This window comes from Nocardia huaxiensis, from assembly GCF_013744875.1.
Lineage (GTDB): Bacteria > Actinomycetota > Actinomycetes > Mycobacteriales > Mycobacteriaceae > Nocardia > Nocardia huaxiensis.
Genome location: NZ_CP059399.1, coordinates 172,339 through 287,681 on the forward strand (window position 1 = coordinate 172,339; position 115,343 = coordinate 287,681).

The 115,343-nt window shown below is 67.5% G+C and carries 101 protein-coding genes and 1 riboswitch; of the genes, 56 read left to right on the forward strand and 45 right to left on the reverse strand.

Annotated features, from left to right (window positions below; genetic code table 11):
* Positions 1–26: 26 nt before the first annotated feature.
* Positions 27–2,723, forward strand: a complete 2,697-nt coding sequence (locus tag H0264_RS00795) for a lysylphosphatidylglycerol synthase transmembrane domain-containing protein (protein ID WP_244976078.1) — start codon at positions 27–29, stop codon at positions 2,721–2,723.
* Here H0264_RS00795 and H0264_RS00800 read toward each other — a convergent pair.
* Together H0264_RS00800 and fadD5 are read right to left on the reverse strand one after the other, a co-directional pair.
* Complete coding sequence (locus H0264_RS00800) at positions 2,720–3,322, reverse strand: cysteine hydrolase family protein (protein ID WP_181582177.1); 603 nt, start codon at positions 3,320–3,322, stop codon at positions 2,720–2,722. The genes H0264_RS00795 and H0264_RS00800 overlap by 4 nt on opposite strands.
* A gap of 128 nt (positions 3,323–3,450) precedes the next feature.
* On the reverse strand, positions 3,451–5,016 hold the full coding sequence (gene fadD5 / locus H0264_RS00805; RefSeq protein WP_181582178.1) for a fatty-acid--CoA ligase FadD5: 1,566 nt from the start codon (positions 5,014–5,016) through the stop codon (positions 3,451–3,453).
* Between the two features lie 281 nt (positions 5,017–5,297).
* On the opposite strand from fadD5, the gene H0264_RS00810 reads away from it, so the two are divergent.
* From H0264_RS00810 to H0264_RS00830, 5 genes are all read left to right on the forward strand, one after another.
* Positions 5,298–6,272 (forward strand): NAD(P)H-dependent flavin oxidoreductase, encoded by a 975-nt coding sequence (locus tag H0264_RS00810; RefSeq protein WP_181582179.1) that lies wholly within the window; start codon positions 5,298–5,300, stop codon positions 6,270–6,272.
* A 166-nt stretch (positions 6,273–6,438) separates the two neighbouring features.
* Positions 6,439–6,609: a type II toxin-antitoxin system VapB family antitoxin gene (locus H0264_RS00815; protein WP_181582180.1), complete on the forward strand. Its 171-nt coding sequence runs from the start codon at positions 6,439–6,441 to the stop codon at positions 6,607–6,609.
* 151 nt (positions 6,610–6,760) lie between these two features.
* Positions 6,761–9,697, forward strand: a complete 2,937-nt coding sequence (locus tag H0264_RS00820; RefSeq protein ID WP_181582181.1) for an acyltransferase domain-containing protein — start codon at positions 6,761–6,763, stop codon at positions 9,695–9,697.
* A 27-nt stretch (positions 9,698–9,724) separates the two neighbouring features.
* Positions 9,725–10,114: a hypothetical protein gene (locus tag H0264_RS00825; protein ID WP_181582182.1), complete on the forward strand. Its 390-nt coding sequence runs from the start codon at positions 9,725–9,727 to the stop codon at positions 10,112–10,114.
* Positions 10,111–11,256 (forward strand): cation:proton antiporter, encoded by a 1,146-nt coding sequence (locus H0264_RS00830; RefSeq protein WP_181582183.1) that lies wholly within the window; start codon positions 10,111–10,113, stop codon positions 11,254–11,256. Before H0264_RS00825 ends, H0264_RS00830 begins: the two co-directional genes overlap by 4 nt.
* 21 nt (positions 11,257–11,277) lie before the next feature.
* Here H0264_RS00830 and H0264_RS00835 read toward each other — a convergent pair whose 3' ends face one another.
* The 3 genes from H0264_RS00835 to H0264_RS00845 form a co-directional block, all read right to left on the reverse strand.
* Positions 11,278–11,688, reverse strand: coding sequence for an RNA-binding S4 domain-containing protein (locus H0264_RS00835; RefSeq protein ID WP_181582184.1), 411 nt, complete (start codon positions 11,686–11,688; stop codon positions 11,278–11,280).
* A 6-nt stretch (positions 11,689–11,694) separates the two neighbouring features.
* The gene (locus H0264_RS00840; protein WP_181585194.1) at positions 11,695–12,285 is read right to left on the reverse strand and encodes a C40 family peptidase; all 591 of its coding nucleotides are present in this window, start codon (positions 12,283–12,285) and stop codon (positions 11,695–11,697) included.
* A gap of 78 nt (positions 12,286–12,363) precedes the next feature.
* A riboswitch (cyclic di-AMP (ydaO/yuaA leader) is annotated at positions 12,364–12,524 on the reverse strand.
* 334 nt (positions 12,525–12,858) lie between these two features.
* On the reverse strand, positions 12,859–13,110 hold the full coding sequence (locus tag H0264_RS00845) for a hypothetical protein (protein ID WP_181582185.1): 252 nt from the start codon (positions 13,108–13,110) through the stop codon (positions 12,859–12,861).
* Between the two features lie 156 nt (positions 13,111–13,266).
* On the opposite strand from H0264_RS00845, the gene H0264_RS00850 reads away from it, so the two are divergent.
* Entirely contained in the window at positions 13,267–14,451 is a 1,185-nt protein-coding gene (locus tag H0264_RS00850; RefSeq protein ID WP_181582186.1) for an AAA family ATPase, read from the forward strand.
* Here the strand turns inward: H0264_RS00850 and H0264_RS00855 are convergent.
* Positions 14,448–15,329, reverse strand: a complete 882-nt coding sequence (locus H0264_RS00855; protein WP_181582187.1) for a serine/threonine-protein kinase — start codon at positions 15,327–15,329, stop codon at positions 14,448–14,450. The genes H0264_RS00850 and H0264_RS00855 overlap by 4 nt on opposite strands.
* A gap of 135 nt (positions 15,330–15,464) precedes the next feature.
* Between H0264_RS00855 and H0264_RS00860 the strand changes: the two genes are divergently transcribed.
* From H0264_RS00860 to H0264_RS00870, 3 genes are all read left to right on the forward strand, one after another.
* Complete coding sequence (locus H0264_RS00860) at positions 15,465–17,420, forward strand: acyl-CoA dehydrogenase family protein (protein ID WP_181582188.1); 1,956 nt, start codon at positions 15,465–15,467, stop codon at positions 17,418–17,420.
* 331 nt (positions 17,421–17,751) lie between these two features.
* Complete coding sequence (locus H0264_RS00865; RefSeq protein WP_181582189.1) at positions 17,752–18,726, forward strand: alpha/beta fold hydrolase; 975 nt, start codon at positions 17,752–17,754, stop codon at positions 18,724–18,726.
* Between the two features lie 156 nt (positions 18,727–18,882).
* The gene (locus H0264_RS00870) at positions 18,883–19,170 is read left to right on the forward strand and encodes a hypothetical protein (RefSeq protein WP_181582190.1); all 288 of its coding nucleotides are present in this window, start codon (positions 18,883–18,885) and stop codon (positions 19,168–19,170) included.
* 123 nt (positions 19,171–19,293) lie between these two features.
* Here the strand turns inward: H0264_RS00870 and H0264_RS00875 are convergent, their stop codons facing one another.
* On the reverse strand, positions 19,294–20,475 hold the full coding sequence (locus H0264_RS00875) for a thiolase family protein (protein ID WP_181582191.1): 1,182 nt from the start codon (positions 20,473–20,475) through the stop codon (positions 19,294–19,296).
* Positions 20,476–20,833: 358 nt separating this feature from the next.
* Between H0264_RS00875 and H0264_RS00880 the strand changes: the two genes are divergently transcribed.
* Genes H0264_RS00880 through H0264_RS00890 form a run of 3 tightly spaced genes read left to right on the forward strand, consistent with a single transcriptional unit; the run spans position 20,834 to position 24,433 of the window.
* Complete coding sequence (locus tag H0264_RS00880) at positions 20,834–21,667, forward strand: hypothetical protein (protein WP_181582192.1); 834 nt, start codon at positions 20,834–20,836, stop codon at positions 21,665–21,667.
* A 49-nt stretch (positions 21,668–21,716) separates the two neighbouring features.
* Positions 21,717–23,684, forward strand: a complete 1,968-nt coding sequence (locus H0264_RS00885; RefSeq protein WP_181582193.1) for a fumarate reductase/succinate dehydrogenase flavoprotein subunit — start codon at positions 21,717–21,719, stop codon at positions 23,682–23,684.
* Positions 23,685–23,686: 2 nt separating this feature from the next.
* Entirely contained in the window at positions 23,687–24,433 is a 747-nt protein-coding gene (locus H0264_RS00890; RefSeq protein WP_181582194.1) for a succinate dehydrogenase/fumarate reductase iron-sulfur subunit, read from the forward strand.
* A 415-nt stretch (positions 24,434–24,848) separates the two neighbouring features.
* Here the strand turns inward: H0264_RS00890 and H0264_RS00900 are convergent, their stop codons facing one another.
* Positions 24,849–25,052, reverse strand: coding sequence for a DUF397 domain-containing protein (locus H0264_RS00900; protein ID WP_181582195.1), 204 nt, complete (start codon positions 25,050–25,052; stop codon positions 24,849–24,851).
* Complete coding sequence (locus tag H0264_RS00905; RefSeq protein WP_476703693.1) at positions 25,049–25,960, reverse strand: helix-turn-helix domain-containing protein; 912 nt, start codon at positions 25,958–25,960, stop codon at positions 25,049–25,051. Before H0264_RS00905 ends, H0264_RS00900 begins: the two co-directional genes overlap by 4 nt.
* A 758-nt stretch (positions 25,961–26,718) precedes the next feature.
* Here H0264_RS00905 and H0264_RS00910 point away from each other — a divergent pair.
* The 3 genes from H0264_RS00910 to H0264_RS00920 are packed head-to-tail and all read left to right on the forward strand — an operon-like array spanning position 26,719 to position 29,685.
* Positions 26,719–27,585: a carbohydrate ABC transporter permease gene (locus H0264_RS00910; protein ID WP_181582197.1), complete on the forward strand. Its 867-nt coding sequence runs from the start codon at positions 26,719–26,721 to the stop codon at positions 27,583–27,585.
* 1 nt (position 27,586) lies between these two features.
* A complete protein-coding gene (locus H0264_RS00915; protein ID WP_244976080.1) occupies positions 27,587–28,408 on the forward strand; it encodes a carbohydrate ABC transporter permease in 822 nt (273 codons plus the stop codon).
* 2 nt (positions 28,409–28,410) lie between these two features.
* On the forward strand, positions 28,411–29,685 hold the full coding sequence (locus H0264_RS00920) for an ABC transporter substrate-binding protein (RefSeq protein WP_181585196.1): 1,275 nt from the start codon (positions 28,411–28,413) through the stop codon (positions 29,683–29,685).
* On the opposite strand, the gene H0264_RS00925 is transcribed toward H0264_RS00920, so the two are convergent.
* From H0264_RS00925 to H0264_RS00935, 3 genes are all read right to left on the reverse strand, one after another.
* Entirely contained in the window at positions 29,686–30,609 is a 924-nt protein-coding gene (locus tag H0264_RS00925; RefSeq protein ID WP_181585197.1) for a DNA-3-methyladenine glycosylase family protein, read from the reverse strand.
* Positions 30,610–30,690: 81 nt separating this feature from the next.
* Positions 30,691–33,471, reverse strand: a complete 2,781-nt coding sequence (locus H0264_RS00930) for an FAD-binding and (Fe-S)-binding domain-containing protein (protein WP_181582199.1) — start codon at positions 33,469–33,471, stop codon at positions 30,691–30,693.
* 211 nt (positions 33,472–33,682) lie between these two features.
* Positions 33,683–34,324 (reverse strand): peptidase inhibitor family I36 protein, encoded by a 642-nt coding sequence (locus tag H0264_RS00935; protein ID WP_181582200.1) that lies wholly within the window; start codon positions 34,322–34,324, stop codon positions 33,683–33,685.
* Positions 34,325–34,496: 172 nt separating this feature from the next.
* Here H0264_RS00935 and H0264_RS00940 point away from each other — a divergent pair, with 172 nt between their 5' ends.
* The 8 genes from H0264_RS00940 to H0264_RS00975 all read left to right on the forward strand — a co-directional run bounded on the left by H0264_RS00940 (position 34,497) and on the right by H0264_RS00975 (position 42,339).
* On the forward strand, positions 34,497–36,377 hold the full coding sequence (locus H0264_RS00940; protein WP_181582201.1) for an ABC transporter ATP-binding protein: 1,881 nt from the start codon (positions 34,497–34,499) through the stop codon (positions 36,375–36,377).
* Positions 36,378–36,479: 102 nt separating this feature from the next.
* The gene (locus H0264_RS00945) at positions 36,480–37,037 is read left to right on the forward strand and encodes a TetR/AcrR family transcriptional regulator (protein WP_181582202.1); all 558 of its coding nucleotides are present in this window, start codon (positions 36,480–36,482) and stop codon (positions 37,035–37,037) included.
* Entirely contained in the window at positions 37,034–37,552 is a 519-nt protein-coding gene (locus H0264_RS00950; RefSeq protein ID WP_181582203.1) for a hypothetical protein, read from the forward strand. Before H0264_RS00945 ends, H0264_RS00950 begins: the two co-directional genes overlap by 4 nt.
* Positions 37,553–37,621: 69 nt before the next feature.
* Positions 37,622–38,572, forward strand: coding sequence for a class I SAM-dependent methyltransferase (locus H0264_RS00955; RefSeq protein WP_181582204.1), 951 nt, complete (start codon positions 37,622–37,624; stop codon positions 38,570–38,572).
* A gap of 128 nt (positions 38,573–38,700) precedes the next feature.
* Entirely contained in the window at positions 38,701–39,285 is a 585-nt protein-coding gene (locus tag H0264_RS00960) for a DUF1707 SHOCT-like domain-containing protein (RefSeq protein WP_181582205.1), read from the forward strand.
* 64 nt (positions 39,286–39,349) lie between these two features.
* Positions 39,350–40,438 (forward strand): DNA polymerase IV, encoded by a 1,089-nt coding sequence (locus tag H0264_RS00965; RefSeq protein WP_181582206.1) that lies wholly within the window; start codon positions 39,350–39,352, stop codon positions 40,436–40,438.
* Complete coding sequence (locus H0264_RS00970; RefSeq protein ID WP_181582207.1) at positions 40,435–41,217, forward strand: enoyl-CoA hydratase/isomerase family protein; 783 nt, start codon at positions 40,435–40,437, stop codon at positions 41,215–41,217. Before H0264_RS00965 ends, H0264_RS00970 begins: the two co-directional genes overlap by 4 nt.
* 129 nt (positions 41,218–41,346) lie before the next feature.
* Positions 41,347–42,339: an oxidoreductase gene (locus tag H0264_RS00975; RefSeq protein WP_181582208.1), complete on the forward strand. Its 993-nt coding sequence runs from the start codon at positions 41,347–41,349 to the stop codon at positions 42,337–42,339.
* Here H0264_RS00975 and H0264_RS00980 read toward each other — a convergent pair.
* Positions 42,336–43,037 carry an endonuclease/exonuclease/phosphatase family protein gene (locus tag H0264_RS00980; RefSeq protein WP_181582209.1) on the reverse strand — a complete coding sequence of 234 codons (702 nt, stop codon included), beginning with the start codon at positions 43,035–43,037 and terminating at the stop codon, positions 42,336–42,338. The two genes, H0264_RS00975 and H0264_RS00980, sit on opposite strands and share 4 nt — an antisense overlap.
* Before the next feature lie 258 nt (positions 43,038–43,295).
* Positions 43,296–45,680 carry an endopeptidase La gene (gene lon / locus H0264_RS00985; RefSeq protein ID WP_244976226.1) on the reverse strand — a complete coding sequence of 795 codons (2,385 nt, stop codon included), beginning with the start codon at positions 45,678–45,680 and terminating at the stop codon, positions 43,296–43,298.
* A 213-nt stretch (positions 45,681–45,893) separates the two neighbouring features.
* Here lon and H0264_RS00990 point away from each other — a divergent pair, with 213 nt between their 5' ends.
* Entirely contained in the window at positions 45,894–46,901 is a 1,008-nt protein-coding gene (locus H0264_RS00990) for a zinc-binding dehydrogenase (protein ID WP_181582211.1), read from the forward strand.
* Between the two features lie 18 nt (positions 46,902–46,919).
* Here the strand turns inward: H0264_RS00990 and H0264_RS00995 are convergent, their stop codons facing one another.
* The gene (locus tag H0264_RS00995; RefSeq protein ID WP_181582212.1) at positions 46,920–47,981 is read right to left on the reverse strand and encodes a metallophosphoesterase; all 1,062 of its coding nucleotides are present in this window, start codon (positions 47,979–47,981) and stop codon (positions 46,920–46,922) included.
* A gap of 127 nt (positions 47,982–48,108) precedes the next feature.
* Here H0264_RS00995 and H0264_RS01000 point away from each other — a divergent pair, with 127 nt between their 5' ends.
* The 6 genes from H0264_RS01000 (at position 48,109) to H0264_RS01025 (ending at position 53,958) form a co-directional block, all read left to right on the forward strand.
* Positions 48,109–49,464: a DUF445 domain-containing protein gene (locus tag H0264_RS01000; protein WP_181582213.1), complete on the forward strand. Its 1,356-nt coding sequence runs from the start codon at positions 48,109–48,111 to the stop codon at positions 49,462–49,464.
* A gap of 103 nt (positions 49,465–49,567) precedes the next feature.
* A complete protein-coding gene (locus tag H0264_RS01005) occupies positions 49,568–50,359 on the forward strand; it encodes a TIGR03084 family metal-binding protein (protein ID WP_181582214.1) in 792 nt (263 codons plus the stop codon).
* A 349-nt stretch (positions 50,360–50,708) separates the two neighbouring features.
* The gene (locus H0264_RS01010; RefSeq protein WP_181582215.1) at positions 50,709–51,458 is read left to right on the forward strand and encodes a hypothetical protein; all 750 of its coding nucleotides are present in this window, start codon (positions 50,709–50,711) and stop codon (positions 51,456–51,458) included.
* Positions 51,455–52,654, forward strand: coding sequence for an L-2-hydroxyglutarate oxidase (lhgO, locus tag H0264_RS01015; protein WP_231083772.1), 1,200 nt, complete (start codon positions 51,455–51,457; stop codon positions 52,652–52,654). The genes H0264_RS01010 and lhgO overlap by 4 nt, the downstream gene beginning before the upstream one ends.
* Before the next feature lie 139 nt (positions 52,655–52,793).
* The gene (locus tag H0264_RS01020) at positions 52,794–53,294 is read left to right on the forward strand and encodes an SRPBCC family protein (protein WP_181582216.1); all 501 of its coding nucleotides are present in this window, start codon (positions 52,794–52,796) and stop codon (positions 53,292–53,294) included.
* A gap of 10 nt (positions 53,295–53,304) precedes the next feature.
* Positions 53,305–53,958 carry a ribonuclease H family protein gene (locus H0264_RS01025; protein ID WP_181582217.1) on the forward strand — a complete coding sequence of 218 codons (654 nt, stop codon included), beginning with the start codon at positions 53,305–53,307 and terminating at the stop codon, positions 53,956–53,958.
* Positions 53,959–54,036: 78 nt separating this feature from the next.
* On the opposite strand, the gene H0264_RS01030 is transcribed toward H0264_RS01025, so the two are convergent.
* From H0264_RS01030 to H0264_RS01070, 9 genes are all read right to left on the reverse strand, one after another.
* Positions 54,037–54,957, reverse strand: coding sequence for a hypothetical protein (locus H0264_RS01030; protein ID WP_181582218.1), 921 nt, complete (start codon positions 54,955–54,957; stop codon positions 54,037–54,039).
* A gap of 136 nt (positions 54,958–55,093) precedes the next feature.
* Complete coding sequence (locus H0264_RS01035; protein ID WP_181582219.1) at positions 55,094–56,266, reverse strand: MlaD family protein; 1,173 nt, start codon at positions 56,264–56,266, stop codon at positions 55,094–55,096.
* The gene (locus tag H0264_RS01040; protein WP_231083774.1) at positions 56,263–57,375 is read right to left on the reverse strand and encodes an MCE family protein; all 1,113 of its coding nucleotides are present in this window, start codon (positions 57,373–57,375) and stop codon (positions 56,263–56,265) included. The genes H0264_RS01035 and H0264_RS01040 overlap by 4 nt, the downstream gene beginning before the upstream one ends.
* A complete protein-coding gene (locus H0264_RS01045; protein ID WP_231083775.1) occupies positions 57,372–58,469 on the reverse strand; it encodes an MCE family protein in 1,098 nt (365 codons plus the stop codon). Before H0264_RS01045 ends, H0264_RS01040 begins: the two co-directional genes overlap by 4 nt.
* A complete protein-coding gene (locus H0264_RS01050) occupies positions 58,469–59,464 on the reverse strand; it encodes an MCE family protein (RefSeq protein ID WP_181582220.1) in 996 nt (331 codons plus the stop codon). The genes H0264_RS01045 and H0264_RS01050 overlap by 1 nt, the downstream gene beginning before the upstream one ends.
* Entirely contained in the window at positions 59,461–60,495 is a 1,035-nt protein-coding gene (locus tag H0264_RS01055; protein ID WP_181582221.1) for an MCE family protein, read from the reverse strand. Before H0264_RS01055 ends, H0264_RS01050 begins: the two co-directional genes overlap by 4 nt.
* A complete protein-coding gene (locus tag H0264_RS01060) occupies positions 60,492–61,931 on the reverse strand; it encodes an MlaD family protein (RefSeq protein ID WP_181582222.1) in 1,440 nt (479 codons plus the stop codon). Before H0264_RS01060 ends, H0264_RS01055 begins: the two co-directional genes overlap by 4 nt.
* A gap of 12 nt (positions 61,932–61,943) precedes the next feature.
* Positions 61,944–62,807 (reverse strand): ABC transporter permease, encoded by an 864-nt coding sequence (locus tag H0264_RS01065; protein ID WP_181582223.1) that lies wholly within the window; start codon positions 62,805–62,807, stop codon positions 61,944–61,946.
* 4 nt (positions 62,808–62,811) lie between these two features.
* Positions 62,812–63,630: an MlaE family ABC transporter permease gene (locus H0264_RS01070; RefSeq protein WP_181582224.1), complete on the reverse strand. Its 819-nt coding sequence runs from the start codon at positions 63,628–63,630 to the stop codon at positions 62,812–62,814.
* A 493-nt stretch (positions 63,631–64,123) separates the two neighbouring features.
* On the opposite strand from H0264_RS01070, the gene H0264_RS01075 reads away from it, so the two are divergent.
* The gene (locus H0264_RS01075) at positions 64,124–64,789 is read left to right on the forward strand and encodes a S1 family peptidase (protein WP_181582225.1); all 666 of its coding nucleotides are present in this window, start codon (positions 64,124–64,126) and stop codon (positions 64,787–64,789) included.
* Between the two features lie 66 nt (positions 64,790–64,855).
* Here the strand turns inward: H0264_RS01075 and lppU are convergent, their stop codons facing one another.
* Complete coding sequence (lppU, locus tag H0264_RS01080) at positions 64,856–65,467, reverse strand: LppU family putative lipoprotein (protein ID WP_231083778.1); 612 nt, start codon at positions 65,465–65,467, stop codon at positions 64,856–64,858.
* 103 nt (positions 65,468–65,570) lie between these two features.
* Here lppU and H0264_RS01085 point away from each other — a divergent pair, with 103 nt between their 5' ends.
* The 6 genes from H0264_RS01085 to H0264_RS01110 all read left to right on the forward strand — a co-directional run bounded on the left by H0264_RS01085 (position 65,571) and on the right by H0264_RS01110 (position 72,623).
* Entirely contained in the window at positions 65,571–66,923 is a 1,353-nt protein-coding gene (locus H0264_RS01085) for a cytochrome P450 (protein WP_181582226.1), read from the forward strand.
* A gap of 292 nt (positions 66,924–67,215) precedes the next feature.
* On the forward strand, positions 67,216–68,121 hold the full coding sequence (locus H0264_RS01090; protein ID WP_420832024.1) for a L,D-transpeptidase: 906 nt from the start codon (positions 67,216–67,218) through the stop codon (positions 68,119–68,121).
* A 260-nt stretch (positions 68,122–68,381) separates the two neighbouring features.
* Positions 68,382–69,335, forward strand: a complete 954-nt coding sequence (locus tag H0264_RS01095; protein WP_420832025.1) for a carbohydrate ABC transporter permease — start codon at positions 68,382–68,384, stop codon at positions 69,333–69,335.
* Entirely contained in the window at positions 69,335–70,171 is an 837-nt protein-coding gene (locus H0264_RS01100) for a carbohydrate ABC transporter permease (protein ID WP_181582229.1), read from the forward strand. Before H0264_RS01095 ends, H0264_RS01100 begins: the two co-directional genes overlap by 1 nt.
* Before the next feature lie 19 nt (positions 70,172–70,190).
* Positions 70,191–71,519: an ABC transporter substrate-binding protein gene (locus tag H0264_RS01105; protein WP_181582230.1), complete on the forward strand. Its 1,329-nt coding sequence runs from the start codon at positions 70,191–70,193 to the stop codon at positions 71,517–71,519.
* Between the two features lie 24 nt (positions 71,520–71,543).
* On the forward strand, positions 71,544–72,623 hold the full coding sequence (locus tag H0264_RS01110) for an ABC transporter ATP-binding protein (protein WP_181582231.1): 1,080 nt from the start codon (positions 71,544–71,546) through the stop codon (positions 72,621–72,623).
* 79 nt (positions 72,624–72,702) lie between these two features.
* Here H0264_RS01110 and H0264_RS38220 read toward each other — a convergent pair whose 3' ends face one another.
* Genes H0264_RS38220 through H0264_RS01125 form a run of 4 tightly spaced genes read right to left on the reverse strand, consistent with a single transcriptional unit; the run spans position 72,703 to position 76,521 of the window.
* Positions 72,703–73,227 carry an AAA family ATPase gene (locus H0264_RS38220; protein ID WP_231083779.1) on the reverse strand — a complete coding sequence of 175 codons (525 nt, stop codon included), beginning with the start codon at positions 73,225–73,227 and terminating at the stop codon, positions 72,703–72,705.
* Complete coding sequence (locus tag H0264_RS38225) at positions 73,224–75,206, reverse strand: M13 family metallopeptidase (protein WP_220139932.1); 1,983 nt, start codon at positions 75,204–75,206, stop codon at positions 73,224–73,226. Before H0264_RS38225 ends, H0264_RS38220 begins: the two co-directional genes overlap by 4 nt.
* A 51-nt stretch (positions 75,207–75,257) precedes the next feature.
* A complete protein-coding gene (locus tag H0264_RS01120; protein WP_181582232.1) occupies positions 75,258–75,638 on the reverse strand; it encodes a DUF397 domain-containing protein in 381 nt (126 codons plus the stop codon).
* A 31-nt stretch (positions 75,639–75,669) separates the two neighbouring features.
* The gene (locus H0264_RS01125; protein WP_181582233.1) at positions 75,670–76,521 is read right to left on the reverse strand and encodes a Scr1 family TA system antitoxin-like transcriptional regulator; all 852 of its coding nucleotides are present in this window, start codon (positions 76,519–76,521) and stop codon (positions 75,670–75,672) included.
* Between the two features lie 90 nt (positions 76,522–76,611).
* Here H0264_RS01125 and H0264_RS01130 point away from each other — a divergent pair, with 90 nt between their 5' ends.
* Positions 76,612–77,079 (forward strand): hypothetical protein, encoded by a 468-nt coding sequence (locus tag H0264_RS01130; protein ID WP_181582234.1) that lies wholly within the window; start codon positions 76,612–76,614, stop codon positions 77,077–77,079.
* 30 nt (positions 77,080–77,109) lie between these two features.
* Here the strand turns inward: H0264_RS01130 and H0264_RS01135 are convergent, their stop codons facing one another.
* On the reverse strand, positions 77,110–77,628 hold the full coding sequence (locus H0264_RS01135; RefSeq protein WP_181582235.1) for a DUF4190 domain-containing protein: 519 nt from the start codon (positions 77,626–77,628) through the stop codon (positions 77,110–77,112).
* A 93-nt stretch (positions 77,629–77,721) separates the two neighbouring features.
* Complete coding sequence (locus H0264_RS01140) at positions 77,722–78,495, reverse strand: pirin family protein (RefSeq protein ID WP_181582236.1); 774 nt, start codon at positions 78,493–78,495, stop codon at positions 77,722–77,724.
* Between the two features lie 256 nt (positions 78,496–78,751).
* Here H0264_RS01140 and H0264_RS01145 point away from each other — a divergent pair, with 256 nt between their 5' ends.
* The 3 genes from H0264_RS01145 (at position 78,752) to H0264_RS01155 (ending at position 82,555) form a co-directional block, all read left to right on the forward strand.
* Positions 78,752–79,222, forward strand: coding sequence for an NUDIX hydrolase (locus H0264_RS01145; protein WP_181582237.1), 471 nt, complete (start codon positions 78,752–78,754; stop codon positions 79,220–79,222).
* A gap of 80 nt (positions 79,223–79,302) precedes the next feature.
* Positions 79,303–80,616 carry an MFS transporter gene (locus H0264_RS01150; RefSeq protein WP_420832026.1) on the forward strand — a complete coding sequence of 438 codons (1,314 nt, stop codon included), beginning with the start codon at positions 79,303–79,305 and terminating at the stop codon, positions 80,614–80,616.
* Positions 80,617–80,890: 274 nt separating this feature from the next.
* Complete coding sequence (locus H0264_RS01155; RefSeq protein WP_181582239.1) at positions 80,891–82,555, forward strand: DUF4185 domain-containing protein; 1,665 nt, start codon at positions 80,891–80,893, stop codon at positions 82,553–82,555.
* A gap of 21 nt (positions 82,556–82,576) precedes the next feature.
* Here the strand turns inward: H0264_RS01155 and H0264_RS01160 are convergent, their stop codons facing one another.
* The 3 genes from H0264_RS01160 to H0264_RS01170 all read right to left on the reverse strand — a co-directional run bounded on the left by H0264_RS01160 (position 82,577) and on the right by H0264_RS01170 (position 85,188).
* On the reverse strand, positions 82,577–83,443 hold the full coding sequence (locus H0264_RS01160; RefSeq protein ID WP_181582240.1) for a 5-oxoprolinase subunit C family protein: 867 nt from the start codon (positions 83,441–83,443) through the stop codon (positions 82,577–82,579).
* Between the two features lie 208 nt (positions 83,444–83,651).
* Entirely contained in the window at positions 83,652–84,383 is a 732-nt protein-coding gene (locus H0264_RS01165) for a 5-oxoprolinase subunit B family protein (RefSeq protein ID WP_181582241.1), read from the reverse strand.
* A gap of 49 nt (positions 84,384–84,432) precedes the next feature.
* A complete protein-coding gene (locus H0264_RS01170; RefSeq protein ID WP_181582242.1) occupies positions 84,433–85,188 on the reverse strand; it encodes a LamB/YcsF family protein in 756 nt (251 codons plus the stop codon).
* Between the two features lie 79 nt (positions 85,189–85,267).
* On the opposite strand from H0264_RS01170, the gene H0264_RS01175 reads away from it, so the two are divergent.
* Both H0264_RS01175 and H0264_RS01180 read left to right on the forward strand, forming a co-directional pair.
* A complete protein-coding gene (locus tag H0264_RS01175; protein ID WP_181582243.1) occupies positions 85,268–86,176 on the forward strand; it encodes an NAD-dependent epimerase/dehydratase family protein in 909 nt (302 codons plus the stop codon).
* Between the two features lie 95 nt (positions 86,177–86,271).
* Positions 86,272–87,099 (forward strand): hypothetical protein, encoded by an 828-nt coding sequence (locus H0264_RS01180; RefSeq protein WP_181582244.1) that lies wholly within the window; start codon positions 86,272–86,274, stop codon positions 87,097–87,099.
* Between the two features lie 140 nt (positions 87,100–87,239).
* Here the strand turns inward: H0264_RS01180 and H0264_RS01185 are convergent, their stop codons facing one another.
* On the reverse strand, positions 87,240–88,703 hold the full coding sequence (locus H0264_RS01185) for a CCA tRNA nucleotidyltransferase (RefSeq protein ID WP_231083786.1): 1,464 nt from the start codon (positions 88,701–88,703) through the stop codon (positions 87,240–87,242).
* A gap of 208 nt (positions 88,704–88,911) precedes the next feature.
* Between H0264_RS01185 and H0264_RS01190 the strand changes: the two genes are divergently transcribed.
* The 8 genes from H0264_RS01190 to H0264_RS01225 all read left to right on the forward strand — a co-directional run bounded on the left by H0264_RS01190 (position 88,912) and on the right by H0264_RS01225 (position 101,441).
* Complete coding sequence (locus H0264_RS01190; protein ID WP_181582245.1) at positions 88,912–89,496, forward strand: NUDIX hydrolase; 585 nt, start codon at positions 88,912–88,914, stop codon at positions 89,494–89,496.
* A gap of 26 nt (positions 89,497–89,522) precedes the next feature.
* Complete coding sequence (locus tag H0264_RS01195; protein WP_231083787.1) at positions 89,523–92,036, forward strand: DUF6049 family protein; 2,514 nt, start codon at positions 89,523–89,525, stop codon at positions 92,034–92,036.
* Positions 92,037–92,586: 550 nt separating this feature from the next.
* On the forward strand, positions 92,587–96,639 hold the full coding sequence (gene murJ / locus H0264_RS01200) for a murein biosynthesis integral membrane protein MurJ (protein ID WP_420832073.1): 4,053 nt from the start codon (positions 92,587–92,589) through the stop codon (positions 96,637–96,639).
* Positions 96,640–96,861: 222 nt separating this feature from the next.
* Complete coding sequence (gene sigM, locus H0264_RS01205; RefSeq protein ID WP_231083788.1) at positions 96,862–97,407, forward strand: RNA polymerase sigma factor SigM; 546 nt, start codon at positions 96,862–96,864, stop codon at positions 97,405–97,407.
* Between the two features lie 124 nt (positions 97,408–97,531).
* The gene (locus tag H0264_RS01210) at positions 97,532–98,635 is read left to right on the forward strand and encodes a hypothetical protein (protein ID WP_181582248.1); all 1,104 of its coding nucleotides are present in this window, start codon (positions 97,532–97,534) and stop codon (positions 98,633–98,635) included.
* Positions 98,636–98,770: 135 nt separating this feature from the next.
* Positions 98,771–99,748, forward strand: coding sequence for a thioredoxin-disulfide reductase (gene trxB, locus H0264_RS01215; protein ID WP_181582249.1), 978 nt, complete (start codon positions 98,771–98,773; stop codon positions 99,746–99,748).
* An 11-nt stretch (positions 99,749–99,759) separates the two neighbouring features.
* Complete coding sequence (trxA, locus tag H0264_RS01220; RefSeq protein WP_181582250.1) at positions 99,760–100,104, forward strand: thioredoxin; 345 nt, start codon at positions 99,760–99,762, stop codon at positions 100,102–100,104.
* 143 nt (positions 100,105–100,247) lie between these two features.
* A complete protein-coding gene (locus H0264_RS01225) occupies positions 100,248–101,441 on the forward strand; it encodes an N-acetylmuramoyl-L-alanine amidase (RefSeq protein WP_181582251.1) in 1,194 nt (397 codons plus the stop codon).
* A gap of 98 nt (positions 101,442–101,539) precedes the next feature.
* On the opposite strand, the gene H0264_RS01230 is transcribed toward H0264_RS01225, so the two are convergent.
* The 10 genes from H0264_RS01230 to rpmH form a co-directional block, all read right to left on the reverse strand.
* On the reverse strand, positions 101,540–102,274 hold the full coding sequence (locus tag H0264_RS01230) for a GNAT family N-acetyltransferase (RefSeq protein ID WP_181582252.1): 735 nt from the start codon (positions 102,272–102,274) through the stop codon (positions 101,540–101,542).
* 204 nt (positions 102,275–102,478) lie between these two features.
* Positions 102,479–103,486 carry a ParB/RepB/Spo0J family partition protein gene (locus H0264_RS01235; protein ID WP_181582253.1) on the reverse strand — a complete coding sequence of 336 codons (1,008 nt, stop codon included), beginning with the start codon at positions 103,484–103,486 and terminating at the stop codon, positions 102,479–102,481.
* 80 nt (positions 103,487–103,566) lie between these two features.
* Positions 103,567–104,535 carry a ParA family protein gene (locus tag H0264_RS01240; RefSeq protein ID WP_420832074.1) on the reverse strand — a complete coding sequence of 323 codons (969 nt, stop codon included), beginning with the start codon at positions 104,533–104,535 and terminating at the stop codon, positions 103,567–103,569.
* 447 nt (positions 104,536–104,982) lie between these two features.
* On the reverse strand, positions 104,983–105,405 hold the full coding sequence (locus H0264_RS01245) for a hypothetical protein (RefSeq protein ID WP_181582254.1): 423 nt from the start codon (positions 105,403–105,405) through the stop codon (positions 104,983–104,985).
* A gap of 105 nt (positions 105,406–105,510) precedes the next feature.
* The gene (gene rsmG / locus H0264_RS01250) at positions 105,511–106,218 is read right to left on the reverse strand and encodes a 16S rRNA (guanine(527)-N(7))-methyltransferase RsmG (RefSeq protein WP_181582255.1); all 708 of its coding nucleotides are present in this window, start codon (positions 106,216–106,218) and stop codon (positions 105,511–105,513) included.
* Positions 106,219–106,300: 82 nt separating this feature from the next.
* The gene (locus H0264_RS01255; protein WP_181582256.1) at positions 106,301–106,852 is read right to left on the reverse strand and encodes a Jag family protein; all 552 of its coding nucleotides are present in this window, start codon (positions 106,850–106,852) and stop codon (positions 106,301–106,303) included.
* 38 nt (positions 106,853–106,890) lie between these two features.
* On the reverse strand, positions 106,891–107,958 hold the full coding sequence (yidC, locus tag H0264_RS01260; RefSeq protein WP_181582257.1) for a membrane protein insertase YidC: 1,068 nt from the start codon (positions 107,956–107,958) through the stop codon (positions 106,891–106,893).
* 4 nt (positions 107,959–107,962) lie between these two features.
* Positions 107,963–108,301 carry a membrane protein insertion efficiency factor YidD gene (gene yidD, locus H0264_RS01265; RefSeq protein ID WP_181582258.1) on the reverse strand — a complete coding sequence of 113 codons (339 nt, stop codon included), beginning with the start codon at positions 108,299–108,301 and terminating at the stop codon, positions 107,963–107,965.
* The gene (rnpA, locus tag H0264_RS01270) at positions 108,298–108,672 is read right to left on the reverse strand and encodes a ribonuclease P protein component (RefSeq protein WP_181582259.1); all 375 of its coding nucleotides are present in this window, start codon (positions 108,670–108,672) and stop codon (positions 108,298–108,300) included. The genes yidD and rnpA overlap by 4 nt, the downstream gene beginning before the upstream one ends.
* An 87-nt stretch (positions 108,673–108,759) precedes the next feature.
* Positions 108,760–108,903, reverse strand: coding sequence for a 50S ribosomal protein L34 (gene rpmH / locus H0264_RS01275; RefSeq protein WP_033085250.1), 144 nt, complete (start codon positions 108,901–108,903; stop codon positions 108,760–108,762).
* A gap of 491 nt (positions 108,904–109,394) precedes the next feature.
* Here rpmH and dnaA point away from each other — a divergent pair, with 491 nt between their 5' ends.
* The 4 genes from dnaA to H0264_RS01295 all read left to right on the forward strand — a co-directional run bounded on the left by dnaA (position 109,395) and on the right by H0264_RS01295 (position 115,104).
* Entirely contained in the window at positions 109,395–111,230 is a 1,836-nt protein-coding gene (gene dnaA, locus H0264_RS01280) for a chromosomal replication initiator protein DnaA (protein ID WP_181582260.1), read from the forward strand.
* Between the two features lie 755 nt (positions 111,231–111,985).
* Complete coding sequence (dnaN, locus tag H0264_RS01285) at positions 111,986–113,155, forward strand: DNA polymerase III subunit beta (RefSeq protein WP_181582261.1); 1,170 nt, start codon at positions 111,986–111,988, stop codon at positions 113,153–113,155.
* Between the two features lie 151 nt (positions 113,156–113,306).
* Entirely contained in the window at positions 113,307–114,536 is a 1,230-nt protein-coding gene (gene recF / locus H0264_RS01290) for a DNA replication/repair protein RecF (protein ID WP_181582262.1), read from the forward strand.
* Positions 114,529–115,104 (forward strand): DUF721 family protein, encoded by a 576-nt coding sequence (locus H0264_RS01295; protein WP_181582263.1) that lies wholly within the window; start codon positions 114,529–114,531, stop codon positions 115,102–115,104. The genes recF and H0264_RS01295 overlap by 8 nt, the downstream gene beginning before the upstream one ends.
* Positions 115,105–115,343: the final 239 nt, after the last annotated feature.

The following is a 115,343-nucleotide window of genomic DNA, read 5'->3' on the forward strand; positions in this document are numbered from 1 at the left end:
CCACGATCCGAAAGCGCCCATAGGACATGCGAGTCGACGGACGGGAGATCCCCGTCTCCGGCAGTCTGCTGCAGCCGCGGATCAGGCGGACCAGCGACATTCTGCGCGTCGTGCTGTCCGCACTCGCGGTGGCGATCGTGATCGCGGGTTCGCTGATCACCCGTCCGCAGTGGGAGAACCTGGAGAAGTCGGTGTCCGGCATCGTCGGATTCCTGACGCCGGAGCAGTCGGATCTGGTCTACATCCTCTACGGCATCGGCATTCTCGCGCTGCCGTTCGCGATTCTGGTGCGCACGGTGTGGGAGCGGCAGTGGAAGCTGCTGGGTGGCTTCCTCGCGGCCGGGTTGATCGCGGTGCTGCTCTTCTCCATCACCCCGACCGGTCTGAACGCGCCGCGCTGGCATCTCGCGGAACCGGATCAGGTCAATACCTTCCTGTCCCAGTTCCTCGACGATCCGCGCTGGATCGCCATGCTCGCGGCCATGCTGACGGTGGCCAGCCCGTGGCTGCCCGCACGCTGGCGGCGCTGGTGGTGGACGCTGCTGCTGGCCTTCGTGCCGATTCATCTGGTGGTGAGTCTGGTGGTCCCGGCCCGCGCGCTGCTCGGCCTGGTGGCGGGCTGGTGTGTGGGCGCGGTCATCGTGCTGGTGGTGGGCACGCCCGCGCTCGAGGTGCCCCTGGACGCCGCGGTGCGCGTGCTCGCCAAGCGCGGGTACCGGGTGAACGCCTTCCGTGTGGTTCGCCCCGGTGGGCGGGGACCGCTGACCCTGTCGGCGAGCACCACCCCGACCGCGCCCGCCGACCCCGAATCGGGTCTGGCCACCGCCGCTGCGGCCGATACGCCGAACGGGGTCGGCGCCAAGCGCGGCAAAGCGCAGCGGCTGGCCGCGGCAGCGCGCGAAACTGTCTCCGCGGCAGCCGGATCCGCGTCCCGTGCGGCACCTCCGCGCGCAACGCTGGTCGCGCCCGCCACGGCGGCCGATCCAGCGCCCGAGGCAGACACGCTGCAGCAGACCCCCACGCGGGCGACGTCCTCCGGTGCGCCCGCTGGTCCGCCGGTGGGGGTCGAGAACAGCGCCGCCGCAGGCGATCTCACGCCCATCACGCCGCCGGAGAACGAGCTGATCGTCGAGCTGTACGGAGCGAATCAGCGCAGTCGCGGTGCGCTGCAAGCCTTCCGGCGCTGGCTGACGATTCGCAGCGGTGAATATCCGGCGCTGTTCGCATCGATGCGCCGGGCGGTGGAGCATCGGGCGCTCATGGGCATCGCCATCAGCGATCTGGGGTTGGGCAGCAACAAGCCGCTCACCGTCGCCGCGCTGAATCGTGGCTGGATGCTGTACGCACACACGGTGCCGCAGGGCGAACCGCTCACGGCGGCGGCCGGCACGAAGGGACTGGAGCAGGTGTGGCGGGCGCTGCACACCATGCATCAGGCGCAGATCTCGCATGGTGAGCTGCGGGCCGAGGAGGTCCGGCTGGTGGACGGCGAGGCGCGCTTCGGCGGCTTCATCCAGTCCGAGTTCGGCGCCTACGACACGCGTTTCGAGTCCGACAACGCACAGTTGCTACTGTCCACCGCCGCCCTGTACGGCACGGAGACGGCGGTGCGGACGGCCATCGACGTGCTGGGCGAGCAGTCGGTGCTGGCCGCGTCGCGGCGCTTGACGAAGACGGCCATCCCCGCTGCCGTGCGCAATTCGGTGCCGGACGCCGGTGAGCTGATGAAGTCCACGCGGGCGGAAGTGGCCTCACAGACCGGGCAGGACAAGATCGAGGCCGCGCAGATCACCCGGTTCTCCCGGAATCAGATCATCCAGCTGGCGCTGCTGATCGGCCTGGTGTACGTGGCCTATCCCTACATCAGCGCGGTCCCGACCTTCTTCTCCGAATTGCGCAGCGCCAATTGGGCTTTCGCAGCGCTCGGGCTGGCGGTGTCGGCGCTGACCTACGTGGGCGCGGCGATGGCGCTGTGGGCGTGCGCCTCCGAGTCGGTGAACTTCCGCAATCTGCTGCTCATGCAGGTCGCCAATACCTTCGCGGCGACCACCACCCCGGCGGGTGTGGGTGGTCTGGCGCTGAGTGTGCGGTTCCTGCAGAAGTCCGGGCTGGGCGCGGTGCGGGCCACGGCGGCGGTGGCGCTGCAGCAGACGGTGCAGGTGATCACGCATCTGGTGCTGCTGCTGTTCTTCAGTGTGGCGGCGGGTGTTTCGACCGACCTGTCGCATTTCGTACCGAATGCCACCGTGCTGTATCTGGTCGCGGGTGTGCTCGTGGGCCTGCTGGGCGTCACCACATTCGTGCCCAAGGTGCGCAAGTGGCTGCTCAACGAGGTGCGCCCGCAACTGGCGGATGTGCTGGGCCAATTGAAGGATCTGGGCCGCAGTCCGGGCCGGCTGGCCATGATCGTCGGCGGCTGTGCCACCACCACGCTGGGTATGGCGCTGGCGCTGTGGGCCAGTATCGAAGCCTTCGGCGGCAGCACGACTTTCGTGACCGTCACCATTGTCACCATGATCGGCGGCACGCTGGCCTCGGCCGCGCCGACGCCGGGCGGTGTGGGTGCGGTGGAGGCCGCGCTGATCGGTGGCCTGGCGGCCTTCGGTGTGGCCGCGAGCATCGCGGTGCCCGCGGTGCTGCTCTATCGGGTGCTCACCTGCTGGCTGCCGGTGTTCTGCGGCTGGCCGATCATGCGCTGGCTGACCCGCAAGGACATGATCTAGACGGTCAGCCGTTCGAAGACCTGCTCGGCGGCCAGGCTTCCGCCCGTGGCCAATTCGAGGTTGGCCAGCGACGCCTCGTGCACCGGGGGCGCGAAGGTGGCCACGCAGTCGGAGATCACGTGCACGTGGAAGCCGAGATCGGTGCCGTGTCGCGCGGTCTGCTCGACGGTGAGATTGGTGGCGACCCCGGTGATCAGCAGGGTGTCGATGCCGTGCCCGGTCAGCCACTCCGGCAGTGCGCTACCCGCCAGCCCGGACAGCTTCTGATTGTCGAAGACGACACCGGCGCGCGCCTGCTCGGCCAGCTCCGGAATGATCTGCGCGCCGGGCGATTCGGGCCGGAACGCGGCCTGCGCCTCGCCGACCGAGTGCATGAATCCGGTATTGCGGACCAGTTCGCCCTCCCCCTCCGGGATGGTGAACCGGGTGAACACCAGCGGCACCCCGGCCGCCAGCGCCTGTTCGTGAAATGTGAAAGCCCGCCCCACCACGCCGCTCGCGGCGACGGGTGCGGCGAGCAGCCCCCCGAAGAATCCTTCGGGCTTGATGACATTGACCTGCCAATGCAGGGCGAGCACCGCGGTGCGCTCCAGGCTCATTGGCCCATCCTGCGCCCGAATCCACTGTGTACGGTCACTTTTCGTGAATCCGCCCGGCCGGTCGGCGCGTCTGCGCCATGACACGGCACACCGGGGACTCGCCTGCGAATCCCCGGCTACCGCCCGGCTCAGGAGGCCGCGAATTCCTTGCGCAGGTCGACCTTCAGCACCTTGCCGCTGGCATTGCGCGGCAGTTCGGTGACGATGATCAGGTCCTTGGGGTGCTTGTAGCGGGCCAGGCTGTCGTTGAGGTACGGCTCGAGTTCGGCGAGAGTCAGTTCCTCACCGGGCAGCAGCGCCACCACGGCGACCGGGACCTCACCCCACTTCTCGTGGGCGCGGCCGATCACCGCGGCCTCGTGAATCTTGGGGTGGGAGAACAGGACGTTCTCCACCTCGGCGCAGTAGATGTTCTCACCGCCGGAGATGATCATGTCCTTCTTGCGGTCCACCACCCAGACGAAGCCGTCCGCGTCCTGCTTGACCAGGTCGCCGGAGTGGAACCAGCCGCCCGCGAAGGCTTCCGCGGTGGCCTCGGGCTTGTTCCAGTAGCCGGACATGAGCGTCGGCCCGCGGTAGACGATCTCGCCGATCTCGCCGGGCGCGACGTCGTTCATCTCGTCGTCGACGACCCGCGCCTGGATGGTCGGGACGGGCTTGCCCACCGACCCGAGCTTGGACAGCGCGTCCTTGCCTTCGAGCACGCAGGTGATGGGCGACATCTCGGTCTGCCCGAAGACGGCCACATTGAACGCCTCCGGGAAACATTCGGCCATCGCGCGCAGCACGCTGTCCGAGGCCGGCGCCGCGCCCCAGCACAGCGACCGCAGCGCCAGCTTGCGGGACTTGATGGACGGGTCCTCGCAGATCATCTGCCACTGCGCGGGGACGCAGAACGCGGTGGTGGCCTGCTCGGCCTCGACGGCGTCGAGCCATTCGGTGGCGTTGAACGCGCCCAGCGGATGCAGGATGGTGGTGCCGCCGAGCAGGAAATACGGTGTGAGGCTGCCCAATCCGGCGATGTGGAACAGCGGCGAGGTGCAGAAGCCGATGGAGTCGGGGGTGATCTCCATGGCGCGGATGCAGGTGAGGCCCTGGGCGTTCATGTTCGCGTGCGAGAGCACCGCGCCCTTGGGGCTGCCGGTGGTGCCCGAGGTGTACATGATCAGGCAGGGCGTGTCCTCCGGAATGTCCAGCGGCGCATGCGGTTCGCCCGCTTCGGCGAGGAGGTCGTCGTAGCCGATGACGCCCTCGCCGGTCTGCCCGTTGATCACGACCACGGTCTCGACCGTCGGGACCTGCGCGGCCACGCCGACGGCCAGCGGCTGTAGCAGCGAGTCGGTGACGATGGCCTTCGCGCCGGAGTCTCCCAGGATGTAGCCGACCTCGGGCGGGGTGAGCCGGAAGTTCACCGGGACCGCGATGGCGCCCAGGGCATTGGTGCCCATGACGGCCTCGATGTACTCGGTGTAGTTCAGCGCGAGGATGGCGACGCGGTCACCGAACCCGACCCCTCGACGGGCGAGCGCGTCGGCGAATTTCTCCGACCGCTCGTGCAGCTGCTTCCACGTGGTGTCCACGCCCTTGAACCGGAAGGCCACCTGGGCGGGGCGCATGGCCGCGTGGGTCGCGATCTGGTTGACCCAGTGATTGCGTCGCGACCGGATCGGTTCGTCGAGCGGCTGGAAGCTCATGCGGTGTCCTCTCTCGCTGTCGAGCGTGAGAATAGCAACTAACTTTTTGGCGTGACAAGGGTTACAGAGAAGGTTCTGTCGAAATTTTCTCACTCGTTCATTCAGCAGCTCAGAGCCATCATATTGACCTTGACCAAGGCGCAGCCGCCGTCCGGTTATCCACAGATCACCGACCTCGGGGCCTTAGAGTGTGCAAACTGCGGCTTACATGAGGGTTGAACCCCCATATGCAACTATGCGAGTATCGAGCCGTTCGCGAGAGGCAAGAAAGGGGCAGCCGGATGGCGCTGCGTACCAGGTTCACCGAGACCTTCGGGGTCGAGCATCCGATCGTTCAGGGCGGCATGATGTGGGTCGGTCGCGCGGAGCTCGCCGCGGCCGTGTCCGAGGCCGGCGGTCTGGGCATCATCACCGCCCTCACCCAGCCCACCCCCGACGATCTGCGTCGCGAGATCGACCGCGCGCGGGAAATCACCGACAAGCCGATCGGCGTGAACGTGACGATCCTGCCGTCGATCAACCCGCCGCCGTACCAGGACTACGTGAAGGCGATCATCGAGTCCGGCGTGAAGATCGTCGAGACCGCGGGCAGCAACCCCGAGCCGTTCCTCCCGTACTACAAGGAGGCCGGAATCAAGGTGCTGCACAAGTGCACCAGCGTCCGGCACGCGCTCAAGGCGCAGAAGATCGGCGTGGACGGCGTGTCCATCGACGGCTTCGAATGCGCCGGCCACCCCGGTGAGGACGACGTGCCGGGCCTGATCCTGATCCCCGCGGCCGCCAAGGCCCTCGACATTCCGGTCATCGCCTCCGGCGGCATCGCCGATGCGCGCGGTCTGGTCGCGGCGCTGGCGCTGGGCGCGGACGGTGTGAACATGGGCACCCGCTTCATGATCACCCAGGAATCCGCGGTGCACGAGAACGTGAAGAACGCGGTGGTCGAGCGCACCGAGCGGGACACCCAGCTCATCTTCCGCACGCTGCACAACACCGCGCGCGTGGCCGCCAACGAGATCAGCGCCAAGGTGGTCGAGATCGAGAAGGCCGGCGGCACTTTCGAGGACGTGAAGGATCTGGTCGCGGGCGCTCGCGGGCGCCGGGTCTTCGAAGAGGGCGATCTGAACGCGGGCATCTGGACCGCGGGCCAGGTGCAGGGCCTCATCGACGACGTCCCGACCTGTGCCGAGCTCATCGACCGCATGGTGTCCGAGGCCGAGGAACTGATCAAGTCGCGTCTGGCCGGAATGCTGGCCTGAGCCGTCGAATTCCGGTAGTCCGGATGGGAAGCGCCCCAATGCCCTTGGCATCGGGGCGCTTTCGTCGTATTGGTCCGGAAACGTAAGGCCACTTGCCATTTCCACCCGGAAGCACCGCCGAATCCGTCATGCTTTCACTACCGACGACGTGGCGGAGGTGGCCGAAATGGCAATCACTCGAATCTATCTCGACGACGCGGCGCTGCGGCGGACCATGGCGATCTCCGGAGTTCACGATGAACAGGACGCGGTGAATCTCGCATTACGATTCTTCACCGCGCACGCGACTCGCTCCGACTACGAGGTGCCGCTGACTTCGCTGCCCTCGCAGCGCTAGCGAACCGGCTGCACGAAAGCTCTTCTGGCCACGGCGAATTCTTGGCAGAATCGCCGGAGGTACCTCGACGACCCGGCAACGCTGGACACGGGAGGGCATTCCTGTGCGGCACGCTTCGACAGCAGCAAACGATCCCACCCCCGTCCCCCGGGTGTCGATCGTCGGTGCCGCCTGCCGCGAAACCGCCTCGACCAGCTTCGACAGCACCTGGTTCGGCCTGACCGACCGCCGGCTCGCAGCCCTGGATTCGCGCCAGCGCACCACCCTGGAGCTGGCGGTCGAGGCCCTCGACGATTCCGGCCTCGGCCATCTGGCCCGCGGCACGAACGCGGCCGTGGTGTTCGGCGCGGCGGGCAGTGGATCGGCGAATACCGCCCGGTACGTCTCGCATGCTCTCGACCTGCACGGCCCCAGCCTGGCGGTGGACAGCGGCCACACCTCACCGCTGACGGCCGTGGACACGGCGGTCCGGCTGCTGGCCGACGAATCGATCCCCTTCGTCCTCACCGGCGGCGCGGATCTCGCACTGCTACCCGACATTTCAGGCATCGAGTGGTCCGGAGCCGATCACACCTGCACGGTCATGGTCCTCCAGCGCACCGCCGACCTGCCCCGCACCGGCACCCGCGCCCACGCCGAGATCACCGGCTACAGCACCGGACTCGGCGGAGCCGATCCCGCCGCCACCCGAATACCGCTGCGCGCAACGGATACCCGCGACATCGAGATCGGCAGCGACGAAACACCGAGCGACACCAACATGACGTCCCCCGCCCCAGCGCAGCACAACCGTGTCGCCTGCAGTATCACCATGCCTCGCCAGGCCGATTCCCTGCTCGGCCGGGATCGTCACGGCACCGAGCGGTCCGCCCTCGGCGCCACGGCATTCCGCGACCGCACCCGATACGACACCGGCGACGATCCACCGATCCTCATCCCGCTGAGCGGCCAGGACGCACGCTCCGTACAGGAACTCGCGACCCGATGGGCAGCGCGGCTCGGCGACTACCGCACGGTACGAGAGTTCGCGACAGCCGTCGCCCGGCTGGTCCCCGGACCGGCGCGCGCCGCCCTGCTGGTGCGCGATCGAGCCGATGCCGCAACGCAATTGCGCACACTGACCATGCGGGAAGTGAAACTGCCAATGCAGGCGGCACCACCACCCCTGCGGGAAGCAACACCACCCACCCGGCAAGCGGCACCTCCCGCGCCGGAAGCGACACAACCGGCGCAGGAAACGACTATGCCCGCGCGAGGAACGACACCGCCCGCGCGGGAAGCGATTGTGCCTGCCCAGGCCGGGGCGCTGACCCCATGGGAACCGACACTGCCGACAGGGGCGGCGATACGGCCCGGCGGGGGAGTCGCGACGGCGGACGGCCCGGGCGGGGTGCTGTTCCTGTTCTCCGGTGGGGGTGGGCATTCGCGCATGGGGCGGTCGCTCGCCGCGCGGTATCCGGTCTTCGCGGAGGCGGTGACCGCCGCGGCCGATGCGATCGCGGAGGCGGGCGGGCCGCGGGTGTGGACGCCCCGGCACGGCTTCGGAACTCTCGACGGCGGAGCGTATTTCGGTCAGCCCGCGCACTTCGCCTTCCAGGTCGCGCTGGCGGAACTGCTGGCGTCGTGGGGTGTACACCCGGATGCGGTGAGCGGGCACGGCGCCGGTGAGGTCGCGGCCGCCGTGGTGAGCGGTGCGCTGACGCTGGCCGACGGCGCACGCGTGATCGTGGCACGTGGCCGCCTGCTGGCCAAGATCGGGGAGCCCTGTGCGGCAGCGGTTCTGGAAGCGACCCCCGCCGAGGCCGTGCGCCTGGTCGAACCCATGCGCGCGGAGGTGGGAATCGCGGCGATCGACGGCCCCCGCTCGATCACGGTGGCGGGCGACCCCCGCTACATCGACGCCCTGGTGCGACGAGCCCACCGCCGAGCCATCTTCGCCCAGCGCGCCGACAGCGATACCGCCACGGGAAGTGCGGCCACAGCACCGCACATTCCCCGGGCACGTGACCTCGCATCCGAACTGACCGCTGAGCTACAGGACATTTCGCCGAGAGTTCCCGACTGCACCGTGTACTCCACCACCGTACGGGGGTACGCGGTCGCACCCCATGCGGCCGGGGCTGATGCCGGCGTGCCGGGAGGGAACAGGCTGTCGCCGGACGCCCGCAACGGCACGCCCGGCGGCGCGTCCTCGTCCGTAACCGACACTGTGCCAGGCGCTTCCGGCTACAGCGGGCAGCAGCGCGTCCCTGCCCCCGCGTTCACGACTACCGACCTCTCCGGGGCCACGTCCCGCGGCCTGCCGGGGACCACGTCCTTCGAGCCTGCGGCCGCAGTTGTCGCCGGGTCCACCGCCGCACAGGGGGCCGCGGCGACCGTGGACGCGGCCTTCGCTGCCGCGTACTGGGGTCGGAATGCGGCCGGGCCGGTGGAGTTGGGGGCCGCGCTGGAACTGGCTGCGGGGGACGGGGTCTCGACGGTGCTCGAGATCTCGCCGCAGCCCGTGCTCACGCGAATCACACGGCAGCACAGCAGGTTTCACGAGTCGACGTATCCGGTGAGCTCGCGCGGCGATGAGGCCGCGACCTTCCTGCGCGCCGTGGCGCGATTGTTCCTGGAGGGCCGGTGGATCGACTGGGCGGCGCTGGGGCCGTTCACCGCCGCACCGCCGCAACGGCATTGGCGGCGAGAACTTCCGGCGCCGCGGTTTCCGAAGGTGCCCATTCGCGCCGACGGGACCTATGTGGTGGCCGGGGGGCTGGGAGCGCGTGGGGCGGTCGCCGTGCGCTGGCTCATCGATGCCGGGGCACAGGATGTGGTGGTGCTGACCCGCGCGCCGCGACCGCTGCCGCCGCCGCTGGACGGGATGGAAGATCGGATCGTGCTGGTGCGGTGCGATGCCTCGGACCGCACCGATCTGGCCGGGGTGCTGCAGGACATTCGCGAGTGCGGGTCCGAGATCAGCGGAGTCGTGTATGCCGGGCGGGGGCCGGAGTCGGTGACGGCCGCCAATCTGGTGGAGTTGACGGTGGGGGATCCGATCGAGTTCGTGGTGTTCCATACCGAATCCGGCGTGTCGCAACCATAGGGTCGCGTTGATCATGATGATTGCGGGATGGCCGATCCCAAGGTGGCAGTGAAGTGGAAGGACCAGCCGGACGAGCACGACTATCCGGCGGCGGCGGACTACCTGGAATTGCTGGCGAATGCCGATGTGGTCGACACCGTGGTCGAGGAGCTGCGCAAAGCGCCCGTCACCAAGAAGAAGGCGAAGGACCTGCTGCGGGCCTCCCAGCTCGATCTGGCCACACCGGACAATCCCTATGTGCGACGGGATCTGGAGAAGATTCTGGCGGGCAAGGCGCTGTCGCCGATCCTGGTGGTGCGCGGTGACTTCCGCAAGGGCGTGCCATTGACCATCGCGGATGGTTATCACCGGGTGTGCGCGATTCACTTCGCGGACGAGAATATTCAGATTCCGGTGAAAATCGCCGCGCTGCCGTGAGTTTCGATACCCTCGCGCTGATCGTCGCGCTCGGGCTGGCGGGCCCGCTGCTGGCGTGGCGGCCGTCCTGGCACGTGCCGGTGATCCTGGGTGAGCTGCTGGCCGGAATTCTGTTCGGCAGCACCGGATTCGGGATGATGGATCCGGAGGATCCGACCTTCACCTTCCTGGCGGACATCGGGTTCGCGGTGGTCATGTTCGTGGCGGGAACCCATGTGCCGGTGCGTGATGCGTCCATTCGCGCGGCGCTCGGGATGGGCGTGCTGCGGGCGGCGCTGGTGGGCGTGCTGGCCACCGTCGCGGGGGTGGCGATCGCGGCGGCCTTCGACATCGGGCATGCCGCGCTGTACGCGGTACTCATCGCCTCCTCCTCGGCGGCGCTGGTGCTGCCGATCATCGACGCGCAGAGTCTGAGCGGAAAACCGGTGCTGCAGTTGACCGCTCAGGTCGCCGTCGCCGATACCGCGTGTGTGGTGGCGCTGCCGCTGGTGATCGATCCGGGCCATGGCGCGCGGGCGGCGGTGGGCGCGGTGGCGGTCATCGCCGCGGCGGTGGGGCTGTTCTTCGTGCTGCGGTATCTGGAGGAGTCCGGGTTGCGCCGCCGCCTGCACAAGGTGTCGGAGGAACGCAATTTCGCGCTGGAGCTGCGCGTGAGTCTGGCCCTGCTGTTCGCGCTGGTCGCGCTGGCCACCACCACGCATGTGTCGATCATGCTGGCGGGCTTCGCCTTCGGACTGGCCGTGGCGGCGGTGGGGGAGCCGCGCCGGGTGGCCAAGCAGCTGTTCGCCATCAGCGACGGGTTCCTCGCGCCGCTGTACTTCGTCTGGCTGGGCGCACGCCTGAACCTGCGCGAGTTCGGCGACCATCCCCGCCTGATCCTGCTCGGCCTCGCGCTGGGCGCGGCGGCGGTGCTGGCGCACGCACTCATGCGCGGCACCGGTCAGCCGATTCCCTACGGCGTCCTGGCTGCCGCGCAGATCGGCGTGCCGGTCGCGGCGGTCACGGTGGGCACGCAGCTGCACGTGCTGGAGCCGGGCGAGCCCGCGGCGCTCATGCTGGGCGCGCTGGTCACGATCGCGGCGACGGCCTGGGCCACGATGCGCGCCGCACGCCGGGCGGCGCATTCCGCTGGAACCTCGTAAACCGCTGCCCCGGCGCCGATTTCAGGCGTCGTCGCGCCCGAGCAGCCGATCCGTTTCGCGCCGTTCGCGTTTGGTGGGCCGCCCCGAGCCGCGATCACGCCGCGGCATGGCGGCAACCAGTTGCGGGTCGGGCGGCGGCGGGCTCTTGTCGATCATGCACTGGGCGGCAACGGGTGCGCCGACCCGTTTGGTGATCAGCAGCTCCACGATGACGATGCGCTCCAAACCATTGACGCGCATACGGATCTCGTCACCCGGCTTGAGATTGTGCGCGGGTTTCACCGGCACCCCATTGACCCGGACGTGCCCGGCCCGGCAGGCCGCGGCGGCCGCCGATCGGGTCTTGAAAAGCCGAACGGCCCACACCCACGAGTCGACGCGGGCCTGGGCCGGTTGGCTGGAAACAGGAAAGTTGGTGGAGGCGGAAGCCACGCGTCACTATACGACGCGGCGAGCGGTGACCACCATGTCGGGGCGCAGCGGGGTGTAGGAGACGGGGGTGCCGGACTGCACGGCGTTCAGCAGCTGGTTGTCGCCGGCGTAGATGCCGACGTGGCCGCCGCCGTTGGTGATGACGATGTCGCCGGGCTGCAGATCCTGGTACGCGACCGGGGCGCCGACGTGCGACTGCTCGAAGCTGGTGCGCGGCAGATCGACTCCGGCCTGCTTGTAGGCCCACTGGACGAGGCCGGAGCAGTCGAAGGAGTAGGGGCCGGAGGCGCCCCACGAGTACTGCGCGCCGAGCTTGGTCTCGGCGGCGTTCAGCGCGATGTTCGCCGGGGAGGAAGGCTTCTGGTCGAAGGGGTTCGCCAGGCTCGGGAGCTGCCACTGGCCGCCCTCGGGGGCCGGGTTGGCGCCGACCTGGAAACCGTTCTGGGTGACGCCCTTGACGGCCTCGTTGAACTGGTCGACCTGCGGAGCGAATTGGTCGGGCACGTCGAACTTTCCGATGCCCGGGATGTCGACGGTCGCGGCCGTGGCCGTGACTGCCGGGAACGCGCCTGTCGTCGTGGCGGCCATCGCGCCCATGACGATGGCACCCTTCACGGAATTCGGGAGCCGAGATTCCTTTTGCAAGCTGTGCTTACCCACCGCGCCTGATCTCCATCTTCCTGTGTCCTGCCGCCGACCGGGTTAGCTGACGGGTTCGGGCCAGGAAGTAGGCCCTACCCCAACGGCCTGGTGGCCGAAGGAGATTCACCCCGAAGAAACTGGGTCCCCGGTACGGGACGAGTTGCTTGCTCGTTCCGATTAGGCGGTAACGTCGCGGGCCGCCTCTCCGATGAAGCGACAGACTCCGCTAAGTCACGAGAAGATTACGGCTACGCGGCTATGTTGTCCACCCCACACGCCCGGTGTGTTGCGGTGTGGCACAAACTCCCCGGCAGAATGCCGAATTCCGGTCCGGCACGCCGGATCACGAGACGGTATACCTGATCGACTCCGGCGTTATGAAACGACACCTTCCCAGGGGCTCTGCCCCCGGACCCCCGGAATCGGGGGCGCTGTGTTTTTCCCAGGGGCTCCGCCCCCGGACCCCCGGTATCGGGGGCGCTGCCCCCGGCCCCCGTTACGGGGTTTGACGTACCCCCTGTGCTCGGATTACCTCCCGGCGACAGTCCGTTCCAGTTCCTCGATGCGCCGGCGTGCGTCGGCGAGCTCGACCTCGAGTTTCCCCAGCGCCATCACCAGCGGACCGACCGCGAGGTCGGCCACCAACTGCGGATCGTCGTAGCCGCGCTCGATGGCGACGAGAATATTGCTCCGGATCCGGCCGGCCACGATGGCCTCCTCCGGCACGTTCCAGGATTCGACCACCTCCGCGACGGTGGGCACCACTGCTTCCTCCGACATGACCCTCCTCCGCTCGTTCGCGAATCCCGACATAAGGGTAGAGAACCCAAGGGACACAACAGACATGTATGCCCGTTGATTGCTGTCGATAACCCTGTCTAGGACCTTCGATAGATGCCCTGATAATCCCGGATTCTCCGGCTACGGTTGGCGGGCATGGACCCCGTGAGGAATCCGTACGCCCCCGGTGCGGGCCAGCGCCCGCCCGAACTCGCGGGCCGCGACAAACAGCTCGACGCCTTCGACATCGTGCTGGAGCGCATCGCGCGCGGCCGACCGGAGCGCAGTGTCATGCTCACCGGCCTGCGCGGCGTCGGAAAAACCGTGCTGCTCAACCAGCTTCGCTCGGCGGCCCGGTCGGCCGGGTGGGGCACCGGCAAGTTGGAGGCGCGCCCGGATCAGGAGCTGCGCCGCCCACTCGCCTCGGCGCTGCACATGGCGGTCCGCTCATTGGCTGTGGCACACCGCAATCCGGAGCAGGTGGACGATTTCCTCGGAATTCTCAAGGCTTTCGCGCTGCGCGCCACCGCGGACAAGGGCATGCGGGAACGCTGGAATCCGGGCATCGACGTGCCTGCGGTGACCGGCCGCGCCGATTCCGGCGATATCGAGATCGATCTCGTGGAGCTGCTCATGGAGGCCGCGCAGGTGGCCCGCGGCGGCGGGGTCGGCATCGCGATATTCATCGATGAGATGCAGGATTTGGGCGCGGCGGATATTTCGGCCATCTGCGGGGCCTGCCACGAACTGAGCCAGGACGCCGCCCCGCTCATCGTGGTGGGCGCGGGCCTGCCGCACCTGCCCGCGGTGCTGTCGGCCTCCAAGAGCTACTCCGAGCGCCTGTTCTCCTACCACCGCATCGACCGGCTCGATCGCGGTTCGGCGGATCAGGCCCTCATCGCGCCCGCGGACCGGGAGAACGTGAAGTACAGCGAGGAGGCCCTGCAGGCGCTGTACGTGAAGGCCGACGGCTACCCGTATTTCGTGCAGGCGTACGGCAAGGCGACCTGGGACATGGCGGCGCAGAGCCCCATCACCGCCGAGGATGTCGAGCTGGCCGCGCCGGTCGCGGAGGAGGAGCTGGCGGTCGGCTTCTTCGGTTCCCGCTACGAGCGCGCCACCCCGGCCGAGCGAGAGTACATGCGCGCCATGGCCGATCTGTCCGGTGACGACGGTCCGGTGGCGACCTCGGCGGTGGCCAGCGAGCTGGGCCGCAAACCGGCGTCGCTGTCCCCGGCGCGCGACGGGTTGATCAAGAAGGGCCTGATCTACTCCGCCGAACGCGGGACGATCGGTTTCACCGTCCCGCATTTCGGGCGCTACCTGCGCAGCGTCAGCTAGGAGCGCTTGAACCAGCCGCGAATTCCCTTGCCGCCCGGCTTCTTTCCGCCCGTGGGCGCGCCCTGGCCGGGCAGGCTGAGCCGGATGGCCTCGGAGAAGTCGCGCGGGGTGGCGTACCGCTGTGCCGGGTCCTCGGCCTGCGCCTTGGCGATGACCGGGGCGTAGCCGCTGAGCGGATCACCCGAGGGCGCACCGGGCGGCGGAGGCGGTGGCGCGACATCGGGCCGGGGTGCGGGCGGCGGCGGGGTGCGGCCGGAGAGCAGAGCGTGGAAGATCGCGCCGAGCGAGTACACGTCCGAGCGCGCGCTGAGCGGCGCACCGGCCAGCACCTCCGGTGCGGTGTAGCCGGAATTCTCGGTGGCCCAGTGGGTTTCGATTCCGTCGACGGCTCCGCCGAGCAGTCCGATATCGGTGACCCGCACCTGCTCGGTCGGCCCGGACCCGGTGACGAGGATGTGCGCCGGCGTCAGATTCCCGTGCAGCACCCCGATTTCGTGCAGATGGTGCAGTGCGGTGGCGGCCTCGCTGACGATGCGCGCCGCGCGTTCGACGCGCATGCCGTGCCCGGACCCCGCGAGCACGCTCGCCACATCGGCCCCGTCGACGAGCCGCGTTTCCAGCCACAGCGATCCGGCGTCGTATCCGGCGTCGATCACGGTGACGATATTCGGGTGCGACAGTTCGCGAATCCGGTCGGCGGCCTGTTCGAAATACTTCCGATACTCGGGGTCGGCGCTGTATTTCTCGTCGAGCACCGCGAGGGCGACGGGCTCGGACGTGCGGGGGTGCGCAGCCTTGTACACGGTGCTCAGCCCGCCCGCAGCCAGCCGATCCAAGATCGCATACCCCGCGAATGTGTCTCCGGGCAACAGTGTCATGAGCCCATTCTGTCGCACGCTCCGGCACCAAGATCATTGGCTATCAATGTTTTTCGATCTTGACCAGCATCTACCGATGGGTAACAAACACTCCTACACTCGGATGTGATTCTCATCACCTCCGAGGAGGAGACCATGGCGACCACAGCGAAAGTCGACGCCACCGAAGAGCAGGCCCGGGCGCTCGTCGAAGAATCCCGCGAAACCACCTGGGCCAAACCATCCTTCGCGAAGGAGATGTTCCTCGGCCGCTTCCGGCTGGATCTCATCCATCCGTTCCCCCGGCCCGGCGCCGAGGACGCGGCCAGGACCGAGGCGTACCTGACCAAGCTGCGGGCGTTCTGCGAGACCATCGACGGCCAGCGCATCGAGGCCGAGGGCCGGATCCCCGACGAATACGTCAAGGGGCTGGCCGATCTCGGCTGCTTCGGCCTGAAGATCCCGCCCGAATACGGTGGCGTCGGCCTGTCCCAGGTCGGGTACAACCGGGCCCTCATGCTGGTCGGCTCCGCGCACGCCAGCCTCGGCGTGCTGCTCTCGGCGCACCAGTCCATCGGCGTGCCCGAACCGCTCAAACTGGCCGGCACCGCCGAGCAGAAGCGAGAGTTCCTGCCGCGCTGCGCGAAAGGCGCGGTGAGCGCGTTCCTGCTCACCGAACCCGACGTCGGATCGGACCCGGCGCGCATGGCCTCCACCGCCACGCCGACACCCGACGGCGAAGCCTACGAACTCAATGGCGTGAAGCTGTGGACAACGAATGGCGTTGTGGCGGAACTGCTTGTCGTCATGGCGCGCATTCCCAAGAGCGAGGGCCATCGCGGCGGCATCTCCGCGTTCATCGTCGAGGCCGACAGCCCGGGCATCACCGTGGAACGCCGCAATTCGTTCATGGGCCTGCGCGGCATCGAGAACGGTGTCACCCGCATGCACAATGTGCGCGTGCCCAAGCGCAATCTGGTGGGCCGCGAAGGGGACGGCCTGAAGATCGCGCTCACCACGTTGAACGCCGGCCGCCTGGCGATTCCGGCGATGTGCACGGCCGCCGCGAAGTGGTCGCTGAAGATCGGCCGCGAGTGGAGCGCCACCCGCGTGCAGTGGGGCCGTCCGGTCGGCGAGCACGCCGCCGTCGGCGCGAAGCTGTCGTTCATCGCCTCCACGACCTTCGCGCTCGAGTCGGTGCTGGATCTGTCCGCCACCATGTGCGACGAGAACCGCAACGACATCCGCATCGAGGCCGCACTGGCCAAACTGTGGGCATCCGAGATGGCCTGCGCGATCGCCGACGAACTGGTGCAGGTGCGCGGCGGCCGCGGCTACGAGACCGCGGCCTCCCTGGCCGCCCGCGGCGAAAGAGCCGTCGGGGCCGAGCAAATGGTGCGGGATCTGCGCATCAACCGCATCTTCGAGGGTTCCAGCGAGATCATGCGGCTGCTCATCGCCCGCGAGATGGCCGACGCGCACATGTCGGCGGCCGGCGCGCTGGTGGATCGCAATGCCGAACTCAAGGACAAGGCCAAGGCGGCGGTCGGCGCCAGCGGTTTCTACGCCAAGTGGTTCCCGCAGTTGACGGTCGGCGCGGGCACGGCCCCCGTCACCTACGGCGAATTCGGGCCGCTGGCACGGCATATGCGTTACGTGGAGCGCATGTCGCGCAAGCAGGCGCGCGCGCTCATGTACGGCATGGCGCGCTGGCAGGCGAAGCTGGAGTACAAGCAGGGCTTCCTGGGCCGCATCGTGGATATCGGCGCGGAACTGTTCGCCATGGCCGCGACATGCGTTCGCGCGCAGGCGCTGCGCGTGGAGGGCGGGCCGAACGGCATTGCCGCCGAGGAACTGGCCGAGGTGTTCTGCCGGCAGTCGCGCCTGCGGGTGGAGCAGTTGTTCGACGGCCTGTGGGCCAACACCGACGAGTACGACACGCAGCTGACCCGCGGCCTGCTCGACGGCCGCTACAAGTTCCTGGAGGAGGGCGCCCTCGATCCGAGCGAGGGCACCGGGCCGTGGATCTCGGATTGGCAGTTCGGACCGTCGACCGAGGAGAACCTGCTGCGTCCGTTCCTGCCGTCGACGCGCTCGGATGTGACGACCTAGCGCGGCGGCCGGACCGATAACCGACTCTGCCCCTGTCTAGCCCACGCGCTAGACAGGGGCAGATTTACGTCGCGGACCTCGTTGTCAGCGCTATCTATCTATTTCTAGGGTAATTGCTAGATTTATCTAGAAATACCAACCCGGCAGCATTGTCATAAATATCCAGCGGCATCTAGTCGGCTCGCGGGACTTCCCGAGATCCAGCTGACGATCCGCACATGCCTGACCGGCGGCAGTTACGCAACTTGTGCATAACGCCAGGTGTGAGCAGTTAACGCGCGGGCTAATTCCATCGACAACCGGGCAAGAGCGGACTCTCCAGGAGGACGTCATGTCCACGCCTCTGCGCCGACCGAACGACCACGACGAGCCACACCGCACCGTCCTCGCGGACGACGGCGTCCCCATCGCGGTGCGCGAATTCGGTTCTGCCGACGCCCCTCTCACCGTCGTATTCGCGCACGGCCACTGCCTGCGCACCGAATCCTGGGAACTGCTGCGCGGACACCTCGTCGGCTACTGGGGCGACGACCTCCACCTGGTCTTCTACGACCATCGCGGACACGGGGATTCGGGCGCGGGCGACCCGGCCACCTACACCATCGACCACCTGGCCCAGGATCTGGACGCGGTGCTGCGGGCCGTCGCACCCACCGGACCCGTTGTGCTGATCGGGCATTCGATGGGCGCCATGACGATCCTGGCCTACGCCCGGCTGTTCCCGGAGACCATCGGCTGCCGCATCATCGGCGTGGGCCTGCTTGCCGGCGCCGCCAGCAGCGTCACCCGAGTCGGACTGGGCCGCTTCCTCAGCGCGCCCGCGGTGACCTCGCTGCAACTGGCGGTACGCCGCGCACCCCGCGCCATGGCGGCCTCGAAGCGGCTGAGCCACCGCATCTTCGAGCCGCTCATGCGGGAGGTCGAACAGGGCACCCGCAAGGTGAGCCCGCGCCTGGCGGCGGTGGCAACCACCCTGCTCAACGACACCTCGCTACTGACCATGGCCATGTTCCTGGACTCGCTCATCCGCTTCGACGAGATGGCGACGCTGCACCGGCTGGGCGCGATCCCGGCCCTGGTGCTGCACGGTTCCGGCGACATCGTGATCCCGTTCGCGCATTCGGTGGTGCTGGCCTCCCAGCTCGACGACGCCGAACTGGTCCGGCTCGACGGGGCCGGGCACAGCGTCATCGCCGAGCGCGCCGAAGAGGTGGCCGCGGCCGTCGTCACCCTCGTCGACCGGGCGCTCGCGCGGCTGCACGGGCGGGATCCCGACTGCGGTCCGGAGTACGCCATCGCCGGCTAGAAGTGCGTCGGAAGCGGGTCACAAGACTCGCGAGTAACCTGAAGACAGATCCATCTACCTGCGAATTTCCCTTCCGGACGAGACGTATCCAGCTTGATCACGTACTGTGTTGTAGATCACGATGTGTGGTCTGTCACACGGCTCGAGGAGGTTTCGATGACACGCAGCGATATTGCGGAACTCCGCTACGCGGTCGGCCAGCTCCGGCAGTGCGTCAGCGCTCTGCGTTCGCACTACGGCGAGGCGAATATGGTCCGCCGGTTGGAGAACGACCTCGAAAGGCTCGTCATCGACGCCGACGAGTTCGAGCAGACGCCGCCGCCGGAAGCACCAGGCAAGCAGCAGCAGACCATCTACGTCCCGGACTCCAAGTCCGACGAGGCCGCCTGGATGGGCGCCCAGGACGAGGGCTTGGGCTTCCACAGCAAGCCCCGCACCAAGTAAGAAAGCTTCCTCCGGAAAGACATTCGTCATCCCGGCATGTTTTTGGCCGGGATCCACACCTGCGGCTGATCGGTCGCCTGTGTGGATCCCGGCCAAAAACGCGCCGGGATGACGGCGGTGCGGCTAGGCCCGGTGGCGGCCGAAGCGGCGCGGGCGAGCGCCGTGGAAGCGGGCGCCGCGCGGGGTGGCGGCGATCGGGACCGAGTGCGGCGTCTCGAATAGGACCGCCAGGGCCTGGTTCGCACCCGCGGGCATGGTGGCCAGCCCGTATCCGCCTGCACGGCGGGACAATTCGTGCAGCAGCGTGGTGATCACGCGCAGTCCGGCGGCCCCGCCCGGGTCGCCGAGAGCAATGGCCCCGCCATTGACGTTCAATCGTTCGTCGGCATCGAATTTCGTGCCTTCCGACTCCCAGAAGCGGGTCAGGGCAAGCACTTCCACGGCGGTGGTCTCGTCGATCTCGACCAGATCCATATCGCCGACCCGGAAATCACCGGGGGACAGCACTTTGTCCACGGCCAGGGCGGTCGCGGGCACGGCCACCCCGGGATTGCCGGTGGCGGTGGTCCAGCCGAGCAGATAGCCCATCGGCTCCAGGCCGAGATCGGCGAGGCGTTCCTCGGCGACGACCAGGCAGGCGGATGCGGCCAGGGTCGGGGCGCTGCTGTTGCCGGCGGTGCCGATGCCCTCGGGCGCGAGCGGTTCGAGCACGGCGAAACCACGGGTGGAGACGTCGTCGCGCAGGGTCTCGTCGTGGTCCACCAGTTGCCGCACAGCCGAATTCGGGTCACCGGGATCGAGATTGACCACCACCGGGGCGGTTTCGGCGCCGAAGATGCCCTGCCGGTAGGCGCGGGCGGTCCGGCGGTGACTGGAAGCGGCCAAGGCGTCGGCGTCGGCGCGGGTGATGTCGTAACGCCGCGCGAGCGCTTCCTGGCCCGCGAATTCCGGCTGCTCCGAAGCGATTTCGGTGCCGGCCCCGACCACCGCGACCACGTCGGCCGCGCCGGTCTGCACCATCATGGCGGCGGTGACGAGGGCGCGCAGACCGCTGCCCGGTCCGGGACCGATCGCGAATTCACTGACGGCGGGCGAGAGTCCGGCCAGGGGCAGCGCGGCGGACACGGCGGCGGAGCCGTCCACGGCGGACACGACGTGGTCGACGCGCGCGGGGTCCAGGCCGCTGCGGCCGATGGCGGCGGACAGTGCGGTGGCGATCAGCCGGTGCGGAGCGACCGCCGCCAGGGCACCACCTGGCAAACCGACCGGTGTGCGCATCGGCATCACAATCGCGGCTCTTCTCATCACCGGCACCCTCTCTCAGCTCCGGTTCCCGTGCGGGATGTACAGCTCCGATGACAGGGCACCACAGGGTTGTTGCTGCCGTATGACGTGGATGAAGCCAAGAATTGCCGCATTCGCCCGCTTCGGAGCTGCGGTTCGCGAATCGCCCTGCGGGGCCGCCGGGTTCGTGAAGTTGCCGTTCGTTCACCAAGCAAACGACTCACCGAGGCGGCCGGGAAATGTGGCGCAAATCACGGGTTCGCGAAATGGCCGTACGCGGCTCGAGCGATAGCAGCCCTGTCGTAAGGTGCTCACCATCACATTCGATGCCGGAGGTAACGATGACGTACCACGGAGTAGAGCAGCGAGGCAGGCAGCAGTGAGCGCCGCACCGTCCAAGGCTCCCGAATCGGGTGCCGCAGGGGTTTTCAGCAGGAGCCGCGCCGCTATCGCGGCCAAGACGCTGCGCACCGATCGGTGGTGGGTGCCACCGCTCATCACGGTGCTCGGCCTGAGCGTGTTCGTGATCTATGCGACCGTGAGATCCTTTCAGAACAACTGGTATTGGGTGGAGGAATACCACTACCTGACGCCGTTCTACTCGCCGTGTCTCAGCGACGCGTGCGTCCCCGGCTCCAGCCACTTCGGCACGCCGATTCCCAAGCTGCCCAGCTGGATTCCGCTCGGCTTCCTGGTGCTGCCGTTCCTGCTGCTGTTCCGGCTCACCTGCTACTACTACCGCAAGGCCTACTACCGGTCGGTGTGGATGTCGCCGCCGGCCTGCGCGGTGGCCGAGCCGCACGCGAAATACACCGGAGAGACGCGACTTCCGCTGATCATTCAGAACGCGCACCGGTACTTCTTCTATGCCGCCGCCCTCATCGCGGTGATCAACACCTATGACGCGGCCATCTCCTTCCACGGGGCGGACGGGGGCTTCGGCATCGGCCTGGGCTCGCTGATCATCACCGTCAACGCGACGCTGCTGTGGGCGTACACGCTGTCGTGCCACTCCTGCCGGCACATCGCGGGCGGGCGGCTCAAGCACTTCTCGCAGCACCCGGTGCGCTACCGGTTCTGGACCGTGGTGTCGAAGCTGAACACCCGCCACATGCAGCTGGCGTGGACCACGCTCGGCACCCTCATCCTCACCGATCTGTACATCGCACTGGTCGCGGCCGACAAGATCAGCGACCTGCGCATCATCGGCTGACCCATCCCCGTGGCTCCAAAACCACTGTCTGTCAGGAGTATTCGGTTCCATGCCTGAAGTCGAGCGGCACAAGTACGACGTGGTCGTGATCGGTGCCGGTGGCGCCGGCCTGCGTGCGGTCATCGAGGCCCGCGAACACGGGCTGTCGGTGGCGGTGGTGTGCAAGTCCCTGTTCGGCAAGGCGCACACCGTCATGGCGGAGGGCGGCTGCGCGGCCGCCATGGGTAATGCCAATGAGAAGGACAATTGGGAGACCCATTTCAAGGACACCATGCGCGGAGGCAAGTTCCTCAACAACTGGCGCATGGCCGAACTGCACGCGCAGGAGGCTCCCGACCGGGTGTGGGAGCTGGAAACCTATGGGGCGCTGTTCGATCGGACCAAGGACGGCCGGATCAGCCAGCGCAACTTCGGCGGCCACACCTACCCGCGGCTCGCGCATGTCGGCGACCGCACCGGGCTCGAGATCATCCGCACCATGCAGCAGAAGATCGTCTCGCTGCAGCAGGAGGACTTCGCCGCCACCGGTGACTACGAGGCGCGCATCAAGGTGTTCGCCGAATGCACCATCACCGAACTGCTCAAGGACGGGGACAAGATCTCCGGCGCGTTCGGGTACTGGCGGGAGTCGGGGCGGTTCATCCTCTTCGAGACCCCGGCGGTGGTGCTGGCCACGGGCGGAATCGGCAAGTCCTACAAGGTCACGTCCAACTCCTGGGAGTACACCGGGGACGGGCACGCGCTGGCGCTGCGCGCCGGAGCCACGCTGATCAATATGGAATTCCTGCAGTTCCATCCGACCGGCATGGTCTGGCCGCCCAGTGTGAAGGGCATCCTCGTCACCGAGGGCGTGCGCGGCGACGGCGGCGTGCTCAAGAACACCGACGGCGAGCGGTTCATGTTCAACTACATCCCCGCCGTGTTCAAGGGGCAGTACGCCGAGAGCATCGAAGAGGCGGACCAGTGGCTGAAGGACAACGACTCCGCAAGGCGCACACCGGATCTGCTGCCGCGTGACGAGGTCGCACGCGCCATCAACGAGGAGGTGAAGGCGGGTCGCGGCACCCCGCACGGCGGCGTCTACCTGGATATCGCCTCGCGCCTGCCGGCCGCGGAGATCGTGAAGCGGCTGCCGTCCATGCATCACCAGTTCAAGGAGCTGGCGGATGTGGACATCACCAAGGAGCCCATGGAGGTCGGGCCCACCTGCCACTACGTCATGGGCGGCATCGAGGTGGATCCGGATACCGGGGCGGCCACGGTGCCCGGATTGTTCGCCGCCGGTGAGTGTTCCGGCGGTATGCACGGCTCCAACCGGCTCGGCGGTAACTCGCTGTCGGACCTGCTGGTGTTCGGCCGTCGCGCCGGACTGGGCGCGGCCACCTATGTGGAGCAGCTGCCGGGCCGGCCCAAGATCTCCGACACCGATCTGGCGGCGGCCGCGAAAAGTGCTGTGGCGGCATTCGATCCGCCGTCGGACGGACCCGCGGAGAATCCGTACACGCTGCACATGGATCTGCAGCAGACCATGAACGATCTGGTCGGCATCATCCGCAAGGAACACGAGCTGAAGCAGGCCATCGAGAAGCTGGCCGAACTGCGCGAGCGCTACGACCACGTCCAGGTGGAGGGACACCGGCAGTTCAATCCGGGCTGGCATCTCGCACTGGATCTGCGGAACATGCTGCTCATCAGCGAATGCGTGGCGCAGGCGGCCATGCAGCGCACCGAGAGCCGGGGCGGCCACACCCGCGATGATCACCCCAAGATGGACTCCGCGTGGCGCAACAAGCTGCTGGTGTGCCGGATCGATCAGGACGAGATCGGCTTCTCGGTGCCGTCGGTGACGGTGACCCCGGAGCAGCAGCCGCCCATGCGGGCCGACCTGCTCCGGTTGTTCGACCTCGCGGAACTCGAAAAGTATTACGGCCCTGCCGAACTCGAACCACTGCGGGGTGAGGGCGAGCGCACCGTCGTCCCGCCGAGCGGCTCCGCCGACATCGAAGGGGAGTCCTAGCCATGGGCTACGAAGCCAAATTCAAGGTGTGGCGCGGTGATCTCGACGGCGGCGGCCTGCACGACTTCACCGTGGAGGTGAACGAGGGCGAGGTGGTGCTCGACATCATCCACCGGCTGCAGGCCACCCAGGCGCCGGATCTGGCGGTGCGCTGGAACTGCAAGGCGGGCAAGTGCGGTTCCTGCTCGGCGGAGGTGAACGGGCGGCCGCGGCTGCTGTGCATGACGCGCATGTCCACCTTCACCGAGGACGAGGTCGTGACGGTGACGCCGCTGCGCACCTTCCCGGTAATCCGGGACCTGGTCACGGATGTGTCTTTCAACTACGAAAAGGCGCGCGAGATCCCGTCCTTCACCCCGCCGATGGACCTGAAGCCGGGCGACTACCGGATGCAGCAGGCGGATGTGGAACGGTCGCAGGAATTCCGCAAGTGCATCGAATGCTTCCTGTGTCAGAACACCTGCCACGTGGTGCGCGATCACGAGGAGAACAAGGAGTCCTTTGCGGGTCCGCGATACCTGATGCGTATTGCCGAGCTGGAAATGCATCCGCTGGATGTGGCGGACCGGCGCGAACTCGCCCAGGGCGAAGCGGGTTTGGGGATGTGCAATATCACCAAATGCTGCACCGAGGTCTGCCCCGAGCACATCAAGATCACCGACAATGCGCTGATCCCATTGAAGGAGCGGGTCGTGGACCGCAAGTACGACCCGCTGGTTTGGTTGGGTAACAAGCTTTTCCGCCGCTAGGGCGCGACCGACCCTCCAACCATCAGGGGGTTTACGGGGGATGCCCCCGTAAACCCCCGAACCGTTCGGAGGCGGAAGCCTCAGGTCATAGGATGGCGACCACGCCGAGCGCCACGGCACCGACCAGCACACCCACGGCCAGTGCCGGAAGAAATGCTCCGGTGAGTACGTACACGCCCATCGCCGATACCGCGAAGAGCATCCCTACGATCAGCCGTTCCACCCAGTCGTCGGGACCCAATTTCCGGTACCGGGGACGATAATTCCTGAGTCCTCGGTCCACATATTCTTGGTTACCCATGCTTAGCCGGGGCAAACATGTTTTCGTTGCGAAACAGCTACCGAGTCGTGATCTCTCACGATGGACCTCCAGCAGGAGGGTGGCGCGGCGCAAGGTTCGCCGCGCCATTCGCGCTCAGCGTTCGAATACGCCGCTCTCGATACCTGTTGTGAATGAATCCCATTCGCGGGCATCGAATACGAGTGCGGGCCCGGTGGGATTCTTGCTGTCCCGTACGCCCACGTGCCCCGCGGGCAGGAACGCCACCTCCACGCACTCCTTGCCGGCGCCGCTGCGGCTGCTCTTGAACCACGCGGCTCCGGCCAGATCCATGCTCATGCTGAGTACCCTTTCGCTACCTGCCGCAGCAGGATTCTGCTGTCCTGGACGTCCAGCGCGCAGCGTTCCAGACTCTCCTGCGCCTGGCGATAGCGCTGAACATCGCCCTGTCTTTCGAGATACAGATCTCCCGTGAAGCCCTCCACATACACCACGGGAGGTTCCACCGGCTGCCCTTTGCCGTCGGTGCCGAACTCGAGGATCACGAACGGGCCGGTCGAAAGTCCCAGCGGGACACCGGCTTCGAAGGGCAAGATGCGCAGCGCGACATTGGGTCGGGTGCTGAGCTCCGCCAGGTGCCGCACCTGCGCCGCCATCACCCTTGCACCTCCCACCGAGCGGCGCAATACCGATTCGTCGAGCACCATGGCCACGGATGCCGGGCGAGTGCGGCGGGTGATCAGCGCCTGCCGCTGCAGCCGCAGCTGAACGCGCCGATTCAGTTCCGCCGGACCGTCTTCCGGATATCCGAGGCGGTTCAGGGCCCTGGCGTAGTCGGGCGTCTGCAGCAGTCCGGGCACGAGTTCGTTCTGGTAGCAGGACAACTGCTGCGCGGATGCCTCGAGCCCGACGTAGACGTCGAAGTTCTCCGGAATGAGGTCGCCGTAGGAATGCCACCAGCTCTTGACGGCGGCCTGCTGCGCCAAACCCTTGAGCCCGTCGGCGATTTCGCCCGGTATGCCGTAAATGCGGCACAGTTCCTGGATGTCGATGGTGCGGATGCGGTCGGCATTGCCCTTCTCGAGCCGCTGTAGGGTGCTGGCTCCCCATTCCATGAGTTTGGCGGCCTCCGCAATGGTCAACCCTGCCTGTATGCGCCAGTCGCGCAAATAGCGCCCCAGCTGGCGGCGAGGCAGGGTAGACCCGGGGACTTCGGACACAGCGCGCTCCGTTCTCGGTCGCGGCACGGACGATCGCCGGCAACGGTGCGCTACGCTGCGATCCACCGGCTCCCGCCCGGACACACACTTCGGTACACACTTCATCAGCAGGGGTGTTCGTCCACTCTGGATAATCCTGCTCCCCCAGGCGGATTCGCTGCTGGGGATTCGCGCAATTTTGCGTTCTCATCGTCGATTTTCGCCCGCCGGGCGTCTGCCCGTGGTGTGCTGGATGTGTGCCCGGAGAGGTGTTGCTAGGCCCCTTTCCTTTCCTGAAATCCTCCGGGCACTTCAGGAATCTCGTGGGAGGCGTTGAGATGCAACTGACTTCACTGAACATGCACGTGGCCGGTTTGCTGCAGTGTCGCAACGATCCAGGCATGCTGTCAGCCGAACAAGCCCATGCCGCAATGCAATTGCACCTCGATTGCACGGTGGAGACATGTTCGGTGCGACGCCGCGCGCGGACCACACTGGTGGAATCGGGCCGGTGCGTACTCGACGAGCGCGCCCTGCCCTGACGAGAAACGGCCGGGGGCGAGCCGGGGAAGGCCCCTCGCCGGTATACCGCTGCCGCACAGCGTGTTCGACATCGCACCACCTCCCTCCGGGTGGTGCGATCAGGGCGGTCCGCCGCCCGCGAACTCGTCCCGACGCGTGCCGCAGCGCGGTTCGGCCCGTCCGCTCCACAGACGGCGGCCGGGTCGAACCGCACCCGGGAATCATCCGCACGCCGCGATGTCGATGCGCCGAGTTGCATCAGAGTGCCGGTAGCGTCGCATTTCATGAACCGGAGGGTTCGCCGCGCCGCGGCCAGTTATGCCCTGCTGCTGCCCAGCCTCGTCGGTGTCGGCGGCTTCCTGCTCCTGCCCATCGCGATCGTGCTGTGGCTGAGCGTGCACAGTTGGAATCTGCTGGGGCCCGTGGAATTCACCGGATCGAGCAATTGGCGGTCGGTGCTGTCGGATGGGGAGTTCGGGCATTCACTGGTGGTGACGCTGGGGCTGACGGCGCTGGTGGTGCCGATTCAGACAGCGCTGGGGTTCGCGGTCGCGGCGCTGCTGGCGCGGCGCGGGCGGGGTGGGACGGTGCTGCGGGTGGTGTACGCGCTGCCGTGGATGTGTGCGCCGGTGGCGGTGGGGGTGGTGTGGCAGTGGATCTTCGCGCCCAGTGATGGGGCGTTGAATGCGGTGCTGGGGCGGCGGGTCGAGTGGCTCAGTTCGCCGGGGCTGGCGCTGCCTGCGGTGGTGGCGGTGCTGGTGTGGATGAACGTCGGGTATGTGGCGCTGTTCTTTGTCGCGGGGATTCGGGCGATTCCGGGCGAAATACTTGATGCGGGGGCGTTGGACGGGGCCACGGGGTGGCGGCGAACGCGGTGGCTGGTCCTTCCGCTGCTGCGGCCGACCATGTTCTTCGTGCTGGTCACGGGCGTGCTGACGGTCTTTCAGACATTCGACACCGTGTACGCGCTGACGCGGGGCGGGCCGGAGCATCGGACGGATGTCGTTGCCATGCGGATGTATTCGGAGGCGTTCGAGGCGGCGCAGCCGGGGCGGGCGGCGGTCATGGCGGTGGTGGTGTTCGCGATCATGTTCGTGATCACGGTGGCGCAGTATCGGTATTTCCGGGATCGGACCAGCTATGAATACTGAAATGCGCGGGGGGATGGGGCGGTCCGTCGTCGCGTATCTGATTCTGGTGGCGGGGGCGCTGCTGACGGTCGCGCCGCTGGTGTTGAGTGCGGTCACGGCATTGAAGACGCCGGGGCAGTTCGCGGGTGAATCCGCTTTGGCGCCACCGCATCCGGTGACAGGCGACAATTTCGCGACCGTGCTCGGGCAGGGGCTGGGGCGGGCCGTGGTGGTCACCGCGCTCATGACGGTGTTCATCACCTGCGGGCAGCTGCTCACCTCGATTCTCGCGGCATATGCGTTCGCGCGCACCGAATTTCCCGGGCGAGAGGCGCTGTTCTGGGTGTATCTCGGCACCATGATGGTGCCGCCCGCGGTCACGCTGATTCCGCTGTATCTGATGTTCGCGAAGGCGGGCTGGCTCAATACCTTCTGGGCGCTGGTGCTGCCGTTCGTGTTCGGGTCGCCGTACGCCATATTCCTGCTGCGGCAATACTTTCGCTCCATCCCGGGGGAGATCGTCGACTCCGCGCGGATGGACGGAGCCAACACCCTCGACATTCTGGTGCACGTGGTGGTGCCCATGAGCCGGCCGATCCTGGCCACGCTGACGGTGATCACCGTTGTCACGCAATGGAACAGCTTCATGTGGCCGCTGGTCGCGGCCAGCGGGCCGAAATGGCAGGTGCTGACCGTGGCGACCGCCACTATGCAGACCCGGTACAACGCACAGTGGACGCTCGTCATGGCCGCGACCACCCTCGCCATCGTGCCCCTGGTGGTGGTGTTCGTGGTCTTCCAGCGGCAGGTGCTGCGCTCCATCGCGTGGACGGGGCTCAAATGAGGATCAAGGATTCGACGCGGGCCGTGCTCGGGGTGCTGGTGGCGCTCGCACTGCTCGTCGGAGCGGCCCTGTGGCTGGGGCGCGACACCGGGGACGGTGGGCGGACCGTGGTGCGGCTGCGCATCTGGGATCAGAGCTTCGTACCCGCCTACCGGGACTCGCTGGATGAGTTCCAGCGCGCCAATCCCGACGTCGAAGTGCGAATCACGCTGGTGCCGTGGGCTTCCTACGCGCAGAAACTGCGCCTGGATGTGGCGGGCGGGATCGCCGACGACCTGTTCTGGACCAGCCTGTACGAGGACTACGCCGACAGCGGGCATCTGATGGATATCGGTGCGGCACTCGGTGGCGACGCGGCGCGGGCGTGGGATCCGGCGGCGGTCACCCAGTTCACCCGTAATGGAACCCTCTGGGCGGTACCGCAATTCGTGGACGGCGGGACCGCGCTCTACTACAACCGGGATCTGCTGGAGCGGGCCGGAGTCGATCCGGGCACGTTGGCCGGGCTGCGCTGGAGCAGCGAGGAAGGCATCGACACCTTCCGGCCGCTGCTGCGCCAGCTGAGCGGCGTCGCGCCGTGGCCGTACAACGCCGCCAACGACTTTCAGTCCATTCTGCTGCCCTACCTCGGCTCGGCGGGTGGACGGTTCCAGCAGGACGGACGGTTCGCCTTCGCGAGCGAGCAGGGCCGCGACGCCTTCGGCTACCTCACCCGTCTGATCGCCGACGGGCTCTCACCGTCGGCCGCCGACACCAACAATTCCAGCGACTTCGCGAAAAACGCCTTCCTGCAAGGCCGTATGCCGCTGTTCCAATCCGGCACCTTCAACCTCGCGACGGTGCAGCAGAGCGCCGGCTTCCGCTGGGGCGTGGCCCTGATTCCGGCCGGCCCCGCCGGGCGGGTGAGCGCCAACAATGCCATCGGCCTGTCCGGCAATACCGCCACCGCGCATCCCGAGGCGGTGCGGCGGGTCCTGGCTTGGCTCGGCAGCGCCCAGGGCAACCGCTATCTCGCGATGGACGGCAACACCATTCCGGCGGTCGTCTCCGAACAGCAGCTCTACCGCGACTACTGGGCGCAGCGCGGCATCGACGTGTCACCCTTCTTCGATGTGCTGCGCGGCGAACAGATCTCGGCGGGCGGCGGCGCCGGATTCCAGGCCGCGATCCAGGCCATCTTCCCCGTCTTCGACGAAATGTTCCTCGGCCGCATTCCCGTCACCGATGCCCTGGATCGGGCACAAGCCGTGGGCGACAAGGCAATCGACCAGCAGTGATCAGATCCGGCTGTGATCGGTGTACGGCGTGCGCGGCCCGAACTTCGGCTTGTGCGCGAACCCCGCCAGGCCGAGCAGTCGCACGGCCCGATACCGGTGCGGCCGCAGCGGTTCCAGGTATTCCACCATCGCGTCATCATCGATGGGCCGCCCCAGCAGCGTCCACCCGACGATCGACGCGAGATGAAAATCCCCCACCGACAACGCATCCGAATCCCCGAACGCCCGCTGCGCGATCTCGGCCGCCGTCCACACCCCGATCCCCGGCACCGTCCGCACCCGCCGCTCGGCCTCCTCCCGGCTGAACCCCGCCGCCTGCTCCAGCTTCGGCGCCACCCGCGCCGCCAGCACGATCGTCCGGGACCGCTGCGGCTCCACATTCGCCCGATGCCACACCCACGACGGAATATGCCGCCACGTCTCCGCGTCCGGCATCACCCGCAACCCGTCGGGCGCGGGCCCCGGCGCGGGAGTCCCGTACTTCCACACCAGCTTCCGCCACGAGGCATGCGCCGTCTTCGTATGCACCTTCTGCTCCAGCACAGCGGGCACCAGCGCCTCGAACACCAGCCCGGTCCGCAGCATCCGCAATCCCGGATTCAGCCGATGCGCCTCCACCACCTTCGGATGCTCCGGCAGGAAATCGCCGAGATCCTCGTCGAGGCACAGCATGGATTCGAGCCCTTCGAGAAACTCCTCCGCCCCCGGCCCCCACGCCTTCGCCTCCACCGCACACCGATCGACCTGCTTCAGCCGATAGGTCACCACCCCGCTCGGCATCCGCGACGCATGCCAGTGCCCGCCGTCCGGCGTCTCCCTATGACACGGATCCCCATACCCGCGTCGCAGCGGCTCGACGGTCGCGGCGAGATCGATCGGCCGCTCCGACCGCACGATCCGCACACGAGCGGAAGCGGTCGGCACGGAAGTCACCGCGCCATTCTCCTCGACGGGCTCCCCGGCGCGGCCGGAACCCACACGGGAGGTGACTCGGCGCACAGGAGCCTACGGATCGAGGAGGAACTGGGCCAGGTGGCGGAAGGTGCGACCGGCCAGCTGGTCGGCCTGGGTGCGGCAGGAGAATCCGTCGGCCAGCAGAACCGCGTCCGGGGGAGCCGCGCGCAAGGCCGGGAGCAGGGACGTTTCCGCCACCGCCACCGAGGTTTCGTAATGGCCGCGCTGCATGCCGAAGTTCCCGGCCAAGCCGCAGCAGCCGGAGAGTTCGGTGATCGTCGCACCGGTGCGCTCCAGAATGCGCCGGTCCGCGGCGAATCCGAGGACCGCGTGCTGATGACAGTGCGGCTGCACCAGCACCGTGGTTCCGGTGCGGTCGGGCGGCTGCCAGCCGGGCTGGGTTGCCAGGAACTCGGCGAGGGTGCGGACCGCTCGGGCCACCTCGGCGGCACGCGGATCGTCCGAGAGCAGGCGGGGCAGGTCTTCGCGGAGCGCGGCCGTGCAGGACGGCTCCATGCCGACCACCAGCCCGCCCGCGCCGACATGCTCGGCGAGAGCATCGACGGTGGCGCGCAGGCGTTTTCGCGCGCCGTCGAGCTGGCCGGTCGTGATCCAGGTGAGCGCGCAACACACGCGCCGGTCGGGCAGCTCGACCGGGCAGCCGGTGCTTTCGATCAATTGCACTGCGGCAGAGGCAATTTCCGGATCGAACGCATCGGTGAAGGTGTCGAGCCACAGCAGCACCGGAGGATTCCGCGTCTGGCTGAAGCCCGCACCGGAATCGTGGTCCCGCCAGATCCGGCGGAAGCTTCGGGAGGCCAGCGGCGGGACGGGACGGCGCGGGTCCATGCCGCCTGCGCGCAATCCGATTCGCCGCAGCGGTCCGAACGCGGCGAGGCGGTTCGACATGCGAGGGGCGCGGGTGGCGGCGCTCAGCCACTGCGGGAGGCGGCCGAGGGAGTAGTGGTCCAGCGGGCGGATTCGGCCTCGGAAGCGGCGGTGCAGAGTTTCGGATTTGTAGGTGGCCATGTCCACGCCCGCAGGGCAGTCCGAACCGCACGCCTTGCAGGACAGGCACAGGTCGAGGGATTCGGCGACCGCGTCCGAGCGCCAATCCAATTCGCCGCGGACCACCTCCTGGAGGACTCGGACGCGGCCGCGGGTGGAGTCCTTCTCGTCGGCGGTGGCCAGGTAGGAGGGGCACATGAAGCCGCCGGAGGCGCGGGTGTCGGCGCGGCATTTGCCGACGCCCACGCAGCGGTGGACGGCGGTGGCGAGGTCGCCGTCGGCGGGGAAGGCGAAGCCGTCAGCCGTCGGCAGCGGTCGCAGGCCGGCCAGGCGCAGGTCGGTGTCGATGGGGTTCGGGTGAACTGCCACACCGGGATTCAGGACATCGTCGGGGTCGAAGAGGGATTTGAAGCCGGCGAAGGCCCGTAGCGCCTGCTCGGAGTACATGAAGCGGAGGAGTTCGGAGCGGGCCCGGCCGTCGCCGTGCTCGCCGGAGAGGGAGCCGCCGAAGCGCACCACCTGGCGGGCCGCGTCCTCCAGGAAAGCTCGGAAGCGTTGCGGCGCATCCACTATCGGGAGATCCAGGCGGACGTGGATGCAGCCGTCGCCGAAGTGACCGTAGAGCAGGCCGTCGACACCGTGCTCACGGGTGAGATCGGCGAATTCGCGCAGATACGCGCCGAGGCGATCCGGCGGCACGGCGGCATCCTCCCAGCCGGGCCAGGCGGGATGGCCGTCGGGGGTGCGACCGGCGAGTCCGGCTCCATCGGCGCGTATGCCCCAGAGTGCTTGGGCCTCAGCCTTGTTCGTCACCACGCGGGAATCCAGCGCGGTGGCCGACGACGCGAGGAACTCGGCGACCTCCCGCGCCTGCTCGGCCGTCTCGCCCGCGATCTCCACCAGCAGCCAGCCGCCGCCGCGCGGCAGCTCCGGGACGGCGCCGCGATGCGATCGCACGACATCGACCAGCCGGGCATCCATGCCCTCGACGGCGATCGGGTGGGCGGCCGTCACCGCCTTGATATCGTCTGCGGCCGTGGGCATGTCGGCGTAACCGAGCACCACGAGCACGGTGGCGGCGGGCACCGGCACCAGATCGACCGTCGCCTCCAGCAGCAGCCCGCAGGTGCCCTCGGTGCCGACGAACGCCTTCGCGAGCGACGAACCCCGTTCCGGCAGTAGATGTTCCAGCGCGTACCCGGACGCCTGGCGTTCGAAGCGCCCCAGCTCGGTGCGGATCACCGCCAGATTCGCGCGGGTGAACTCGGCCAGCCCCGGAATTTCCGCCAGGTCCTCACGTAGCCGACGCTCGACCCCGCTGCCGTCGAGAATCAGCAGTTCACGCACCGTATCCGAGGTTCGTCCCCAGGCGACGGCGCGCGGCCCGCAGGCATTGTTGCCGATCATCCCGCCCAGCGTGCACCGGTTCTGCGTCGAAGGATCGGGCCCGAAGCGCAGTCCGTGCCGCGCGGCCTCCCGCTGGAGCGCACCGAGCACGACACCGGGCTGCACGCGCGCGATCCGCCGTTCCGGATCCAATTCCGGAATCCCGTTCAGGTGCCGGCTGAAGTCCAGCACCAGGCCGGGCCCAATGGCATTGCCCGCCACCGAGGTTCCCGCCCCGCGCGCGGTCACCGCGAGCCCCTCGCCCCGCGCGATCCCGAGCGCCGCCGCCACATCGCCCGCGGTGCGCGGAAACACCACGGCCGCCGGCAGCACCCGATAGTTCGAGGCGTCCGAGGCGTACTCGGCCCGCCGGCGCGCATCGGTATCGACCTCCCCGTCGACCGCAGCGCGCAAGGCCCGCTCCCATGATCCGCGCATCCCCCAACCCTAGATGCCGCGTCCAAGGCCCCGGAGTGACCCGGGCCCACCAGATCCAACACGAACCCAGCCAGCCGCCCAAGCGGCTCGACGGGTCGATACTGCAATGGCACTCGGTTCACCGGCCCGACGAGGTCGGCTGGAGTCCGAAGCCCTGCCCACCCCAGGGGGTTCGGGGGCGAAGCCCCTGAGAACCCCCGAAGAGTTCGGGCTATCCGACCTTGATCGAGCTCGTACCGCTCGGCAGCTGGTAGCCGTTGTACACGGCGTCGTGGCCGGCGTAGGTGTACGCCCAGCTCGCGTAGTTGTAGTCCTCGTAGAGGTTGACTTCCTTGCCGGAGCGGTTGCGCATGGAGACGGCCTTGTTGTCGGCGTTCCATTGACGCAGGTCCAGGCTGCCGATCTTGAACTTGTACATGTTGCCGGTGGCGTTGGGGCCGTCGAACAGGCAGACCCAGGTGTCGGGGCACTGGTTGTAGCCGACGGCGTGGTCGTTGTGCACGGTCAGTGAGCTGATGTCGAAGTCCGGGGTGTCGTCGAGCTGATCATTGGGCTGGATGGCGTAGCTGATGCCCTTGTAGTTGCGGTCGGTGAACAAGCTGACTTCCGCGCCGGTGCGGTTGTAGAGGGAGCGAGTGAAATCCTCGGCGCCCCATTCCGCAAGGTTGGCGGAGCCGATGGCGAACTTCTTCATCGTGCCCTCGCCGTCCGGCCGATCGAAGAGGCAGATCCAGCCGGTGGGGCAGCGCTCGTACCCGGTGGCGGCCTGTGCGGGAGTGCTCCCGGCCAGGGTGGATGCGAAGGCGAGCAGGCCGATTCCGGCCAGACCGGCCAGGCGAGAACGGAGGGACATGATGAGTTCCTTTGTGCCGAACGTTGTTTCAGCACACGGTCCGATATCCGGCCAATTGTTCACCAACAGCGAACCAACGGTCCGGTCGGAAGCACTTGCCCTCAACCTTTGTTGAGGTCTTACTGTCGGTGGTCCGGGGTTCGATGAGACTCCGAGCGGTGAGGAGTGCGGGATGAGTATGGAATCCGTGGCGTGGAATCAGCTGTACCGGCAGATGAACGCGCCCACCGAGCAGCGTCCACTGCGGCTGGCCACGGCCAAGCGGATTCTGGCGTTCGCGCGGCGGCACCATCGGCGGCTGGCGTGGTTCCTGGTGCTGAGCATCGGGTCGGCGCTGCTGGCGGTCGCCACACCGGTGCTGGCCGGGCGGGTCGTGGACACCATCGTCGGCGGCGGGCCGGCGCGTACGGTGGTCGTGCTCGCGGCGATCATCGCCGTGGTCGCGGTGCTGGATGCGGGTCTCGGGCTGGTCATTCGCTGGCTGTCGGCCCGCATCGGCGAGGGCCTGATCTTCGATCTGCGCACCGCCGTCTTCGATCACGTGCAGCGCATGCCGGTGGCGTTCTTCACCCGCACCCGGACCGGCGCACTCGTCAGCCGGCTCAACAATGACGTGATCGGCGCGCAGCGGGCCTTCAGCTCCACCCTGTCCGGTGTGGTCACCAACGTGGTCACGCTGGCGCTCACCCTCGTGGTGATGCTGCGCCTGTCCTGGCAGATCACGCTGCTGGCCCTGGTCCTGCTGCCGGTGTTCGTGCTGCCCGCCCGGCGGATGGGGGAGCGGCTGGCCGGAATTCAGCGCGAGGCGTCCGGTCTGAACGCGGCCATGAGCACGCAGATGACCGAGCGTTTCTCCGCGCCCGGCGCCACCCTGGTGAAGCTGTTCGGCCGCCCGCAGCAGGAATCCGCCGAATTCGCCACGCGCGCAGGGCGAGTACGCGATATCGGCGTTCGCACGGCCATGCTGCAGACCGTGTTCGTCACCGCGCTCACGCTGGTGTCGGCGCTGGCCCTGGCGCTCGTCTATGGGCTCGGCGGCTACATGGCACTGCGCGGGCAGCTGGATCCCGGTGCGGTGGTGGCGCTTTCACTGCTGCTGACCCGGCTGTACTCACCGCTCACGGCGCTGGCCAGTGCGCGCGTGGATGTCATGTCGGCCATGGTGAGCTTCGAGCGGGTCTTCGAGATCCTGGATCTGAAGCCGCTCATCGAGGACGCGCCGGAGGCGAAGCCGGTGCCGGAGGGTCCGGTCGCGGTGGAGCTCGACCACGTGCGCTTCGGCTACCCGTCCGCCGACAAGGTGTCGCTCGCCTCGCTGGAGGATGTGGCCACGCTGGACACCCGCGGCGGCGAAGAGGTGCTGCACGGTGTGTCGCTGCGCGCCGAACCCGGGCAGCTGGTGGCCCTGGTCGGCTCCTCCGGCGCGGGGAAATCCACCATCGCCCAACTGGTTTCGCGCCTCTACGACGTGGATTCCGGGTCCGTGCGGCTCGGCGGCACCGATGTGCGCGAGTTGACCGGGCGTTCCATTCAGGACACCGTCGGCCTGGTCACCCAGGACGGGCATCTGTTCCACGACACCATTCGCGCCAACCTGCTGCTGGCCCGGCCCGAGGCCACCGAGGACGAGCTGTGGGACGCGCTGCGCCGCGCCCGCCTGTTCGAGCTGATCTCCGCGCTGCCCGACGGTTTGGACACCGTGGTCGGCGAACGCGGCTACCGGCTCTCCGGCGGCGAGCGGCAGCGGCTCACCATTGCCCGGCTGCTGCTCAAGCAACCGCGCGTGGTGATCCTGGACGAGGCCACCGCCTCCCTGGACTCGACCTCCGAGGCAGCGGTGCAGGAGGCGCTGGCCGAGGCGCTCGACGGCCGGACCGCGCTGGTCATCGCGCACCGCCTGTCGACGATTCGGAACGCGGATCAGATCGTGGTGCTCGAGCACGGCACCGTGGTGGAACGCGGCACGCACACCCAGCTGCTGGCGGCGGGTGGCCGGTACGCGGAGCTGTACCGGACCCAGTTCGCCGACGACAGCACGCCGGCAGCGGCCTGAGATCACCGGAAGCCGCACGGGAGCAAGGTTTTTCGCTCTTGTGCGGCTTTCTTTTCGCGGCTTATTATGACTGAACAGTCAGTCATAATAAGCGAGGTGCGCATGTCACCGAAGAGGGTCGACAAGACCGCACGGCGACAGGAGATCCTGGCTGCGGCCGTGCGGGTCTTCGCCCGAAAAGGCTTCGCCGCCTCCCGAATAGACGATGTCGCCACCGAAGCCGGCATCGCCAAGGGCAGCGTCTACCTGTACTTCGACAGCCGAGATGCCTTGCTGGCCGCGGCATTCGAGCAGTACAGCGGAGATTCGCAGGCCATCGTGCGCCGGATCCTGGAGAGCGACGCACCGCCGCTGGACCGCTTCGCCACGCTGGTGCGCGAAGTGCTCGGCGCACTGGCCACGACTCCGGACCACGCCCGGATCCTGCTGGACCTGTGGGCCACCGACTACATGCGCGAGGTCTATCAGGAGCATCGCGTACTCATCACCGGGTTGCTGCGCGAGATCCGGCCCGATCTGGGCGAAGCACACGCCACCGTGATCGTCGGCGTCATCGAGGGCGTGCTGCTGCAATGGCTGGTCGATCCCGAGGTCCCGGTAGGCGAACTGGCACAACCGATTCTGGACATCTGCATCGACGGACTGCGGGAGCGAACATGACCACCCTGACCCTCAACGAACGGCTCATCGCGCCCGGCGCGACCACGGGGGAGAGTCTCGCCTGCTACCTCACCGCCGCGGCGGGAGCCATCGGTGCCGTGCTGCTCGCCCTCGACGCGGAGCTGCCCGGACTCGCCGTCGCGGTGATCGCGCTTGTGGCCTTCGATCTGTGTGGTGGGGCCGTGGTGAATTCGACGTCGGCGGCGAAACGGCATTTCCATCGGCCGGGGCGCACGCGGTGGCATCACCTGGGGTTCGTCGCGATTCATGTGCAGCCGTTCCTGCTCGCCCTCGTGGTGCCGGGATTCGGCTGGGCCGCAGCGGGATTCGTGTACGCCCTGGCGCTCGGCGGAGCGGTCGCGGTGCTGGCCGCGCCGGTGCGGCTGCGCAAACCGGTGGCCTTCGCGTGGGTGACGCTCGCCATGCTGGCTCCGATCGGACTGCCCGCGGCCCTGGTCTGGGTGACACCGGTGCTGCTCATCAAGCTGCTGCTCGCCCATCTCCAGCCCGAGTGAGCCGACACGTTTGCCGAATCGGCAAAAGAACTTGCCGACGTCTCGGTGGGCCGAGCTAGCGTCGTTCCCATGGGAACGCACTCGCACGGACATTCGCACGGTCACCAGCACGGCAACGGTCACAGCCACGGGCATGGGCATGGGCACACCCACGACAACATCGACTGGTCCACCATGCTCGAGCGGCTGCGCCAGGACGACTCCATCGAGGCCGCCACCCAGGCGCAGATCGCGGAGCGACTGGTCGGACTGCTCACCCCTGAGAACGATCAGCCCACCGTCCTCGATATCGGCGCGGGCGCGGGCGGCCAGAGCGTCGCCTTCGCCCTCGAACTCGCGCGGCGCGGCGGCGGCCGGCTCGTCATCGCCGACGCGGTCCCGGAACTCCTCGAAGCCGCGCGCGAGGCGGTGCTGACAGCCCTGAACGGCGACGATCGAGTGAAGGTCGACACCGTCCGCGTCGACGCCGCCTCCGACGAGATCTTCGACGTGGTGCCGCTGACCGATCTGGTCTGGGCCTCCCGCATGGTGCATCACCTGCCCGACCAGCAGGCCGGCACCTCGCGCCTGGCCCGCCTGGTGCGGCCCGGCGGCTGGCTGGCCCTCGCCGAGGGCGGGCTGCAGACCCGTTGCCTGCCTTGGGATCTCGGTGTCGGCGCACCCGGCCTGCAGGATCGCCTGCTGGCCGCCCGCGATGCGGGCTTCGCGCAGATGCGCGCCGAGATCGACGGTTCGGTGCGCATGCCCTACGGCTGGAATGTGGCGCTGACCAAGGCCGGGCTCTCCGAGGTGACCTCCTTCAGCGTGGTCACCGACCATCCCGCCCCGGTGTCGCCGGAGGTGCGCGCCTCGGTGACCGCATGGCTCGTCTGGCTTCTGGAGCGGACCGCCGAGCGGTTGGATGCGGACGATCGTACGGCCGTCGGTACGCTGCTCGATCCGTCCTCCGACGCGTATATCGGTGCGCGCGAAGATGTTTACCTGCTGGGCGCGACCACCGTCTACCTGGGACGTCACTGAACGAATGTCCAACCGTGACCGTACCGTTAGAGTCCGGACGTCCGAAATATCCTGCAGTCAGACATAATTCAACTCCCCGTGGCAATCCTGAGGTTGATTGCCTGGTTGTTTTCAGGGGAGGAGCTCTGGTGTCCCAGTCCAACGAGAAGCGGTCGACGGCTGCGGTGCGCATCGACGACCTCGAACGGACGCTCACGGCGCGGCGACTACAGCACGCGGTCGGCGAGGGACGACTGGACCTCATGGAACTGGACCGGCGCCTCGGTGCGGTCTACGCGGCCCGCACCAACGCCGAATTGTCCGCTGTCACAGCGGATCTGCCGGATCACAATGCCGAGACGCTGGACCTGCGCGTGGGCAGCGGCACCAAGCGGGTGGACGGACAGTGGGAGGTGCCGGATCGGCTCACCGCCGAGTGCGGTTCCGGCACCATCCACATCGACTTCAACAATGCCTACTGCGCACGCCGGCAAATCACCGTGAAGGTCGAGATCGGTTCCGGAGCGGTCGTGCTGATCGTGCCGCGCGGATGGCGCGTCGACCTCGATCGGGTGCAGTGCGGCAGTGGCAGCGTGGTGAATCGCGTGAAACTGCCGCACTTTCCGGGCGCGCCGATACTGCGGGTCGAGGGCAAGGTGAACTCCGGCGCGGTCAAGGCCCGGTACCGCTACCGGTCGCCGTGGGCGTGGCTGAAGCGATCGCACACCCGCTGAGTCGTTCCGGTTCGACCACCCCGAATTCCGGCATTTCATCCAGACCATGCGGTATGACGGAGGGGTGAGGCGTTGGCTCCTGCACGTCGACCTCGACCAATTCCAGGCCGCGGTGGAATTCCGGCGGCATCCGGAGCTGCGCGGGCAACCGGTCATCGTGGGCGGGAACGGCGATCCCGCCGAACCCCGCAAGGTGGTGTCCTGCGCGTCGTATCCGGCGCGGGCCTACGGCGTACGCGCCGGAATGCCGCTGCGCACGGCGGCGCGGGTCTGCCCGGACGGGGTGTTCCTGCCGCAGGACCTGACCACCTACGCCGAGGCGTCCGAGGAGATCATGGAGCTGCTGCGGACCTTCCCCGGGCGTGTGGAGGTGCTCGGATTCGACGAAGCCTTCCTGGCGGTCGACACCGATGATCCCGAACGCCTGGCTCAGGAAATCCGAAGTGCCATAGCGGAATTGGATCTCACCTGCGCGGTCGGCATCGGGGACAACAAGACTCGCGCCAAACTCGCCACCGGGTTCGCGAAGGCGGTCGGCAAGACCGGCGATCAGGCGAACCCCGGAACCGGAACCTTCCGGCTGACCTCGGACAACTGGGCCGAGCTCATGAACCATCGGCCCACCACCGCGCTCTGGGGCGTGGGTGCGCGTATCGCGAAACGGTTGAGCGCCTTGGGAATCGAAACCGTCGGCGAACTCGCCGCCGCCGACCGGGACATGCTCGCAGCCGAATTCGGGCCCAATACCGGGCCGTACTTCTGGGTGCTCGGGCACGGCGGGGGTGACACCGATATCTCGGCGCCGCGAGAACCGGTGGGGCGCAGTCGATCCGAGACGTTTCCCGCCGACCTGACCGAGATCGCCGACATCGACGACGCGGTCACGCGATTGGCCACCCAGGCGGCGGAGGAGACCTTCGCCGAAGGACGCGCCATCGGACGCGTCGGAGTCACCGTGCGCACCAAGACCTTCTTCACCCGCACCAAACAGAAGAAACTGCCCAGGGCCTGCACCGATGTCGACGAGATCGTGCAGACCGCGCTCACTGTGCTGCACGCCTTCGAGCTGGATCGGCCCATCCGGCTGCTCGGGGTGCGAGTCGAATTTGTCATGCTGGGGCCAGACATTGCGACGGAAGGCAGCCGCGGATGAGCGACTACGAGAACATCCTGTTCGAGCACAACGGGCCCATTGCCCGCATCACCCTCAACCGGCCCAAGGCCGCCAATGGCATCGACCAGGCGCTCGCCGACGAGCTGGCACGGGCCGCCGCGTACTGCTCGGAAGATCCGGCGATCAAGGTGGTCGTGCTGACCGGCGCCGGACGGTTCTTCTCCGCCGGCGGCGATGTGCGCGCCATGGCCGACAGCCCCGACACCGGCGAGTTCATCGAGAAGCTGGCCGCCACGCTGCACCACGCCGTCTCCTCGTTCGCGCGAATGGACGCGCTGCTCATCGTCGGCGTGAACGGCACCGCGGCCGGTGCGGGACTCAGCCTCGCGGTCGCCGGTGACCTGGTGGTCGCCGCCGAATCCGCCTCGTTCACCATGGCCTACACCAAGGTCGGGCTGAACCCCGACGGCGGCGCGTCCTACTACCTGCCGCGGCTCATCGGGCTGCGCAAGACACAGGACCTCATGCTCACCAACCGCGTGCTGACCGCCGCCGACGCCCTCGACTGGGGCCTGCTGCACCAGGTGGTCGCCGACGACGAGCTCACCACCACCGTCGAGACCCTGGCCCAGCAGTTCGCCGCCGGGCCGAAGCTGTCCAACGCGCACGTGAAGAAGCTGCTGCTGGTGTCTTCACAGCACACCCTCGAAGAGCAGCTGAACACCGAAGCCCAGTTCATCACCAGCTGCGCGCGGTCCGCCGACGGCCAGGAGGGCATCGCCGCCTTCGTTGCCAAGCGGGCCCCGAAGTTCGCCTGAGGCAAGGGTTTTCAGCCCGTCAGGGATTCGGGAATACCGACGTCCACCGGGGCCGCGGGCAGGCGGTGCTGCCGGGGATTCGTGGCCGAAGAACATCGTGACCAGCGCATCGGCACCTATGCTCGGTCCATGGAGTTCCAGGCGATGGTGGCACACGAAACAGACAGCGGGATCACGCTCGTGCGCGAGACGGTCGGCGACGACTTCCTCGGCCCCGGCAATGTGACGATCAGGGTGCAGTATTCGAGCGCCAACTACAAGGACGGGCTCGCCATCACCCCGCGCGGCGGCGTGGTGCGCGCGTACCCGATCATCCCCGGCATCGATCTCACCGGCGAAGTCGTCGAATCCGAGGACCCCGATTTCGCGCCCGGCGATCTGGTGGTCGCGCACGGCTACGACATCGGCGTCGCCCACCACGGCGGATTCACCGAATACGCCAAGGTTCCGGGCGAATGGGTGGTGAAACTCGACGGCCTCACCCCGCGTGAAGCGGCCGCCCTCGGCACCGCCGGCTTCACCGCCGCCATGAGCGTGCAGGCGCTGCTCGACCACGGCCTCACCACCTCCGACGGCCCGGTCCTGGTCACCGGCGCCACCGGCGGCGTGGGCACGGTGGCGGTCGACATCCTGGCGGGCCTCGGCTTCGAGGTGATCGCCTCCACCGGCAAGATCGGCGCCACCGAACTCCTCGAAACCCTCGGCGCGAAAACGGTCATCGGCCGCCTCCCCGCCGAGGGCGAGAAACTCCGCCCCCTCGGCAAATCCCAGTGGGCCGCCGCCGTCGACAGCGTGGGCGGCGAATCCCTCGCCCACATCCTCTCCACCACCAACTACGGTGGCGCGGTGGCGGTCTCGGGCCTCACCGGCGGCCCGTCCGTCCCCACCACGGTCATGCCCTTCATCCTGCGCGGCGTCTCCCTGCTCGGCATCGACTCCGCCCACTTCCCCATCGCCAAACGCCGCGACCTGTGGGCCCGCCTCGCCAAGGACCTGAAACCCCAGCACCTCTCCCTCCTGGAGAACTACGCCCCCATCACCGAAGCCGAATCGGTACTGCGCTCCATCCTCGAAGGCACCCACTCCGGCCGCACCGTCCTCGGCGTGGCAGGCGAGTTCTAGCCCACCACCGCCCGCACGAGATTGTGGTCGGACACCCCGGCCACATCCTCGACCACCAAGTCCCGCACCGTAACTCCGCGCCCCGCCACATGGTCGATGAACTGCGACTTCGTCCCGGAGGTGCGCGGCCTGGTCGGAATCGAATCGGCAGGAAACTCGGCAACCTCGAAGTCCCCGCCGAGCGCCGCCGCCACGGTGCCCCGATCGACATTGAAGTCCCCGAGCAGCACTGCCCGCCGATCCGCTACCACCTCGGCGAGCCGCACGAACTGGCTCTCCCGCCGCTCATCACCGCTCACATGCGTCGCAACAACCAGTAGATCCTCGAATTCCACAGCGAGAAGCCCATTCCCGCGATCATTGGCGAAATTCTCGGCCGCCACCACCTTGCTCGACCCATCGCTGACGATCACGAGATTCTCCGAACGGTCCCGGAGCGGATCAGGCAGGCGTCGTGGCGTCGGAACACGCGGATAGCGCAGCACATGAACCGTCCGGTCCGGCAGCGCCTCACGAAGACTCTCCACCTGATCGCCGCTGACCTCCTGCAGCGCAATCACCCGCTCCGGAAGCTGAGCAATTGCTGCAGCGACGGACGCGATCCGATCCGCCTCGCGTGGCCACCGCTCGACAGTGTCACCGGCGTAGTTGTCGGCATGGACGCGGTGGAGGACATTCCAGGTGGCAACTGCAATCACAGGCCGACTCTACGAGATGCCCTCAGCCTCTGCAGGTTTCGTTTCATGTGAAACATGTTCGCCCGACGGTAGCGAACGTTCTGACTGTGCGATCGACTCGAGCAGGTGGCGAGTGTTTGCAGGAGTGCTGAGCAGGTAGGCGGTTTCCCGCCGCGACTTGTACTCGCGCCACCAGTTCACGGAATACATTCTGCTGCAGCACCCTCCTATGCGGAAGCCGTGCATGCTCGGGGAGCGTGCACGGCTTCTCGGGTTGGGTTATGCGGTGGCGCTGAGGGCCGGGCCGGAGTAGGCCGGTTCGGCGACCGGTTCGATGGCGTAGGCCAGGATTTCTGCCACGTCGGCGACGGGGCGGACGTCCAGGGCGGCCAGGACTTCGGTGGGGACCTCGTCCAGGTCGGGCTCGTTGCGGGCCGGGATGAAGACGGTCTTCAGGCCGGCTCGCTGGGCTGCCAGGAGCTTTTGCTTGACCCCGCCGATGGGGAGGACACGGCCGTTGAGGGTGACCTCGCCGGTCATGCCGACATCGGAGCGGACCTGGCGGCCCAGGGCCAGGGACACCAGGGCCGTGACCATGGTGACGCCGGCCGACGGGCCGTCCTTCGGGACCGCGCCTGCCGGGAAGTGGATGTGGATATTGCGATCCAGCACCTTCGGCTCGATGCCGATCTCCTCCAGGTGGGAGCGGACGTAGGTCAGGGCGATCTGCGCGGACTCCTTCATGACGTCGCCCAGCTGACCGGTGAGGGTCAGGGAGCGGTCGCCCTCGGCGGCATTGGCCTCGATGTAGAGGACGTCGCCGCCCGCGCCGGTCACCGCCAAACCCGTTGCGACACCGGGGACCGCGGTGCGTTCCACCGAATCCGGGGTGAAGCGGGGGCGGCCCAGGTACTCCTTCAGGTCCGGCAGGTCGATGACCAGGGAACCGGTGCGCGCGACCTCGTCGTAGCCGAGATCCTCGTCGTAGCCCAGGGATTCGGGCTGCGGCACGAATTCACCTGCTATGACGCGGCTTTCGGCGTCGGCCAGGTCGGCCTGCTCGGACAGTTTGGTGGCTGCCTTGCGCAGGGCCTTGGCGACCAGGCGCTCCATCTGCCGCACGCCGGCTTCCCGGGTGTAGTTGGCGGCGATCTCGCGCAGGGCGGCGTCGGTGACCGAAACCTCCTCCGCCGTCAGGGCATTGCGCTCCAGCTGGCGCGGGACCAGGAAGTCGCGGGCGATGGCCACCTTGTCGGCCTCGGTGTAGCCGTCGACCGTGATCAGCTCCATGCGGTCCAGCAGCGGGCCGGGAATCGTCTCCATGACGTTCGCGGTCGCGATGAACAGCACGTCCGACAGATCCAGGTCCAGGTCCAGGTAGTGGTCGCGGAAGGTGTGGTTCTGCGCGGGGTCCAGCACCTCGAGCAGCGCCGCCGCCGGATCACCCCGGAAGTCGGAGCCGACCTTGTCGATCTCGTCCAGCAGGACAACGGGATTCATCGAACCCGCCTCCTTCATGGCGCGCACGATCCGACCCGGCAGGGCGCCGACGTAGGTGCGCCGGTGCCCGCGGATCTCCGCCTCGTCGCGCACGCCACCCAGGGCGACCCGCACGAACTTGCGGCCCAGCGCACGAGCCACGGACTCACCCAGCGAGGTCTTGCCCACACCGGGCGGACCCACCAGCACCAGCACCGCGCCGGAGCCGCGACCGCCCACGACCTCCAGGTTGCGCGCGGCCCGCCGGGCCCGCACCGCCAGGTACTCGACCATGCGGTCCTTCACCTCGTCCAGCCCGTGGTGGTCGGCGTCCAGCACGGCGCGCGCGGCCGAAACATCGGTGCTGTCCTCGGTTTTCACCGTCCACGGCAGTTCCAGGACGGTATCCAGCCAGGTGCGGATCCAGCCCGACTCCGGGCTCTGATCGCTGGACCGCTCCAGCCGCCCGACCTCGCGCAGCGCCGCCTCCCGGATATCGTCCGGCAGCTCGGCGTTCTCGACCCGGGCGCGGTAGTCCTCGGCCCCGTCGGGCTCGTCCTCACCCAGCTCCTTGCGGATCGCGTTCAACTGCTGCCGCAGCAGGAACTCCCGCTGCGTCTTCTCGACGCCCTCGCGCACATCCTCACTGATCTTCTCCGAGATCTCCGTCTCGGCGATGTGTTGCTTGGTCCACTCGATCAGCTTGCTCAAACGCGTTGCGGTATCGACGGTTTCGAGCAGCTCCCGCTTCTCGGCATTGCTCAGGTAGGAAGCCCACCCGGCCGCATCGGCCAGCGCGGAAGGATCCTGCAGCTGGTTCACCGCGTCGATGACCTGCCACGCCTCCCGCCGCTGCAACACGGCCACGACCAGCTTCTTGTATTCCGCCGCAAGCTCTTTGGTCTTGCCGTCGGCGGCGGGGACCTCGACGGCCTCCGCCTCCACCCACAGCGCGGCGCCCGGCCCGGTCACCCCGTGCCCGATCTTCGCGCGCTCCTCGGCCTTCAACACGGCCGCCGGCGCACCCCCGCGCATCCGACCCACCTGTTCGATGGTGGCGACGACGCCGTAGGTGGCGTACCCCTCGTCGAGCCGAGGCGCGACCAACACCTGGTTGACCTTCCCGGCACGCGCGGCATCGATTGCGGCCTGCGCGGACTCGTCCAGCTCGACCGGCACCACCATGCCCGGGAGCACGATCGGATCGGTCAGGAACAGGACCGGCAGGTTCTGAGATGTAGTCACTCTTCGACCCCTTCCAAGGTTGAGCTATGTCCACTCAACCCACCCCTTGCCGCTCTTGTTCCGCCCGTTCGCCGCCAGCGAAACTCCCCAGGTCACAGCCCGATGTCATACGATGGCGCGGGATTGGGCTGTGCCGTACACCACTAGGAGTCGATGATCATGCTCGCTGCGCGACTGCACCTCGGAAAAGAACGACGACTGGAATTGGACGAGGTGCCGGTGCCCGAGCCGGGGGCGGATCAGGTACTGATCAAGGTGGAGGCCGCGGGGGTCTGCCTGTCGGATGTGCACCTCATCGACGGGATGCTTTCGCCGCTGTTCCTGAAGGGCGACGTGGTCACGCTGGGGCATGAGGTGGCGGGCACGGTGCACGCCCTCGGGCCGGGGGTGACCGCGGCCAAGGTGGGCGATCGGGTGCTGTTGCAGGCGGGGGAGGTTCGCGGGGCGGCGGTCTACACGCGGGGTGTGGATTACGACGGCGGGTGGGCGGAGTACACGCTCGCCCGCGTCGACACGCTGGTGCCGATTCCGGATGATCTGCCGTTCGAGCAGGCCTGCTTCATTCCGGATGCCGTTTCCACGCCGTGGGCCGCGATCACCGCCACCGCCGAGGTGAAACCCGGTGAACCGGTGGGGGTTTGGGGTGTCGGCGGGCTGGGGGCGCATGGGGTGCAGTTGTTGCGGATGGTGGGGGCCGCGCCGATCATCGCGGTGGATCCACTGCCCGCGGCTCGGGAGCGGGCGCTGGAGTTCGGGGCGGACTTCGCGTTCGATCCCGCTGATCCGGATCTGCGGCGGAAGGTGTTCGCGGCCACGGGGACCGGGCTGGCGGCCGCGTTCGACTTCGCGGGTGTGGCGGCCGTGCGGGAGCAGGCGGTGGTTTGTCTTGCGCCGCAGGGGCGGCTGGTGCTGGTCGGGCTCACGGACAAACCGATCACCATTACCGGCGGGACGGCATTCAGCTTCTTCCAGCAGCAGTTGCGCGGGCATTACGGGTCGCAGCCGGAGCATGTGACGCAGCTGGTGAAGTTGCAGGGGCTGCACCGGGTGGACTTCTCGCGGTCGGTGAGCGCGGTCATGCCGCTCGCCGATGCCGCGAAGGCCGTGCATGCGCTGGATGCCAAGGAGGGCAATCCGATTCGGATCGTGCTCAAGCCTTGAGCAACCAGCGCAACGGAATCAGGCCAGGCGACGCTGGAAGACGTTGACGGGCTGGGGGTTCGACGGGTCCACCGTGTAGACCCCCAGGTCGGCCGATGACGGGTTCAGGTCCAGGACCATGAAGCCGAGGTCGGTGAAGGTCTGGAACAGCGCCGGGTTGCGGTCGGGGTGGCCGCTGCTGGTTTTCGCAGCGGCACCGGAGATGATCTGGCGGGTGCCCTTGCAGTCCGTGGTGGGCTCGAGCACCTGCAGATTGTGGTCATGGCCGGAGAGCAGGAACTGGCAGCGGCCCAGGACGTGCGCCTCGAAGAACTTCTTGACCTCGCTGCCGTTGACGAGATCGATCGGCACCCCGTCGTATTCACCGGCATTGCCGTGCGAGCCGTTGCTCAGGTAGGGGTGGTGGGTGAGGGCGATCTTCCACTTGGCGGGGGACTCGGCCAGGGCGCGATCCAGCCAGGCGGCCTGCTCGGTCATGAAAGTGCCACCGGCGGACCAGTATTCGTTGAACAGCGGGGGCAGGTAGGCGGCGATCGGGTTCAGGTCGAGGATGAAGAACTCGACGATGGGCTGCTCGTGCGGGATGCGGACCGAGTAGTAGCGCGACGGCATCCACCAGCGGGCCGAGCGGGCGTGATAGGCGACCTCGTGGTCGCCGCGCAGCAGCCAGCCGCCGTCGCCGGGCAGGATCGAGCTGTTGTCGTGATTGCCCTGCACCATGATCCAGGGGATGTCGAGGCCGTTGTTGGGGTCCTCGAACTTGGCCTTGAACTGGGCGTCGTCATCGGCCCAGGGGCCGGATTCGTAGACATTGTCGCCGAGGCCCAGCGCCAGCGAGAAGGGTTGGCGCGCATGGAGGGCGCGGGCCGCGTCGGCCACCGCCCACTGTGGGCGGGCTCCGGTGCCGGCGTCGCCGGTGACCAGGATGCGCAGGTCCGTGCCGGTCGGGAAGGGGAACTTGGGGACGCCGTCGGCCACCGCGGGGACGGGTGCGGCCCAGGCGGGGCCGGCGGCGGCCAGGGTGGTGACACCTGCGGCGGCTGCCGCACCTGCGAGAAAACCACGGCGGTCGACGGTCATCGAGATCTCCCTAGCCCTTCCATGTTGGTCGGTTGACCAGTATTGCCGGTCGAGTGAAACCCTGCACGATATGAGACATTAGGGAGCATTATTTCTCACCATCGGCTCGGCCATAGGGGGACCAGCTATGACGACAGTGGCGTCGGGAATGTTCCTGGACTGGGAACAACTCACCGGACAGCCCAAACTCGTCGTCGATCTCATCAGCTTCCCCGTCTTCAGCGCCATCGCCGGCCTGCTCACCAACTGGACCGGCGTGCTGATGTTGTTCTGGCCGGTCTACTTTCGCGGCATCCGGATCCCGGGACTCGAGATCCTCTACCCGTACCTGCCGCGCCGCGTGCAGGTGCTGCCCATCTTCTCCGAGGACGGCAGGCAGTTCGGCTTCCAGGGCTTCATCCCCGCGCGCGCCGAGAAGATGGCCAGCATCTGCGTGGACAAGGCGCTCATGCGGATCGGCAGCCCCAAGGACTTCATCCACGAACTCGACCTGGACGGCATCGCCGACTACATCGCCGCCATCGGGCGCAAACAGGTCGAGCCCATCGTCGACGGAATCATGAAGCGGGAGAACCCCGAACTGTGGGCCGTCGCTCCGAAGGCCGTGAAGAACGTGCTCTACCAGCGCGTGGAACGCGAACTGCCGAACCTCGCGCGCCGCTCCTTCGAACAGCTCGGTGACAATGTCGACCAGCTCATCGACATCAAGAGCTTCGTCATCCGCTACCTGCGCGAGAACCCCGAGATCCTCAAGGATCTGACCACCACCATCGCCGCGCCGGAACTGCGGTTCATGATCCGCGTCGGCCTGCTGGGCGCACCGTTCGGCGTGCTGCTGGCGCTGTACATGGAAGTGCACCACAGCATTCCGATCATCGGCTGGATTCCGGGCTGGCTGGTCATCCTGGCCGCGGCGGCCGCCATCGGCGTCATCGTGAACATGATCGCCGTGAAGGTGGTCTTCGAGCCCGGCGATCCGCAGCCGCGCTACAAGTACCTGTGGAAGCAGGCGCTGCTGGCCAAGCGGCAGCCGCAGGCCGCCGCCGACCTCGCGACCATCCTGGCCTATCAGGTGCTGACGCTGCCCAATCTGGCGCGCGAACTGCTCGAGGGGCCGAACGGCGACAAGACCCGGCTCATGCTGGAGAAGCTCATCGCCGACGAGATCCACCGGCAGCTCGGACCCACCCACACCATGGCGCGGGCCGCGTTCGGCAAGCGGCAGTTCGACAATCTGAAGGTCGGCGCGGCGGGCGCGGCGGTGAACCTGGTGCCCAGCCTCGTGGAGGACGAGGTCTTCGCGGCCGAACAGGCCAAGAAGATCGAGGAGTTCGCGGCGCGCAAGCTGCAGCAGCTGACTCCGGGCGAGTTCATGGAGATGTTCTACGCGTCGGTGGAACAGGACGCCTGGCTGCTCTACCTGCACGGAGCCCTGCTCGGCCTGGTCGTCGGCGGAGTACACCTGGTTCTCTTCGGCTGGTAGCCGAAAAGAAGGGGAGCGGGGGTAAACCCCCGAGCCCCCTGCCCGTCAGAAAATACAAGCACGCGTGCTTGCATTTTTCTGGGGCGGCTGAAATGCTGGCCCAATGGCCGATCTCGAGGCACTGTTCGCCGACCTGACCGCCGAAGGCGACGAGCTGGATCGGCTGGTCGCCGACCTGGAACCGGCTGCCTGGCAGACCGATACCCCGGCGGCCGGATGGACCATCGCCCATCAGATCGGGCACCTCTACTGGACCGACAAGGTCGCCGCCATCGCCGCGACCGAGGCCGGAGAATTCCAGAAACTCGTGGAAGCGGCCCTGCCGAAGGCGCTCACCTTCGTGGACGAGGCCGCCGAGGAAGCCGCCACCATTCCCGCGCCGGAACTGCTCGCCGCCTGGCGCACGGAACGCACCGCACTGGTCGAGGCGCTGCGCGGCGTTCCCGCCGGCACCAAGCTGCCGTGGTTCGGCCCGCCCATGAGCGTGGCGTCCATGGCCACCGCGCGCCTCATGGAGACCTGGGCGCACGGGCAGGACGTCGCCGATGCGCTCGGCGTCACCCGCACGCCCACACCGCGGCTGCGGCATGTGGCCCATCTGGGCGTGCGCACAAGGAATTTCGCGTATATGACGCACGGCCGCAGCGCGCCCGCGGAGGAATTCCGGATCGAACTGACCGCCCCGGATGGCAGCCTGTGGACCTGGGGCCCGGAGGCCGCCGCGCAGCGAATCACCGGACCCGCCTTGGACTTCTGCCTGCTGGTGACCCAGCGCCGGCACATCGACGATCTCACGCTGGCGGTACACGGGGCGGATGCGCTCGAATGGCTGGGTCTGGCACAGGCTTTCGCCGGCCCCCCGGGAAGCGGCCGAACGGCAGGCCAGTTCCTCTGACCTGCCGTCGATCCCGGCCTCCGACCCTGGAAAGTACTTTCCGACCCTGAAGAACGGAGCGGACGAGCGCCTACCGTGGGTGCGCCGTGCCTGGTGCCCACCCGGACGACATTGGCCGGAGGTCTTCGATGGCAGTCGAGTCGGCGCTCGCCGCTATTCCGTATTTACCCCGCCTTTCGCAGCCGGAAACCTCTCGATTTCATTCATGGCGTAGGTGTGATCCTGGTCTCATCCACGACATGTGTTACCGCGCGCCACCGTAACCTGGACGCGCGTACGACTTTCAATGGTGCGGGTCGTGGCGTCCGAAAGGCGCAGGGGGACAGGGGAGAGGAAGGAACGCACCACCATGTCGCATCAATCGGCGACGAGTGCTGCCCGGACATTCCGGCGCACGTCACAGGTGCTCCGTTACAGCGCTGTCGTCACCGCATCCATGGCGAGCATCGGGCTCACCGTTGCCGCCGGGTCCTATATCAGCAACGAGATCGCCGGAACCCAGAAGTCCGGCAACATTTTCGCAGTCCCGGCCGCCCCGGGCGGACCGGCCTACGAACGCGAGCTCGAGGGCGGGGAGCTGTCCGTCGATATCGCGGCCGTGGCCGAAACCACCTCGGTGAACACCCTTTTCCACACCTGGGGAGTGGAACGCGGTGCACCGGCGACAATTTCACCCGTCCGGCCGGCGGAGCCGGGCACGAGCACGCCCATCGCGGGGCAGCTGCGGCTCGGCGACACCTTCGTGGGCGCGCAAGTGTTTCCGGTGCAACGTAATTCGCTGACGGTCACGGTGGACACCAATGTCTTCGCGGCCGTCGGCTCCTGGCTGCTGTCCGGCCCGATCGGGGAACGGCTCGGCCTCACCGCGGATCCGAGCGCCACCACCCAGGTGCGCACCGAGCTCGACACCCGCCGCGGCGACGTCAAGCTCACCATCACCGATCCGGCCATCGGCGACCTCGGCCTGCAACTGGCCCGGCATCCCGCTCCGGCGGCGACTGCGGCCAACGAGGAGGGGTCCAAGGACGGGCAGGCGGTGACCGGCGACGCCACGACGGCGCCGGTGCATCCGGAGGACTCCGCCACCACCGCTGTGTGAGACTCGCTGGTGTGTACGACTACTGCGTGATCGGCGGCGGCATTGTCGGGGTGGCCACGGCCCACCGCATTCTCGACCGGCATCCGGGCGCGAGCCTGCTGCTGGTCGAGAAGGCGGGCGAGCTGGCCGTCCATCAGACCGGGCACAACAGCGGGGTCATCCACTCCGGGATCTACTACGAACCCGGCAGCCTGAAGGCGCGGCTGTGCGTGCGCGGTGCCGAACTGACCAAGGAGTTCGCTGCCGCGCACGATATTCCGTTCCAGGTGTGCGGAAAACTGCTGGTGGCCACCGATTCCGCGGAGCAGGCGCGAATGCTGGCGCTCTACGAGCGCTCGGTGACCAACGGCGTCGAGGTGGAGTTGCTGGACGCGGCCGAGCTGGTGCGGCGCGAGCCCCGGGTGACCGGCGTCGGCGCGCTGTTCGTGCCGGGCACCGGCATCGTCGACTACACCCGCGTCACCGCGGAGCTGGCGCGGCAGGTGCGCGCGGGCGGCGGCGAAATCGTGCTGGGTGCGGAGATCACGTCGATCAGCGAAACAGCCGATGCCGTAACGGTTTCCGGCCCGTCCGGGAGCTGGCGGGCGGCGCGGCTGGTGGTGTGCGCGGGCCTGCAGGCGGATCGGATGGCGCGGCTGGCGGGCCTGGACATCGATCTGCGCATCGTGCCGTTCCGCGGCGAGTACTACCAATTGCCGCCGCACCGCAAGGATTTGGTGCGCACCCTCATCTATCCGATTCCGGATCCCGAATTGCCGTTCCTGGGTGTGCATTTGAGCCCCACCATCGACGGCGATCTGACGGTCGGCCCGAACGCCGTGCTGGGCCTGGCCCGCGAGGGCTATGCCAAGGGCAGCGTGAACTGGCGGGATGCCCGGGAGATCCTGGGCTACCGCGGTTTTCACCGGGTGGCCGCGAACAACGTGCGCACCGGCTTGCGGGAGATGCGCAATTCGGTGTTCAAACGGGGTTATCTGGCCGAGTGCCGACGCTACTGCCCGGAGTTGACGGCCGCGGATCTGCTGCCTCGGGAGGCGGGCATCCGGGCGCAGGCGGTGCTGCGGGACGGGACGCTGGTGCACGATTTCCTGATCGAGCGCACGCCGCGATCGGTGCACGTCCTCAATGCGCCGTCGCCGGCCGCGACTTCGGCGCTGCCCATCGCGGAACACATCGCCGCGCAATTGGACAGTTGACCGAATTGCTCACAACTCGCAATTTCGCTGCGAGTTCGCCCATTGCTACAACTACTGGGACAAGTTGGGACGGGGTATTCGTTCAATAAATAGGATGTCTGTAGTACTTTTGTTGGCAGCCGTGGGACAGGGAGCACCTATGGGCCACATGAAATACGCGAGCGACGTCGGGGCACCGGTGGAGGTCGCGTTCAGCTACACGGACAACCATCAGTTCGTGCCGGACTGGGCCTTCGCCGTCGCCGGTTTCGAACCGCTCGGAGATATCGACCACGGCCTGGGCGCCGTCTTCGACACCACCCTGCGGATCGGATTCTGGCATCCCACGGTCGAGTGTGAGATCACCGACCACCGCCGCAACGCGGTCATCGAATACACACTGCGCCGGCGCCGGAAGGGGAAGCCGGCGCCGGCGAGCACCCCCCTCGCGGTCATCACGCTGCGGTTCGACCCACTCGGGTACGGTCGCTCCGTGCTGACCTCCGAAGCCGAGTACTGGGCCCCCCGCGGCCTCAGCCGCCACCTGCTCTCCCGGATGCTCACCGCGGCCGTAGAATCGGCCGTGCGACGCACCGAGTCGCAATTGCGAAGGGAGATAGAGGAATTCCACGGAACGGATCTTGTCGGCCGGATTGCGTAGGGTAGGCAGCATGATCATCGTGAGCACCGACGGATCGTGCCTGCGTAACCCGGGTGGTGCCATCGGCTGGGCCTGGGTGAACCACGCCGGCTCGTCGTCGGACAGCGGCGGTGCGCCCTCGGGCACCAACCAGATCGCGGAGCTACGCGCGCTGCTCGAAGCCGTCCGCGCCCATCCCGGTCCCGAACCTCTGCTCATCGAGAGCGATTCGCTCTACGCCATCAAGTGCGCCTCCGAATGGATCAACGGCTGGCGTGTGAACGGCTGGCGCACCTCCACCGGCGGCCCGGTCAAGAACGTGGAACTCATCCAGCAGATCGACCGCGCCATCAACACCCGCTCCGGACCCGTCCGCTTCCGCTGGGTGCGCGGGCACGTCGGCAACTACTTCAACGAGCAGGCCGACGCACTGGCCGGTCAGGCCGCCCGCAAGGTCGCCGCCTCCGGAGCCACCGAGCCCGCGAGCGACCCGGCCCCGTACGACCCGATCACCGAGCCGCTGCCGGTCGAACCGGCCACCGAGCCCATCCCGGTGACCCCGGCCGTGGATCGCGCCGCGGAGAAGATCGTGGCGGCCACCGCGCCCGCGCCCGTCGCGCAGCCCGCACGGCGGCGCGCCACCACCGCGAAAGCGCCTGCTGCCGACGCACTCACGCTCTTCTGAGGACCACATCGGATTCGCTCACGAATAGTGAAGGCCCCCAGCAGTGTTCACACTGCTGGGGGCCTCTCCGAATCGTGCTCAGTTACCGGGCGCGGGCGCTCCGGTGGTCGGGGCCGGGGCGCCGGTGCTCGGCTGGCCCGCCTGCGGGGCGGTGGTGGTGCCGCCGCCGGTGGCGCCGCCGGTGCTCAGGCCCTTCAGGGCCGGGGAGTCGAAGTTGGCCATCAGCCACTTGCCGTCCTTCTTCTCCAGCTCGGCCACGACCGGCAGGGTCAGCCGGTCCGGGGACTGCATGAGCGAGTTCTGCCGCACCTGCGAGATGAGCATGATGACGGTGGCCTTGTTCTCGTCACCGGACTGCCAGGCGCAGTGGATCTCCGCGAGCGAGGATTTGCCCTGCACGCTCACCATGACGTCCTTGAGGGCGTCGGCGGTGCTCTGGAAGTTGTCCAGGAACTGACCGGTGGAGCGTTCCTTCACCTGGCTGATGAAGTTGTCCATGGACTTGTCGTCGTAGATCGAGACGACGCGGCCGAAATCGCAGGCGGCCTCGGTGGCGCTGTCGCGTTCGCTGAGCTGGTTGCCGCGGCTGTGCGACTGCCAGCCCAGGGCCGCGGCGGTCGCGATGGCGGCCACCAGCAGGACACCCGCCACGACGGCGGCCAGCATGGGGACGGTGATCTTGCCGCCGGGCAGGCCGGAACCGGCTGCCGCCCCGGTCTTTCCGTCGCCGGACTCGGCCGGCTTCGCCGCCTTGGCGGGCTTGTCGGCCTTGGCGGCGTCGACCTTGGCGGTGTCGACGGCGACCGGCTCGACCTTGTCGATCTTCTCGGTCTGGTCGTCGCCGGACTTCTTGGTCAGTTCCGGCTTCGCGGCAGCGGCCGCCTTCTCGGTCTGGTCCGCGTCGGCGGTACCGCCCGGCTGGTCGGCGTCGGCCGCGGCGGGCGTGCCGGTCGTGGCCTCGTCGTCGTTCTTCTTGTCCTGGGCGGCGTCATCCGACATTGGATCGATCCCCACACTTTCCCGGCGCTGCGGGCGCCGTATCGGTTCAGTCAGCGAGTATGCCGGGGCCGGCGGCAGCGCGGCGCCGCCGGTCCCGGATTTGTCTCACCGCACGGCGGTGGAGTTTGTGATCGCGTCAGCGAGCGGGCGGAAGGGTCCGCTCGTTCGGATCGGCGCCGGCGGGCGGAAGCGCGCCGTTGTTCGGAACATCGGGCCGGGGTGCGTTGCCGGAACCGCGAATCTGCTGATCCGCGGGCGGGTTCGCGCAGTAACCGGCCCACTTCGGGAACTCGTTGTCGGTGACGACCTCGTTCGCGACCTTCTTGGTGACGTAGTCGCAGAAGGGCCGCGGCCAGATGTCGACGACGGTGAAGAACTCGTTGTCGTGCGCCGGCACGCCGATGGCGGAGCTGCCGACCACCAGCGACGGGAACAGGGCCCGCAGTGCCGGGGTGCGCAGCTGCGCGGCCTTGGTGATGGCCACGAAGTTGCTTGCCAGACTGGTCATCGGGTCGGCGGTGCGGTCCAGCACCGCGCCGAGGGTGGCCATCTGTTCGGGCGCCTGCTCCAGGATCCGCTGCAGCTCGGCATTGGCATCGTTGAACTGCTGGAACAATACGCTCGAATTGCGGGTCAGCGTGGCGAGATCCGGCTGTGCCAGCGAGGTCGTCGAGTTGATGGTGCGCAGGTTGGCCAGCAGGTTGGTGGTCTGCGGCAGCAGATTGTCCAGACCCGTTGTGGCCAGGCTGATTCCGTCGATGAGCGAGCGCAGCTGGTCCTGTCCGCCGGACAGCGCCACATCCAGTTCGCTGAGGATGACGCTGAACTTGTCCGGGTCGATCTGCGCGATGAGCGCGCTGGAGTTGTCCAGCACCGACCACACCGGGGTGGGCGTCTTGACCTTGTCCTTGTCGAACTTGATCACCGAGCCGTCGCCCAGGTAGGGCGCCTGCTCGGTCTGCGGCCGGAAGTCGATGTACTGCTCGCCCGCGCCGGAGAGCGCGCCCACCGACACCAGGGTGTCGACGGGAATGCGGTACTTGGAATCGATTTCGACGGTGGCGGCCAGCGCGGCGCCGTTGTCGACGAGCTCGATGCCGGTGACCTTGCCGACGCGGTAGCCGCGCAGCGTGACGTCATTGCCGGACTGCAGACCGCCGGAACGATCCAGATTGACCGTGACCGTATAGGTTTCGCGCAGCGGGTTGACCCGCATGACGCTCACCGCCAGATAGGTCGCACCGACGACGAGCAGCATCGCCAGCGCCAGGTTCGACATCAGGTTCTTGTGGTTCTTCAGCCAGCTCATCGGTGGCCCCCCTGCACCCGGCCCTGGATGATCTGCAGCACCTGGATGAGGCTGCCCGCGAAGTCGCCGAGATCCTTGAGATCCGGGAACTTGCTGTTGGCCGGGTCGGTCAGCAAGCCGATGTCGAGCATGGAGAGCGTGGCGGCGACCGCGAGCGTATTGCCCTTGAAGGAGGCTTCCACGCCGGGCCGCACCTCGTGCAGCGCGTCCAGCGCGGGGCCAAGGTCCTGTTCGGTCTGCGCCAGCGCGCCCATCAGCTGCTTGACATTGTCGAGCAGGCTGGCCAGGTCGGCGGAGGTGGTGTCGGCGTAATCGCCCAGGGCCGCACTGGTTGTCGAGATCTTGGTGAGCAGTTCCCCGATGGCCTGGTTGTTCTCGGCGATGGCGCCGATCATGCCGGGCAGGGTGTCGGCCACCTGGCCGAGCTCACTGTGGTTGGCCTCCAGCGTGTTCGCCAGCGAGCTGAACCCGCCCAGCACGCTGTCGATGCGCTGACTGTTGTTGTTCAGCGCGGTCATGACGCTGGTGAGCTGGGTGAGCACGCTGCCCAGCTGGTCGCCGCGCCCGCCGACGATGGATTCCATCTCGGCGGTGAGCTTGGACAGGCTGGCGATGCCGCCGCCGTTGAACAGCAGCGAGATCGACAGCAGCAGTTCCTCGACGGTGGCGCCCGCCGAGGTGTGCTGCAGCGTGTCGCCGTTCTTCAGCATCTGCTGGCCCGGTTCGGCTTTCGGCTTGGACACCGCCACGAACACGTCGCCGAGCGGGGTGGCCTGGCGCAGTTCGGCGGTGCTGTTGGCCGGGAGCTCGATGTCCTTGCGGATGTCGAGGTCCACGATGGCCTGATAGTTCCTGGTCTCGATCTTGGTGACGACGCCGACGTCGGAGCCGCCGATCTTGACCTTGGCCTGGTCCGGCAGGTTCAGCGCGTTCTCGAAGACCGCGTGCACGGTGTAGGTGTCGCCGCCCGCGCCGGGTTTGGGCAGCGGCAGGCTTTCCACGGTGAGGCCACAGCCGGAGGCGCCGAGCGCGGCGGTGACGGCCAGGGCCAGCACCGCGCGCCGGGCCTTCTTGGCCTTGCGCAGATCCTTCATCAGTCGGTTGCTCATTTGCTCGTCAGCCCCAACATCGCTGCGGTCAGACCGAAATCGGGTCCGAAGTCCTCGATCTTGCCGGTGCGGCAGCCGTCCGCCCGCATCTGGATGCGGCTGCAGAACAGGCTGATCAGCTCGCCCGAGAGCGCGGTGCCGATGAGGCCGTGCAGGCGCACGAACCCGCCCTGGCGGTTGACCGACCGGTCCAGGTTCTGCATGAGCAGCGGCGCCACGTCGACGATCTCGGTCACGCCCGCGGCATTGTCGCGCAGCTGCTGGGTGACATTGGTGAGGCCGGTGAGGGTGCCGTTGAGCTGATCCTGGTACTGCGCGAACGCCCCGGAAGTATTGGCCAGGAAGGCGTTCAGCTGATCCAGGGTGGCCTGCAGACCGGGCGCCTGCTCGGCGAGCAGACCGCTCATCTGGGTGAGCTTGTCGCTGAAGCCGCGCACCGAGCTGTCGTTCTCGGCCAGCATGGTGGTGAGCTCGTTCAGCTTGATGATGATGGTCGAGACGGCGTCCTTGTTGTCGACGCCGACCTTCAGCGCGCCGGACAGCGAGTTCAGCACCTCGCGCATCTTCTCGCCGTTGCCGTTCATCATCGGGTAGAGCACGCGACCCGACAGCGGGCCGATGCCCTCCTGCCCGTCCTTGGGGCTCAGCGCGGCCGCGAAGGTGTCGATGGTCTTGATCATCGTGTCCAGCTCGACCGGGGTCTTGGTCTGCTGGGTGGTCAGGTGTGCGCCGTCCTTCAGGACGTCGCCGCCGGTGTACACGGGCGAGAGCTCGATGTGCCGGTCGGTCACGATGGACGGCGAGATGAGCGCCGCGACAACGTTTCTCGGGATCTTGATGTCGTTGTCCACGGTCATGTGAACCTCGACGTACTGCCCCTTGGGAATGATCTTGTCGACCTTGCCGACCTCGAGCCCGAGCACGGTGATCGGGTTGCCCTCGAACATGCCCGCGATATTGAGGAAGTCGGCGGTGAAGTGCTGGGTCTGACCCACCGCGTCCTTCACGCCCAGCGGCACGATGGAGCAGCTGCCCACCGCGAAGGTGACCGCACCGACCATGGCCGCCTGGGTGATTCGCTTCATCAGGCTCATTACTGGCACCCCTCAGCCACGTGCGCGAAGCACAACCAGTTGTCCGGGAACAGCCACGGGAGGGCGACCTCGCCGTAGTTTCCGTTGCCGAACGCATTGTTGAACTGCCGCAGCGACGGCGGCATGATCGACAGCAGCTTGTCCAGGTTGTCCTTGTTCTTCTGCAGGCCCTCGGCCATGGTGTTGAGCTGTTCGAGGGTCGGGCCGAACTGGCCGTCGTTCTCGGTGCCGATCTGCTGCAGCTGCAGGCTCAGCGTGGAGATGTTGTCCAGCAGCGACTTCAGCAGGCTCTGCCGCTCCATCACGCGATTGGCGATGGCCTCGCCCTGGGTGATCACCAGCAGGATGCTGTTGCGGTTGTCGCCCAGCACACGGGTGACCGTGTCCAGATCCTTGAGCAGCTGATCCACCGCGTCCTGGCGGTCGTTGATGGTCTTGGCCAGCGCGCCCATGGAGTCCAGCGCCTGCACCGTCAGCTCCGGGGTGTCACCCAGCTGCTGGTTGATCAGGTTCAGCGACTCGGCCAGCTTGACCGTGTCGAGCTGCTCGAACTTGGGCGTGCCCTCCTGCACCACATCGGCCAGGTTGTACGGAACCGAGGTGTTGGACTTGAGGATTCGGCCGCCCTTCAGCCCGGAGCCGTCACCCGGATCCAGGTCGATGAAGCGGGCGCCCAGCAGGGTCGCCATCTTGATCGAGGCGTGCGCGTCCGGGCCGAGCTTCACGCTGTCCTTGACCGACAGCGAGATCAGCACGTGGTCGTTCTCGAGCTCCATATCGGCCACGGTGCCCACCGGCACGCCGGAGACGTCCACCTTGTCGCCGACCTTGATGCCGGCGGTCTGGGCGAACTCGGCCTTGATGGTCTTCTCACCCACGCCCACCGCGCGGAACACGGTGGACGCCAGCAGCAGCGCGCAGATGATGACGACGCCCAGCACGCCGAGCCAGAAGTTGCGGTTGGAATCGAAGCGGGACTTGAGTTTCGCGATCATGGCCGGCACACCGCCGAGTGGGAGTTGCCGCCGATCTGGTTGAACAGACCGCGCGGGAAGAGGACACCGTAGAGGGAGACATCCAGGCTGCACACGTACGCGTTGGCGTAGGCGCCGTTCTGGGTGAACTTGCCGAGCGCGGCCAGAATGGCCGGCAGGTCGACGGCCGCCTGATCGAGCTTGGCGCCGTTGGCCAGCAGCAGCGTCAGCGCGTCCCGCGTACTGGCCTGGGCCAGCGACAGTTTCGGCTGGATCTGGGTGATCATCGAGACCAGCGAGCTGGTGGCGTCCGCGATCTGCACCGTGGAAGCCTGCAGCGACTGGCCCTGCTCGTACAGCCCGCCGATGAGGGCGCGGGTCTGCGTCACCAGGGTCTCCAGCTCACCGCTGCGCTTGGCCAGACCGGACATGACCGCCGACAGGTTGGTGATCACGTCGGCCAGGATGCCGTCGCGGCGCTGGAAGTCGCTGGCCACGGCCGCGGCCTGGGTGACGAAGGCGCTCAACGAGACTCCGTCGCCCTGCAACGCCTGGATGAAGGTGTTGGACAGGCTGTTCACCTGTTCCGGCTGCAGCACCTGGAACAGCGGCTGGAAACCGTTGAGCAGACCCGAGATGTCGAAGGACGGCTCGGTGCGCTCGACCGGGATGGTCTCGTTGTTCTTCATCGGCACGTGACTGCCGGTGCTCTTCTTGTCCAGCTGCAGCGCGATGTAGCGCTGTCCGATCAGGTTCTGGTAGCGCACCAGCGCCTTGGTGTCGGAGAACATCGTCTGGTTGTTCTGGACGATGAAGGTCACCACGGCATTGTTGGTGCCGTCGAGTTCGATCTTCTCCACCTTGCCGACGCGCACGCCCGCCATGCGGACGTCGTCGCCCTCTCGCAGGCCGAGCACGTCGGTGAAGACGGCCTTGTAGGTGTTGGTCGAGCCATCCACCGTGCGCGCCAAGGTGTTCCAGATGACCGCGGTCACCAGGATGGACACGATGGCGAAGAGGCTGAAGCCGATCAGCGGTTTGCGAATGCTCATCGGCCGGCACCGCTTTCGGTGACTTGCAAGGTCCCACCCTTCATGATCGAGCTCAGCAGCAGGTATTCCGCCGCGTTCGGACGCCGTCCGAGCAGCGCGACGATGGCGTCGTCGCCCTGGTAGGAGATGGCTCCGGCGGCCGGGGTCTCACCGGCCGGCTGCTGCGCCGCCGGGGCGGAGGCGCCCGGCACCGCGAGGCTCGGGAACAGGCCCTGCAGCGGGGTGCCCGCGAACGGGTTCTGCTCGGTGGCGCCGCCCGTGGTCAGGCCCGGGATGCTGATGCCCTCCGGCAGGGTCGCCGGCGGCAGTCCGGCCGCCGAGTCGACGGCCCTGGGCCGCAACGACTCCGGCAGCGTGCCCGGATCCGACTCTGCGGGCGCGGTGCCGCAGCTCGGGCCGGCCAGCTCGCCGTAGCGCGGGCAGTCCGCGACGGTGTACGGCTTGTACGGCGTGAACGTGATGCCCATGTTCCACACCATCTGCTTCTGCTCACCCCAGTGGAAGGTGGAGCCCAGCTTGCGCACCGAGTTGTTGAGGTTCGCGATGGCGATCGGAATGGCGTTGGGGTCCTCGGAGATCGCGCCGAACAGGGCGCTGGTTCCGGTGGTGACCTCCTTGCCGACATTCGGGTTGCGGGCGAACAGCGAGTTGATCTTGTCCACGGTGGCGGAGGTGCCACCGATGAGCGAGACCAGCTCGGCGCGGCGGTTGGAGATGGTCGCCGCGGTCTGCACCGACTCCGACAGCACCGTCATGAGTTCGGGCGCGGACTGATTCAGTGCGTTGAAGGAATTGGAGAAGTCGGTCAGGAACCCGTCCACATCCGGCACCGCCCCGCGCACCTCGCGCAGCCAGCGGTCCACCCGCTCCACGGTGGAGCCGGGCATGCGGCCGCTGCCGTCGAGGGCGTAGGACAGGGTGCCCAGCACCCGGCCGAACTGGATGGGGTCGATCTTGCCGAGGATGTCGCGCACCGTGGTGAGCGTGTCCTGCAGCGCGATGGTGCCCTGCGAACGGTCCTCTTCGATCTGCGAACCCTCGCGCAGGTGCGCGGAATCCGGTCCGTTGTAGACCAATTCGACGGAGGTGACGGCGAACAGGTTGGACGGCACCACGCGGGCGGTCACCGTCGCCGGGATGCCGGAGACGTACTCCGGCTTCATCTCGATGTGCACCTGCTGCAGCTCACCCTTGGCGGCCACCGACACATCCTTGACCACACCCACCAGCACGCCGCGGAACTTCACGTCCGCATTGGACGGGAGACCGTCACCGGTGGTGGTGAGATTCGCTGTGACCTTGACCTTTTCGACGAAGTACCCCTGGTACCGCGCCATCAGGAAGGCCAGGATGATCGCGAACACGGTAAGTCCGCACACGCCCGCGATCAGCAGCTGCCGCATCGTCGGGCCGCGCCCGCTCGGATCGATGATCATGCTGTGCGCCCCCTATCCCGAGATCCGGATGCCGGGGTCCACGCCCCAGATCGCCAATGTCATGAACAGGTCCGCGAACACCACCGCGATGATGCAGAGCTTGATCGCGCGACCGGCCGCGACACCCACGCCCTCCGGGCCACCCGAGGCGAAAAAGCCGTAGTAGCACTGGATGAACGTGGTGATCGCGACGAAGATGATCGCTTTCGCCAGTGAGTACAGCACATCCTGTGGCACCAGGAACTGATAGAAGTAGTGCTGGAAGGTGCCTGTCGCGGTACCGCCGATCAGGGCGATGGTCAGCGAGCAGGAGATGTAGGCCAGCGGCAGCGCGATGCAGTACAGCGGCACGATGGCGATCATGGCCGCGATCATGCGGGTGCTCACCAGGTACGGAAGCGGCCGGATGGCAACCGATTCCAGCGCGTCGATCTCCTCGGAGATGCGCATGGCGCCCAGCTGCGCGGTGAACCGGCAGCCGGCCTGCGCCGCGAAAGCCAGTGTGGCGAGCATGGGTCCGAGCTCACGAGTGGTCGCGAACGCCGAGATGGCGCCGGTGAGCGGGCTCAGGCCGAGCAGGTTCAGCGAGGTGTGGCCCTGGATGGCGACGGTCATACCGCCGAACGCCGACAGGATCAGCACCACGCCGATGGTGCCGCCGCCGACGACGAGATTGCCGTTGCCCCAGGTGACGTCGCGCAGCAGGCGCCAGACCTCATTGGGGTAGTGCTTGAACGCGGTCGGCATGCCGGCCAGCGAGCGCAGGAAGAAGAAGACCTGATGGCCGATGCGGGCGAGCCAGTCGCGAGGCGAGGTCGCGACACCCCGCAACTTCTGGAAGGGCCGCAGTACCGGCGGAACATACGTTGCTGACACGGCCTCAGACCATCTGTGGGGGGAACAGGGAGTTGTAGATCTGGGTCAGAGCCAGATTGGTGCCGAAGAGCATGACGGCCGACAGCACCACCGCGGTGTTCACCGCATTGGCGACGCCACCCGGGCCGCCCTTGGCGTTCAGTCCGGCGTCGCAGGCGATGATCGCGGCGAACAGGCCGAAGATGAGCGACTTGAGCAGCGCCACGAACAGGTCCATGGTGACCGCGAACGAGGAGAAGGTGCCGACGTAGGAGCCCGGCGTGCCGCCCTGCGCGAAGATATTGAAGATGTAGCCGGTCAGGAAGCCGACGAAAACCACGAAGCCACACAGCAATACGGACACCAGCATGGCAGCGCCGAGGCGCGGGGCGACCAGGCGGCGCATGGGGTCCACGCCCATGACCTTCATGGCGTCGATCTCCTCGCGGATGGTGCGGGAGCCGAGGTCGGCGCAGATGGCCGAGCCGACCGCGCCCGCGATCATGAGCGAGGTGACCAGGGGCGCGCCCTGCTGAATGATGCCGAGGCCGTTGGCCGCGCCGATGAAGGAGGTCGCGCCGACCTGCTGGGCGACCGAGCCGACCTGAATGGAGACGATGACGCCGATCGGAATTGCGACCAGCAGAGTAGGTGCGGCTGCCACATTCGCCATGAAGGCGCACTGGCGGATGAACTCGCCGAAGGGGAATCGCTTCCGGAAGATCGCGATGAAAAGCTCGGCGACGGCCGACACGCCCATGGCCATCATCCGGCCGCCGGTCTCCAGCGACCGCTTGGGATGATCTTGCCAGTACCCCTTGGCCCAGTCCACGGCCGTATTCATCCGTGATTCGGGTGGACTCCCCTGTCCACCCGGACTCTTGGTCAACTGCACTGACTACCCCTCTCGACGCCGGGTTACCCGCCTCCGGCGACTGTTTGCTTGACGCACCTTACTACGGAGTTAGGAAAAACACACCACGGCCATGTGGCTACCGTCATAGAGCCGGATCACTTTTGTTTTACGTTGTGAACAGCCACAAGGAGTTGGTTTACAAGCTAAAGAACCTGATAGATATCTAGAACCTGTTCTAATATCAAGTCACAGTGTCGGTAGATGTGAAGTCCTACCGAGTAACAATTAATAGGAATAAATTTATCGTAAATCCATAGCGCTTGTGCATTATTCCGATAAACCCATCCAACTAGGTAACCGTCGCGAACCCGTGCAGGACACGGCTCGGCAACACGTAGCAGTACAAGACGCGTAGCGATACGAATACTGACAGGATGAGTCCAGCACGTCGTTTCGAGCGGCTTCCGACACCTGGAGGGACATGATCAGGAAATTTGCCGGGGTGGCCGGCGCGTTCGCCGTAGCCCTGAGCACCGCGCTGCTCGGCGCGGGAGCCGCGAGCGCCGACCCCGCACCCGCTGTCATCGGCGGCGGCTCCGGAATCATCATCGACGACATGTTCGAGTGCACCGTGACCACCATCGGTCACGACGGCGCCGGACGGCTCGTCGGCCTCACCGCCGGACACTGTGGTGACCCCGGCGCCGAGGTCTACGCGGAAGCCTCCCGCGGCAGCGGCCTGATCGGAAAGTTCGTGTACTCCAATCACGATCTGGACTACGCGGTCATCCAGTTCGACCCCGCCCGGGTCGTGCCGGTCAATCGGGTCGGCAATGTGACCATCACCGGCATCGGCGGCCCGCCCAACTTCCCGATGATCGTCTGCAAGGAGGGCCGGACCACCGGCAACACCTGCGGCATCTCCTGGGGCGACGTCTTCGGCACCAATATCGAGACCTGGAGCCAGATGTGCGTGGTCGAAGGTGACTCGGGCGCACCGGTGGTCGTCGGCAGCACGCTCGTCGGCATGGTGAACGCCTACCTGGCCATCGCCTGCTTCGGCCCCGAGGTCGGCACCAATATGAGCACCATCATGGGCGACCTGAACGCCCGCGGCGGCATCGGATCCGGGTACTACCCGATCTAGACCGCGAAAGACGAAGCGCGGGGCGGGATCCGATCGGATCCCGCCCCGCGCTCGTTTAAGTCCCGGTCAGAGGCTGAACACGCAGACGACCTTGCGGCGCTCCTCGTAGACGTAGCCGCCGTCCTCACAGCCGTTGATATCGGTGGTGCCCTGCAGGATCTTCTCCACCTTCACGCCCTCGATGGTGCCGGGCGTCGTGCAGGAGATGCGCTTGGGAATCCCGTTCAGCTCCATGCACTCGCCGACGATCCAGTCGATCTCCAGGCAGATCGCGCCGGTCTCGATACCGTTGAGCGTCTCGTAGTAGACGTGGTCGGTGTCGGCCGGGCAGGAGTCGCTGTTGCGGGCCTTCGCGACCACCTTGAAATTGGAGTTCGCACTGCCGCAGGTGGCCTTGTCGATCTCGGCGTCGGTGTCGGTGCCGCCGAGGTTCACGCAGTCGCCGATGGCGGCCTGGAAGTCGGTGCGGCCGCCACCGGGTTTGGTGGTCGTGGGGGAGCCCTTGCCGGTCGGGGCCTTCGTGGTGGTGGGGGATTTGGCGGTGGTCGTGGCCGACGGGCCGCCGGAGGCGGCGACGGGCGTGCCGTCGATGGTGGAGCCACCGCACCCGGCCAGCAGCAGGGCTGCGGCGGCGATCAGTGGGGCGGCCGTGCGGGCGAACATCTGCTGACGCGACACAAGCAGTCCTAAAATTTCGGGAACGACATCGAACTTCGCCCATGCATACACGACTCGTCCGACGCCCTCGAACCGAGCACTTGGTCAACTCGTATAGGGAGGCATGAACAGCACTGAGCGACTTCGGGAACCGCGGCCCGTACTGCTGCACGCGGCGGCCGCCGGGGTCGACCTCGGTCGCTATCTGCGCTGGCGGCGGGAACGGGAGGGGGATCCGTTCCGGGTGGCGTTCCCGCGCTTCGGGTCGGCCGTCTTCACCGGGACACCCGCCGGGGCGCGCGAGCTGTTCCGGGCGCCGGTGGAACTGCTGGAGCCGCCGCTGCCCAATCCCATCGAGCCGCTGGTGGGGTCCGCCTCCTTGATACTGTCGCGCGACGGACGGCATCGGCGGGGTCGGACGCTGCTGGCGCCGGCCTTTCATCGTGGTCGAATCAGCGCGTACGGCAACATTATTCGCGATGCCGCAGTGGCGGAGATGGCGGGCGGCGGGACCGGATCACCGTGGCGCAGGGGATCTCGGGTCGATGCACGGGCGGCGGCGCGGGCGATCACGCTGCGGGTGATCCTGGCGGCGGTGCTCGGGGTGGACGATCCCATCCGGCGTAGTGAATTCACCACGGCCACCACCGAATTCCTGAACGCATTCGGCGGACATCTGATGCTCGTTCCGGCCTTGCGGCGCAGTATGTTCGGAATGTCGGGATGGGATCGGTTCGTCGACGCGCGGGACCGGATGGACGAACTCATCGACGCGGAGATCGAGCGGCGGCGGGCGGAAGTCGAGGGCGGAGAGGACATTCTCGGATTGCTGCTCGGCTCTCGATACGAAGACGGCAGCGCCATTACCGATTCCGACCTACGGGATCAATTGCGCACGCTCCTGGTGGCGGGGCACGAAACCACCGCGACCTCACTGGTGTGGGCGCTGTACCGGCTGCACCGGGAACCGGACACGCTGCGCCGCCTGCGGGCCGAACTGGACGAGGCCGGGGATGGACTCGATCCCGCGGAGCTGGTGAAGCTGCCGTACCTGGACGCGGTATGCCAGGAATCCCTGCGGTTGCATCCGCCCGTTCCGATCGTATTGCGAAGGCTCACCGGTGATTTCACCCTGCGCGGGGCGCCGCTCGTGGCGGGGGACACCATGGGCCTCGCCGTGCAGCTGCTGCACTCCGACCCGGCGGTGTGGGCGCGGCCACTGCGCTTCGAACCCGAGCGGTTTCTCGAACAGCGGTACGGCCCATTCGAATTCGCGCCGTACGGGGGCGGGCACCGGCGGTGCGTGGGCGCGGCGCTGGCCGACTACGAACTGCGTATCGTGCTCGCCACCATCGTCCGGTCGGTGGGGTTGCGGTTGTCGCCGCGGTTCGCCGGCGGGCGGGTGCCGCACACCGTGCCACACAACATTGCGACCGGTCCGCACGCCGCCATAACCTTCGATGTCATTGAAGCCTGAAGCGCCATCGGTGATTTCGATCACAACCGGGTTTGAGCCCGCATGCCGGGGTATCGCCGACGCGCGACCGACGGGCGCGGGAAACGCCGATCTGAACGGCACATACCCGCAGTGCCGGTCCACTGCCGCCCGTCCTGTGACGCATCCCACACCATCGAGTCGGTATGCATAAGTGCCAGAACGCAATTGGCATGACTCGCATTGCAATGTAGGAATGAATGCGGGGTTGGGACCTAGCGGGTGTATCTGTGCCCGCATTCTGCGTGTGAACGAGGATCGAGAGGACCAAGCTGTGCGCCATACCCGGTACCGCAAAACGGGACTGACCGTTCTCGCCGCTGTCGCGGCGACCGGAGCCGTGGTGGCAGCACCAGCACAGGCCGCACCACTATGGCCGGGCGGACCGGACGTGCCTGGCGTGCCGTCGGCCGTCATGCCGCAGCCGGCGCCGGGCGACCTGCCCACCGCGCCCGGCGCGAGCTCGCCGCTGCCGCCCGCCAACTTCGACGCGCCCAATATCAATGTGGGCGACGGCGAGGTCGTCGGCGTGGCGCAGCCCATCATCATCACCTTCAAGGAACCGATCTCCGATCACGAGACCGCCGAGAAGGCCATCCGCATCACCTCCACCAACAAGGTGAGCGGGCACTACTACTGGTTCGGCGACAAGCAGGTGCGCTGGCGGCCCGAGAGCTTCTGGCCGGCCGGGTCCAAGGTCACCGTGAAGGCGGGCGGCACCGAGGTCGGGTTCGAGATCGGTGACGAGTTCATCGCCACCGCCGACGACACCACCCACCAGATCACCGTCACCCGCAATGGCGAGGTCGTGCGGGTCATGCCCACCTCCATGGGCAAGACCGGGCACGAGACCCCCAACGGCACCTACATCGTCAGCGAGCGCAATCGCAAGATGATCATGGATTCCTCCACCTACGGTGTACCGGTGACCGCTCCCGAGGGCTACAAGCTCGAGGTCGAGTACGCCACCCGCATGTCCAACAGCGGCATCTTCGTGCACGCCGCGCCGTGGAGCGTCGCCCAGCAGGGCAAGTCGAACGCTTCGCACGGGTGCTTGAACGTGAGCACCGAGGACGCGAAGTGGTTCCAGGAGAACGTGAAGCGCGGCGACCCGGTCATCGTGCAGAACACCAAGGGCGGCACGCTGAGCACGTCCGACGGCTACGGAGATTGGAACTGACGCTCACGCTCTCTCCGAGCTCTCGAATGCCCCGCCCTTTCGGGCGGGGCATTCGGCATTCGGGGGAGTAGGGAGGCTCTCGGGAACCGGGGCAGCCCGTAGGCGGGAAATTCGTCCGCTGATTCCGGTCTCGAAAGGTACTGGGCGGCCGTACTATTCGGCGCATGTCCGCGCTACCAGCGGGTGAAGTCGATGAACAATCGGTGAAACCAGCCCGCCGACAGTTCAACGGGACGGCATCCTGGCGTTACCGGCTATTCGTGCGCAACCGTCAGGCTGCGCGGGTGCGAACGCGGCCCGAACGAGTACTGCCGCAGCCACCCGGGCGTGGCTGGCGGGGAAGACCCTGGCAGGACTATGCCCTGTTCCTGGTGCTGGTCGTACCCAATCTGATTCTGTTGTCGGTCTTCGTTTATCGGCCGTTGGTGGACAACATCCGTTTGTCCTTCTTCGACTGGAACATTTCCGACACCACCGCCACCTTCATCGGGTTCGACAACTACACCGAGTGGTGGAGCCGCGACGATTCGTGGCAAATTGTCGGCAATACGGTGATTTTCACGCTCGCCGCCGTCGTCGGGAGTATGGTGCTCGGGCTGGCGCTCGCCCTGCTGCTCGACCGGAAGCTGTTCGGGCGCAATGTGGTCCGCTCCGCGGTGTTCGCGCCGTTCGTCATCTCCGGCGCCGCCATCGGTGTGGCCTTCCAGTTCGTCTTCGACCCCGGCTTCGGTCTCGTGCAGGATCTGCTGCACAAGCTCGGCGTGGACAAGACGCCGGACTTCTACCAGGACCCGAACTGGGCGTTGTTCATGGTGACCGTCACCTACCTGTGGAAGAACCTCGGCTACACCTTCGTCATCTACCTGGCCGCGCTGCAGGGCACCCGGCAGGACCTGATGGAAGCCGCCGAAATCGACGGGGCGAGCCGGTGGACCACCTTCACGCGAGTCCTGTTGCCGCAGTTGCGTCCTACGACGTTCTTCCTGTCCATCACCGTGCTGCTCAATTCGCTGCAGGTGTTCGACATCATCTACACGATGACCCGCGGCGGGCCGCTCGGCACCGGGACCACCACCATGGTCGTGCAGGTGTATCGGGAATCCTTCGTCAACTTCCGTGCCGGATACGGGGCGACCGTCGCCACCATCATGTTCGTGGTGCTGCTGATCGTGACGCTCGTGCAGGTGCGCATCATGGATCGGGCCGACGACTGATGCGTGACAATGCCTTCTGGGCCAAGGTTTTCGGCTACGCGGCCATGGTGTGCGTGCTGATCATGGTGGGCGCTCCGCTGTTCTGGATCATCATCACGTCGTTCAAGACGCGGCCCGACATCTATGTGCAGCCGGCCGTGTACTGGCCGAAACCGTGGCATCCGCAGAACTATTCGGACGCCACCACCAAACTGCCGTTCTGGACGTTCCTGCAGAACTCGGTCATCGTCACGGCCGTCGTGTCGGCGGTGAAGTTCGTGCTCGGCGTGCTGAGCGCGTACGGACTCGTCTTCCTGCGGTTTCCGGGGAAGAACATCGTGTTCCTGGTGATCATCGCGGCGCTCATGGTGCCCAACCAGATCACCGTCATCTCCAACTACGCGCTCGTCTCCCAGCTGGGCTGGCGAAACACCCTGGTGGGCATCATCGTTCCGCTGTGCGGGGTGGCCTTCGGGACCTTCCTCATGCGCAATCACTTCCTGTCGCTGCCGAGCGAGGTCATCGAGGCCGCGCGCATGGACGGGGCCGGATGGTGGCGGCTGCTCACCCGGGTGGTGCTGCCCATGTCCGGGCCGACCATGGTGGCGTTCGCGGTGGTCACGCTGGTGAACGAATGGAACGAATACCTGTGGCCGTTCCTCATGGCCGACGGGCAGGAAGTGGCCACGCTTCCCGTGGGTTTGACGCTGCTGCAGAACACCGAGAACCCGTCGGTCACCAACTGGGGTCCGGTCATGGCCGGGACCCTGCTCACCATGCTGCCGATTCTCGTCGTCTTCCTGGCGCTGCAACGTCACATGATCAAGGGCCTCACCTCCGGTGCGGTCAAGGGGTAAGTCCCAGAAGGAGATTCACGTGTCTGACCAACGATTCCCGAACCTGTCCCGCCGCGGGTTCCTCGGGCTGGCCGGTGCGGCCGCGGCCGGGGTCGCGCTGACCGCGTGCGCGGGCACCGGTGGCGGCGGCAAGCAGGAGGGCGACGGCAAGACCATCAAGTTCTGGTCGAACCACCCTGGTACGTCCAAGGATCTGGAACTGGAGCTGATCAACCGGTTCCAGGCGAAGTACCCGGATCTGAAGGTCGAACTGGTCGACGCCGGCAAGAACTACGAGGAGGTGTCGCAGAAGTTCAATGCGGCGCTGTCCGGTGGTGAACTGCCGGATGTGGTGGTGCTGTCGGATGTCTGGTGGTTCAACTACGCCCTCGGCGGCACCATCGAACCGCTCGACAGCCACTTCGCTTCCGCCGGTGTGCAACTCGACGACTACGTGGATTCGCTGGCCGCCGACTACCTGTTCAACGGCAAGCATTACGCGCTGCCGTACGCGCGCTCGACGCAGATCTTCTACTACAACAAGGATGTGTGGTCCAAGGCCGGGCTGCCGGATCGCGGACCGAACAGCTGGGCCGAATTCGACGAGTGGGGCCCCAAGATCCAGTCCGTGGTCGGCGCGGACAAGTGGGCGCACGGCTGGGGCGACGCCAAGAACTACCTGGCCTGGACCTTCCAGGGGCCGACCTGGACCTTCGGCGGCCGCTACTCCGACCAGTGGACGCTGAAGTTCAACGACCCGGCCACCATCAGCGCCGGAAACTACCTGCGCGACAGCATCAATACCAAGAAGTACGCCAGCGTGCGCACCCAGATCGCGGTCGACATCGGCACCGGCATCGTGGCCTCCGGCATCGCCTCCACCGGTGATCTCAAGGGCATCATGAAGAACGCCGAAGGCAAGAACAGCATCGGCACCGCCTTCCTGCCGCACCCGAACGGTCCCGGCGCGACCACCGGCGGTGCGGGTCTGGCCATTCCGTCGCGAATCTCGGACCAGCGCAAGGAGAATGCGCTCAAGTTCATCGAGTTCATCACCAATGCCGCCAATACCGCGTACTTCACGCAGGGCACCGGCTACATGCCGGTCCGCAAGTCGGCGTTGAACGACCCCAGCGAACTGACCTTCCTGGCCGCGAACCCGAACTCCAAGACCGCCATCGACCAGCTGTCGCTGACCCGATCGCAGGACTACGCGCGCGTCTTCCTGCCCGGCGCGGATCAGATCATCGGCACCGGCCTGGAGCAGATCGGCCTCCAGAACCGCGATGTCACCGCCGCTTTCGGCGATGTCACCACCCAGCTGCAGGCGATCTACGACAAGCAGATCTCCCCGAAGCTGCCCAAGTAGTAACTACCTAGGAGACCCGCCAGTATGGCGACTGTGCAGTTCGACGGCGTGAGCCTCACCTACCCGGGAGCTCCCGCCCCCGCGGTCGAAGACCTGAGCCTGGAGATCGCCGACGGCGAATTCCTGGTTCTGGTCGGCCCGTCCGGCTGCGGCAAATCCACCAGTCTGCGCATGCTGGCGGGCCTCGAAGCGGTGACCAGCGGCCGCATCCACATCGGCGACCGCGACGTGACGGCCCTCGCGCCCCGTGCCCGCGACGTGGCCATGGTCTTCCAGAGCTACGCCCTCTACCCCAACATGACCGTGGCCGACAATATGGGCTTCGCCCTCCGCAATGCCGGAATGTCCAAGTCCGACACCATGGTTCGCGTCCGAGAAGCAGCCGCCATGCTCGAACTCGAAGACCTCCTGGACCGCAAACCCGCCCGCCTCTCTGGCGGCCAGCGCCAGCGCGTGGCCATGGGCCGAGCCATAGTCCGCCGCCCCCAGGTCTTCTGCATGGACGAACCGCTCTCCAACCTGGACGCCAAACTCCGGGTCAGCACCCGCTCCCAGATCGCCGCATTGCAGAAACGCCTGGGCACCACCACGGTCTACGTCACCCACGACCAGGTCGAGGCCATGACCATGGGCCACCGGGTAGCGGTCATGCGCGACGGCAAACTCCAGCAGATCGCCGCGCCCCGTGAACTCTACGACGACCCGGTCAATGCGTTCGTCGCCGGCTTCATCGGATCCCCGGCGATGAACCTGCTCACCGCTCCGGTGATCGACGGCGCGGCCGTGCTGAACGAGCTGCGAATCCCGGTGCTGCGCAAGGACGCCCGCGATAAGGTGATCATCGGCATCCGCCCCGAATCCTGGGACGTCACCACCGACCCGACCGACGCCCTCGCGGTCGAGGTGGAACTCCTCGAAGAACTCGGTGCCGAGTCGTTCCTCTACTCCCACGGCATCACCGACCAGTGGTCCAGCCGCTCCGGCCGCATAGTCGCCCGGGTGGACCGCCGCTTCCAAGTTGCCCTCGGCGACCGCCTCTACCTGAAGCCCAAGCCCGGCGAAGTCTTCTACTTCGACGCCGAAACCGAACTGCGCCTTCGGTAATCGCCACCCCAGACCATTCCGGCGTATCCGAGCCCCTCGTCGTGCAAGCACGGTGGGGGGCTCGTGCCATACCCCGGTCTCAGGGCATTGGCCGCGCCTGGTCCAAGATCGCGTTCACGGTTTCGTCGACGGTGAGATCCGAAGTGTCGAGCCACAATCCGATGCGCGGGGTGGTGGAGTGGAGACCGGTGTCGAGGTCTTCCACGGTGTAGGAACCGTAGGCTTTCTTCGCACGTCCCGCTTCACGAGCTGCGACCACCTCCGGACGAGGAGCCAGGACGACGACGTAGCGAGGGCGGGTGCGGATCCGCTCGGCGAACCAGGGGAGGTAGTCGCCGAGGACCACGTCCTGGACGACGGCGGTGAAGCCGTTGTCCGCGTAGGCGTCCGCGGTCCGGGCAGCCAGTTGGTACCGGAGGCGGAGTTGGACGAGAGCCTCTTCGGGCGGGTCGGGGCGCATTTCCTCGCGGCCGTTCACGACGAAACGGCGGAAGGCGTCGCCACGCACGTGGGCCGTGCGCGGCAGACGCTCCGCCAAGGCTTGGGCCACAGTGGATTTGCCTGCGGCCTGGATTCCGGTGATGAGGTAGACGGCTGGGGTCACCAGATCTTCACGCGCTCCGCCGGGTCCAGGTAGAGGGAGTCGCCCGGCTGGACCTCGAAGGCTTCGTGGAAGGTGTCGAGGTTGCGGATGACGCCGTTGCAGCGGAATTCGGGCGGGGAGTGCGGGTCCACGGCGAGGCGGCGGATGGCTTCTTCCTTGCGGGCCTTGGTGCGCCACACCTGGGCCCAGCCGAAGAAGACGCGCTGGAGGCCGGTGAGGCCGTCGATGACCGGGGGCTCCTTGCCGTCGAGGGAGATCTTGTACGCCTCCAGGGCGATGGAGAGGCCGCCGAGGTCGCCGATGTTCTCGCCGATGGTGAACTCGCCGTTGACCTTGTGGTCGTCGGAGAGGTCCTTGGGGGAGAAGTCGTTGTACTGGTTGATGAGAGCCGTTGTGCGCTTGGCGAATTCGGTGCGGTCGGACTCGGTCCACCAGTCGACCATGTTGCCGTCGCCGTCGTATTTGGAGCCCTGGTCGTCGAAGCCGTGGCCGATCTCGTGGCCGATGACCGCGCCGATGCCGCCGTAGTTGGCGGCGTCGTCGGCGTTCATGTCGAAGAAGGGCGGCTGGAGAATGGCTGCGGGGAAGACGATTTCGTTCATGCCGGGGTTGTAGTAGGCATTCACGGTCTGCGGGGTCATGAACCATTCGCCGCGATCCACGGGGCCGCCGAGCTTGTTCAGGTCGCGGTCGTGTTCGGCGGCGTAGCCGTTGCGGTAGTTGCCCACCAGGTCCGCGGGGTCGATCTTGATGGCCGCGTAGTCGCGCCACTCGTCCGGGTAGCCGATCTTGGGGGTGAACTTCTCCAGCTTGGCCAGGGCGGCCTGACGGGTTTCGGGGCCCATCCACTCCAGCCGGGAGATATTGCGGCGGTACGCCTCCTGCAGGTTCTCCACCAGTTCGACCATGCGGGCCTTGGCCTCCGGCGGGAAGTGCCGGGCCACATACAGTTTGCCGACCGCTTCGCCGAGCAGGTCCTGCACCAGGGAGACGCCGCGCTTCCAGCGTTCCCGGTTCTCGGGGGCGCCGGTGAGGGTGCGGCCGTAGAAGGAGAAGTTCTCCTCGACCAGTTCGTCGGTCAGATAGGCGGCGCGGGCCTTCACCACGCGCCAGGCCGCCCAGGCCCTCCAGTCGTCGAGCGACTCCGACTGCCACAGCTGCGCGAAGGTGCGCACGTAATCGGGCTGGCGGACAACCAGTTCCGCGAACAGTTCCGCACCGGACCTGTCCACGCCCTCGGCGAGCGCCGAAGTCCAGGCGTTCCAGTCGAATTCGGGATTCTCTGCGGCGAGCGCGTCGAAAGTGGTGAGGTTGTAGCTCTTTTCGGCGTCGCGGCGGCGCACCACATCCCAGTGCCCGGCGGCCAGCTTCTGCTCCAGGTCGAACACGCGCTGCGCGTCGTGATCCACGCCCGCCAGTTCGAACATGCGGCGAATGTGCGCGACGTACTTGTCGCGGATCTCCGCGTATTCGTCCTTGTGGTAGTAGGACTCGTCGGGCAGGCCGATGCCGGACTGGGAGGCGTGCACCAGGTAGCGGGTCGAGTCCTTGTCGTCGGTGTCGACGTAGAAGACGATCGCGCCGCCGACGCCGGTGCGCTGCAACCGGCCGATGAGGGCCGCGAAGTCGGCGCGGTCGGACACCGCGCGGACGGCGGCCAGTTCCTCGGCGATCGGGGTCAGGCCCGCGGCCTGGACGGTGGCCTCGTCCATGAAGCTGTTGTAGAGGTCACCGATCTTGCGCTCCTCGCTGCCGGGGGCGGCATTCGAGGCGGCGGCGTCCTGGATGATCCGCTGCACATCCTTCTCGGCCTGGTCGTAGAGCGTGCGGAAGGCGCCGTCGACCGCCCGATCGGACGGTATCTCGTACGAGTCCAGCCATTTGCCGTTGACGTGCGCGAACAGGTCGTCCTGCACCCGCACACCCGCGTCCACGAACGACAGGTCGATACCGGAAGGGTTGTTCAGCTGCGAAGTCACGCAGTCCACATTAGGCCGAGTTCCGGTCTCCGGGGCCGGACGCCCGCTCGGCTAGGAGTGAACAGGAATCCGATCGAACTCGCCGTCGCGGACTCCGGCAATGAAGGCTTCCCACTCACCGGGGGTGTAGACCAGGGTGATCTCGCCGCGGCGCAGCGTGGTGTGGCCGTCGGCGGCGGTGTGGGCGGTCAGCTCGACGGGGTGCGCGGGCCGGCCGGTGAGGTGGTCGAGGAATGCCATCCATTCGGTGGCGGTGACGGTGATGACGGGTTCGGTCTCGGGTCGATTCGCGGGATCGCGGCGGTACTTGCTGTCGCGGATGTGCACCGTCGCGCCGTCGAAACGGACTTCGACACATTGATTTCCATTATTCGTGCGGGTGGAGGTGAACCACTCGCGGGAATCCGGGAAGTATTTCGCGTTGGTAATCATGTGGAGCATTTTACCGTTTTTCACGCGTCTCCTACCCTTGCGAATAATGTTTGATCAACTCCAAAGACTCTGTGCGGCTGAGAGATTGATCCAGGGCGCGCACTAATGCAAAAGCCAGATCGCGCACCAGCCCCGGATCGTCCACCGCGCCGCCGAATACTGAGCTTTCCACCCAGGCGAAAGTCGGCAGCGATTCTCCAGCGAAATCCAGCAGGTGAAAACTCGACCCGCCGAGAATCGCGCCGTGCGTCGCGGCGAACGGAATCACCCGCACCGTCACCGAATCCAGGTCTTCCAGCAGCTCCACCAGATGCTCGAGCTGACCGCGCAGCACCTTCGGACCGCCGATCTGCTGCAGCAGCGTGGCCTCACCCACCACCGCCGTCAACTCCACCCGCTCCGGGCCGCGCAAACGCTCCTGCCGGCGCATGCGCACGGCCACCAGCTGTTCCACCTGCACCGGCCGGATCATTACATCGGCACTGATGAGCGCGCGCGCATACTCCTCGGTCTGGAGCAGGCCGGGAATCACCAGACTGTCGTAACTCCGAATACTCTCCGCCCCGACCTCCATGCCGTAATACCGCTGCAGTTCCGGCCCCAGCAAGGCCGGCGATTTCGCCCACCAGCCGCGTTCCTTGCTCAGCGCCAGCAGCTCCTGAAGTTCCTCGCGCTCTTCACCATCCACCTCGAGCAACTCCAGCACCGGGCCGATGGTGTTCACGGTGAGAACCCGGCGGCCCTTCTCCACGTGCGACCAATTGGCCGGAGTGAAGCCGACGCGCTTGGCGAACGTCGCCGAATCGAAGCCGCGCTGCTCGCGCAGCTCCCGCAGGCGCAGAACCAGCTCCCACCGAGCAACAGTGGGCGAAACGGGTGCCATGAGTTGGGATCGTACGCCTGCGAACTCGCGGGCGTGTGACTATTGTCATAGCGTTTGCTGCGGAATAGGGTCGGTAGCAGGAGGTTCGCCATGAGCGCGCTGGACCCGTCCTCGTATACCGCCACCCAGGAAGCGCTGGCACGGTGCCGCCGCTACCGCAAGGAGCACGGCCTGTACGGCGTCGTCGACTCGGCGCTCGGACGGATCATGCTGGAGATCGGGGCCGTCGGCGCCGTCACCATGCCCGCCGATCTCGGCAAGAAGGTCTGTGACAGGTTGAAGTCCGGCCAGCGCTGCGGGCCCGTCATCGCCCATCCGCGTTCCGGCCGTTGGACTTTCCTCACCGGGCCCACCGACGACTCGTATCTCGACATGAGCCTGTTCTCGGATCTGTTCAGCGAGTGCGCGGCCGTCGCGCTGCCCGGTAGCCACATCGTGCTGCCCTCACCCACCGACGAACACAATGGCTACCGCGCGTGGATCTGCCCGCCGATCGGGGACTTCCGGCCCGATCTCGGCGAAGTCGTCAGTGCGACCCGTGAATGCCGGGTGCACTGAACGACTTTCGGCACCGAGCAAACGCTCGGCTCAGGGGGTCGGCTGCGGCGTCAGCGTGACGCTGAACTTGTCCTCCACGCGCCGATTGAACTCGCGCTCACACTGATCGAGCTTGGCCTGATCGCTGCCGGCCTTCTGCGCGCAGTCGATGTAGTCGGTGAACCCGGTCTCCTCCGCGGCGGTCCAGATGATCAGACCCCAGATGACCGAGCCGATGATGCCGATGATGCCCAGCACCACGCCGGTGATCGCCATGCCCATACCGCCCGCGCGGCCACCGCGAATCTTGACGATGGCGATCAGGCCGAGGATCGCGGCGACGAGGCCGAGCAGAATGCCGCCGACAACCGTGAGAATGGCGGGCAACGCGATGATGCCGAGCACCATGGCTGTGATGGCCATGCCCTTGCCCTTCGGAGATTCCTGCCAGTACTGCTGACCGCCGCCGGGCGGCGGGGGCGAATACCCTCCGGGCTGCTGGGGATAACCGCCGGGCGGGGGCGAGGGGTACTGCTCGCCGTACTGGCCGGGGGGCGGGTATTGCGACATGGGGCGTCCTTCCGTCGGTGCTGCTCCCGGTATCGCACACGCGCGGACGAGCCGTTAACGTGCCCGGTTCGCCCGGAATTGCTGAGCTAGATGCTATTGCCCACCCAGCCGGGCATGCATCTCCCACACCAGAATCTCCGCGGGAACGTTCGCCGTGATGCGCTGCCCGCCGCTCCGGGCCATCCGCACCGCGTCCCCCTCGTACAGCGGACCCACACCTTCCATCTCCACCTGCCCCCTGGCCACGAAAAGATGCAGATAGGGGGCTTCCGGTAGTCGGATCTCGGTCGCCGGATCGGACATCCGCGCCACGTGCATGGCGGCGTGGGAACTGTTGATGGAGATGGCCGTCCGATCGCGATAGCGCGGCAGCCCCGACGCGACCGTCACCAGGCCGCCGGCGGCCAGCTCGTCGTCGACCTCCAGCTGCTGATAGCCGGGCGTCAGGCCGGAGTCGTCCGGCACCACCCACATCTGCACGAAATGCACCGGCTCGTCGTGTTCCGGATTCGCGCTGATCCGCCACGAATCGTTCTTCTCCGAATGCAGGATGCCGGTGCCCGCGCTCATCCGCTGCGCCAGACCCGGATAGATCACCCCGTTGTGCCCCAGCGAATCCTGATGCACCAGGCTGCCGCTCAACACCCAGGTGACGATCTCCATATCCCGATGCGGATGGGTCTCGAACCCCTCACCGGGCAGGACGATGTCCTCATTGTTCACGAGCAGCAGCCCGTGATGGGTGTTGTCCGGATCGTAGTGTTCCCCGAACGAAAACGAATGCTTCGAATCCAGCCACGCCACACGGGTTTTCATGCGGTCGCCGCCACGATGGACATCGATGTGTGGTGTCGTGAGCGTGGACACCGCCGTACTCCTCTCACCGGCGAGCACCGATCACATTCAGCGTAGGTGGACCTCCGGCACGTCTCGCTGAATTCCCGGTAAATTCTAACGTGCGGGCAGCACTGCTCCGTACGCCGCCGACCAGCCACTTCACCGCCGGCGGTCGATGCGGGCAAATGCCCGGCGCGTCAGCGCCACGCGAACCGTCCTCTCGGCGGGATTCGGACGGCGACCGTATCATGATGTGCCGCAAGTGAAACCGGAGGGAGAGCGAGGAATGCGACCCGAGGTACTCGCGGGCATCGAACGTGAACTCCGGCAGCAGGCCGATAGCGAGGGGATCGTCCACTTCGTGGTGGGCGTGGCCGTCTTCCAGGGAGGCAAACTCCTGGTCGTACGGCGTGTCGCAGACGACTGGCATGGGGGAATGTACGAACTGCCCGGGGGTGGAGTCGAATCCGGCGAAAGCTTCGCCGAATGCGTGGAACGCGAACTGTTCGAGGAAACCGGCTTACGGGTACGACGGATCACCGACGTACTCGGCGGATTCGATTACGCCACCCGCACGAAATCCCGCGTGCGGAAATACAGCTTCGTCGTCGAAGTGGAACCGGGGGAGGTATCGCTGGCACCGGGCGAACACGACCAATTCCAATGGATCGACGCCGACGGCCTCGACAGCCTGCCCATGGCCGAGGATATGCGGGCCGCGGTCTTCGCGCTGGTGACCACCCACCCGTCCCGGTGAACACACCCGCCTCGACCGGGCCGGCCCATTCCCCGCCGGCCCGGCGTTCACCGCGTGAATTCACGCGCCGCATACGCACCGTGCTGCGCGAGAGCCCGGGAGTGCTGCGGCTGACCACCATTCGGCTCGCCGGGCAATTCGGGGACGGCATGTTCCAGGGGGCGCTGTCGGGGGCGATCCTGTTCAATCCCGAACGGGAAACCGATCCGCTGGCCATCGCGGGCGGGTTCGCGGCGCTGCTGCTGCCGTACTCGATCATCGGGCCGTACGCGGGCGCGCTGCTGGACCGGTGGGACCGACGCACGGTGCTGCTGCTGGCGAACGTGCTGCGCGCGATGCTGATCGCGGTCACCGCCCTGGCCCTGCACGGCGGCGTGCGGGCCACGCCGCTGCTACTGCTCGCGCTGGCGGTGGTCGGCACGTCGCGGTTCCTGGGATCGGGTGTGTCGGCGTCGCTGCCGCATGTGCTGGCCCAGCACCGGCTGGTGCCGATGAATTCGATACTCGCGACCGTGGCCTCGGGCTTCACCATCGCCGGGGTGGGCACGGCATTCGCGATCATCAAAGTGGTGGGCGCGGGCGACTTCGGGTCGGCCGTGGCGGTGGCGGCGAGCACCGCCGGATCGGTGATCGCGGCGATAGCGGCGGCGGGGTTCGCACCGCATGCCCTCGGGCCGGACAGACCGGATAAGTATCCGGGGCCGGTGGCAGCGACGGAGATACCGGCGGTCGAGCAGCGAAGTGCGGTGCGCGCCATCGCGTCCGGGCTCCGGGCCGGGGCGACGGCGGCGTGGCAGTCGCGCGAGGTCACCACGGCGATGATCGGCATCGGGGCGCACCGCGTGGTGTTCGGGGCCGACACGCTGCTCATGGTGCTGGTACTGCGGCGCGGCGAGGGCGGGGTCGGCACGCACATGGCGAAATTCAGTGCGGCCATCTCGGCGGCCGGTGCGGGCATGGTGATCGCGGCCGTGGTCGCACCCATGCTGATTCCGCGATGGGGGCGGTCGAAGACCGTGGTCGCGGGACTGGCCACGGCCATCGTGGTGCAACTGCTGCTGGTCACGCCGATCACCTTCGCCACGGGGGTGGCCGAACGGTGGGCCGAAGTGGCGCTGCTGGCGGCCGCGTTCCTGCTGGGGCTGGCGGGGCAGACGATCAAGCTGACCGGGGACGCGGCCATGCAGATCGATATCGACGACACCCATCGCGGGCAGGTGTTCGCCCTGCAGGACACCGTTTTCAACATCACCTTCGTGCTGGCCATCGCGGGCACGGCGATGCTGATTCCGGCCGACGGGCGGTCGCCGGGGGTGGTGATCGCGGCGGCCGGGGTGTACGCGTGCGGGATCGCGGCCATCGCTCTCAATTCGCGCCGCACGGCCGGGCCGTAGCGGGCAGCCGCCACGCTGCCCGCGCGGTCCGGGTACCCGCCGCCCGGCGCGGTTTTCGGTCAGCAAATCGGATACGCACCTATCCGGGCCCGGGGTGGTGTTCGAATTTCCTCGGGGTCGGCCGACAGTGCGGTCGAGTCGGCCCGTCTTCCCCGCCGCAGCGGGTTCGTATCGGCTCGGTCACAACCGGCGCAGCGATCGGTTCCGCCTGACCTGGGTGTACGACTTGTCCGGTTACGGTGGGTCGATTCGATCTCGAGGAGACGCACACCCGATGGGACTCCGCCGACCGGCAGCTTCGACCCGCTCGGACAACCCTGCCGCGCTCGCGCTCTCGGGGGTCCTCACCCTCGGAGCCGTCCTGCTACCGGCCGCGCCGGCACACTCCGCGCCACACCCGTGGCAACCGCCACCCGTGAACAGCTGCGGGGAAACGGGATTCGATCCGCTCGCCCGGGAACGCGAACCCGGCACCACACCGCCGCCACCCGATACGACCGTTCGGATCGACGTGCCGGTGCCGGAGATCATCGAGGTGCCCGTCCCGGGACCCCAACCCGACAACACGCGCATTGTCGCCGAACCACTGCCCGCGGACCCGTGCGCGAACCCCTGCCCGGACATCCGCGACCGGCCGAAGCCACCCGATCCTGCGGATTCCGCCCTGCCGGAACAGAATCCGGACGACTCCGCTGCCCCGGATTCCGGCACCTCCGAACCCGCGCCTCCGCCGACCGGATCGGGCTCAGGTTCCGGCTCGGAGTCGGGGTCGGGGTCGGGTGGCGGCAGCGCGGCGATCCCGTGGCCGCACCTCGAGATCAACAAACAGACCGAACTCATCCCCATCCCGGTTCCGGGCGGCGAGGCACCCGAACCGCAGCCCGCGCCCGAACCCGCCTTCCAGGCAGCCGAACCCGCGCCCGTCGCCGCACCACCGGCCGTACCGGGTCTGGAATCCGTGCGAGTGGTCGAGCAGATCACCGGGCCGGGATCCACCAATCGCACGGATATGCGCTGGTCGGTGGACGGAACCGACCTGGGGCTCATCTGGGAGACCAAGCCCGGTGAGGTCGCGGTCGTGTTCGGCGACACCTTCGGCAAGGGCTGGGAACCCATCGGCGGCGGCACCGGGGACCAGGACTGGCGCAGCAACGTCCTCGCCTACAGCACCGACCGGGACCTGAGCGACGGGCTCACCCTCGACACCTTCGTGCAGGACAGCCGCTGCCACGCGGCGGAGATCCTGGACAGCCGCAAGATCAACAACTTCGAGATCACCACCATCCCCACCAGCGGCTTCACCCTCGGCGATCGGCAGTATCTGACCTACATGTCGGTCGCGCGCTGGAGCCGGATCCCGGGCATGTGGTACACCAACCTCGGCGGCATCGCCTGGTCCGACGACAATGGCAGCACCTGGACCAAATCCCAATGGGCGCAATGGCACAACCTGTTCGGACTCGGTCGCTTCCAGGTGTCCACCATGGTGCCGCACGGCGACCACGTCTACATGTTCGGCACACCCAACGGGCGCATGGGCATGATCGGCCTGGCCCGCGTGCCCCAGGACCAGATCCTCAACAAGACCGCCTACCAGTACTGGGTGAACGGCACCTGGGAACCGGCCAACGGGCCCGGCGAATTGTTCGCCACTCCACTGGTTTCCGGCACCGCCAGCGAACTCGCCATCCGATTCGACCAGGACAGCGGACTCTGGCAGATGATCTACCTCGACGTCACCCGCAACCAGATGGTGCTGCGCACCGCCGCCGAACCCCAGGGAACCTGGACGGAGCCGGTGCCACTGCTCAGCACCGACGACTATCCGACCGCCTACGGCGGCTTCATCCACCCGTGGTCCACCGGCAAGGACATCTACTTCACCATGTCCACCTGGAACGCCTACAACGTCTTCCTCATGCGTGCGACGCTGAACTGAATCCTGCTCCCGGGCAGTGGATTACGAGTCCGCACGATAGCGCAGGAACCGCACCGTCTGGCCCGGCCGGGCCTGCGCGACGGCGTCCACATCGGCATCGACCACGACACCGATGACGGGATAGCCGCCCGTGATCGGGTGATCCGCCAGGAAGACCACGGGCTGACCGCTCGGCGGAACCTGAATCGAACCCAAAGCCATTCCCTCGGTGGGCAATTCGCCCTGGATGGACCGTCGCAAAGGCGGCCCGTTCCGACGATCCAGGCGAGCGCCGATGCGGTCGGTGTCCTGCGAGACGGTCCAGTCGCCGTCGAAAAGCATTGCGGCATCGGTGAACCAGTCGTCCCGCGGGCCGAGCACGACGCGCGCGGTGAGCAGGCCGTCCAGCGGCGGTGCCACCGGAGCCACATCGATCGGCGAATAGGCGCGCGGAGGTGGCCCGATCGGCAGCACATCACCACTGCACAGCGGGGGCGGCCCAATTCCGGAGAGCGTGTCCCGGCTCCGTGAGCCCAGTACCGGTGCAATGTCGATCCCGCCCCGCACCGCCACATAGGCGCGCAAGCCGGACATTGCGTATCCGAGCCGAAGTCGTTGCCCCTCTTCAAGTTCCAGCACACTGGCGGCGCCTACTGGGCGGCCGTCCACGGTCGCCGGCGCGGACGCGCCCGTCACCGCGAGGGTCAGATGACTTTCCGCCAGGAGTTCCAGACCGCCCAGCAGCACCTCGATCGCGGCCGCGTCTTCCGAGTTTCCGACCAGCCGATTCGCCAAACGCAGCGAAGAACGATCAGCCGCCCCCGAAACACCCACACCAGACGTGAACCACCCGGGGCGCCCGAGATCCTGAATGGTCGCCAACGGCCCTACCTGCTCCACCCGAATCATTCGCACACCTCATGACGCGATGCCGACCCGACGTGCTCACCACAAGCCGCCGCGGCGAGACTCGGCACAATCCCTCCGTCTTCCCGGAGCGCTCTGGGCCGGGACCCACACCCGGGGCACTGAGCCGATCGCGGTGGATTCCGGCCAGAAGCATGCCGGAATGACGAAAACGGGCCGACTGGCCGGACTGACGCAAGTCGGGCGGCTCTCATGCCTGCGCCTCCACGGCACTGAATCGGACGCGTGTTCCGGCGGTGATGAGGGCGGGCGGGTCGCGGTCCACGTCCCACACGGGTAGGTCCGTGGTACCGATCAGCTGCCAGCCGCCGGGGCTGCGGCGGGGGTAGACCGCCGTGTAGCCGCCCGCCAGGGCGACCGCGCCGGCCGGAATCGCGGTGCGGGACTGGGCGCGGCGGGGGACGGTGAGGCGGCCGTCGGGGGATTCGAGGTAGCCGAAGCCCGGGGCGAAACCCACGAAAGCGCAACGCCATTCGGTGCCGGTGTGCTGGGCGATCAGCTCGGCGGGGGACAGGCCGAGCAGGGCTGCCGCCGATTCCAGGTCCTCGCCGTCGTAGCGGACCGGGATCAGCACCGGGTCGGCGTGGAAACCGTTGGTGGCCACCGCGTTGCCGGGACGATCGGCCTCGGCCGGACGCCAACCGGGATACTCCCGGGAACCGACCGCGACCCGTGCCTCGGCGGCGAGGCGAGCCAGTAGCGTATTCAGCTGTCGCCGAACGGAATCCGCTTCCTTCGGCGAAGACAGGGTGATCATTATCGTCTCGGCGGCGGGCAAGACGTCGACCACGCCCGTGAGACGGTCCCGCAGGGCTGCCACCAGATCCGCGAGCAGGGCCCGCGCGGGCGGGATCACCAGGAGGGCGCGGTCACCCGCCGCGCGGATCTCCCCTGTAACGTCTCGCCGATCGGACTCCCTCATAGGGCGCTCACCGAAACCTCATGCCGCATCCAGCGAATCTCATGGCGCATCATCCACCGAAAGCTCGGACCGGCGAATCAGATTCGTCCAGGACGGCGCGAATGCGCCGCGCCATTTCCACCGCTGCGGGCGAATCGCCGTGCACACAGATGCTGTCGGCCCGCACCGCTACCGTGCCGCCGTCCGTGGACTGCGCTTTTCCACTGCGCGCGATCGAAAGGGCCTGGGCCACCGCGGCATCCGCGCCGAGCACCGCACCCGGCGTTCCGCGTGCTGCGAGCAGGCCCTCGGGGGTGTAGGCGCGATCGGCGAAACCCTCACCGAAGAAAGGGGTTCCGGCTGCGAGCGCGGCGTTCTCCATCTCGGTGCCCGCCGGACCCAGCAGCGCCAGTTCGGGATCGAATTCGCGCATGGCCGAGACCACCGCGTCTGCCAGCGCGCGATCCGCGGCGGCCGCGTGATACAGCGCGCCATGGGGTTTCACGTAGCGGACGCGGTCACCGGCCGCGCGGGCGAAGGCCGCCAGGCTGCCGATCTGATACAGGGTCTCGTCGCGCAGTTCGGCGGGAGCGACCGTCAGGGCGCGGCGGCCGAAACCGGCCAGATCCCGGTAGCCGACGTGCGCGCCGATCCGGACGCCCTTCTCGACCGCGAGGGCACAGGCGCGGCGCATGATCGACGGGTCGCCGGCGTGGAAACCGCAGGCGATGTTCGCGCTGGTGACCACATCCAGCATGGCGGCGTCGTCGCCCATGGCGTACGCGCCGAAGCCCTCACCGAGATCACTGTTCAGATCCACACCCATATCCTCCCACCGCGAGAAATATGACGTGGCCCACATCGTTGAGCCGTCACGAGCGGAGGTCCCTACTTGTCCCATGGATATGAACGACACCGATAAGAAGGTTCTGCTGGCCGGTGCGAGCGGAGTACTGGGCGGCCACATCACCAATTCGCTGCGGCAGCACGGCTACCAGGTCGTCGCGCTCGGACGCGGCGCGGGAGCCGATATCCGGGCCGACCTCATGGACCGGGATCAGCTGCTGCGCGCCGTCGACGGGCTGCGCATCGACACCGTCGTGCACGCGGCCACCGCGCTGCGCAAAGCGCCCATGCGGCACAGAGACATGTACGCCACCGACGATCTGCGGATCGCGGGCACCGCCAATCTGGTGGAGGCCGCGAAAGCCGTTGGGGCCCGGCGCATGATCGCCGAATCCATGGTCTTCGGCTACGGGTACGAGGATTTCGGGGATCGGGTGCTCACCGAAGCCGACTCGTTCGGGCAGGGCGGCGGCAAGGGCGTGGCCCGGCATCTCGAAGGCATGCGGGTCAAAGAAGAACTCATGCTGAAAACGCCTGGCATCGAAGGGATCTCGCTGCGGTTCGGCATCTTCTACGGGCCGGGCGGCACCGAGGCCATCGTCGATATGCTGCGCAAACGGCAGTTGCCGGGCGTCAATGACCATGGACGGGTACTGCCGTGGGTCAACCTCGCCGACGCGGGCGCGGCCGTCGCGCTCGCCGTGGAAGGCGGGCGACCGGGCGCGGCCTACAACATCGCCGACGACACGCCGGTCGGGTTCGGCGGGCACATCCGCCTGGTCGCGGACACCTTCCACACGCCGAAGCCGATCACCCTGCCGAGTTGGCTGCTCACGCCCATGTCGTACGTGCACACCATCACCGGGGTGAACATGCGGGTGAGCACCGCGAAGGCGAAGTCGGAACTCGGCTGGAAGCCGCAGTACCCGGCCTGCGCCGACGGGCTGCGCGCACTCGCCGCCGCCTGACCAGCGAACTCGCGGGAATCGGACGTTCCCGTGTGATGTGGGTCGCAGCGAGACCCCTGGCGCTGTCACCCTCGGCCAGTACGCTCGAAGCAATCATGGCCACGTATTTCGATCCGAAGTCCTGGATGCCCCTGCGGGCGGTGGACATCGGCATGGACCTGGGGAAACGTCTGTTCGATCAGACGTGGGTGGATCAGTGGACCACCTTCACCACGGCGTGGCTGGACCCGGTCGCCGATTTCGGGGTCGGCACGGTCACCGCGCTCATGCCCGACGTGCTCATGACACTGCTGTCGGAGGGAATCCTCAGCCAGTTCGGCGGGCAGGAGGTGAACGCCACCCTCCTCGGACATGATCTGCGAGCCACGCTGCACACGCTCAAGGTGCGGCGGCGCGGGGCGCATTTCCAGACCAAAACCGTGCTGACACAACTGCATTGGAACCGGCATCCGATCGAAGAGCTCACCGTCATCGCGCACGGGGTGCGGATCATCCCGGGCGTACCGACCAAGATCCGGGCGGCGCAACTCGACTTCTCCGGGGTGATATCCATTGCGGCGCTGCTGGATTGGGTCAACACCTGGCAGCCGGACTGGGAATTGTCGCTCGGGCCGGACGGATTCGTGCTGGCCGAGCATCGAAGACGCCGAATCCGGGCGCTCGCCACCGCCGAGATCACCGACAACGTGCTCACCGTGAATGTGCACCGGGCACACTGGCGCAGAGTGCGGGCGCCGCGCAGCATGACGCGGCTCGATCCAATCCCGTTGACGGACCTACCGAATCAGCTCCGCATCCTGCGCGCCGAGCGCAACGGCGACTACATCGAGTTCGCGGCGGACGTACCCGGAATCACCGGCTCCTTCGACCTCGCGCAGATCCGCTCGGCCATCGTCGCCGGGACGACGCTGATCGTGTTCTGAGAGAACAACTCTCGCGGCTTACGGGGGCTTCGCCCCCGAGGCCCCAGGTAAGGGGGAGGCGGGGGCTAAGCCCCCGAACCCCCATAGGGCTGCGCCCGGCACCTGAGTGGCGCGAGTTCCCATAGGGCTGCGCCCGGCACCTACTTGGGCTGCGAGTTCCACCATTCGATGAGGGCCGCTTCGGCTTCCTCGCGGGGCATGGGGCCGCGGTCCAGGCGGAGTTCCTTGAGGTATTTCCACGCCTTGCCGACGTCCGGGCCGGGTTGCAGGCCAAGGAGTTCCATGATCGCGTTGCCGTCGAGGTCGGGGCGGACGCGGGCGAGGTCCTCCTGCTCCGCAATGCGGGCGATGCGGACTTCCAGGTCGTCGTAGGTGGAGCGGAGCAGGGCGGCGCGGCGCTTGTTGCGGGTGGTGCAGTCGGCGCGGACCAGTTTGTGCAGGCGGGGGAGCAGGTCGCCGGCGTCGGTGACGTAGCGGCGTACGGCCGAGTCGGTCCACTGGCCCTTGCCGTAGCCGTGGAAACGCAGGTGCAGGTACACGAGTTTCGCGACGTCCTCGGTGAACTGTTTCGGATACTTCAAGGCGCGCATGCGCTTTCGCACCATTTTCGCGCCGACCACCTCGTGGTGGTGGAAGCTCACGCCGCCGCCGGGCTCGTTCTTCTTGGTGGGCGGCTTGCCGATGTCGTGCAGCAGCGCGGCCCAGCGCAGCACCAGATCCGGATCGCCGTCCTCCTGGTCGATGGCCTGGCGCAGCACGGTCAGCGAATGCTGGTAGACGTCCTTGTGCTGGTGGTGCTCGTCGATCTCCAGCTGCATGGCGGGGATCTCCGGCATGACCCGTTCGGCCAGACCGGTCTCCACCATCACATCGATGCCGTCGGTCGGGTATTCGCCGCCGATCAGCTTGTCGAGTTCCACGTGCACGCGCTCGGCGGTGATGCGGTCGATCTCGCCGGCCATCGCCAGGATGGCGGCGCGCACACGCGGGGCCAGGGTGAACCCGAGCTGCGAGACGAAGCGCGCACCGCGCAGCATGCGCAGCGGATCGTCGTGGAAGGAGTCCTCGGGCGCGGCGGGTGTGTCGAGCACACCCTCGAGCAGGGCGTCCATGCCGTTGAGCGGATCCACGAATTCGAGTTCGCCCAGCGCGCCGATGCGCACGGCCATGGCGTTCACCGTGAAATCGCGGCGCACCAGATCACCCTCGAGGGTGTCGCCGAAGGTGACCTCCGGATTCCGCGAGACCCGGTCGTAGCTGTCGCTGCGGAAGGTGGTGATCTCCAGCTGCTGCCCCGACTTCGACGCGCTCACCGTGCCGAACGCCAGACCGCCGGTGTCCCACAGCTTGTCCGCCCAGCCGCGCATCAGCTCCTGCACGACCTCGGGACGGGCGTCGGTGGTGAAGTCCAGATCGGTGCCGAGCCGGCCCAGCACCGCATCACGCACGGTGCCGCCGACCAGGTACAGCTCATGGCCGTTGGCGGCGAACAACTCCCCGAGCGGAGTCAGGACGTCGGACAACCGGCCTATCGTGACCGCCGCGGCCGCCAGCAATCGGGTACGGCGATCCTCGCTTGCTACTTCGGACTTCGGCGAAACCACGACTGAGCAGCCTACCCAACTCTCTGGAAGTCTCAGGGGCTCCGCCCCCGAACCCCAGGTGAAGAGGGGCGAGGGCCAGGCCCCCGGACCCCCACAGGGCTGCGCCCCGCCCCTGCACGGGCTCCGCCGCGACACGGCTTCCTGGGACTGCGGGGCAAGGTCAACGCGGTAAAGGGGTCTGCGCGGGTCTCCCCGCTAGACTGACCCAGTGTCCCCGGCCGATCGCGCGAACAGTCGACGCCGCCAGCCCCGGCGCCGTGGTTCGGCCGGTAGTGCGGCGAAACCCAGTGGCGCCGCGAGCGGTGCGGCGAAATCCGGCGCTCCCGCGAAACCCCGTATGCGCACCGTCCGCGAGACCTCCGCGGGCGGCCTCGTCGTCGACGGTCTGGACGGGCCGCGCGAGAAGCGGTGCGCCGCGCTCATCGGGCGCACCGACCGGCGCGGCCGGCTGCTGTGGTCACTGCCCAAGGGACACATAGAAGAAGGAGAGACCGCCGAGCAAACGGCCATCCGTGAGGTCGCCGAGGAAACCGGCATCAACGGAACCGTGGTCGCCGAACTCGGCAGCATCGACTACTGGTTCGTCACCGACGGCCGGCGCGTGCACAAGACCGTGCACCACTATCTGATGCGCTCCCTCGGCGGCGAACTCTCCGACGCCGACGTGGAGGTCACCAAGGTGGCCTGGGTTCCCTTGAGCGAACTCGACTCCCGCCTCGCCTACGCCGACGAACGCAGACTCGCCGAAGTCGCGAACCGGCTGATCGATCGGATGGAGAACGGCAGACAATGACGCGTGCGGGGTCTGAGCGTTCTCGGATGGACACCGTGGCGGCACACACGACTCGAACCCGGAGGACGCTGCATCGCTGGCTGCTGTCCTTGGTCGCGGTGCTGTCGATCGTCTTGACGGCCACCCCGTTCGCGGCGGCCGCACCCACCGGAAACGGGTCGCCCGGTTCGCAATTCCTGAAGCTGTCCCTGGATTCGGTGACCCCCAATGCCGTCACCACCACCAGCGACCCCTACTTCGTGGTCTCCGGCACCATCACCAATATCGGCGACCGCGTGGTGGACGACGTGGCCGTGCGCATTCAGCGCGCCGCCGCCGTCACCGAGGCCAGCGGGCTGCGCTCGATCCTGCAACTCGACCAGATCAACTACGACATCAACGGCGAATTCCAGGACATCGCCGAACGATTGCAGCCGGGACAGCGCAAACAGTTCAGCCTCACCGTCGCCCTGCACGCCGGCACCGAACTGCCCAGCGGCGTCTCCTCGGTCGAGATCGACAGCCCGGGCGTGTACCCGCTGCTGCTCAATGTGAACGGCCAGCCCGCCTACGGCACCCAGGCCCGGCTCGACGACGCCCGCTTCCTGCTGCCCGTGCTCGGCGTTCCGGCCGCGAAACAGCCTGCCGCGCCGCCCGTTCCGGCCGCCCCCGACGCCGCGCCCGTCGCCACCACCATGCTGTGGCCGCTCGCCGACCGGCCGCGGCTGGTCGCCGGACGGCCCGGCTCACCCGACGGCGAAGCGCTGCTCACCGACGACGAACTGGCCGCGTCGCTCACCACCGGCGGACGCCTCGACCAACTGCTGTCCGCGCTGGAGACCGCCCTCGATCCCACCCGCACCCGCGACCGGAACCTCACCACCTCGCTGTGCCTGGCCATCGACCCGGACCTGCTGATCACCGTGTCCGACATGATCCACGGCTACAAGGTGCTCGCCAGCCCCTCCGACCCGGACGGATCCACCCGCCCCGGCACCGGATCCGACGCGGCGCAGTCCTGGCTGGACCGCCTGCGTGCGATCGCGCCCGGCATGTGCGTGGTGGCCCTGCCGTTCGCGCAGGTGGATCCGGTCGCGCTGGCCGCGGTCGGCGACACCACGCTCGCCGATCGCGCGCTGAACGCGCCCGCCGACCTGGTGGATTCGCTGCTGTCGGTGAAATCGGTACGCGGCGTGAGCCTTCCCGACGCGGGCACCATCGACACCGAGGCCGGGGCGCTGCTCGCCCAGCACGGCTTCACCACCGCGGTGCTCGCCGACAATGCCGTCACCGCGGCGACGGGGGCCACCTCGAACATCACCGGCGGCCGGCAGACCGGCAGCCCCGCCGGAACCGCCGACAGCCCGGAAATGGTCCGGCTGGAAGGCATCACCGGGCCGGGTGTCGCGGTCGGCGACACCCCGGCGCCGCCGGCCGGGCCCGAACTGCGGGCCGCCACCTTCGACATCTGGTCGGCCACCGCGCTCGCCGCCGTCGGATCCCATCCGCCCACACCGCCGTTCACGCCCGAGGCCGTGCGCTACGACGTCACCAACGACTCGCGGGCCGCCCGGCTGCAGGACGCGCTCGGCGCGCTGTCCTGGTCGGCCTTGAATCCGCAACCCGGACAACCCCGTTCGGCCCTGTTCATGCCGCCGCAGAACTGGGGCGCGAACCGTGACGAGGCCACCGCGCTGCTCGCCCAGCTGGACCTGCTGTTCCGGACGAACCTCGCCACCCCGCGCTCCTTCGCCGATCTGCTGGCCCAGCCCACCGATCCGCAGCCCTACGAACTCGACTATCTGTCCGAGGCCGCCGAGGACGGCGTGCCCGCCCACTTCGCCGAACCCGTACGGCAGCAGGCACATCGGATCACCGAACTGATGAACGCGCTGGTCGAGATCCCGCAGCAGGAACTCAGCCCGCGCGCCTTCCTCACGCCGCTGCGCGACGACCTCATCCGCACCCTCACCCTCTCCGATCGCCGCGGCGGCAATGCCTCGGCCGACACCGTCGCCCAGCGCCGGCTCGACCAGACCACCCGCACCCTCGACAAACTCTTCGGCTCGGTCACCGTGCTGCCGCCCGGCGGCGTGTACACCCTGGCCTCCGAACAGAGTCCGCTGCTGCTGGTCGCCCGCAACGACCTGCCGGTCGCGATCCGCATCCGATTCACCATCGACGCGCCCGCCGAGACGAACATCACCGATATCGGCGAACAGGTATTGCCCGCCAAGGGCACCCGGTCCTTCCAGATCCCCACGGAGGTGTCCGACAGCCGGAACCTGGTGATCCCCATCGCCCTTAGCACACCCGACGGCGTTCCGCTGGGCAATGCCGTTTCGGTACAGGTGCGGTCCAACGCCTACGGTCGAGTGTTGGCAATAATTACCGCGTGCGCTGGAGCGCTACTGCTCCTGCTGGCCGGACGCCGACTGTGGCACCGCTTCCGCGGGCAGTCGGATCCGGCCGATGAGGGGTTCGATCCGGGGACACGACGCAGGGTCAACCGGTACCGGCGCGCGCGGAAACGGGAGATGCGACGACAGGAGACGCGGTGACCAGGGAGCTCGGCAGGCCCACCGCGCCGACGGCGGCCCACCACTTCGGGACGCGGGAGGCGCGGTGAGCGAGTACAGCGGACCGCGCTCCGGTCGCCCCGACGGACCCGGACGTCCCGAAAACGCCGGGCGACCCGAAGACGCCGCGCGCGCCGGTCACCCCGGTGCGGACCGGCCGCAGGGGCCCGGTCGGCCCGGCATCCCCGGTCGCCGCATCGAAGGCCCGGGGTCGCCGCGCCCCGACATTCCGGCGCGGCGCGCCGACGCGCCGGGGCGTCCCGAGGGGGCCGAGAGTCCGAACCCGCGACGGGCGCCGTCCGCGCCGTGGGAACGCGGCGTGCAGCGACCCGCGCGTGCGGGACAGGGTGATGTGCGTGGGCCGCAACCAGGTTCGCAGGGGCCGGGACCGCGGGGCGGCGGTGTTCCGCCGGGTCGGCCGGTGAATCCCGGGAATCCGCAGGGGGTTCCGGGGCGGCCGCCATCAAGTCAACCATCCGGTCCTTCGTCGATGCCGCCCCAGCGACCGCAGCCATCCGAATCCGGGCCGATGATGCGCCGCCCGGGACCACCGAAAACCGGTCAGCCGCAAGGTCCCTCCGGCCGGCCCGCCCAAGCCTCCTCCGGCCGGCCCGCCGCCGAGCCGCCGTCGCAGGAGCGCTATCACTGGGGCCACCCCGAAGGCGCGAACCGACCGGCCGGGCAACCCGGCCGGCCCACCCCGCCCGGCGGCCAGCGCTACCCCACGCCACCGTTCTCCGGACCCCGCCCGGCCGCCGCCCCGGCGCGACCGGTCCAAGCGCTACCCCGGAAACTGCCCAGCACCGCCGAACATCCGGTGGCCACGGCCAAACCCGAGAACGCCAACGCCAAACTCGTCCGCGACTCCGGCTCCATCGCCATCGCGACCCTCATGAGCCGCATCACCGGCTTCGGCAAACAGCTCATGCTGCTCACCGTGCTCGGCCCGGCCATCGCCTCGGCCTTCACCGTCGCCAGCACGCTGCCCGCCATGATCTCCGAGCTGCTGCTCGGCGCGGTGCTCACCGCCATCGTCATCCCGACCCTCGTGCGCGCCGAGAAAGAAGACGGCGACGGCGGCGCGGCCTTCGTCCGCCGCCTGTGCACCGCCGCCTTCACCGTGCTCGGCATCGGCACACTGCTCGCACTCATCCTCACCCCCGTGCTCACCTCGCTGATCGTCTCCGACGACGGCGAAGTGAGCGCCCCGCTCACCACCGCGCTGACCTACCTGCTGGTGCCCGCCATCCTGCTGTACGGCATGTCGGCCCTGCTCATGGCGATTCTCAATACCCACCAGATCTTCAAACCCGGTGCGTGGGCGCCGGTACTGAACAATCTCGTGGTCCTGGTGGTGCTGTTCCTGTACTGGCTGCTGCCCGGTGAGATCAGCCTGAACCCGGTCGAAATGGGACAGCCGAAACTGCTGCTGCTCGGCGTCGGCGTCACCTTCGGCGTGATCGTCCAGGTCGTCAGCCTGCTGCCCGCCATCCGGCGGGCCGGGGTCGACCTGCGACCACTGTGGGGACTGGACCCGCGGCTCAAGCAGTTCGCGGGCATGGGCATCGCCATCATCCTGTACGTGCTCATCAGCCAGGTGGGCTGGATGGTCGCGACCCGCGTGCTGTCCAATGTGGACGAGGCCGGCCCGGCCATCTACCAATTCACCTGGCTGCTGCTGCAATTGCCGTACGGCGTCATCGGCGTCACCCTGCTCACCGCGATCATGCCGCGGCTGTCCCGCAACGCCGCCGCCGACGACACCCCGGCCGTGGTCGACGACCTCGGCACCGCCACCCGGCTCACCATGATCGCGCTGGTCCCCATCGTCACCTTCCTGACGCTGGCCGGACCGCAGATCGGATCCGCGCTGCTGTCCTACGGCCGCTTCGGCGCGGAGGACGCGCACCGGCTCGGCGAGGCCGTGTCCTGGTCGGCGTTCACCCTGATTCCCTACGCGCTGGTGCTGATTCACCTGCGCGTGTTCTACGCGCGCGAGCAGGCGTGGACCCCCACCTGGATCATTCTCGGCATCACCGGCGTGAAAATCGTGCTGTCCGTGGCGACTCCGTTCTTCTTCGCCGCCGACACCGTGGTGGTGGCGCTCGGCGCGGCCAACGGACTCGGCTTCGTGGCCGGCGCGCTGATCGGCGGCTGGCTGCTGCACCGCAGTCTCGGCGATCTGCGCATGACCAATGTCGGGCGCACCATCACCCGGGTGGGCGGCGCGTCCCTGGCCGGCGGCGCGGTCATGCTGATCGTGGACAAGGTCATCGGACTGCACCGGCTCACCGACTCCTTCGGCGGCGTCGGCTCGTTCGTGCGGGTGGTCATCCTGGCCGTCGTCATGTTCGGCATCGCCTTCGCACTCATGCGCCTGGCCGGCATCCCCGAGATCGTGGCCATCACCGTTGCCATCTCCCGCCGGCTCGGCATCACGCCGCCCGCCCCCGACCTCGGTCTCGAGGGCGTCCCCGGCGAGGAACAGCACGAAACCACCGTGCTCGCGCGGCCCGACATGCGCGCCGCGCCGTACTACTACCGCTTCGACCCGTACATGGACGCGCAGACCATGGTGCTGCCCGCCATTCGACCCGATGCGGTTGACATCACCGGAACAGGCGAGTTCCCGTACCCTGTTCGGCATAGAAGCGCAAGCGCGGAATCCGGCATGCCCGGACCCGCCGGCGCTCGTGCTCGCACCACATCGGATGCCGGGGAACCGCTTCCGGCACATCGGTCCTCGACACACCAGGGCGAAGGAGGAACCAGGGTGAGCGACGACGCGGCGGGCGGCGTCCCGTCCGCCGACTCTTCTGCGTCCGCCGGCGGCGGGCTCTCCACGGATGTCCCCCCGACTCCGGACGAGAAGAGCGGAAAAGCAGGCGGCACGGCCGAATCCGTCCCACCGTCCGCCCCGGGCGACGACGGCCCGGACGCCGACGAGCTAACCGGCGAGGAGACCTCGGGTCCCGAAACCGGTGTGTACGAAGCCGTCTCACCGCTGATGCCGCCCATGGGCATGGGCTCCACGACCAAGCGCGTGCAGCGCGGTCCCAAGCTCATGCCGGGCGCCTCCGTGGCGGGCGGCCGCTACCGGCTGCTGGCCGGGCACGGCGGCGCGCGCGGACTGCGCTTCTGGCAGGCCCTGGACGTGAAACTCGACCGCGAGGTCGCGCTCACCTTCGTCGACGCCGACCAGAAGGACGCCGACAACTCCGGGCACGACGGGCCGCAGGCCATCCTGTCGCGCACCCTGCGCCTGGGCCGGATCAACTCGCCGGGCCTGGCGCGCGTGCTCGACGTGGTGCGCGGCTCCTCCGGCGGCATCGTGGTCGCGGAATGGACGCCGGGCCGCTCGCTCAAGGAGATGGCCGAGACCGTGCCGTCGCCCATCGGCGCGGCGCGGGCCATCCGGGCGCTGGCCGCCGCGGCCGAAATGGCGCACCGCGCAGGCGGTTCGCTGTCCATCGACCATCCGGATCGGGTGCGCATCAGCGCCACCGGTGACGCGGTGCTGGCCTTCCCGGGCACGCTGTCGGATTCCGACGCGCAGTCGGACGTGCGTGGCCTGGGCGCGATGCTGTACGCGCTCATCACCGATCACTGGCCGATCCGGGCCGGTGGCATGACCGGGAGCGCGGCCACCGTGGGCGGGCTGCCGCTGGCCGATTTCGGGCCGGACGGCACGCCGATCGAACCCCGGCAGATCCGGCCGGAGGTGCCGTTCGAGATCTCGGCGGTCGCGGTGCGGTCGCTGGAGTCCAACAAGGGCGTGCGCACCGCGGCGACCGTCCAGCATGTGCTGGAGCAGGCGTCGGTGGTCGACCAGAAGACCGATTTCATTCCGGTGCTGCGGCTGGGTCAGCGCCCGCCGTCCGCGCCGGACGAATCGCTCGCGGATCCGGAACTGCTTGCGGCCGAGAAGGAACGGTCGCAGCGCATGATGTGGATCCTGGTCGGGCTGGGTGTGCTCGCGGCGCTCGTGGTGGGCGTGATCATCTGGTGGCTGCTGAGCGTCTTCGCGCCCGGCACCTCCGAGGCGCCGCTCAACGAACAGCGCAATATCGGGCTCACCACCTCGGCGGCGGCGCCCGCGACACCCGGGACGCCGCAGTCCGCGCCGGCCACCACGGCCGCGGGCGGCGTGCCGCTGCCGGTGACCGGCGCGACCGTGTTCTCGCCGGAGGGCACGCCGGACAATGTCGGTCAGATCGGGGCCGTGCTCGACAACAACCCGAGCACGGTCTGGCGCACCGACCAGTACTTCCAGCAGTTCCCGGCCCTCAAGAAGGGCCTGGGGGTGCTGTCCACCCTGGGCAGCCCCAGCAAGGTCACCAAGGTGATCATCGACTCGCCGTCCGCCGGGACGCAGGTCGAGATCCGCACCTCGCCGACCGCATCGCCGACCCTCGACCAGACCCAGCTGGTCGGGACGGCGACGCTGGCCGACGGCATCACCGAGATTCCGGTGCGGGCCGACCAGCCCGCCCGCTACGTGCTCGTCTGGATCACCGGACTGGGCAACAACGGGGGTCAGTTCCAGTCGGTCATCGCCGACCTGCGCTTCGAGGCCGCGCCCTAAACGCCTCCCGGTGCGACGTTCGCCCGGTTCGTTCGGTTCCTTCGAATCGCGAACTGCGGCATGCACTTTCTGTGTCACACGTTGCTGCCGAATCCCGGTTCTCGTTATGATCTTGCGAACTCCCGCCGATCTAGGGGTTGCAATTTGTCTGCGAACGAACACGGGGGAGCGGCAGCGCAATTCGCGCCGCCCAGAGGAGCGGTCGGCCGCACCCTCTCGCCGGTGCCCGAACCATCCGATCGGGATCTGCTGGCCGCCCACGCCCGAGGCGAGCGGCACGCCTTCGCCGAACTCTTACAGCGACATCGGGATCACCTGTGGCAGACCGCACTACGCGCCTCCTACGGCCCCGAGGACGCCGCCGACTCGCTGCAGGACGCGCTGCTGTCCGCGCACCGCAGCGCCGGAACCTTCCGCGGCGACTCCGAAGTCCGCAGCTGGCTGCACCGCATCGTCGTCAATGCCTGCCTGGATCGGATCCGCCGCAACAAACTGCGCCAGGCGGTACCGTTGTCCGACGAATCGGTGGCCGAACCCATCTACGCCCGAGACGAATTCGCGCAGCTGGAAACCGCGCTGATCGTCGACGCCGCCCTCTTCACCCTCCCCGCCGAACAGCGCACCGCACTGGTCGCCGTCGAGATGGAGGGCTACTCGGTCGCCGACGCCGCCGCCCTGCTCGGCGTCCCGGAGGGCACGGTCAAGAGCCGCTGCGCACGCGGGCGGCGCAAGCTGCTCGAATACATGAGCCGCCCACACACCGCATAACTGTGTTAACGCACGGCCTCGAGAAAAGTGGAACCGGAACCCACCTCCGGTTCGTCAGAAATAGCAGACCGACCAGCGAATCCGGACCCGATCTGGAGGGGCGATGAACGACACAGGAGGACCGATGGCCGCAGGGACGATTCCCGGTCCGCCGTTCTCCGTCGAGCTGCTCGCCGACCTGCACGCCGGCAATATGCCGCCGAGCCAGGCCGCCCAGCTGTGGCCGGAGGTCCGCCGCGACGCCGACGCCATGCGATACCTCGACTCGCTCGACGGCATCAACGGGCGGCTGCGCGACCTCGGCGGCAGCGAGCACATCGCGCACGCCATGCCCGACGACGTGTTCGCGCGGCTCGAAGGCTTCCTCGACGCCCTGGTCAGCAGCGAGCGCGACGACGCCACCGACCGGGTCGGCCCGGCCCCCACGCGCGCGCTCAACGGTATCGACCCCACCGAAGTCACCAGGCCCGCAAGGCATTCCGGCCCTGGCGTGCCGCCCCGGCCGGTAGCTCCGCGCCCTGACGCGGTCGAGACCACGCACCGGGTCGCCCCGATCGACCCGACCGAGGTCACCAGGCCCGTGAGCCCCGCCGACGTGGAACGCACCGACCGGGTCGACCCGCAGGCGCACGCGCGGCGCATGGCCACCGTGCATCAGCTGCGCAATCGTGACGCACACCCCGGCCCCGCCCAGACCGCGCCCATGCCCGCGCTCACTCCGTCCATCTTCGACACCGGCCGGCTCGACCCGCGCGATCTCGCCGACCACGAACCGGAGATCGACGACAACGAGCCGATTCCGCTGCGCCCGGCCGAACGCATGTCCACCCGCATGCGCTGGATCAGCGCCGCGGCCGCGGCCGTCGCGGTGCTCGCGGGCGGTGTCGTGGCGGTGGACGCGCTGCGCGGCGGCGGTACCTCCCCCCAGGGCGAGCCGGACACCCCGATCCTGCTCGATGCCAGCCTGCCCAGTTCCGTATTGCGCGGGGCCATGGGCAAACACGAGGTGAGCGGCCCACTCGCCCAGGGCGACGCGCTCACCAGCTGCCTGAAAGCCGCCGACCTGAACCGCACCCAGCTGGGCGCCCGCAGCGTCACCTACAACGGTCAGGAGGCTGTCCTGGTGTTGCTGCCCGCGGCCACCCCGCCCGGCATCACCGCCGTCGTCCTCGGCGTGAACTGCGCCCCCGGCAACCCACAGGTGCTCGCCACCGTCGACATCCAGTGACCCACACGACAGCGCATCCAGCGACGGACACGAGAGCCCGCACACGCGCGGCACAGCCCTCGAAGTGCCGGGAATTCGAGCGTTTACGCTGTTGTTGACCGACACGCTCGTTTCACAACTGCCTCGGAGGGCCCATTGAGTACGCCTCGCGACCTGATCATCGTCGGTTCCGGTCCGGCCGGCTACACGGCAGCCGTCTACGCCGCCCGCGCGGAACTGCAGCCCCTGCTCTTCGAAGGCACCCAATTCGGTGGCGCGCTCATGACCACCACCGAGGTCGAGAACTTCCCCGGCTTCCGCGAGGGCATCATGGGCCCCGACCTCATGGAGGAGATGCGCGAGCAGGCCAAGCGTTTCGGCGCCGACATCCGCACCGAGGACGTCGAGGAACTCGACCTGTCCGGGACCATCAAGAAGGTCACCGTCGGCGGCGAGGTGTTCGAGGCGTACGCGGTCATCCTGGCCATGGGATCGGCCGCCCGCTACCTGAACGTGCCCGGTGAGCAGAACTTCCTCGGCCGCGGCGTCAGCGCCTGCGCCACCTGCGACGGCTTCTTCTTCAAGGGCCAGGACATCGTCGTGGTCGGCGGCGGCGACTCCGCCATGGAGGAGGCCACCTTCCTCACCAAGTTCGCGAACTCGGTCACCGTGGTGCACCGCCGCGAGGAGTTCCGGGCCTCGCGCATCATGCTGGAGCGCGCCAAGAAGAACGAGAAGATCCGCTTCGTCCTGAACTCGGAAGTTGTTGAGGTGCACGGCGATTCGGCCGTGACCAGCCTCACCCTGCGCGACACCCGCACCGGGGAGACCAGCGAACTCGCCGCCACCGGCCTGTTCGTCGCCATCGGCCACGACCCGCGCAGCGAACTCGTGCGCGGCCAGGTCGAACTCGACGACGAGGGCTACGTGAAGGTCGAAGGCCAGAGCACCTACACCTCGGTGCCCGGCGTCTTCGCCGCGGGCGACCTCGTGGACCACACCTACCGGCAGGCCATCACCGCCGCCGGCACCGGCTGCCGCGCCGCCATCGACGCCGAACGCTGGCTCGCCGAGCAGGGCGACATCACCACGAACACTCTCGAACACGCCGGTCAGCCGGTAGAAGTGAACTGAGGAGCACCACCATGAGCGACGCCAAGACCTCCGCCACGAAGACCGTCACCGACGCCACCTTCGCCGACGACGTGCTGATCGCCTCGGGCGACAAGCCGGTGCTCGTCGACTTCTGGGCCGCCTGGTGCGGTCCGTGCAAGATGGTCGCCCCCGTGCTCGAGGAGATCGCCGCCACCAATGGCGAGAAGATCACCATCGCGAAAATCGATGCCGACGCCAACCCGGAGACCTCGAAGACCTACGGCATCCTGTCGTTGCCTACCATGGTCCTGTTCCAAGGGGGCAAGGAAACCAAGCGGATCGTCGGTGCAAAGGGCAAAGCGGCCCTCTTGCGCGAACTCCAAGAAGTTCTTTAACGACTCGCCGTAGGATGCCTGCACTCGACAGTTGCTGAAATTCGGTCCGGGTCTGAAACAATCAACCGACGCTCCGGTCGTGCGATGTGTGAACACACGCATGAGTGGGTACCCGGGTTGGCGGAAGGAAAGGGCTCTCACGCATGCACCGACTTCGTCACGGCGATACAGGACCAGCCGTAGCAGAGGTTCGGAGCACCCTCGCATCCCTCGGATTCCTGCACACCCACCCCAATACCGAACCCGGTAGCAACGGTGAGTACTGGAAGGACTCCGACGCCACCTTCGACCACGACCTCGACTCCGCGGTGCGCGCCTTCCAGCAGCACCGCGGACTCCTGGTCGACGGCGTCGTCGGACCCGCCACGTACCGGGCGCTGAAAGAAGCGTCCTACCGGCTCGGTGCCCGCACCCTCATCTACCAGCTGTCCGCGCCGCTGTACGGCGACGACGTCGCCACCCTGCAGCGACGCCTGCAGGACCTCGGCTTCTACGTACACCGCGTGGACGGATACTTCGGGCCGCACACGCACGATGCGCTGACCTCGTTCCAGCGCGAGATCGGACTGTCCGCGGACGGCATCTGCGGACCCGACACCCTGCGCTCCCTCGACCTGCTCGGCGCGCGCGTCACCGGCGGAAACCCGCACCGCATCGCCGAAGAGGAAGTGGTGCACCGCGCCGGACCGCAGCTCACCGGCAAGCGCATCGTCATCGATCCGGGCCTCGGCGGACCCGACAAGGGCGCGGCCGTCCCCACCGAATTCGGGGACGTGTACGAATCCGAGATCCTCTGGGATCTGGCCAGCCGGCTCGAAGGACGCATGGCCGCAACGGGAATGGAAACCTTCCTGTCCCGGCCGTGGGGCGCCAACCCCTCCGACGCCGAACGCGCCGAAACCTCCAACACTTTCGACGCCGACCTCATGATCTCGCTGCGCTGCGCCGCGAATCCGAGCGAATCCGCAAGCGGCGTAGCAAGTTTCCACTTCGGGAACTCGCACGGGTCCACCTCCATGATCGGTCAGGTGCTGGCCGGGTTCATCCAGCGCGAGATCGTCGCCCGCACCTCGCTGCAGGACTGCCGCACGCACGCGCGGACCTGGGATCTGTTGCGGCTCACCAAGATGCCCACCGTGCAGGTCGACATCGGTTACCTCACAAACGATTACGACTCCTCGGTACTCACCAACCCGCGCATGCGCGACGTGATCGCCGAAGCCATCCTCATCTCGGTCAAGCGGCTCTACCTGCTCGGCCAGGACGACCAGCCCACGGGCACATACACTTTCGCCGAACTGCTGGCCGAAGAACTGGCCGCGGCCGACCGTATCTAGGAACCTCGTGCAAAGGGGCCCGTGGCATTGCCACGGGCCCCTTTGTAGTTGGGGTTCGGGGGCGGAGCCCCTGAGAGATCCCAGAGAGTTGGGATTCCTCAGAGCGTCAGGACGCGCCCCGGAACCGTCATCGAGGCGGCGGCGAGCAGCTGATCCAGCGCACGCTCCACATCTTCCTTCCACAGGTGCTCATGATCGAGCTCCAGCCGCAGACGCGGGAAACGATGATGCGCGGCAACCACTTTGAAGCCCACCTCCTCGAGGAAGTCGGCATCGATCATGCAGTTCTCGGGGGAGCACTCCAGCGCGGCCGACGCCCCGCCCTGATGCCGCTGCGGGGTCGGCGCGATCCGCTCCAGCAGCATCATGGAACTGAAGCCGCGATCCGCCATCGCAGTTGCCGGTGGATCCCAGCGCAATCCGAACGCCTCGATGGCCCGCACGCCACGACGCATCAGATCGGCCACCACGGCCTGAATCAGCTGATGGGCTACATCGCCTGCGGTGGGGGCGAATTCGGCCCGCAGCGTGGTCAGCAGGACCGCGTCCGGGCTCACGGGGGAGGTGGGGAACAGGCCCGCCCGCGGCACCACATTCGGCGGGGCGTACAGCGCACACCCGGCCGGCTGCCCCTCCACGAAGGCCACCTGCCCGCACGAACCCCATTCGAGCATGACCGTGGAGAGCCAGGCCTCCTTCTCGAAGACCGGGTCACTGAATTCGCGGGAGTCCGCCGCCACCGCCGGATCGATCTCCCAGAACACACACCGCCTGGCATGTGCCGGTAGTTTGTCGAGTCCGCCGAGGGTCAGTGCGGTAACGCTGGTCGACACCGCTCTGCTCAGCCTCCAGCCTTGGGATTCATCCACACTCACGCCGCATCATCTGCTCGCTCGCAAGAATAAGCGATCAAAAGCAATCCGCCTCTCCCATGATCTCAGGACCCCGCACTCGGGTGCCGCTCAGGGGCCGAGGAGGCCCCGGAAGTTGGCCCGTCACAGTGACGTTTCCGCCCGGGATCCCGGGATGGGGTCGAATCAGAGCTTCGATTGCTCCATCAGGCTCACAATTCGTTCGAGATCATCGATCGAACCGAACTCGACCGTGATCTTGCCCTTGCGCTTACCCAGACTCACCGTGACCCGGGTGTCGAACGATTCCGACAATCGCTCCGCCACATCCTGTAGGCCCGGCATCTGAATCGGCTTACGCTTCGGAGCCGGGGGAGCGGCCGCGTCCGGATTCCGATTGGCCAGAGTGACGGCTTCCTCGGTGGCGCGAACCGACATACCCTCCGCCACGATGCGCGCGGCAAGAGCCTCCTGCGCTTCGGCGCCGGCCTCCAGCGCGAGCACCGCACGAGCGTGCCCGGCGGAGAGAACACCGGCAGCCACCCGGCGCTGCACCGGGATCGGAAGCTTCAGCAGCCGAATCATATTCGTCACGACCGGACGGGAGCGGCCGATTCGCGAAGCCAGTTCCTCGTGGGTGACACCGAACTCCTCGAGCAACTGCTGATAGGCCGCCGCCTCTTCGAGCGGGTTCAGCTGCACGCGATGGATGTTCTCCAGCAACGCATCCCGGAGTAGGGACTCGTCGGCGGTCTCGCGCACGATCGCGGGGATCGCAGCGAGTCCCGCCTCCTGCGAAGCGCGCCACCGCCGCTCGCCCATGATGAGCTGATAGCGCGGGGGAGCGGTCTCCACCTGACGCACCACGATCGGCTGCATCAAGCCGAATTCCTTGATGGAGTGCACCAGTTCGGCGAGCGCCTCTTCCTCGAAGACCGACCGCGGCTGCTTCGGGTTCGGCTCGATCTGATCCGGCGGGATCTCCCGGTACACCGCACCGGCATCCACGCCCTCGATCGCGTCCTCCGGATCGGGGACGCGATGCAGGTACGCCGACGCCGGCTGCGGGCCGATCGGATCCAGTCCGATGACGACATTCGCCGCGGCACTGCCGAGCCCCGGAGTGGCCGCCGGCCCGGTCGGGATCAGCGCGGCGAGACCGCGACCCAGTCCGCCCTTCTTCGCCTGACTCATCGGTCTACCGACCCCTCTCGTAGTTCACCCACACCGGACTCTCGAGCATGCACAGCACTGTCACCGGACTTGAAAATTCGTTATTCGGATTGTGCGTCGGAAGCGGCGTTCGATGCCGCAGGACGCGCCGCCGCGCGTGCCGCCATCTCCCGGCCCGCGTCGAGATAGCTCATCGCGCCACGGGAACCCGGATCGTAATCGAGGACGGTCATGCCGTAGCCGGGCGCCTCGGAAACCTTGACGCTGCGCGGAATCACCGACCGCAGCACCGCCTCACCGAAGTGGCCGCGCACTTCCTCCGCCACCTGATCCGCGAGCTTGGTGCGGCCGTCGTACATGGTGAGAACGACGGTGGAGACATGCAATTCGGGATTCAGATGCGACTGCACGAGACCGATATTGCGGAGCAGCTGACCGACACCCTCGAGCGCGTAGTACTCGCACTGGATCGGGATGAGCACTTCCTTGGCGGCCACGAGCGCGTTCACGGTGAGCAGTCCGAGCGACGGCGGGCAGTCGATCATGACGTAGTCGATGTCGTACCCGGCGAGGTTGGCCTCCTGGATGGCGGCCTTCAGGCGACCCTCGCGGGCCACCATGGAGACGAGTTCGATCTCCGCGCCCGCGAGGTCGATGGTGGCGGGGATGCACATGAGCCGCTCATTGTGCGGCGACTGCTGGATGGCGTCGCGCACCGAGCACTCACCGATGAGCAGCTCATAGGAGGAGGGGATGCCCGAGTGGTGTTCGATGCCGAGCGCGGTGCTGGCATTGCCCTGCGGGTCGAGGTCGATGACGAGGACGCGCATCCCCTGCAGGGCAAGCGCGGCAGCCAGATTGACGGTCGTGGTGGTCTTGCCCACGCCGCCCTTCTGATTGGCGATGGTGATGATGCGCTGTTCCCGGGGGCGCGGAATGCTCGCGTTGCCCGGGTGCAGAACTTGGCTGGCGCGCTGCGCTTCGGCAGCGATGGGCGTCTCTGCGGGGGAGATGTTCCCGAACGGGGTACGGCTGAACTCCTCCACGTCGAAGGCGCCGGTGTCGAGCATGCCGGGCACCCGAGACGTTGTTTCCCGTGAAACATTCGCCGGACCGTTGGACATACAGGCTCCTAACCCCGAGAACTTCAAGACACGTGGTCGAGCGGATTACGGCACGTGGCGACAGCACGCGACCGCGTTGTCACCGACGAGAGGGTGCGAGAGGCGAGACGATCGATTCCCATTCCGAAGCCGTTCCGAGCATCGCAGGCTCTGCGCTCACGCTCGACGCTCATAGCTTGCCAGTAGCAGACACAATACGGAAGTTGAACGGCAACTCTCACACCGCGACACGCGAAACTACCAAGCGGGCAAAGATTTCGGGCGATGTTTCACATGAAACAGGGGTAGCCCCGCCCCCGGGCGGATCAGGCACTCCCGCGATGTTTCACATGAAACACGAACGGGCGCGGTGGCAATCTGCCACCGCGCCCGAATGATTCGATATGTCCGCTGCTACTTGGACGAGCCGCTGAGGAGGCCGGCGAGTGGGTTCGATCCCGAGGAGCCGGTTCCCCCACCGGGATTCGTCGGCTTCTCCGTCACAGTGACGGTAACGGTCTTGGAGGAGATGAGCTCCTGGGTCGCCTTGATGTCATGGGATCCGGCGGTGGTGGGCGTCCACGAGATGCTCGCGGTGCTGCCGCTCGGCTTCACCTTCCCGATCTCGGTGCCGTTGTCGGTGAAGGTGACATCGAAGAGGAAGGACGTGATGGTGACGTCCGCGACGATCGTGTAGGTCGAGCCTACGTAGACGGTGCCGGACGGGCCGGTGATTCCGGTAACGAGCGCATTGGCCTGAGGGGCGGCAACGAGTGCCGCGGTGGCCAGTGCGCCCAGCAGTGCCGTGCCGAAGCCCGCGCGCCGAGTGATGCTCATCTGTACTCCTGTGCTCCTACCCCACACAGCGTGGGTGTGTGGGACAGTACCGACGGGCGTACGGCAATTCTGAAGTATGGATATTCCGAATCAATCGGCAACGAATCAGCGGCGTTTGGCGCGCGCCTCGGCCCGACGCTCCTTGCGGGGGAGCCGCTCGGCACTGATCACCACCGTGGGGGTCTCCAGGATCCCGACACCGCATTCGAGGACCTCCGCGTGGCCCGCACCGGCCTTGGTGAGTTCGGCGCGATCGCGCTCCAACTCCTCGGCCGCGCTGATCCCCTTGAGGGCGATCATCTTTCCGTGATCACGCACCAGCGGCAGGGACCAGCCGGCCAGCTTCGCCAGGGGAGCCACCGCGCGGGAGGTGACCACATCCGCGCCGCCCGCCTCCTTCCGCACGCCCGGCTGCTCGGCCCGCCCGCGCACGATCACCACATTGTCGAGCCCGACGGCCTCCACGAACTCGGCCAGAAAGATGGTGCGGCGAAGCAGCGGCTCCACCAAGGTGATTCGCAGATCCGGCCGCGCGATGGCGAGCGGGATGCCCGGGAGCCCCGCGCCGCTGCCGACATCCACGACGCTCGCACCCTGGGGGAGGAGTTCGCCGACCACGGCGCAATTCAGGATGTGCCGATCCCAGAGCCGGGGAACCTCACGCGGACCGATCAGCCCGCGCTCGACACCCGCGCTCGCGAGCACGTCGTAGTAGCGGCGAGCCATGTCCACCCGGTCTCCGAAGACGACCGCGGCAGCGGCGGGCTCGACAACTGGCTCGGTCACTTCGGCTCCTGGTTCCACGTGAAACATCCTTCCGCAATCGGCCTTGGATAAAGCGTAGGGCCCCCGGGATCACACTCCCGGGGGCCCTACGTTCAGTACTGTCCGCGTGTCACGCGGGGAGGACCACCACGCGGCGGCTGGGCTCCACGCCTTCGCTCTCGCTCACGACACCGTCGACGGCGGCGACCGCGTCGTGCACGATCTTGCGCTCGAACGGGGTCATGGGGGAGAGGGCTTCGCGCTCACCGGTTTCCAGCACGCGCTTGGCCGCCTCGGTGCCGAGCGCGCTCAACTCGGAGCGGCGCTTGGCCCGCCAGCCCGCGACATCCAGCATGAGCCGGCTGCGCACGCCGGTCGCCTGCTGCACGGCCAGGCGGGTGAGTTCCTGGAGAGCATCCAGCACCTCGCCACGACGGCCGACCAGCTTGGTCAGATCCTTGCCGCCATCGATGCTGACGACCGCGCGGTCGCCCTCCACATCGAGATCGATATCGCCGTCGAAGTCGAGGACGTCCAGCAGCTGCTCCAGGTAGTCGCCGGCGATCTCGCCCTCTTCGATGAGCGCTTCCTCGGAGTCGGTGGCCGGCTCCGCCGCCTCGGTCTCCGGTGCCGCCGTCGCAGCCGTCACTGTGGGGTCCCCTCCGTCGGTTTCAACAGTCATGGTTGTTTCCTTCATCTGGAGTTGTCAGTCGTGGAGTCTCAGCGCCGCTTCTTCTGGTTGGCGCGACCACGGTTGCCGGAGCGCTTCTTGGCGCCCGCCGGCTTGGCACCGGCCGCCGGCTTCGAACCATTCGTGGCGGCCTGCGGGGTGTCGGAACCGGTCTCCGCGTCGGCGTCCTGCGCCGGCTTCTTGCGGGTGTCGACGGTCGGCTTCGCGCCCGGCTTCGGAGCATTCGCGGCGCGGCGCTCGAGCGCGGCGGCCTTCTTCTCCTCCTCTTCCTGGGCCATGCGGCCGAAGACGAGGTGCTGCTGCGCATAGGTCCAGATGTTGTTGGACACCCAGTAGATCAGGATGGCGATCGGCAGGAACGGACCACCGACGAGCACACCGAGCGGGAACACCCACAGCGCCAGCTTGTTCATCATGGCGGCCTGCGGGTTGGCCAGCGCCTCGGGCGACTGCCGGGCCACGGAGGCGCGGGCATTGAAATGCGTTGCCAGACCGGCGATCACCATGAGCGGAATCGAGACGGCCGCAATGGCCACCTTGCTGGGGATGCCGCCGTAGTGCGCGAAGGAATCCAGCACCGCCTGCGGCTCGGTGATGTACGCCGAGAGCGGAGCGCCGAAAAGTCGTGCGGTGAGGAAGGATTGGACGTCGTCGGCATTGAAGACGTAGTTCGGCGTCTGCGCGTTCAGCTCGGGGCTCATGCCCAGCTGTCCGAACCCGTGGCCGGTGCGGTTGAACGAGCGCAGCACATGGAACAGGCCGAGGAACACCGGCACCTGCAGCAGCACGGGCAGGCAGCCCATGAGCGGGTTGAAGCCGTGTTCCTTCTGCAGCTTCTGCATCTCGAGCGTCATCTGCTGACGATCGTTCTTGTACTTCTTCTGCAGTTCCTTGATCTGCGGCTGCAGTTCCTGCATCTGCTTGGTCGTGCGGACCTGCTTCACGAACGGCTTGTAGAGCACGAGCCGGAGCGTGAACACGAGGAACACCACGGCCAGCGCCCAGGCGAATCCACTGTCCTTGCCCAGCGCGAACCCGAACACGCGGTGCCAGAACCAGAGGATCCACGACACCGGGTAATAAATGAAGTCGAGCACGGCTCTATGCACTCCCGTCGTTCGTATCGCCGGTCACCGCGGACGATGACCCTTCATAAGCTTGCGCCCCGTCCCGATCCCGCTCGGCGCGAGCGGCCTTGCGTTCGGGTACGGGGTCCCACCCACCAGGGTGCCAGGGCGCACATTTCACCAAACGGACGGCCGTCAATCCGAGTCCGACGAACAGTCCGCGGGTGCGCAACGCTGTCACCGCGTACTCGCTGCAGGTGGGCGTGAAGCGGCACACCGGCATGCGGGTGGGGGAGATATAGGTCCGATACAGCTCGATGAGGAATATCAGAGCTTTGGCCGGTATGCGGGCAGCCGCGCGGAGGGCGCTCATGAGTCCGTGGCGCCGAGTTTGCGGATGCCGCTGCGCATCTGCCGTTCGAGTTCGGCCGACGGGGCGTCCGCCGCGCCCGGCAGGGCGCGAATGACAATGTCCGCGCCGTCCGGCAGTTCGCCCGCCAGACTTGCGCAGATATGACGCAGGCGGCGAGCCACCCGGTGGCGAACCACCGCCGGACCCACCGCCTTGCTGACGATCAACCCGAAACGCGGACCGCCTGTCCGAATGGCAGGGGTCTGGGTGTCGGTTCGATCGTCGTGTAGCAGTACGTGCACAACGAGATCCCGTCTCCCGATCCGCCGGCCCTGGCGCACCGTCCGGGAGAAGTCGGTACGCCGATGCAGCCGGAACGGCTCAGGCAGCACCTGAGCGTCCGGTGTACGACGAAGGGATGAGGGATCGGCGACTACACGGCGTGCCGTGAGTCAGGCGCCGCATCCGGGATAGCCGGATCAGGCGGTCAGCTTGGCGCGGCCCTTGCCACGGCGCGCCGACACGATGGCGCGGCCCGCACGGGTGCGCATCCGGAGACGGAAGCCGTGGACGCGCGCCCGACGACGGTTGTTCGGCTGGAACGTCCGCTTGCCCTTGGCCACGGTCAACACTCCTCTAGGTGGTGGGCGTCCGGTGACGCCCGAAGTTTGTTCGGTGATACGTGCTCTCGGTGGATCGGGAGGATCCTCCGGCGCAATACCCGATCGGGCAGGGCAGCAGACAGCCGCCACCGCACCATTAGGGTGACTGTAGAAGGGTACTTACCGCCCTCTCGAGGGTCAAACTCGGGGGTCAGGGGGCGACTCGGGTGGCGCTTGCTGCGGGTTCGTGTCGCGGGGCGGGTTGTGTGTATGGTCCTTTCCTGGCCGTTGAGCTGTGCTTGTTTGGGGCACTTAGCAGGGCTCGCGAGCCGCCGCCGGAACTGTTGCCAGCTGTTAGCTGAAGAACCGCAGGTCCGCGCCCGATTCGGGGGATTCGACGCGATGTGACGCGCATCCCCAGGTTTTCCACATCTGTGGATAATTGTGTGGAAAGACCCCTGGAGTGGCATATTCGTAGGGCCGATCGCCTAGCTCCGGGGAGGACAACGTTCGTGGACGACGAGCAGAACGTACTGACTGCTGTATGGCCCGAGGTTATCGCCGAGCTCGCGAGCGGCAGCGCCGACGGGGAGATTCAGCCGGTCAGCAAGGCGCACAAAGCCTGGCTCGGCATCATCGAACCCATTACCTTCCTGCAGGGCTTCGCCCTGCTGTCGGTGCCCGGCACCATGGCGCAGGAGGTGGTCGAGCGTGACCTGCGCGAACCCATCCTGCGCAGTCTCGCCCGGCGCGGCCTGCAGGTCGAGGGCCTGGGCGTGCGCATTCGCGCCGCGCAGAACAACTCCGGCGACCGCGCCCCCGCCGCCCCGCGACACGCCCGCATGACCTCGCGACCCGAACGCCCGCGTGAGTCCGATCACGCGCCCATGGGATATCAGCCCGCGCCCGCGCCGCCTCCGGTCGAGCGCGCACAGGCCCACTACCAGGCGCCGCAGGAGTATGCACAGCCCCGCTACCTGCCGCCCTCGGACTACCCGGCCGAGTACGGCGAGCGCGAAGCTTATCCACCTGTGGAATTCGGGCAGCCTCCGATGGCCGAAGAGTTGCCGGTCCCCGTTCCGGAGCCCGCGGCAGCCCCCCGGCGACGCGAATCCCACCGGCAGCCGGCCATGCCGCCGGGCCAGGAGTCGCTGTTCTCGCCGGAGCCGGATCCCGAACCCGCGCCCATGCCGGCCCCCGCACGGCGGCCGGTGGACGACGACGAGCACGGCGACGAGGAGCCGGTGGTCAATGTCCGCAACAACTGGCCCACGTATTTCAACAAGCCGCCGGAGCGCGAAACCCCCGCGCCGTCGTCGTCGGCCAGCCTGAACGCCAAGTACACCTTCGAGACCTTCGTCATCGGCGCCTCCAACCGGTTCGCACACGCGGCCGCGGTGGCCATCGCGGAGGCTCCGGCACGCGCCTACAATCCCCTTTTCGTTTGGGGTGCTTCGGGTTTGGGCAAGACACACCTACTGCACGCCGCCGGGCACTACGCGCAGCGGCTGTTCCCGGGCATGCGGGTGAAGTACGTATCCACAGAGGAATTCACCAACGACTTCATCAACTCGCTGCGTGACGACCGGAAGGTGGCGTTCAAGCGCCGCTACCGGGAGACCGACATCCTGCTGGTGGACGACATCCAGTTCATCGAGGGCAAGGAAGGCATCCAGGAGGAGTTCTTCCACACCTTCAACACCCTGCACAACGCGAACAAGCAGATCGTCGTGTCGTCGGACCGGCCGCCCAAGCAGCTGGCCACCCTGGAGGAGCGGCTGCGCACGCGCTTCGAGTGGGGTCTGATCACCGACGTACAGCCGCCGGAGCTGGAGACGCGCATCGCGATCCTGCGCAAGAAGGCGCGCATGGACCGGCTGGATGTGCCGCACGACGTGCTGGAACTCATCGCCAGCCGGGTCGAGCGCAATATTCGTGAGCTCGAGGGCGCGCTCATCCGCGTCACGGCGTTCGCGTCGCTGAACGGGCAGCCGCTGGACCTGTCGCTGGCCGAGGTCGTGCTGCGCGACCTCATGCCGGACACCGCCACGCTGGAGATCACGGCGGCCACGATCATGGCCGTGACCGCGGAGTACTTCAACACCACGCTGGAAGAACTGACCGGTCCCGGCAAGGCCCGCCCGCTCGCGCAGGCCCGGCAGATCGCCATGTACCTGTGCCGGGAGCTCACCGACCTATCCCTACCCAAGATCGGTCAGGCCTTCGGCCGCGACCACACGACGGTCATGTACGCCGAGAAGAAGGTGCGCAAGGAGATGACCGAGCGCCGGCGGGTGTACGACCAGGTTCAGGAACTCACAGCCCGGATCAAGCAGAGATCCCGGTAATCCACAGCTAACAGGCCCCCACGTCGATTGACGTGGGGGTCTGCTGTTTTCAGGGGTGTGGATTCCTCGAGGAGTCCTCGAGGAAAGCTTGTGGAGTCCTCGAGGAATCCTCGAGTTATGCACCGGTTTGCCCCCAGGCCGCTACTCACAGCGGTGCACAACCGGTAGTGCACAGTTCCCACAGGTTGGTTCATCCTCGAGGGCTGACCTGCCCGGATGCGAGTTGTGCCCTGTGGATTCCTCGAGGAGTCCCTGTCGACTCCTCGAGGAATCCTCGAGTTGTCCCCGGTTTAACTCAGATGTGAGGGGATCGGGCAGGAATCGGGGAGCAACTCGAGGATGGCTCGAGGATGAATGTGGAAAGTGGCGTTGCTTCCACAGCCACTCCCGGTTCATCCTCGAGACACCCAACGGACATCCCCACGCCGCCACACCCTCCGACCTGCGGGGATCGGCGAAGTCCACAGAACTAACAGGACCTACTACTACTTCATTTCTCTTCTTCTGATTACTTCTTTAAAACAGGGTGTGTGGAAACTCGGGTCTGGGAGTGAACGGATCGACGGGTAGCTCCTCCCGACTCGAACGCGGCAGGGAGAAGAGGAGGGAGGGCTGTCCCAGCCGTCCGTTGCGCCCGGAGGGTCGGAGTAGGCGCTGACGCGGTGCGCGGGTACGGTTTGGTGTCGGCCCCGTGTGCGAGACTGCCGATTACTCAGATCCGTTTGATCGAGACACTGGAGAGGACAGACCGGGCGATGGAGCTTGCAAGCATGAAGTTTCGGGTCGCCCGCGAGGACTTCGCTGAATCCGTAGCCTGGGTGGCCCGTAGCCTGCCGTCGCGGCCTCCGGTCCCTGTGCTGGGTGGCGTTCTCCTCGTGGCTGACGAGGACGGCCTGACGGTCTCCGGATTCGACTATGAGGTCTCCGCGCAGATGCGCGTCGCAGCCGAAGTAGCCGGACCGGGTCAGGTGCTGGTGTCGGGCCGCCTACTGGCCGATATCACGAAGGCGTTGTCCAACAAGCCTGTTGATGTCTCCGTCGACGGCACTCGCGTGCTGATCCAGTGCGGCAGCGCCAAGTTCTCCCTGCCGACCATGCCGGTCGAGGACTACCCGCAGCTGCCCGAACTTCCTCCCCAGACCGGTGAACTGGGTGTGGATGTCTTCTCCGCCGCCGTCGGCCAGGTGGCCGTCGCCGCGGGCCGGGACGACACGCTCCCCATGCTCACCGGCATCCGGGTCGAGATCGAAGGCCCCAAGGTCGTGCTCGCGGCCACCGACCGCTTCCGCCTCGCGGTGCGCGAACTCGAATGGCAGCCCGGACGCGCCGATGTGGAGACCGCGGTGCTGGTCCCTGCCCGCACCCTGTCCGAGTCCGCGAAAACCCTCGGTGCGTCCGATCAGCCGGTGCAATTGGCGTTCGGTACCGGCACCGACGGCCTGCTGGGCATCGTGAACGGCGGCCGCCGCACCACCACGCGCCTGCTCGACGCGGAATTCCCCAAGTTCCGCCAGTTGCTCCCCAAGGAGCACACCTCCATCGCCACGCTGACGGTGAGCGCGCTGACCGACGCCATCAAGCGTGTGGCGCTGGTGGCCGAGCGCGGCGCCCAGGTGCGCATGGAGTTCTCCGATCAGGGCCTGCTGCTGTCCGCCGGTGGCGACGATGCCGGCCGCGCCGAGGAGTGGCTGGAGGCCGAGTTCCGCGGTGAGCCGCTGACCATCGCCTTCAACCCCGGCTACCTGGTGGACGGCCTGAACGCCCTGCACTCGGATCGCGCCATCTTCGGCTTCACCACCCCGAGCCGTCCGGCGGTGCTGCTGCCGGCGCCGGAGGAGGAGCCCGCGCAGCTGGATTCCGGTGCGTTCTCGGCGCTTTCGGGTAACTACATCTACCTGTTGATGCCGGTCCGGCTCCCGGGCTAGCGGCTACGGCCGACAGTCTGTGCACACTGTTGACAACCCTGTGAAAAAGTCGGTGCGACAGGGCAATTCGCCGCATTCCGGTGAAACGCCCCTGGTTGATCCACAATTGCACAGGGTTATCCCACGTCGCGCGATGGGCATGGTGGCGTAGATGTACGTCCGGGCGTTGTCGCTGCTCGACTTCCGCTCCTGGGAGCGTGCCGAACTCGAATTGCCGCCGGGGCGAACCACTTTCCTGGGCTCCAATGGCAACGGCAAGACGAATCTGGTCGAGGCCATCGGCTATCTGTCCACACTCGGTTCCCACCGGGTGTCGGCGGATGCCCCGCTGATCCGGATCGGCGCGCAGCGCGCCCGGATCGGCGCCACGGTGGTGAACACCGGTCGTGAACTGCGCATCGACATGGAGCTCAATCAGGGGGCCGCGAACAAGGCGCAGATCAATCGTTCGCCGGTGCGCCGGCCTCGGGAGATCCTGGGGATTCTGCATACGGTGCTGTTCGCGCCCGAGGATCTGTCGCTGGTGCGCGGTGATCCGTCCGAGCGCAGGCGCTTCCTGGACGAGCTGGCCACCGCGCGGCTGCCGCGGCTGGCGGGTGTGCGCGCGGATTACGACAAGGTGCTGCGGCAGCGCTCCGCCCTGTTGAAAACCGCTGGGCGCAATGCTCGTTCGGGCGCGCGGGGTGCGGAGATGAGCACCCTGGACGTGTGGGACGGGCATCTCGCCGCGCACGGTGCGGTGCTGCTGGCGCAGCGGCTGCGACTGGTGCACGAACTTTATCCACATCTTGCACAGGCCTATGGATCGATCGCCCCGGAGTCGCGACCTGCGTCGATCGCGTACCGAAGCGGTTATCTCCCAACAGAATTCCAGGATCCCGCACGTTCTCCACAGGCTGATGACGAAGCGGTGCTGGAGTCGATCCTGTTGCGCGAGTTGGGGAATGCGCGACAGAAGGAACTCGAGCGCGGCGTGTGCCTCGTCGGCCCGCACCGCGACGATCTGGAACTCATGCTGGGCTCCGCACCCGCGAAGGGTTTCGCCAGTCACGGCGAATCCTGGTCCTTCGCACTGGCTTTGCGGCTCGGCGCGTTCGAATTGCTGCGCACCGCGGGCACCGATCCGGTGCTGATCCTCGACGATGTGTTCGCCGAACTGGATCGCCGTCGCCGCACCGCGCTGGCCGCCGTCGCCGCCACCGCCGAGCAGGTTCTCATCACCGCCGCTGTGCCCGAGGATGTTCCGCCGGAACTCGAAGCCAACCCCCTGCGCGTGGAAACCACCGGGGAAGCCGATCGTCGCACCTCCCACGTGTCGGTGGGATGCGGCAGAATCACGGCAGGTAACGGGGCTGCGGAAGAGGGAGCTGTGGATGGCTGACCAGCCGGAGAAACAGGATCCGACCCCGGGCGCGTCAGGTCCGGAGGGGGAACTGCGCGGCGTCGATCTCGCGCGGCGCGCACTCGAGGAGGCCAGGGCCGCTGCTCGCGCCCGCGGTCAGAACGTGGGGCAGGGGAGGGCCTCGCCGCGCAAGGGCGGTGTCCGTGCCCTGCGCCGGCGTCGCACCGGCTGGTCGGGTGCGGGCCCGGACGACCGTGATCCGCAGACACTGTCGTCGCTGGCCATGGCGCTGGCCAAGGGCCGCGGCTGGTCCGGCAAGGTCGCCGAGGGCACGGTATTCGGACGCTGGGCGCAGGTGGTGGGGGAGGACATCGCCTCGCACGCCAATCCGGTCACGCTCGAGAACGGCGTGCTGAGCATCCAGGCCGAGTCGACGGCGTGGGCGACACAGTTGCGGCTCATGCAGTCGCAGATTCTGGCGAAGATCAATGCGGCGGTCGGGCACGGCACCGTCACCTCGCTGCGCATCAACGGCCCGACGGCCCCGAGCTGGCGGCACGGCGATCGGCACATCAAGGGCCGCGGACCGCGCGACACCTACGGATAGGGGCCGATGACGGGGGAGTGGTGCTGTTCGCGATCCGTCACGGTGACGCGTTGACGTTTCACGTGGAACGTCGCCCTGGCTAGATCGCGGCGAACTTCTGCGCAAACCCTGTCACCGCCACGCGCGGATCGCCCGCTGAAGCCCTCCGGACCCCCATCGCCCATGACCGGACCCGTCGATGGTCGATTTCACGCACCTACGACGCATTCAGGGGTGTCATAGGTGCGTTCCTTGTCGGT

Bases quoted from the DNA above. Each gene is read 5' to 3' on its own strand.
- H0264_RS01100 (WP_181582229.1), top strand. From the start codon at position 69,335: ATGCGTGACAATGCCTTCTGGGCCAAGGTTTTCGGCTACGCGGCCATG.
- H0264_RS00840 (WP_181585194.1), bottom strand. From the start codon at position 12,285: ATGGGCGCGATGGCCGCCACGACGACAGGCGCGTTCCCGGCAGTCACG.
- H0264_RS01135 (WP_181582235.1), bottom strand. From the start codon at position 77,628: ATGTCGCAATACCCGCCCCCCGGCCAGTACGGCGAGCAGTACCCCTCG.
- H0264_RS01245 (WP_181582254.1), bottom strand. From the start codon at position 105,405: ATGAGCATCACTCGGCGCGCGGGCTTCGGCACGGCACTGCTGGGCGCA.
- H0264_RS01010 (WP_181582215.1), top strand. From the start codon at position 50,709: ATGTCGCATCAATCGGCGACGAGTGCTGCCCGGACATTCCGGCGCACG.
- fadD5 (WP_181582178.1), bottom strand. From the start codon at position 5,016: ATGAGCTTCCAGCCGCTCGACGAACCGATCCGGTCGCGACGCAATCAC.
- H0264_RS00890 (WP_181582194.1), top strand. From the start codon at position 23,687: ATGGGCTACGAAGCCAAATTCAAGGTGTGGCGCGGTGATCTCGACGGC.
- H0264_RS00990 (WP_181582211.1), top strand. From the start codon at position 45,894: ATGATCATGCTCGCTGCGCGACTGCACCTCGGAAAAGAACGACGACTG.
- H0264_RS01180 (WP_181582244.1), top strand. From the start codon at position 86,272: ATGGCCACGTATTTCGATCCGAAGTCCTGGATGCCCCTGCGGGCGGTG.
- H0264_RS01125 (WP_181582233.1), bottom strand. From the start codon at position 76,521: ATGGCACCCGTTTCGCCCACTGTTGCTCGGTGGGAGCTGGTTCTGCGC.
- H0264_RS00845 (WP_181582185.1), bottom strand. From the start codon at position 13,110: ATGTCGGAGGAAGCAGTGGTGCCCACCGTCGCGGAGGTGGTCGAATCC.
- H0264_RS01165 (WP_181582241.1), bottom strand. From the start codon at position 84,383: ATGAGGGAGTCCGATCGGCGAGACGTTACAGGGGAGATCCGCGCGGCG.
- H0264_RS00810 (WP_181582179.1), top strand. From the start codon at position 5,298: ATGGCGCTGCGTACCAGGTTCACCGAGACCTTCGGGGTCGAGCATCCG.
- H0264_RS01050 (WP_181582220.1), bottom strand. From the start codon at position 59,464: ATGATCGCGAAACTCAAGTCCCGCTTCGATTCCAACCGCAACTTCTGG.
- H0264_RS01160 (WP_181582240.1), bottom strand. From the start codon at position 83,443: ATGATTCGGGTGGAGCAGGTAGGGCCGTTGGCGACCATTCAGGATCTC.
- H0264_RS01075 (WP_181582225.1), top strand. From the start codon at position 64,124: ATGATCAGGAAATTTGCCGGGGTGGCCGGCGCGTTCGCCGTAGCCCTG.
- rsmG (WP_181582255.1), bottom strand. From the start codon at position 106,218: ATGTTTCACGTGGAACCAGGAGCCGAAGTGACCGAGCCAGTTGTCGAG.
- H0264_RS01145 (WP_181582237.1), top strand. From the start codon at position 78,752: ATGCGACCCGAGGTACTCGCGGGCATCGAACGTGAACTCCGGCAGCAG.
- H0264_RS01110 (WP_181582231.1), top strand. From the start codon at position 71,544: ATGGCGACTGTGCAGTTCGACGGCGTGAGCCTCACCTACCCGGGAGCT.
- H0264_RS01155 (WP_181582239.1), top strand. From the start codon at position 80,891: ATGGGACTCCGCCGACCGGCAGCTTCGACCCGCTCGGACAACCCTGCC.
- H0264_RS00870 (WP_181582190.1), top strand. From the start codon at position 18,883: ATGACACGCAGCGATATTGCGGAACTCCGCTACGCGGTCGGCCAGCTC.
- H0264_RS01235 (WP_181582253.1), bottom strand. From the start codon at position 103,486: ATGAGTCAGGCGAAGAAGGGCGGACTGGGTCGCGGTCTCGCCGCGCTG.
- H0264_RS01060 (WP_181582222.1), bottom strand. From the start codon at position 61,931: ATGATCATCGATCCGAGCGGGCGCGGCCCGACGATGCGGCAGCTGCTG.
- H0264_RS00860 (WP_181582188.1), top strand. From the start codon at position 15,465: ATGGCGACCACAGCGAAAGTCGACGCCACCGAAGAGCAGGCCCGGGCG.
- H0264_RS01070 (WP_181582224.1), bottom strand. From the start codon at position 63,630: ATGAATACGGCCGTGGACTGGGCCAAGGGGTACTGGCAAGATCATCCC.
- H0264_RS01210 (WP_181582248.1), top strand. From the start codon at position 97,532: ATGGCCGCAGGGACGATTCCCGGTCCGCCGTTCTCCGTCGAGCTGCTC.
- H0264_RS00825 (WP_181582182.1), top strand. From the start codon at position 9,725: ATGGCCGATCCCAAGGTGGCAGTGAAGTGGAAGGACCAGCCGGACGAG.
- H0264_RS01005 (WP_181582214.1), top strand. From the start codon at position 49,568: ATGGCCGATCTCGAGGCACTGTTCGCCGACCTGACCGCCGAAGGCGAC.
- H0264_RS00815 (WP_181582180.1), top strand. From the start codon at position 6,439: ATGGCAATCACTCGAATCTATCTCGACGACGCGGCGCTGCGGCGGACC.
- H0264_RS01020 (WP_181582216.1), top strand. From the start codon at position 52,794: ATGGGCCACATGAAATACGCGAGCGACGTCGGGGCACCGGTGGAGGTC.
- H0264_RS00885 (WP_181582193.1), top strand. From the start codon at position 21,717: ATGCCTGAAGTCGAGCGGCACAAGTACGACGTGGTCGTGATCGGTGCC.
- H0264_RS00865 (WP_181582189.1), top strand. From the start codon at position 17,752: ATGTCCACGCCTCTGCGCCGACCGAACGACCACGACGAGCCACACCGC.
- trxA (WP_181582250.1), top strand. From the start codon at position 99,760: ATGAGCGACGCCAAGACCTCCGCCACGAAGACCGTCACCGACGCCACC.
- H0264_RS00800 (WP_181582177.1), bottom strand. From the start codon at position 3,322: ATGAGCCTGGAGCGCACCGCGGTGCTCGCCCTGCATTGGCAGGTCAAT.
- H0264_RS01240 (WP_420832074.1), bottom strand. From the start codon at position 104,535: ATGCTCGACACCGGCGCCTTCGACGTGGAGGAGTTCAGCCGTACCCCG.
- H0264_RS00930 (WP_181582199.1), bottom strand. From the start codon at position 33,471: ATGCGCGGATCATGGGAGCGGGCCTTGCGCGCTGCGGTCGACGGGGAG.
- H0264_RS01040 (WP_231083774.1), bottom strand. From the start codon at position 57,375: ATGAGCAACCGACTGATGAAGGATCTGCGCAAGGCCAAGAAGGCCCGG.
- H0264_RS01085 (WP_181582226.1), top strand. From the start codon at position 65,571: ATGAACAGCACTGAGCGACTTCGGGAACCGCGGCCCGTACTGCTGCAC.
- H0264_RS00875 (WP_181582191.1), bottom strand. From the start codon at position 20,475: ATGAGAAGAGCCGCGATTGTGATGCCGATGCGCACACCGGTCGGTTTG.
- H0264_RS00945 (WP_181582202.1), top strand. From the start codon at position 36,480: ATGTCACCGAAGAGGGTCGACAAGACCGCACGGCGACAGGAGATCCTG.
- H0264_RS00910 (WP_181582197.1), top strand. From the start codon at position 26,719: ATGAACCGGAGGGTTCGCCGCGCCGCGGCCAGTTATGCCCTGCTGCTG.
- H0264_RS01295 (WP_181582263.1), top strand. From the start codon at position 114,529: ATGGCTGACCAGCCGGAGAAACAGGATCCGACCCCGGGCGCGTCAGGT.
- H0264_RS00900 (WP_181582195.1), bottom strand. From the start codon at position 25,052: ATGAGCATGGATCTGGCCGGAGCCGCGTGGTTCAAGAGCAGCCGCAGC.
- H0264_RS01225 (WP_181582251.1), top strand. From the start codon at position 100,248: ATGCACCGACTTCGTCACGGCGATACAGGACCAGCCGTAGCAGAGGTT.
- H0264_RS01035 (WP_181582219.1), bottom strand. From the start codon at position 56,266: ATGAGCTGGCTGAAGAACCACAAGAACCTGATGTCGAACCTGGCGCTG.
- H0264_RS00915 (WP_244976080.1), top strand. From the start codon at position 27,587: ATGCGCGGGGGGATGGGGCGGTCCGTCGTCGCGTATCTGATTCTGGTG.
- H0264_RS01175 (WP_181582243.1), top strand. From the start codon at position 85,268: ATGAACGACACCGATAAGAAGGTTCTGCTGGCCGGTGCGAGCGGAGTA.
- H0264_RS00940 (WP_181582201.1), top strand. From the start codon at position 34,497: ATGAGTATGGAATCCGTGGCGTGGAATCAGCTGTACCGGCAGATGAAC.
- murJ (WP_420832073.1), top strand. From the start codon at position 92,587: ATGCGCCGCCCGGGACCACCGAAAACCGGTCAGCCGCAAGGTCCCTCC.
- H0264_RS00855 (WP_181582187.1), bottom strand. From the start codon at position 15,329: ATGACACTGTTGCCCGGAGACACATTCGCGGGGTATGCGATCTTGGAT.
- H0264_RS00955 (WP_181582204.1), top strand. From the start codon at position 37,622: ATGGGAACGCACTCGCACGGACATTCGCACGGTCACCAGCACGGCAAC.
- H0264_RS01000 (WP_181582213.1), top strand. From the start codon at position 48,109: ATGACGACAGTGGCGTCGGGAATGTTCCTGGACTGGGAACAACTCACC.
- H0264_RS00970 (WP_181582207.1), top strand. From the start codon at position 40,435: ATGAGCGACTACGAGAACATCCTGTTCGAGCACAACGGGCCCATTGCC.
- H0264_RS01130 (WP_181582234.1), top strand. From the start codon at position 76,612: ATGAGCGCGCTGGACCCGTCCTCGTATACCGCCACCCAGGAAGCGCTG.
- H0264_RS01025 (WP_181582217.1), top strand. From the start codon at position 53,305: ATGATCATCGTGAGCACCGACGGATCGTGCCTGCGTAACCCGGGTGGT.
- H0264_RS01055 (WP_181582221.1), bottom strand. From the start codon at position 60,495: ATGAGCATTCGCAAACCGCTGATCGGCTTCAGCCTCTTCGCCATCGTG.
- H0264_RS00795 (WP_244976078.1), top strand. From the start codon at position 27: ATGCGAGTCGACGGACGGGAGATCCCCGTCTCCGGCAGTCTGCTGCAG.
- H0264_RS00975 (WP_181582208.1), top strand. From the start codon at position 41,347: ATGGAGTTCCAGGCGATGGTGGCACACGAAACAGACAGCGGGATCACG.
- H0264_RS01030 (WP_181582218.1), bottom strand. From the start codon at position 54,957: ATGTCGGATGACGCCGCCCAGGACAAGAAGAACGACGACGAGGCCACG.
- H0264_RS00935 (WP_181582200.1), bottom strand. From the start codon at position 34,324: ATGTCCCTCCGTTCTCGCCTGGCCGGTCTGGCCGGAATCGGCCTGCTC.
- recF (WP_181582262.1), top strand. From the start codon at position 113,307: ATGTACGTCCGGGCGTTGTCGCTGCTCGACTTCCGCTCCTGGGAGCGT.
- H0264_RS00995 (WP_181582212.1), bottom strand. From the start codon at position 47,981: ATGACCGTCGACCGCCGTGGTTTTCTCGCAGGTGCGGCAGCCGCCGCA.
- H0264_RS01045 (WP_231083775.1), bottom strand. From the start codon at position 58,469: ATGAGCCTGATGAAGCGAATCACCCAGGCGGCCATGGTCGGTGCGGTC.
- H0264_RS01170 (WP_181582242.1), bottom strand. From the start codon at position 85,188: ATGGGTGTGGATCTGAACAGTGATCTCGGTGAGGGCTTCGGCGCGTAC.
- H0264_RS00850 (WP_181582186.1), top strand. From the start codon at position 13,267: ATGGACCCCGTGAGGAATCCGTACGCCCCCGGTGCGGGCCAGCGCCCG.
- lon (WP_244976226.1), bottom strand. From the start codon at position 45,680: ATGGTGGTGCCGGTCGAGCTGGACGAGTCCGCGCAGGCCGCAATCGAT.
- H0264_RS00950 (WP_181582203.1), top strand. From the start codon at position 37,034: ATGACCACCCTGACCCTCAACGAACGGCTCATCGCGCCCGGCGCGACC.
- yidD (WP_181582258.1), bottom strand. From the start codon at position 108,301: ATGAGCGCCCTCCGCGCGGCTGCCCGCATACCGGCCAAAGCTCTGATA.
- dnaN (WP_181582261.1), top strand. From the start codon at position 111,986: ATGGAGCTTGCAAGCATGAAGTTTCGGGTCGCCCGCGAGGACTTCGCT.
- H0264_RS01120 (WP_181582232.1), bottom strand. From the start codon at position 75,638: ATGATTACCAACGCGAAATACTTCCCGGATTCCCGCGAGTGGTTCACC.
- H0264_RS01195 (WP_231083787.1), top strand. From the start codon at position 89,523: ATGGACACCGTGGCGGCACACACGACTCGAACCCGGAGGACGCTGCAT.
- H0264_RS01255 (WP_181582256.1), bottom strand. From the start codon at position 106,852: ATGACTGTTGAAACCGACGGAGGGGACCCCACAGTGACGGCTGCGACG.